The organism is Streptomyces sp. NPDC008150 (genome assembly GCF_042956945.1).
Classification (GTDB): domain Bacteria; phylum Actinomycetota; class Actinomycetes; order Streptomycetales; family Streptomycetaceae; genus Streptomyces.
The window spans coordinates 281,835-397,177 of the sequence record NZ_JBIBHJ010000007.1 but is presented as its reverse complement, the minus strand read 5'-3'; the positions used below and the strand labels follow the sequence as shown (position 1 = coordinate 397,177).

Here is a 115,343-nt window from a genome sequence, read left to right as displayed (position 1 = left end):
CGGGGAAGTCCACGTTCGCCGCGCGGCTGGCCGGGGCCCTCGGCGGCGCCCCGGTGCTGCGCCTCGACGACGTCGCAACGCACGACGAACTCTTCGACTGGACCGGGCGGTTGCTGTCCGGCGTGGTCGAGCCGCTCTCCCGCGGGACGAGCGCCTCCTACTCCCCCTACGACTGGCGCACCCGCCGCCCCGGCGCCGTCGTCCGGACGCTGCCGCCCGCACCGGTCGTCCTCGTCGAGGGCGTCGGCGTCGGCCGCCGCGCGCTGCGCCCGCACCTGGCGCTGCTGCTGTGGATGGACCTGCCGTACGAGGAGTCCTGGGCGCGGGGCCGCGCGCGGGACGGCGCGGAGCAGCGGGAGTTCTGGGACGGATGGACGGCGGCGGAACGCCGGCACTTCGCGGCGGACCCCTCGCGGCCGTTCGCCGACGCCCTGGTGCGGCAGATTCCCGGGGGATACGAGGTGCTGCCGGGGCCGGGGGCAACTGCCCACGGGTGCACCGGAGTCACGGAGGGTGACGACTCGTCCGCACTGCGGTGACCCCTCGCCGGAGCCCGCATGAGAACTTCCTTGACCGCCCCGACGTGTCTTGACCGGGGGGACGTACAGGTCCTACGTTCTCAATGTGCGGCCGAACGAGGCCGCCCGCAGTCACGAAGCCCCCGATTGTTCCCCCGTGATCGGGGGCTTCGTTCTGCCCCCGGCACCGTCCGCGCGGACCCTCCGAGCCACGATCCGCTCACCCTCGGTCACCGGCTGTGGTGCGCCCCCTCTGCTCCCGCCCCCTCGATCGGGACCCGCCGCACCCTACGGCGGGCGACGTCCCCGCAGGTACGATGCCCTCGGTGCGAACGTCGGACGACCGCTTCGCGCACCGGCAACTCCGGTCCGCGGCCCAGCGGTTCGGCCGAGACAGTCGAGGGCGGCACCCCTGGCCGGCACCGGGGGCACCGTCCGTGGGGGGACGTGATGGACTTCGGCACGCAGGGGTTCGATGCCCCGGCCGACCTCGCCTGGCTGCGGGGCGTGGACGCGTACACCATGGGCGCCTATCCGCAGGCGGAGGAGGAGTTCCGCACCGCGGTGCGGATCGACCCCGGCATGGCGGACGCCTGGCTCGGCCTGCACGCGCTGCGCGTCGACACGACGACCGCGCTGCTGCGGATGTTCCGCTACCGCGACCGCTTCGGCGAGCAGCGCGCCCGGCACCGCCGCACCCTCAACTCCTGGTACTGGCTGGGCTGGTGGGTACAGCCCGTGCTGGAGAGCCGGCGCGACCTGCTGCTCGCGCACGCCTCGCACTGGCTGGACGGCAGGCACGTGCCGGAACTGGACCGGGCGCTGGCCGGGCTGCCGCCCGTGGACACCGACCCGCAGGTGCGCTTCCTGCACGCCTGCCGCGCCTACCTGATCAAGGACTGGGAGCATCTGGTCCGGCACACCGACCCGTTGATCGACGACGCGATGCTCGGCATCGAGGCGGGCCTGTTCGGCGGCATGGCCCGGGTCCGCCTGGAGATGTTCGGGCACGCGGAACCGCTGCTGTCGTCGGCGCTGATGCGCTGCCGCAGCGAGCAGCCGCAGCGCAAGGAACTGCGCTACTGGCTGGCCCGCGCCCACGAGGGCACCGGCCGCAGCGCGGCGGCGATGCCGCTGTACCGCGCGGTGCACCGCGTCGACCCGGCGTTCATGGACACCGCGGCCCGGCTCGCCGCGATCACCGACGGGGACGGCTTCGACGACGCGGCGGGCCTCGCGGCCGTCACCCTGCCGGGGCTGGGGCAGGACACCCTGAACGGCCCCGAGGGGGCCGACGGCTTCGACCCGTTCCCCGTGCCCGAGGGCCGCGACCTGCGGCTGCCCGAGCCCGAACCGCCCGTCGGCGGCCCGGTGCCGTCGGGCGTCGACCCGGCCGTGCGGGCGCGGACGGCGGCGCCCGCGCCGTTACCGCCCACCGGACCGACCGATCCGTCGCTGCTGGAGGAGGCGCTCGCCGAGCTGGAGCGCATGGTGGGGCTGGAGCCGGTGAAACGGCAGGTCAAGGCGTTGTCTGCGCAGCTCAACATGGCCCGGCTGCGGGCGGGGCAGGGGCTGCCGGTGCAGCCGCCGAAACGGCACTTCGTCTTCTCGGGGCCGTCCGGCACCGGCAAGACCACCGTCGCCCGCATCCTCGGACGCGTGTTCTACGCCCTCGGCCTGCTCGGCGGCGACCACCTGGTCGAGGCGCAGCGCGCCGACCTGGTGGGCGAGTACCTGGGGCAGACGGCGGTGAAGGCCAACGAGCTGATCGACTCGGCGATCGGCGGCGTCCTCTTCGTGGACGAGGCGTACGCGCTCTCCAACTCCGGCTACGGCAAGGGCGACGCGTACGGCGACGAGGCGTTGCAGGTGCTGCTCAAGCGTGCCGAGGACAACCGCGACCACCTGGTGGTGATCCTGGCCGGCTACCCGGAGGGGATGGACCGGCTGCTGGCCGCCAACCCCGGGCTGTCGTCCCGGTTCACGTCCCGCGTCGACTTCCCCTCGTACCGCCCGCTCGAACTGACCGCGATCGGCGAGGTGCTGGCGGCGGAGAACGGGGACGTCTGGGACGCGGAGGCGCTGGACGAGCTGCGCTCGATAGCCGGGCACGTCGTCGACCAGGCGTGGATCGACGAGCTGGGCAACGGCCGGTTCCTGCGCACCCTGTACGAGAAGAGCTGCGCGTACCGGGACCTCCGGCTGTCCGGCATCCCCGGCACGCTCTCGCGCGACGACCTGTCCACGCTGCGCCTGCCGGACCTGATGCAGGCGTACGGCGAGGTCCTGTCCGGCCGGGCCCCGCAGGACCCCACGGCACTGTGAGGCGGGCGGGCCGCCGAGCCCCCGGGAGGAGACGCCCCGCGCCCCGGCCCGCTCGCACGGCGTGCGCGCGGCGGGGGCCGGTCGGTCCCCGCCGCGCGTGCGTCAGCTCGCCAGTGCCTCCTCCGCGCGGTCGCCCGTACGGGTGTCCCCGGCGCGGTCCCCGGACCGCGGCACGGTGACCTCGCGGCCGGACGCCGGGGCGGCGGACGGCTCCGGCGCGTCGCGGTGCGCCGGGTCGGTGACCTCGCCGACCAGCAGTTCCAGGACGTCCTCCAGCGCGACGAGACCCACCACGCGGCCGGACGCGTCGGCGACCTGGGCGAGGTGGCCGGCGGCGCGGCGCATCACGGTGAGCGCGTCGTCGAGCGGGAGGTCGGAGCCGAGCGTCGTCATGGGCCGCCAGACCTGCTGCGGCACCGCCCGTTCGGACTCCTCCAGATCGAGGACGTCCTTGACGTGCAGATAGCCCATGAAGGCGCCGTTCTGCGCGGCGACGGGGAAGCGCGAGTAGCCGGTCCGGGCGGTCAGGGCGACGATCTGCCCGGGGGTGACCGACGGGTCGACGGTCACCAGCGAGTCCCGCGTCAGCAGCACGTCGGTGACCGGGCGGGAGCCCAACTCCAGGGCGTCCTCCAGGCGTTCGGCCTCCTCGGGGTCGAGCAGGCCGGCCTGTCCGGAGTCCTCGACCAGCCGGTTGAGCTGCTCGCTGGTGAAGACCGCCTCGACCTCGTCCTTTGGCTCGACGCGGAAGAGTTTCAGGATGCCCGCGGCGCACGCCCCGAGGGCGACGGTCACCGGCCGGCACACCCGCGCGAACGCGACGAGGCCGGGGCCGAGCCACAGCGCGGCCTTCTCCGGGGCGGCCATCGCGAGGTTCTTCGGGACCATCTCGCCGACGACGAGGTGGAAGAAGACGACCCCCGCCAGGGCGATGACGTACCCGAGCGGGTGGATGACGCCCTCCGGCAGCCCCGCCCACGCGAAGACGGGCTCCAGCAGGTGCGCCACCGTCGGTTCGGCGACCGCGCCCAGGGTCAGCGAGCACACCGTGATGCCGAACTGCGCGGCGGCCATCATCTGCGGCAGCCGCTCCAGCCCTTCGAGGACCCGGCGCGAGCGCGCCGTGCCGAGGGGTTCGATCTGACTGCGCCGTACGGAGACCATGGCGAACTCGGCGCCGACGAAGAAGCCGTTGACGAGGACGAGCACGGCCGCGAGGGCCAGTTGGAGCACGCTCATCGGACGGCCTCCCGGACGGACGTGACGGGTGCGGCGGGAGCTGTGGCCGGCACGGTGCGGACCAGGCGGACCCGTTCCGCGCGGTAGTGGCCGACCTGGCGCACGGTCAGCCGCCAGCCCGGGAGTTCGGCCCGGTCGCCGGGGACCGGGATGCGGCCGAGGAGGTCGGCGACCAGGCCGGCGACCGTCTCGTAGGGGCCCTCGGGGACCTCCAGGCCGATGCGCAGGAGGGTGTCGACGCGGCAGCCGCCGTCGACGTCCCACGCGGGCCTGCCGTCCTCCGGCGGGGCCGCGGCCAGTTCGGGCAGGTCGTGGCCGTCGTGCTCGTCGCGGACCTCGCCGACGAGCTCCTCGACGATGTCCTCCAGGGTCACCACGCCGGCCGTGCCGCCGTACTCGTCGACGACGACCGCGATGGGCTGCTCGCTGCGCAGCCGCGCGAGCAGCGGTCGCACGGGCAGCGTCTCGGGGACGAGCACCGGGGGCTTGGCGATCCGGGTGACCGGGGTGCGCAGCCGGTCGTGGGCGGGCACGGCGAGGGCGTCCTTGAGGTGGACCATGCCGACGATCTCGTCGATCTTCTCCCGGTACACGGGGAAGCGGGAGAGACCGGTGGCACGGGTGAGGTTGACCACGTCCTCGGCGGTCGCCGACGACTGGAGCGCGCTGACCCGCACGCGCGGGGTCATGACGTGCTGGGCGGTGAGTTCACCGAGGGACAGGGTCCGCACGAACAGGTCGGCGGTGTCCTGCTCCAGGGTTCCGGCCTGCGCCGAGTGCCGTGCCAGGGACACGAGTTCACCGGGGGTGCGGGCCGAGGCCAGTTCGTCGGCGGGCTCGACGCCCAGCGCGCGGACCAGCCGGTTGGCGACGGTGTTGAGCGCCGCGATCACCGGGCGGAACAGCCTGGCGAACAGGTGCTGCGGGCCGGCCACGAACCGCGCGACCTGCAACGGCCGCGACACCGCCCAGTTCTTGGGGACGAGTTCGCCGACGACCATCTGTCCGGCGGACGCCAGCAGCATGCCGGAGACCACGGCGACGCCGGAGACGGCACCGTCGGGGACGCCGACCGCCGTGAACGGGCCGTGCAGCAGGGTCGCCAGCGCCGGTTCGGCGAGCATGCCGACGACGAGTGAGGTGATGGTGATGCCGAGCTGGGTGCCGGAGAGCTGGAAGGAGAGTTCCTTCAGCGACTCCACGACGGTACGGGCCCGTCGGTCGCCCTCGGCGGCGGCCTTCTCGGCCTCCGCCCGCTCGACCGTGACGAGCCCGAACTCGGCCGCCACGAAGAACCCGTTGGCGAGAATCAGCAGGAGTGCCGCTCCGAGGAGCAGCAAGGGGGTGGTCATGATGCCGCCGCCTCCGTGGGGCCGCAGGTGCGGCCGACGTCAGGTGGGGAGGGGGCGGCGCAGGTACTGCAGGACGATCCGTCCATCGCCGGAGGGAGTCACTCCTCGGATAGCAGGAGCCCCTGGGCTCCGGATGGGACTCAGGGGCGGGGCGCAGCGAAACGCCTCCGCCACCAGATTAATCAAGACCCGGGCCACTGGGGCAGGGTGGACTGCTCCAAGTCGGTCCGGCGCCCCGGTGGGGAGGCCGTTCCGGAGGGCGTTCTACACGCCGTCTCCCGGTGCTGCCGTGCGGGTCTCGGCGAGCGCGCGCAGGGCGCGGGCGTCGGCGACGGCGCGCTGCCGGGCGATGCCGGGCTGGATGCCGAGGGCGGCCAGGCTGGTGCCGTCGCTGAGGTCGAGGAAGACCCAGGGGTCGCCGGGGCGCAGGTTGACCCGGAGGATCTCCGCCCAGGCCAGCCGGCGCCGGCCGGCGATGTTGACGACGGTGACACCGGCCTCGTCGGCGACGACCTTGGGGCGGGCGAGCAGCGCGGCCACGGCGAACAGCAGCGCGCCGGTGAACACGAAGCTGACGCGCTCACCGGGGCTCAGCTCTTCGAGCAGCATCGCGACCGCGGTGATGACCACGAAGATCGCGAGTCCCGCCGAGAGCAGGACGCCGCGGGTGCGGCCGGGCCGGAAGGTGACGGGCAGTGCCGGCGGCGCTTCGGGCGCGGGCCGGGCGGACGGCTGGTCGGACATGGCTCGCGGCACCTCAGAGCCGGCAGGCGTGGATGGCGGTGGTGAGGATGGCGCGGGCGCCGATCTCGTAGAGGTCGTCCATGATCCGCTGGGCCTCCTTGGTGGGGACCATCGCGCGGACGGCGACCCAGCCCTCGTTGTGCAGCGGGGAGACCGTCGGGGACTCCAGGCCGGGGGTGAGGGCGACGGCCTTCTCCAGCTGCTCGACGCGGCAGTCGTAGTCCATCATCACGTACGTGCGGGCGACCAGGACGCCCTGGAGGCGGCGCAGGAACTGCTCGACCTTGGGCTCGTCGGCCTCGGCGCCGGTACGGCGGATGACGACGGCCTCGGACTTCATGATCGGCTCGCCGAACACTTCGAGGCCCGCGTTGCGCAGGGAGGTGCCGGTCTCGACGACGTCGGCGATGACCTCGGCCACACCGAGCTCGATGGCGGTCTCGACGGCGCCGTCGAGGTGGACCACGGAGGCGTCGATGCCGTTGTCGGCGAGGTGCTTGGCGACGATTCCCTCGTACGAGGTGGCGACCGTCCTGCCGGTGAGGCCGGTGACGGAGTCGACCGTGCCGGGCTTGCCGGCGAAGCGGAAGGTGGAGCGGGCGAAGCCGAGCGGGAGGATCTCCTCGGCGTTCGCGGAGGAGTCGATCAGCAGGTCGCGGCCGGTGATGCCGATGTCGAGGCGGCCGGAGGAGACGTAGATCGCGATGTCGCGGGGGCGGAGGTAGAAGAACTCGACCTCGTTGACCGGGTCGACGATCCGCAGTTCCTTGGCCTCGCGGCGCTGCTGGTAGCCGGCCTCATGCAGCATGTCCGCCGCAGGCCCGGAGAGGGAACCCTTGTTGGGGACGGCGATGCGCAGCATGAGGTCGGCTTCCTTCGTTCGGTGGTGCTGGGCGTACGGGTTCGGGCGCGCGGGGGCGCCGGGGTGGTGCGCTGTGCGGGAGGGGTCGGCTCAGAGATGGGCGTAGACGTCGTCGAGCGAGATGCCGCGGGCGACCATCATCACCTGGACGTGGTACAGCAGCTGCGAGATCTCCTCCGCAGCCGCCTCCTTGCCCTCGTGCTCGGCCGCCATCCACACCTCGGCGGCCTCCTCGACGACCTTCTTGCCGATGGCATGGACCCCCTTGCCGACCAGTTCCGCGGTGCGGGAGGAGGCGGGGTCGCCGTGGGCTGCCTTGTGCTGGAGCTCGGTGAAGAGCTCCTCGAACGTCTTGTTGGCCATGGTGCTCCCAGCCTACGCGCTTCCGGCGGTGTCTCAGCGCCAGGGTTCGGACACCGAGCGCAGCGTGGCCGCCGTCGCGACGGCGGCTGTCACCGCCTCGTGGCCCTTGTCCTCGGCGGAGCCGGGCAGTCCGGCGCGGTCGAGCGCCTGCTGCTCGTCGTCGGTGGTGAGGACGCCGAAGCCGATCGGGACGCCGGTGTCGACGGAGACCTGGGTCAGGCCCTGCGTGACGCCCTGGCAGACGTACTCGAAGTGCGGGGTGCCGCCGCGGATGACGACTCCGAGGGCGACGATCGCGTCGTAGCCGCGGCCGGCCAGCACCTTGGCCACGACCGGGAGTTCGAAGCTGCCGGGGACCCGCAGCAGGGTGGGCTCGTCGATGCCGAGCTCGCTCAGGGCGCGCAGCGCGCCGTCGACCAGACCGTCCATCACCTTTTCGTGCCACTGCGCCGCGACGACGGCGACCCGCAGGTCACCGCAGTTGCGGACGGACAGTTCCGGTGCACCCTTGCCGCTCACGTACGTCTCTCCCTCTGCCTCTGGTTACTGGTCCGGTTCCGGCCTGTTACTGGTTGCCGCAGGCGGACACGGCGGTCGTGTCCAGCCACGGCAGGTCGTGCCCCATGCGGTCCCGCTTGGTGCGCAGGTACCGCAGGTTGTGCTCGCCCGCCTGGACGGGCATCGGTTCCCGGCCGAGGACGCGCAGGCCGTGCCGGCGCAGGGCGTCGCTCTTGTCGGGGTTGTTGGTCATCAGGCGCACGGTGCGCACGCCGAGGTCCTGGAGGATCTGCGCGCCGGCGCCGTAGTCGCGGGCGTCGGCGGGCAGGCCCAGTTCCAGGTTGGCGTCGAGGGTGTCGCGGCCCTGCTCCTGGAGCTCGTAGGCGCGCAGCTTGGACAGCAGTCCGATTCCGCGTCCCTCGTGGCCGCGCAGGTAGACGACGACGCCCCGGCCCTCCTGCTGGACGCGGGCCAGCGAGGCGTCGAGCTGGGGTCCGCAGTCGCAGCGCTGGGAGCGGAAGACGTCGCCGGTGAGGCACTCGGAGTGCAGCCGGACCAGGACGTCCTCGCCGTCGCCGATGTCGCCGTGGACGAGGGCGATGTGCTCGACCCCGTCGACGGTGGAGCGGTAGCCGTACGCGGTGAACGGGCCGTGTTCCGTGGGGAGTTCGACCTCGGCCTCGCGGCGGACGGTGGGCTCGGCGGACCGCCGGTACGCGATCAGGTCCTCGATGGAGATGATCGTCAGGCCGTGCTTGCGAGCGAACGGGATCAGCTCGGGCAGCCGCAGCATGTGCCCGTCCTCGCCGGCGATCTCGACGATCGCGCCCGCCGGGCGCAGTCCCGCGAGCCGGGCGAGGTCCACGGCGGCCTCGGTGTGGCCGTTGCGCACGAGCACCCCGCCGGGCCGGGCGCGCAGCGGGAACACGTGTCCGGGGCGGACGAAGTCGCCGGGGCCGGCCTCGCCGCCGGCGAGCAGGCGCAGGGTGGCCGCGCGGTCGGCGGCGGAGATGCCGGTGGTGACACCGTGGGCCGCGGAGGCGTCGACGGAGACGGTGAAGGCGGTCTTCATCGACTCGGTGTTGTCCTGGACCATCTGCGGGAGCTGGAGCCGGTCCAGTTCCGGGCTCTCCATGGGCGCGCAGATCAGGCCGCGGCACTCGCTCATCATGAAGGCGACGATCTCGTCGGTCACCTTCTCCGCGGCGACGACGAGGTCGCCCTCGTTCTCGCGGTCCTCGTCGTCGACGACCACGACCGGCCGGCCGGCCGCGATGTCGGCGACGGCACGCTCGACGGGGTCGAGGGCCAGGTCCTCGGTGGTGTCGGGGGTGACGGTGCTGTACAGAACGGGTGCGGCGCTCATGCCGGCGCTCCTTCCGGGAGATGCCGCGCGTCCCTGCGGGAGCGCAGCCACCAGTCGCGCAGGCCCCACAGGACGAGCGCGCCGTAGACGACGTAGACGAAGCCGGAGAAGGCGAAGCCGTTGGCGAAGTTGAGCGGGACGCCGACGGCGTCGACCAGCAGCCACGCGAACCAGAACTCGACCATGCCGCGGGCCTGCGCGTACATGGCGACGATGGTGCCGACGAAGATGTAGGCGTCCGGCCACGGGTCCCAGGACAGGGCCGGGAACGCGGTGAACAGGGCGCCGACGGCGAGGGTACCGAGGACGGCCAGGGCGGCCATCGCGCCGCGCTCGCGCCAGGTGGCGAAGCGGACGGCTATCGAGCCGTCCTGGGCACCGCCCCGGCCGCGGTTCCACTGCCACCAGCCGTACACCGCGACCACGATCACGACGAGCTGCTTGCCGGCGCTGCCGGACAGGTGGGCGGTCGCGAAGGCGGCGAGCAGGACGACCCCGGACACGAGCTGGGCCGGCCAGGTCCACAGCGAGCGGCGCCAGCCGAGCGCGAGGGCGACCAGGCCGATCACGTTGCCGGTCATGTCGGACCACTTGATCTGCTGCCCGAACAGCGTGAACGCCTCGGAGTTGAGCCAGTTCACTCTCCGGTCCCCCGTCCCGCGAGCAGGCGCTCCACGTACTTGGCGACGATGTCGACCTCCAGGTTGACCGGGTCGCCGGGCTGCTTGAGGCCGAGGGTGGTCAGCGCGAGCGTGGTGGGGATGAGACTCACGGTGAAGTGGTCGGCGCCCGCCTCGACGACGGTGAGGCTGATGCCGTCGACCGTGATGGAGCCCTTGTCGACGACGTAGCGCGCGAGGTCGGCGGGGAGGGAGACCTTCACGATCTCCCAGTGCTCGGACGGGACGCGCTCCAGGATCGTGCCGGTGCCGTCGACGTGGCCCTGCACGATGTGTCCGCCGAGCCGGTCGCCGACCGCGGTGGGGCGCTCCAGGTTGACGCGGGAACCGACGGCGAGGGCGCCCAGGCTCGACCGCTTCAGGGTCTCCGCCATGACGTCGGCGGTGAACTCGTCGCCCTCGTGCTCCACGACGGTGAGACAGACGCCGTTGACCGCGATGGAGTCACCGTGCTTCGCGGCCTCGGTGACCACCCGGCCGCGCAGCCGGAAACGAGAGGCGTCACCCAGTTCTTCCACTGCGGTGACGTGGCCCAGCTCTTCGACGATTCCGGTGAACACTTCCCGGGTCCTCCCTGCCTCATGGGGGCACGGACTCCGGGGCTGTCGCGGGCGACAGAGAGCGGGAGGAACGCATGGGGGCGACGCCGGACGGAGCCCGTCCGTGCGGACGGGCCGATTCGGCGGCGCGCACGAATGCCCGCCCGCCGCGCACTGCCTCCCATCCGGACTTTAACCGTCGGTCCAGGAATTCCACCTGGTCAACCGGTCGCTGGAAGCGACCGGGTCGCGGACTGTAACCGCCGGTTCGGACTTTCACCGACCCCGGAGTGCGCTGCTCTTGCTACCCGACCAGTGTGCCACGCCTGGCGGGCGTCCATGAAGGAGCCCGCTGTGGGCTGGCTCACACGGTGTCCACGGGGTTGACACGGCGAGTGTTCGGCCTGGTCAACAGGCGGGAGAACGTGGGGACTTGAGCCCCGCTCAACTCCCTTGACTCGCTGGTCTAGTCCATTTTAGGGTCAACGCCGTCGGCCCGGCGGCGGTGACGAAGGCCCTTGCCCGCCGCCGGGTCCCCTCGCTCGGCCCCGGTGCCCAACCCGCCCGGCCGGCAAGGCCGTTCGGTCCCGGGCGGGTACGGCCGCCGGCTCAGTTCGCCGCCGCGCGGAACACCTCGTCCTGGGCCCGGTCGCGCACCGTCAGCAGGGCGCCGCGCAGCACCGCCGCACCGCCGAGGACACCCGCCCGCACCTGCGTGGCCAGCGGTGACATGCGGCGCAGCCGGCGCTCCACACGGGCGGCGAGCACGGCGCCGCCGGCCTGTCCGACCTCGCCCGCCAGGACCACGCAGCCCGGGTCGAGCACCGCGACGACGGCCGCGGCGGCGAGGGTCAGCCGGTCGGCGAGTTCGTCGAGGAACCCGGCCGCGGCGGCGGCCCGTTCGGCCGGGACCGGCCCACGGGGAGTCCCGGTTCCGTCGCCGTCCGCTCCCCCGGCCCCCTCCACCGCGTCCACCGCGGCCCGCACCGCGTCGGCCGCCGACCCGGCCGCGTCGAGGCCGTCGGCGGGGGCCGGCAGGCCGTGCCGGGCGGCCAGGGCGAGGACCGCCGCGGCCCCGGCCAGCGAGTGGAAGCCGCCCTCGCAGTCGGTCGCCGACGGCAGCCCGGCTGTCCCCGGCACGGGCAGGAAGCCGATCTCGCCGGTGCCTCCGGAGACACCCCGGCGCAACGCCCCGTCCAGGACGACGGCGGCGCCGGTGCCGTGCCCGAGCCACAGCAGGACGAACGTGTCCCGGTCGCGGGCGGCGCCCTCGCGCTGTTCGGCGAGGGCGGCCACGTTGGTCTCGTTCTCGACGATCAGACGGGTGTCCGGCAACCGCTCCTGGAGGGCGGCGACCAGGCGGGGGTGCCAGGCGGGCAGCCCGGTGGAATCGCGGAGTTCGCCGGTCGCCGGGTCGATCAGGCCGGGGACGCCGATGCCGACGGTGTGCAGCCGCTCGGCGCCCGCCTCCTTGGCCAGCCGTTCCACCAGGGCCACGGTGCGCTCCACCGCGGGGCCGGTGTCCCCGGTGCCGTCGACCGGTACGGACGCCTCGGCGACCACCCGGCCGAGCAGGTCCGAGACGAGCACGGAGACGCCGCCGGTGCGGACGTCGAGGGCGGCGAGGTGGACCCGGTCGGCGACGATGCCGTACACGCGGGCGTTCGGACCCCGGCGACGCTCCCCCGTCTCGCCGACGACGGCGATCAGGCCGGCCTCCGCGAGGCGTTCGACGAGGTCGGCGACCGTCGGCCGGGACAGACCGGTCAGCTCTTTCAGACGGGCCGCGGTCAGCGGGCCCTCCTGCTGCAACAGGCGCAGCGCGAGCCGGTCGTTGATGGCCCTGGCCGTGCTCGGGGATGCGGGCGGCATGCCGGGAATCCTTCCAGATCGGCGACGGCGGACGTCCCGGCGCCCCGGGCGGCGGGCAGCGGGTCCGCGAGTGGCCGGTTCGCGCCGGGCGCGGCGGCCTCCTCGTACCTCAGTCTATTTATCAGGCAGGGTTCCTGATAGTTTACGGGCGCCCTGCGGACCGACCGGGGCACCGCTCGGAACGCGAATACGCAGAAGACACAGAAGACGCCGCACACGGGCACACGGGGAACACGGGGGAACGGACATGGCGGAGGACGGGGTGCGCGACCGGCGCGAGGTCGCACGGGCCAGGTACGCCGTGGCCGTGGTGTTCGCCGTGCACGGTGCCGTCACCGGGTCGTTCGCGACCCGGGTGCCGTGGATCCAGGAGCATTCCTCCGTCGGAGCCGGACAGTTGGGGCTCGCCCTCGCCTTCCCCGCCCTCGGCGCGTCCCTCGCGATGCCGCTGGCCGGCAGCATCACCCACCGCCTCGGGGCGCGCACGGCGCTGCGCGTACTGCTCGCGATGTGGACGCTGTCGCTGGTCCTGCCGTCCCTCGCGCCGAACCTGGTCACGCTGTGCCTGGCCCTGTTCGTGTACGGCGCCTCGGCCGGGATGGCGGACGTGGCGATGAACGCGCTCGGCGTGGAGGTCGAGAACCGGCTCGGCAGGTCGATCATGTCGGGGCTGCACGGCATGTGGAGCGCGGGTGCGCTGGTCGGTTCGGCCTTCGGCACGCTCGCGGCCCACCTGGGCACCGACGCCCGGCTGCACCACGTCGTCGCGGCGGGCGTGCTGACCGTGCTCGGGCTGACCGCCTGCGGCTGGGTGCTGGACCTGCGGCCGGCCGAGGACGAGGAGGCACCGCCCCGGTTCGCGCTGCCGCCGCGCTCCGCCCTGCTGATCGGCGCCATCGGGTTCTGCGCGGTCTTCGCGGAGGGGGCGAGCCTGGACTGGTCGGCGGTCTACCTGCGCGACCGGCTGGAGACCTCGGCGGGCCTCGCGGCGGCCTGCACCACCGGGTTCACGCTGACGATGGCGGTCGCCCGGGTCGCCGGGGACCGGGTGGTCGACCGGTTCGGCTCGGTGCGCGTGGTGCGCCTCGGCGGGCTGCTGGCCGTGGCCGGCGGGCTGCTCGTCGTCGTCGGGGGCAGGCCGGCCGTGGCCATGTCCGGGTTCGCGCTGATGGGGCTCGGGATCGCGGTCGTGGTGCCGCTGTGCTTCGCCGCCGCCGGGCGCAGCGGGAGCAACCCGAGCCTGGCCATCGCGGGCGTCGCGACCATCACGTACACGTCGGGCCTGGTCGCCCCGGGCGCGATCGGCACGCTGGCCCAGGCGACCAGCCTGACGGTGTCGTTCGGCCTGGTGACGCTGCTGGCGTGCGGGCTGGTCGGCTTCGCGGGGGTGCTGCGCGCGGGCGACCGGGGACGGCCGAAGGTCAGTGCGCCGGACGCAGCAGTTCCCGCCCCGCGGCCCTGAACGCGTCGCTCCACGGCGCGGGGCGCAGGGTCGCCGCGTCGAGCCTGACCAGGACCCGCGTGCCGGAAGCAAAGGTCACCGAGCCGTCCGCGGAGCAGAAGCGGAAGCCGTAGGTCAGGCCGGTGGTGCCGAGCCGCTCCAGCCAGAGGTGCACGGCGTACGCGCCCGGCCGGGTCACCGGTACTTCGTAGCCGATCCGCAGTTCCCGCACCGCGTTGCAGGCGTCGCCCGCGGCGGACCAGTCGCCCGCGAAGCCGAAGCCGTGCTGCTGCCACAGCTCGGACCAGGCGCGCTCGACCAGCACGGGGTAGCGCGCGTTGTGCAGCAGCCCGAGGGCGTCCAGGTCGTCGAAGTGGACGGTCACGGGGATCAGCCGGCCGTACGGGAGCGGATGCCCGGCGGGCGCTTCGGGGGCTGCGGCGGTCACGGCGGGAACTCCTGGGGACGGCGCACCGGCGGGGCGGCGGGAAGAGACGTTTCCGCCATCCTAAGCGGACGCTCACCATCCGGATTCCCCGCGTCCGGCGGAACGGCGGCCGGCCGCCCCTCGCGCGGTCAGGTGCGCGCGAGGGACGGCCGGCCTGTTCGGGTCGGACCGGGGTCCGGCTACTGGACGTTGATCTTGAAGGTGGTGGTCTTGTTGCGGATGTTCTCGGCGTTGCCGCTCATCGTGAGGTTGACGAACGTGGCCTCGCCGACCGCCGGGCCCTGCCCGGGTTCCGGCAGCTCGTTGGCCCAGATCCCGAAGCCGGACTTGGCGTCGTAGGCGTCCCCGCTCTTCTTGGAATTGGTGATGGAGATGTCGGTGAGGATCGTGTCGGTGACCGGGTTCTGCGCGACCCCGCCGCTGTAGTTGGTCTGGAACATCACGCCGCCGTACGTCGAGTCGTCGATGTCGACGTCGTTGACGCGGATGCCCTGGAAGACCTTCGAGGCGGAGAACATCCAGATCGCGGGGAAGACCTGCGAGCCCCAGAAATGGCCTCCGGTGCGGTCGAGGGAGACGTTCTCGATCGTGGTCGGCTGGGTCCCGAAGCCGTTCATCGGGTAGCCGAAGTCCAGCGAGGAGATCGTGATCCCGGAGTACACCAGGGTGTCGGCGATCCGGATGTTGCGGAAGACGTTGTTGTAGCCGCCGTAGACGGCCACGCCCGCCGCGCGCCAGGTGAGGGTCGACGTCAGGTTCTCGTAGACGTTGTCCTTCTCGTCGGCGCCGCCCGCGTCGATCGCCGAGAACAGCGCGAAGCTGTCGTCGCCGGTCGCCCGCGCGTCGTTGTTGACGACGTGGTTGCCCGTGGAGCCGTTCGTCATGTTGATGCCGTCGGCGAACGTGTCACGGATGCGGGAGTTCTTGATCGTCATGTTGTCGGTGTTCGCGCCCCAGTAGAGGCACACCATGTGCTCGGCCCAGACGTCGTCGATGGTGATCCCCGAGACGTTGGAGAAGTCGAACACCTTGCCGGGACCGTCGATCCGGGACGTGTAGTTCCCGAAGTAGGCGAACCCGGTGAACGACGACCCGTTGGCGGTGGCCTCGGCCCGGAAGCCGATGTCGGTGTTCTCCTGCGAGGAGGGCGCCCGGAAGCGGGTGAACCACGACCCCGCGCCGATCACCTTCACGGCCTTGCCGTAGACCTGGAACTTGCTGGACGTCTCGTAGTCGCCGGCCGGCAGGTAGACGCCGACGAGCTTGCCCGTGGTGTCCATGCGGACCTTGTCGAGGGCGTTCTGCACGTCCTGCTGCGAGAAGCCCGCCGGGACGGTGTAGGCGGCCGGGTCGGGGTTCGCGACCGGGGTGGCCTGCTCGGTGTTGACGAAGTCGATCGCGTACGTGGAGGTGTTGGCGGCGTCCTTCTGGAGCCGGATCTTCGAGCCGGCCGGGACGGTCTTCCCGAGCAGCACGTTGGCCTCGTCGTAGATGTGGCGCGGGGCCCCGGAGCCGGCGGAGTTGCCGGGCGCGGTCTCGTCGCCGTACAGCCAGGCGTACTTGGCGGTCAGGTCGATCGCCTTGAGGAAGGTGCCGTCGACGTAGACGTCGAGCGTGGTGGTGGTGCCGTCCGGGATCGAGAAGCGGGTGACCAGGGTGTTGGTCTGCGCCCGGGTGGTCCACTCGACGTACTGGCCGGTCGCGTTCAGGGTCACGGCCTTGCGGCCGCTGGCCTCTCCGGCGATGTCGCCGATCGTGCGGTTCGGTCCGACGACCTTCGCGCCGCCGCCGAGCGTGCCGTCCTCGGCCTCGTACATGTCGTACGGCATGTCCGCGCCGCGGCCGACGAACAGGGCCTGCGACGTGGTGTTGTTGGCCTGCTTGACCGGCAGTTCGTTGGTGTCGTTGGCGATCACCGTCTTCACCGTGAACTTGCCGTTGACGGCCGTCCACGAGCCGAGGCTCACCGGGGCAGTCGTCGCGCCCGCGGCGATCGCGCCGCTGTAGGAGCCGGTGAGCGTCTTGACGGTGGCGCCCTGGTCGTTCTGGACGGTCAGGGTGATGGCGTGGGCGCCCGAGGCCGAGGCGACGGTGCCCTGGTTCTTGATCGCCACGCTGAACTTGACCTCGTCCCCGGCCGACGGACCGGACGGCGACCAGGCGACCGGGGAGGCGACCAGGTCGGAGCTGGAGACCGGCTTGACGACGAGGGCGTCGGAGCGGGTGAAGGTGTTGTTCGCCTCGTTCTGCTCGATGACCTTGTTGGACGGGTCCACCTCGGCACCGACGGTGTAACTGCCCGCGTCCCGGGCTCCGATGCTCGCGGTGACCGTCTTCGACTCACCGGCGGCGAGGGCCGGCACGGCGGCCGTGGCGACCTTGGTCCCGCCGAGGGAGAAGGCGAGGTCGGTCGCCGCGGCGGCCTTGGTCCCGCCGTTGGTGACGGTCGCGGTGAGGCTGACGGCGTCCGACTCGACCGGCGCGGCCGGGGAGTTGGTGATGCCGGTGACCTTGAGGTCGGGGTTGGCGGACGGGGTGCCGATCACCTGGAACTCGGCGACCTGGGCGCCGGGGGCACCGCTGTTGGAGGTGAACCTCAGCTGGACGTCCGCCGCGGCGCCGGAGACCGGGATGGTCACCGTGTTGCCGCTCGACGGGTTGAAGGTGTAGTCCTTCGCCGCCGCGAGGCTGGTGAAGGCCGTCGCGTCCTGGTCCCGCCCGAGCACCTGGATGTTCTGGGTGCGGGTGGCCCACGCGGCGTCCGGGCTCAGCTTCACGACGACCTGCGAGAGGTCGGCGTTGGCGCCCAGCTTCGCGGTGAGGGTGGCCGGGTACGCCCCGCCGCCGCTCTCCCAGTAGGTGCTGGTGAGACCGTCGTCGGCGTTGGCCGCGACGTAGGTGAACGTCGACGACGACGCCTCGATCGGCTTGCCCTGCGCGAGGTTGGAGCCGACGCCGGAACCGGCGCGCACGACGCTGTTGCTCGCGGTGGAGACGTTGCCCGCCGCGTCCTTCGCCTTCACGTAGTACGTGACGGTCGACGTCGTGGCCGGGTTGTCGGTGTAGGTCAGCACGTCGCCCGCCACCGAGGTGAGCAGCGTGCCGTTGGCGTAGACGTCGTAGCCGGTGACCTTGACGTTGTCGGTGGACGCCAGCCAGGTGAGCTTCACCGCGGCGCCCGACTGCGTGTAGGCGAGGGTGCCGGGCGCGGTGGGCGCCGTGGTGTCGCCGGTCGCGCCCTTGCGGGTGACGCTGTTGCTGTTGCCCGACACGTTGCCCGCCGCGTCCTTCGCGCGCACGTAGTACGTGACGTCGGTGCCGGCCGGCTGCGTGTCGGTGTACGTGAGGACGTTGCCGACGCTCGCGCGCAGCACGCCGTTGGCGTAGATGTCGTAGCCGGTGACGGCCGTGTCGTCGCTCGCCGCGCTCCAGGTGAGCTTGATCTGCCCGGAGGCGGGCTCGGTGTAGGCGAGGTTGGCCGGCGCGGTGGGCGCCTGGGTGTCGCCGGCCGCCGGGCCGTAGACCTCCAGCTCCGAGAACTGCGCTGCCGGCCAGCCGGTGTTGGCGGTCACCAGTACCCGCACGTACCGGGTGGTCGTGGTGTCGAAGGCTATGGTCGCCGCCTGGCCGCCCGCGGCGTCGAAGGTGTACGCCTTCGAGGCGGTGAGGTCGGTGAAGTTCTGGTTGTCGGTGGAGCCCTGGATCTTGAAGGTCTCGGACCGGCTGGGCCACCCGGCGGGCAGGCGCAGCGTGACCTGGTTGACCTTGACCGAGGAGCCCAGGTCGACCTGGAGCCACTGCGGGAAGGCGTTGTTGGTGCTCTCCCAGTAGGTGGAGGCGTTGCCGTCACCGGCGTTGGCGGCGCCGTACACGTCGGCGTGCCCGCTCTCGCTGAACGTCTTGCCCTGCGCGAGGTTGGGGGTGGCGGCGGCGGTGGTGAGCACCTTCATCTCGGCGAGCTGCGCGGAGCCGGCGACCGAGTTGGCGCTGAAGTCGGCGCGCACGTAGCGGGCGAGGGTCGCGGGGAAGGTGACCTTCACGGTGTTGCCGTTGCCGGGGCCGAAGGTGTACCGCGCCGAGGACTTGAGCGTGGCGAAGCTCTTGCCGTCGGCGCTGCCCTGGATCGCGAGGGTCTGCTTGCGCGTCTTCCAGCCCTCGGGCAGGCGCAGGACGACCTGGCGGACCCGGCGGGCGCTGCCCAGGTCGGTCTGGACCCACTGGGCGGACTTCTTGCCGGCCTGCCAGTAGGTGTTCGCGTCCCCGTCGCTGACGTTGGCGGCGGTGTGGGCGCCGAGGACGCTGCCGGCGGTGGTGGCCGCCTTCGAAGTGCTGCCCGGTTCGGGGGCGGCGTGGGCGGTGAGTGCGGGCAGGCCGAGCACCATGACGCTGGAGGCGAGCACGGCCGTGGCCGTACGTCGTCTCCACCGGCCGGTGGTGGTTCGGGGCATGGGGGTGTCCCTCTCTGCGGGGGCCTCGCGCCCGGAAGGAAGGCACGCGAGGGCGGCTTCGTGGAGCAGAGCGGTGGAGCGTGAACGCGCGGACGGGGAGCTGGAGTTCGGCCCGCTGATCGCGTTCTTGCGTTCAATTATTGGAATATTGCAGAGAGTTGTAGAGACGTCCACGGGTGGGACACAGGAAATTTCCGGGACGCAACGGCCGACGGTTCACCGACATCGCTTGCGTTGCGCGAGCGGCCGGGCGGGCCCGCGGCATCGGCCCCCAACGGCGTTACGGCAAGCGGAGATTCCGGTCGGCCGGGACGGCGAAACGCGGTCGGGGCTGCCGCGACGGGCCCGACGGCGCCCCGGCACGGCGCGAGTCGCGGTCGGGGCACCGTCCCTCAAGTGCCAATATTTTGCTGCTGGTTATCGATTTCTTGCGGCAATGCGGCGCAACCTCGTGCGTCACCCCTGCCGCGGTCCGGACTCCCCCGCTCCGGAATCCTCCGCGTCGTCGTAGTCGGTGAGTCCGCCGTCCAGGAGCGGCGACCGGTCCGTGCCCGCGGCCCGGGAGAGCCAGCGCAGGCCGTGGTAGCCGGTCAGCACCACGACGGTGCCGAGCGCGATGCCGCTGAGTTCGAAGTTGTCCGTGAACTTCAGGCCGACGCCGCCGATGCCCACGATCACACCGGCCGCGGCCGGGATCAGGTTGAGCGGCTGGGAGAAGTCGACCTTGTTGCGGATCCAGATCTGGGCGCCGAGCAGGCCGATCATGCCGTAGAGGATGACGGTGATGCCGCCCAGGACGCCGCCGGGAATCGCGGCGACGACCGCGCCGAACTTCGGGCAGACGCCGAACAGCAGCGCGAAGAACGCGGCGCACATGTAGGCGGCCGTCGAGTACACGCGGGTCGCGGCCATGACGCCGATGTTCTCCGCGTAGGTGGTCGTGGCCGGTCCGCCGGCCGCCGTGGAGATCACGGTCGCGGCGCCGTCCGCGAAGATCGCGGTGCCGAGCCGGTCGTCCAGCGGGTCGCCCGTCATCTCGCCGACGGCCTTGACGTGCCCGGCGTTCTCCGCCACCAGGGCGATCAGGACGGGCAGCGCCACGAGGATCGCCGAGCCGCTGAACGCGGGGGCGTGCAGGCCGGGGAAGCCGATCCAGCTCGCGTCCCCGACGGGACTCAGGTCCAGGCGCCAGTGGTCGACGACCTTGCCGCTGCCGTCGGCCGAGTGGATCTTCCCGGCGGTCAGGTCGAGCACCCAGGACAGGACGTACCCGAAGACCAGGCCGAGGAAGATCGAGATCCGCGACCAGAAGCCGCGCAGCACGCACAGGGCGAGGCCGGTGAACAGCATCGTGGCGAGCGCCGTCCACTGGTCCTGCGGCCAGTACGTGGAGGCGGTGACGGGGGCGAGGTTGAAGCCGATGAGCATGACCACGGCGCCCGTCACGGCGGGCGGCAGCACCAGATGGATGACCCGCGCCCCGAGGAAGTGCACCACCAGGCCGACCGCGGCGAGCGCGAGGCCCACCACGAGCAGCGCGCCGGTCAGTTGGGCGGGGCCGCCGCCCTGGCTCGTGATGACGGCCGCGACGCCGACGAACGACAGGGACGACCCCAGGTAGCTGGGGATCCGGCCGCGGGTGAGCACCAGGAACAGCAGGGTCGCCACGCCGGAGGCCATGAGACCGAGGTTCGGGTTCAGGCCCATGAGCACCGGCGCGACGAAGCAGGCGCCGATCATCGAGACGACGTGCTGGGCGCCGAGGCCGACCGTGCGGGTCCAGGAGAGCCGCTCGTCCGGCCTGACGACCTCACCCGGTTTCAGGGTCCGACCGTCGCCGTGCAGCTTCCACCCAAAACCGGCCATCAGGCACTCTCCGTTCGCGAACTCACCGAAGGAAAGTACACAACGCGCGGCCGGCGGCCCGCATCGACCCGGGCCGCCCACCTGCCCGTACGGCCGTCCGCATGACGCGGAACGGGGCGGGCGGGCGGCCCGGAGCCGTCGCCGAGGACGCGATCGCGAACGCCGGGACGGCGTCCGCCCCGGGCCCGGCCCGGAGCGCGGGCGGTCCGCCGGGGGCGGGCCACCCGCGCGGGGCGTCAGGAGCGCTTCGCGGCGGTCTGGGCCGTCGGGAGGGTCCACTTCTGGGCGGCGGTGCCGTTGCAGGTGTAGATCTGCAGGGCGGTGCCGGTGGTCTTCGACGAGTTGGGATCGTCCAGGCAGAGCGCGGAGCCGGGGTTGACCAGGGAGCCGTTGGCCCCGGCCTTCCACTGCTGGGCGCCCGTCCCGTTGCACCGGTAGAGCTGCACCGCCGTGCCGTTCGTGGTGCCGCTGTTGGCGACGTCCAGGCACTTGCCCAGCGACCGCACGGTCCCGTCGGACGCCACCGTCCAGTCCTGCGCGGCCGTCGCGTTGCAGGTCCAGAGCTGGACGTGGGTGCCGTCCGCCGTACCGGAGTTGGCGACGTCGGCGCACAGGCTCGCGTCGACGCCCGCGACGAGCGGACCGGTGCGCGGGACGGCCGGGGCGCTCACCCCGCCCCCGTAGGAGGGCGGCGCGGCGGAGGCGGCGTTCGCCCACGAGGTGTTGGCGGCCGTGCCCAGCGTGTAGCCGAGGGTGCCGCCCGCGGTGAGGGCGGAGGTGGGCGCGTACGCGTTGTTCCAGGCAGCCCCGTTCCACGACGCGGACTGGACGTAGGGCGCGTTGTCGGCCGCCCCGCCGCCGTTGACGGTCAGCGTCTTGCCCGACGGCAGGGTGACGACGGCCTGGGTGAACAGCGGCGAGCCGAGGGCCAGGTCGGCGGTGCCCGGGGTCTCGGGGAACATGCCGAGGGCGGACCAGACGTACCAGGCGCTCATGGCGCCGAGGTCGTCGTTGCCGTCGGCCAGACCGGCGGGGGTGTTGGACCAGATCTGGTCCTGGACGGCGCGGACGGTGCCCTGGGTCTTCCAGGGCGCCCCGGTGTAGTCGTACTCCCACGGCAGCTCGATGCTGGGCTCGTTGCCCACCCAGGCGTAGCCGTTGGCGCCGGTGTAGCTGCGCAGCACCGTGTCGAGGTAGTGGTTCATGGCCGCGTTGCCGCCCTTGGCCCTCGCCAGTCCGGCGACGTTGAAGGGCACCATGCCGGTGTAGATCCAGGAGTCCGCCTCGACCATGTCCGTCCCGCTGGTGGGGTCGAAGCCCCCGGTCCAGTTCCCGTTCGCGTTGCGGGGCTCCACGAAGCCGGAGGCGGGGTTGAGCACGTTGCGCCAGTCCTGCGCCCGCGCCGCGTACGTCCCCTGGCTCGCGCTGTCGCCGAGCGAGCCGGCCAGCGCCGACAGCGCGAAGTCGGCGGTGTTGTACTCGAGCGTGGTGGCGACGGGCCCGTAGAAGTTGCAGCAGCCGTAGGTGCCGTCGTGCGGCAGGTAGCCGGGCGAGTCGAGGTAGTTGAGGCCGGGGCGGTCGTTGTTGGTCCTGGACGCCTGGGCGACCAGGTCCTTCAGCGTCTCGGCGGCGTCGAACTGCCGGGCGCCGAAGGCGTAGTAGTCCGCGATGATCGCCGCCGCCGGGTCGCCGACCATGACGTACGACTCGCCGTTGTTCTCGGACCACTTCGGGAAGATGCCGGTCTGCCGGTAGTCGTCGAGCATGGACTGCGCGGTGTCGGAGGCGGCCTGCGGGTCGACCAGCGCCTCCAGTTGGGCCTGGGAGCGGTAGATGTCCCAGCCGCTGTAGTTGCCGTAGACGGCCTGGTGTCCGGAGTCCACGGTGTGCTGCTTGCCGTCGAAGCCCGGGTACTGGCCGTTGGTGTCACTGATGATGTTGGGATGCAGCAGCGAGTGGTAGAGGGCGGTGTAGAACGTCTGCTGCTGCGCCGCCGTGCCGCCGCCGATCTGCACCTTGCCCAGCTCGGTGTTCCAGGCGTTCTGCGCGGCCGTCCGCGTCGTGTCGAAGTTCCAGCCGGTGTTCTCGGCCGTTCGGTTGGCGACCGCGTTCGCCGTGGAGACGTACGAGACGCCGACCTTCGCCTGCACGACGGGTGTGGCGGTGGCGTCGAAGGTGACCGAGCCGTTGGACGCGGCGGCGTCCGGGGCCGCCGCCTTCGGGGTCGGCTGACTGCCGTGCAGCCGCGGCTTGTTGGCCCCTTCGGCGGCGTTCTTGCCGGCGCCCTCGACGGTCCGCTTCTTGAGCGTCGGGGTGGCGGCGGCGGTGCTGTGCGAGGCGAAGGGGTGGTCGAAGACCATGTCGAAGTAGACGGTGTAGGTGTTGCCCGCGCCGCAGAAGCGGCCGCTGGTGACCTGCCCGCTCACCTCGGTGTCGGAGACGACGTTGAACTGCGTCGCGCTCGCCCCGTTCTGGCTTCCGGTGAGCTTGAAGACCAGGTTGGCCTGGGTGGTGGAGGGGAACGTGAAGCGCGCCATGCCGCTGCGCTTCGTGGTGGTGAGTTCCGTGGTCACCTTGTTGTCGAGCGCGACCTTGTAACTGCCCGCCGACGCGGTCTCGTTGGTGTGCGCGAAGCTGTCGGTGGCCGTGGTGCTGACCGCGCCGACCGTGGGCAGGACCGGGATGTCCCCCGCGGCTCCGCAGCCGGGACCGGCGATGTGGGTCAGGCTGAACCCGGTGATCGCCTTGTCGTTGTACTCGTAGCCGCCGCCCGGCGGCCGCGACGTGGTGTCCGGGCTCCACTGGACCATCCCGAACGGGACGTCCGCGCCGGGGAAGTCGTTCGCCTGGTTCGTCGTCCCGATGAACGGGTTGACGAGGGTGGCCGGCGACGTCACCAGCGCGGCCGGGGCCGCCGCGACGGGTGTGCTCAGCCCGGCCAGGGCGAGCGCGGCGGCGGTCAGCGCGGCGCATCCCAACGCCGCGGGTCTGGGAATTCGTCTCATGTCAGCGGGCTCCTCGTAGCTCGGGTCCGCCGGGTTCGAGCACCCGACGGGGGCGACCAGGTGGGGGGTCGTACGTAGAGCGCGACAACGTTGTCCTGTGAGACAACGTTGTCAACCGTGTCGGAGAGGCGGTGCGGGGCGTTGGCGGGACAGGTGACACGGGGACACGCAACTGGTGCGGCGGTGTGCCCGGGGAGCGCGGAGGCGGACGGAGAGCGAAGCGACCGCGACGACCGGTGGTGCACGAGGGGACCCGGACACCCTCGGGGAAGATAGCCATCCGTCGAACGAGCGTCAACGGATCGTGCACAAGCGGCAGTTGCTGTCCCCGCGGGACGCCACGGCCAGGAACAGACCTCTGCGCACGGGGCGGCGGGGGGTGCGCGGCGGGGGTGCGCGGCGGGGGTGCGCGGCGGGCGGCGGCACGGGCGCCCCGGGCGCTTCGCGGGCCTCGCCGGTTCCCCCGTTCCGGGGACGCACCGGGCCGGGCGGCACCGCGGGCGGCCCCGGGCTGCCACGCTGCCGTCATGGCGCACACCGCACGGTTCCCCGCACCCGTCACCCCCGTCGTCGCAGCCGTCACCCCCGTCGACACGGTCGTCTCCCGGATGCGCGCGCTGGACGCGACACTGCCGGCCGGGGACGGGGTGGCGGTCTTCAACCGCGTCTACCTCGCCGTCACCGAGGAGGTCGACCGGCACCTGGACGGAGGCCGGTTCGGGGACGTGCGGGCCGCGACCGCCCTGGACGTCCGGTTCGCGGAGCGGTATCTGCGTGTCGCCGAGACGGCCGTGTGGGAACACCGGCCGCCCGCCTGCTGGCGGCCCCTGCTGTCGTTCCGCCGGCATCCCGGCGTGCGTCCCCTCCAGTTCGCGCTGGCCGGCATCAACGCGCACATCGGGCACGACCTGGCCCTCGCCGTCGTGGACGCGTGCCGGACGCTCGACTGCGAACCGGCCGACCTGGAGGACGAGTTCGACCGTGTGGGCGACATCCTCGTCTCGCTGGAGGAACGCATCCGCGAGGACCTGATGCCCGGCCCCGACCTGCTCCAGGTCGCCGACCCGCTGACGCACCTGCTCGGTTCGTGGAGCCTGGAGCGCGCGCGGGAGGCCACCTGGTCGACCGCGCGGGCCCTGTGGGCGCTGCGCCGGCTTCCGGACCTGGCCGGGGACTTCGCCGAGCGGCTGGACGCGGCGGTCGGGTTCGCCGGGCGGATGCTGCTGACCCCGCTGCCGGACTGAGCCGCCGCCCCGGGCGGTTCCGCCGTCCGGGGGCCGCCCGTCGGCGGTGCGATCCGGCCATTCCCGCGCACCCCTTTCGTGACTCCCGTACCCCGGGCGTACGTTGGGATGATCACCGGCTCCGCACGGAGGGACCCGTCCATGACGATCCGGCTCGGGCTAGGTCTGCCCCAGATGCGCCAGTACGACATCGGCAGGGACGTGCCCGAGGTGGCACGCGCCGCCGAACGCATCGGCTACGAGAGCCTGTGGGTCTTCGAGCGGATCCTGTTCCCCGTGCCCGCGCGGCAGGGCCTGTACGGCGTCGACGGGCTGCCCTGGCCGGACCGGTACCGCTCGGTGGCCGACCCGCTGGTGACCCTCACCCTGGCCGCCGCGGCGACGGAGCGGGCCCGGCTGGGCACGAGCGTGCTGGTGGCCCCGCTGCACGTGCCGTTCCAGCTCGCGAGGACGCTGGCGACGCTGGACGCGGCCAGCGGCGGCCGGGTCGTGGCGGGGCTCGGCACGGGCTGGTCGCACGACGAGTACGCGGCCGCCTCCGCGCGTCCGTTCGCCGAACGGGGCCGCGTGCTGGAGGAGTTGATGGACGTCTGCCGGGCGGTGTGGGGTCCGGACCCGGTGAGCCACGTGGGGCCGACGACGACGATCGCCCCGTCCGTGGTGGGACCGAAGCCCGCCCGTCCGGTGCCGATCCTGCTGGCGGCGGGCAACCGGCGGTCCTGGAGCCGGCTGGTGGACAAGGCGGACGGCTGGCTCCCCGTGGCGATGGGACCCGGACAACTCGCCTCCCAGTGGCGCGAGTTGCGCGAACTCGCCGAGGAACGCGGGCGCACCGCCCCGATCGAGGTGGTCGTACGGGTCAACGCCGACGTCCTCAAGGGCACTTACGAGGGCGCCGACCGCCGGCCCTTCCAGGGCAGCACCGACCAGATCGTCGAGGATCTCGTCGCCCACGCGGAGACCGGGCCCCGGGAGTTCCTGCTCGACCTCCAGAGCACCGCCCGGGACGGCGGCGAACTCGTCGACGTCGCGGCCGAGGTGTACGAGAAGGCGCGGTCGGCCGGGGTGTGAGAGCGCGGCCGCCGGGCCGCGTCGGCTCCCGGCGGCCCAACGGGCCTCAGTCCTCCGGGAGTTCGACGGGGGCTATCTCGTCGAAGACGTCGCCGGGCCCGGGGTTCGCCGGGTCGGTGGTGCCGCCGAGGTGGTGCATGACGCCCCACACCGCGTTCAGCGCGGTCTGCACCGCGCCCTCGGCCCAGCCGGCCGTCCAGGAGATGTCGTCGCCCGCCAGGAAGATCCCCCGCTTGCCGGCGGGCAGCGTGTCCTGCACGAAGTGCGTGAACAGGCGCCGCTGGTAACGGTAGTGGCCGGGCAGGTTGGCCTTGAACGCGCCCATGAAGTAGGGCTCGTTCTCCCAGGAGACGGTCACCGGGCTGCCGATGACGTGCTTGCGGATGTCGACCCCCGGATAGATCCCCGCGAGCGAGTTCAGCATGACCTCCATCCGCTCGTTCGCCGACAGCGGCAGCCACTTGAGGCTGTCGTCGCACCACGTGTACGACAGGCACATCACGGCCGGCCGGTCGGGACCGTCGTCCAGGAGGTAGGTGCCGCGCGTCATCCGGTCGGTGAGGGTCATCGACATGACGTCGCGGCCGGTGGGCTCGCCCCGGTCGTCGACCGCCGCGTCCCGCCAGAAGGGCCGGTCGACGGGGACGAACAGCTTGCTGGACTCCATGTAGTGGGTGCGCTCGATCGCGGTCCAGTGGTCGATGGGGAACAGCGAGTCGTCGCAGGCGATCTTGGACAGCAGCATCCAGGACTGGGCGGTGAACACCACGGCCGGGTAGGTGCGGATGTCGCCCGCCGCGTCGGTGACGGTGATCCGGTCCCCCGCGGTGCGGTGCAGCCGGGTGACGGCCGGGCGCGGTTCGCCGCCGGGGTGCAGGGACTTGAGGGAGGTCCCGTAGGGCCAGTGCACGGTCTTCTCCGGCTCGCGCTCCCACAGCCGCAGCGGCAGTTGCTGCGAGCCGCCGACGATGCCGCGGTGGTGGTCGTCCGCCTCCGTGTAGACCACCCGCAGGATCTCCAGGATGGAGTTGGGGAAGTCGGTGTCCCAGCCGCCGGTGCCGAAACCGACCTGGCCGAAGATCTCGCGGTGCCGGAACGAGCGGAAGGCGTCCGAGTCGCAGAGGAAGCCGTAGAAGGTCTGGTTGTCGAGCTTCTCGACGAGCCGGGACCAGATCTCCCGGATGCGGGGCACGTCGCGCTCGCGCAGCGCGCGGTTCATGTCGGAGAAGTCGGCGCCCTCTTCGAGGCAGGTGTTCCAGGCGTCGGCGACGTCGCGGTAGACCTGCGGCAGGTCGGCGGCCGTCCGCGCGTAGTGGGTCTCGCCCTTGAGGTCGACGACCGTCGAAGGGGTCGCCTCCGAGAGCGGGTTGGGGAACGGCCTGGTCTCCAGCCCCACCAGGTCGATGTAGTGCTGGAGCGCGGTGGACGAGGGCGGGAAGCGCATCGCGCCCAACTCGGCGGTCAGGGACGGGTCGCAGCCGTCGAAGCCGACGGTGCGCAGCCGTCCGCCGATCTGGTCGGCCTCGTACACGACGGGCCTGAGACCCATCTTCATCAGCTCGTACGCGGTGACGATGCCGGACAGTCCGCCGCCGACGACCGCGACCTCGGTGCCGTGGGCGACGGCGGGCACCTGGCCGAGCCCGGCGGGGTGGGCGAGGAAGTCGTCGTAGGCGTAGGGGAAGTCCGGACCGAACATGGTGATCGGCGGCTGCTGCCCGTCGGTGTGCTCGACGGCGTTGGGCACCGTGGACGTCATGGGGTGCGGACTCCTTGCGGGGAACGGTCGGTGGGGAGGTGCGGGGCGCGCGGGGCCGGTCGGTCAGGGCGCGTCGGTCAGGGCGCCGTAGAGGCCGGGGCGGCGGTCGGCGAGGTACGGGTTGGCCGCCCGGGACGCGGCGAGCAGGGCGGGGTCGACGTCGCCGAGGACGAGTTCCTCGCCCGCGCCCGCGCGGGCCCGCGCCGCGCCGTCGGGACCGGCCAGGACGGACAGGCCCACGAACTCGAACTCCCCTTCGCGGCCGACCCTGTTGACGTACGCGACGTACATCTGGTTCTCGAAGGCGCGGACGGGGACCACCGCGTCGGCGACGAACCGGTACGGGTGCATCTGCGCGGTCGGGACCACGAGGAGGTCGGTGCCGGCCAGGGCGTGCGCCCGGACGTTCTCCGGGAACTCGACGTCGTAGCAGACGAGCAGGCCGACCCGCAGACCGTGCAGTTCGGCCTGGACCACCGGCCGGTCCCCCGGCGTGAAGTGCTCGTGCTCGAAGGGGCCGTAGAGGTGCGTCTTGCGGTAGCCGGCGAGGGCGGCGCCGTCGGCACCGACGAGGCGGACGGCGTTGAAGACGGCGTCCCCGTCGCGCTCCGGGCAGCCGTAGGCGACGGCGACCCCGTGCCGCACGGCGATGTCGGCGACGGCCCGTGCGCAGGGGCCGTCGGCGGGCTCGGCGAGACGGGCGACGTCGGCACCGATCGCGTACCCGGTGAGGAACATCTCCGGCGTCACCAGCAGCGCGCCGCCCGCGGCGGCGGTCCGGGCGGCGGCCTCGTCGAGGACCCGCAGGTTCTCGGCGACCGAGCCGGGTCGGCCGGAGCTCTGGAGCAGGGCGGTGCGCATACGGGATCCTCACCGGATTTCAGGGGTCGGGGGCCCGAGAGTCCGGGGCCCCGACGACGCTACGTTCGGGCGCCGGGGCCGGACAAGGAGCACCCGTTGCGCACCGGTGAGGTGATCGTTGCGTTCGGGGCGGGTGATCCGGCGATTCGTTGCGCGGCGGCGCGGGACGCCGCCGCGCGAGGGCGCCGCACGGCCGCTACCGCCCGGCCGCGGGGCCCGGACCTGCGGGGTTGCGCGCGCGGTACACCACGCTGCGGCGCCGCGGCCCGGCGGGCATCTCCGGGTCGTCGTGGTCCAGGGCGGGGTCGTGGGTCATGCCCAGGCGGCGCATCACGGCCCGCGAGCGGAGGTTGCCCGCGGCCGTCACGGCGAGGATCTCGGGGAGGTCGAGCGTGCCGAAGCCGAGGGCGAGGACCGCGGTGGCCGCCTCGGTGGCGTAGCCGTGCCCCCAGGCGGTCCGGGCCAGCCGCCAGCCCGCCTCGACGCCGGTGAAGGGGAGCCCCGGGTCCACGGGGTCGAGGCCCGCGAAGCCGACGAACTCCCCGGTACCGCGGACCTCCACCGCCCACCAGCCCCAGCCGCGCCGTTCCAGGTCGGCCTGGAAGCGGGCGGCCGAGGCCGCGCTGCGCTCCGGCGAGAGCGTTCCGGGGAAGTGCTCGCGCACCTCGGGGTCGGCATTCAGGGCGGCCCAGGGGGCCAGGTCGGAGTCGCGCCAGTGGCGCAGCAGGAGGCGCTTCGTTCGCAGTTCGGGCACCGGGTGAACCTAGCGGGGGGCGCGGTGCCGGACGAACGGTTTCCCGGGGCGGGGGCGACGTGGGGCGGGGGCGACGTGGGGCGGGGCGCGGCGTGGGGCGGGGCGCGGCGTGGGGCGGGCGCGACGTGGGCCGGGGCGCCCGGCCTGCCCCGGCGCGGTCCCACGTGCTGCTTCCCGGCCTTCTTCAGCGCCGTCCCCACGGAGTCGACGATGCCGATGGTGTCCGAGGAGGACCCGGCCGACGGGCGGTCCGTAGGAGCCGGTGGCCGGGGAGAGCGGGGCGACGACGACGGCCGCGGCGGCGGCGAGCACGGCCACCACGAGCACGGCTCGGAATGGCAGCCGCACCACGATGCGGGACGCCGGGGGTCCAGGGAGGTGCCGGGGTCCAGACAGGTGCCGGGCGGGGCGCGTGCCGGGGCGGTGAGCGGTGGCGGTGCCCGCGCGGACGACCGAACTCGGCCTGTCCGCAGCCCTGTTCGCAGTGCGCTCGCCCTCGTGCGGCAAACGGGCGGGCGCGCGCACGCACGCGGTCGCACCGACGGTCGCGGCGGTCGGGCCTCGGTCGGCCCCGACAGGCTTTCCGTACGGGCTAGTTGGCGGCCGACCCCGACGAGAAGCGGCGCAGCAGGGGCGAGAGCACGAGCACCGACTTCGTCCGCTCCACGAACGGCTCGCCGGCGATGCGCTCCAGGACCCGTTCGAAGTGCCGCATGTCGGCGGCGAAGACCTGGGCCACCGCGTCGGCCTCGCCGGTCACCGTGGAGGCGGCGACGACCTCCTGGTAGCGCTCAAGGCCCCGCTGGATGGTCTCCGGCGAGGTGCGGCGGCGGCAGTAGATCTCGACGAACCCCTCCGTCTGCCAGCCGAGGGCGGCCGGGTCCACCCGTACGGTGAACCCGGTGATGGCGCCGGTCGCGCGCAGCCGGTCCACGCGCCGCTTCACGGCGGGGGCGGACAGGCCGACCAGCTGCCCGATGTCGGCGTAGGAGCGGCGGGCGTCCTCGGCGAGGGCGTACACGATGCGTTCGTCGAGATCGTTCAGCACGGCGGTGGTTCACATTTCGTTCGGGGCCGGTCCCCGGCCGGCCGGGGCGGCGGAGCGGGGCCTCGTGACCGAGTAGACCACGGGTCCCGGCCCCGCTCCCGCCGGGAGGCTCCGCCGGGTCAGCTCCAGCTGGCGTGCAGCGGCTTGCCCTCGGCGTAGCCGGCGGCGCTCTGGATGCCGACGATCGCCTTCTCCTCGAACTCCGCGAGGGAGCCCGCACCCGCGTAGGTGCACGAGGAGCGGACGCCCGCGATGATCGAGTCGATCAGGTCCTCGACGCCGGGCCGCGCCGGGTCGAGGAACATCCGCGAGGTGGAGATGCCCTCCTCGAAGAGCGCCTTGCGGGCGCGGTCGTACGAGGACTCCTCGGAGGTGCGGTTGCGCACGGCGCGTGCGGACGCCATGCCGAACGACTCCTTGTAGAGCCGTCCGTCGGCGGCCTGCTGGAGGTCGCCGGGCGACTCGTAGGTGCCCGCGAACCAGGAGCCGATCATCACGTTGGACGCACCGGCCGCGAGCGCCATGGCGACGTCGCGGGGGTGGCGGACGCCGCCGTCGGCCCACACGTGCTTGCCGAGCCTGCGCGCCTCGGCCGCGCACTCCAGCACGGCGGAGAACTGCGGCCGGCCGACGCCGGTCATCATCCGGGTGGTGCACATGGCGCCGGGGCCCACGCCGACCTTGACGATGTCGGCGCCGGCCTCGACGAGGTCGCGCACACCGTCGGCGGCGACGATGTTGCCCGCGGCGATCGGGACGCCCGGGTCGAGGGCGCGCACCTGGCGCACCGCGGCGATCATCGACTCCTGGTGGCCGTGCGCGGTGTCGATGACGAGCGTGTCCACGCCCGCCGCGAGCAGCTGCTTGGCCTTGCCCGCCACGTCTCCGTTGATGCCGAGGGCGGCGGCGACGCGCAGCCGGCCGGAGGCGTCGACGGCCGGGGAGTAGAGGGTGGCGCGCAGGGCGCCCTTGCGCGTGAGGATGCCCGCGAGGCGGCCGTCCTTGTCGACGGCGGGCGCGTAGCGGCGGTTGGCGGTGTCCAGGCGGACGAACGCCTCGCGCGGGTCGATGTCCGCGTCGAGCAGCAGCAGGTCGCGGGACATGACCTCGGAGAGCTGCGTGAACCGGTCGACGCCGGTGAGGTCGCGGTCGGTGACGACACCGACCGGGCGCCGCTCGTCGTCGACGACGACACCGGCGTTGTGCGACCGCTTGGGCAGCAGCGCGAGGGCGTCGGCGACGGTCTGGTGCGGGGCCAGCACGATCGGGGTGTCCAGGACGAGGTGGCGGCTCTTGACCCAGGTGATGACGTCGGTGACGACGTCGAGGGGGATGTCCTGCGGCACGACCACGAGGCCGCCGCGCCGGGCCACCGTCTCCGCCATGCGGCGGCCCGCGATGGCGGTCATGTTGGCGACGACGAGGGGGATCGTGGTGCCCGTGCCGTCCGGGGAGCTGAGGTCCACGCCCTGCCGCGAGCCGACCGCGGAGCGGCTCGGCACCATGAACACGTCGTCGTACGTCAGGTCGTAGGCGGGCCGGATGTCGTTGAGGAAACGCACGTGCTGCACATCCCAGTCGGTCAAAGGCGGCCCCCGGACAGATCAGCCAGGGGGAAGAGCACGTACCTCATTGTCCCACGCCGGGCGGAATGCGGTGCCCGGTCGCATCGTCCAAGCAGGTCAGAGCGGCATTCGTAGCAACCTACGAGAGGTCGGCGGGGCGCCGGGGCGGGCGGGGCGCCCCGTGCGCACCAACTTGTGCGATCCGGCCCTGGCGTCCCCCGCGCGGCGGAACAATGGGCGGGTGAGCGACGACCTCCTGAGCGACGACGAACTGCTGACCGCCGCGGTCCGCGCGGTACTGCCCCGCCTGGGCGAGCTGGTGCCGGTGGATCACGACCGCGTCGCCGCGGAGCTGCGCGGGCTGCTCGACGGCAGCGCCGGGCCGGGCGGCGACGGTGCGAACCGCGGCCGCGGCGTGGCCGAGGAGCTGCGGCGGGTGCTGGACGCCCGACCGGCGGTGGCCCGTTGGATCGCGGACTGGATCGAGGCGAACTGGCAGCGCGACACCGGGCCGGAGTACGGCGTCCGTTACCGCCGACGCGGCACGGTGCCCCACGACCTGCCCCCACTGGGCGATCGCGCCGACCGGTACGACAGTTTCCTCACACCGGCCGCACGGCCCACCCTGGCCACGCTCTACTACTGCTCGCTCCACCCCGCGCTGCCGTCCGTGCCCCGGCGCGGGCTGAAAAGCGCCGTGCCCCGCTGCTCGGCACCGCAGTGCGGCAGACCCCTCGTCCGCGACGACCGCTGAGGCCGGCGCGTGGGGGTCTTCTGGAGTGCGCTGGCCGGCCGGCTCACCGAGCGGTGGCTGGCCGCCGCCGCTCCCGCCGCCGTCTTCTGGGGTGCCGTGCTGGCGGCCTGGTGCGCCGGGCACGGAGGTGTTGACGCCGCCCGTGACCTGGTCCGCGAGGTCGCGGAGAGGTCGGCGGCGGCACAGGTGGCGGGGCTGCTCGCCATCCTGGTGGGGCTGCTCGCGTCGGGCCTGCTGGTGTCCCGCCTCACCCAACCGCTGCTGCGCCTGATGACCGGGCAGTGGCCCGCGGTGCTCCGCCCGCTCGCGGGTCCCCTCGTCCGGCGTGCCGGCGAACGCCTCGCGGCTCGGAGCGCCCGTGTGACCGAGCTGGAACGCCGCCCGTACTCCACCCTGACTGCGGCCGAACAGCGCGAACTGTGGCGCCTCGGCGCCTGGTTGGACAGGCAGCCGGTGCCCGTCGAGCTCACACCGACGCGGCTGGGCAACCTGATGCGCTCCTCCGCGTCCACCGTCCGGAGCTACTACGGTCTGGAGCCGGCCGTCGTGTGGCCGCACCTGTGGCTGCTGCTGCCGGACCGGGCGCGCACCGAACTCGGCGCGGCGCGGGCCCGGATGGACGCGGCGGCGGCCGGCGGACTGTGGGCACTGCTGGCGCTGCCGGCCGTGGCGTGGACGTGGTGGACGCTCCCGGTGGCGCTGATCGTGGGCGGGGTCTCGTGGGGGTGGCTGCTGCCGGACGCGACGGACGTGTTCTGCCGGCTCGTCCCGGCGACGTTCGCGCTCTACCGCGCCGACCTGTACCGGACCCTGCGCTGGCCGCTGCCGACGGACCCGGGCACGGAACCGGCCGAGGGCGAGCGCCTGACCGCCCACCTGGACAGGGGCGAGGTGAACCGGCCCCCCTTGTTCACCCCGGACGCCTGACGGCGGGACCGCCCAGCCTCGCCGTCCTCATCCGCCCCAGTGCACGAACGGCGCCCACACGTACGGGGACAGCCCCGAGGCGCGGGCCGCGCACACCGCCGTGTGCAGGGCCCCGGCGGCGCGGCCGGGGTCGGTGGCACCGCGGTAGAAGTGGGCGGCCACCCGGGCCGCCGTTCCGTCGCGCACCGGCCACTGCGTGGCCACCACCTGCCGGAAACCGGCCGCGAGGAACGCACCGGCCAGGTGGGCCGCCTCGTCGGCGAGGTCGAGGCGGCCGGTCGCGGTCTGGCAGGCGGACAGGAAGGCGAGTTCGCGTCTGCCCGGCGGGAGCGCCGCGAGGTCGGCCGGGGTGAGCAGCCGGTGGGCCGGCAGCAGGTCGTACGGGAGCAGCCCGGTGGCGTCGCCGTCGTCGGACAGCACGTCCTGGCGGGCGTGCCCGGCGAAGTGGAACCAGGAGTGTTCGGGCAGTTCGCGCAGGATGCGGGAGCGGGTGGCGGCCGGGCCGGTCAGGTCCGTGCCGTGGGGCCGGACGCCGCGGACCGCGGCGACCTCGGCGGCGGCGTGCGGCAGTGGTTCGACGCCGGGCGTCGCGGGGGCGACGGCCAGCAGCCGGGCGGGGCCGTCCGCCGCGGCGGGCGCCGCGTCCCTCGCCCCCGCCGCGGCGATCCCGGGCGTGTACGACGACACCACGTGGTCGAGCACGCACTCGACGGGCCCGGGTCCGCCCGCGCCCCGGTCGAAGGGGTGGGTGCCCGCCGCGTGCAGCGGAAAGAAACCGAGCAGTCCCGTGGGGCACCACCGCACGTGCGGCAGCGGTCGGCCCGGCGGGTGCGGTCCGGCGAGGCCGAGACCGTGCAGCACCGGCGACATCGTGCTGTGCCAGAGCCAGCGCAGGGTGGCGGGCAGGGTGGTGTGCTCGGCGAAGTACCGCTCGTCGTCCGTGGCTTGGTGATCGGCGAGGGTGCGCAGGGCGGACAGCAGCCGGGCGGCCTGCCGGACGAGGACGTCCTTGGTCACCGCGGGCAGCGGCAGGACACGGGTGCCTTCGCGGGTGACCAGGATCGCGTCGCAGCGGTAGCGGCCCGCGTTGAGCACGACGACGGTTCGGTCGCCGAGGCCGGCGAGCAGGTCCCGGTGGCTCGGCCCGCGCAAGAAGCCCGTGAAACCGGGGAGTTGGCGGATCGTCGCCAGGAGCTCGGTCCGTTCGCGCTCCCACTCGCCGCGCTGCGCGTAGGGCACGGACGCCGCGTCCGCGTCGTACAGCCGGCCGCTGAGCCACCGGAACCGCTCGGCGGCGCGCGGCAGATGGCGGGCGAGATCGTCGAAGACCGTGGTGTGGTCCCTGCTGCGGTCGGCGAGCAGGAGCCGGCCGCGTTCGAGGAACTCCAGGGCGCGGTCCGGCCGTTCGGCGTTCAGCGCGCAGCCCGCCGCGTCGGAGGCGGCGCCGAAGAACGCGGCGGCCGCGCTCTCCCGGGAACGCCGGTCGAGCACCGGTGCCGCCGCCTCCTCCAGCGCGGTGAGCGCTCGGTCGTAGGCGTCGGTGGCACGCGCCCAGTCGCCGTCGGCCGCCTCGGCGGCGGCCCAGGCGACGCAGGTACTGGCCCGGGCGGCCGCCGGCAGCGGCTCGTTCGTGGTGGCGAGGTCGCGCAGGACGGTGGCCCGGTCGCGCCGTGCGGCCGGGTCCGGGCGGCGCGCGTCGCGCACCCGGAGACAGTCGGCGAGGTTGCCGACGACCGTGGGGAACGCGGCGTGGCGGCGGGGCCAGCGCGCGTGCACCTCCCGGAGCAGCCTCTCGCCCTCGGCCAGCGCGCCCTCCCCCGCGTCGTCGGCCTCGACGCGCTGCACGAGGACCCTGCCGAGGTTCATCAGGGTGCGGTCGCGGTCGAAGTCGTCCAGTTCGTAGGTGGCCAGGACCCTTCGGTGGTCGGCCTCGGCCGCGCGCAACAGGGCCGTGTCGCCCGTCACTTCGTACAGGGCGGTGCGGGCGACGGCGAGGTTGCCCATCAGCAGGGAGAGGGACGCGTCCGCCCCGGTCGCCGCCGCGAGGGCGGCCTCGGACGCCTCCAGTGCCTCCTCCAGGTCGGCGCGCGCGGGCTTGGTGTCGACCCGTTTGCGCGTCGTCCGGTAGCGGTCGATCAGGGCGCTGCCGAGGTGGGTGAGCACGACCTGGCGGAAGGGGTCGCCCTCGACCGCGGTCTCCTCCGCCCGCCGGAAGCAGCCGATCGCCTGGTCGAGGCAGCCGAGGTCGCCGGTGAACCGGTGCCGGGCGAGCAGGGTCATGCCCAGCCCGTTGTGGACGACGCCGTAGTCGATGTCGTCCGGCGTCATCGCGCCGACGGCGGCCCGCAGATCCTCCTCCGAGGCGGCGAGCAGGTGCGGATCGGCGTGGTGGGCATGGTGGTCGCGGCGCAGTGAGCCGCGGCTCTGGAGGAGTCCGGCACGGTCGCGGTGGCCGGCCGGCAGCAGGTCGAGCGCCTCGCCGAAGGCGAGGTCGCCCGCCTCGAAGTCCGCCGCGCGACCGGTGGTCCGGGCCGTCTGGTGCAGGATCTTGCCCCGCTGCGGCAGGTACAGGGCCCGCTCCTCGACTCCGGCGGCGTGCGCCAGAGCGACGTCGACCGCTTCGAGCGCCTGGTCGAGCAGGGCCTTTCCGCCGGTACGGCTCTGCTGCTCCAGCAGGACGACCGCCGCCTGGTGGGCGACCGCGCCGTAGGCGGGGTCGCCCGGATCCGCGCCCCGGTACGCCGACAGCGCGAGGTCGAGCGCGTCGGCGAGGCGGTTGCCGCCCCACCCGTTCTGGTACTGGGCGCGCAGGGTGTTGGCGAGCAGCGCGGTCAGCGCACCGCGGTGCGGCCCGTCCGGTCCCGCGATGCGCAGCGCTTCGCGGCAGACCTCCTCGGCCTCGGTCAGGTCGGCGGGCCGGTTCGTCGCCTCGTGGCGATCGCCCAGCGCCGCGGCGAGGTTGTGCCGGTGGACGAGTGCGAACTCGCCCGCGGGAGTGTCCCGAACGGCGATGCGCAGCAGGTCGACGGCCTCGTCGAGGAGGCGCGGGCCACCGTCCGCCCGACCCGACAGGCGGCGCAGCACCCGGCCCAACTCGCCTGCCGCGGCGGGTCCCAGGACCTGGTCGTCGGACAACAGGGCTTTGGCACACCGCAGTTCGCGGACGGCCTGGTCCAGGGCCGCGGGGTCACCGTCGCTCACGAACGTCTCGTGCAGGCGGACACCGCGCAGCAGGGCGGCGGCTCCCTCGTCGGGCGGAAGGTCCGGAACGTCACTCACCCCGTCCGTCCCCGCTCCACATGTCGAAGGGCAACTCGTCTCCGTGGTACCAGAGTTGACTGTCCGGACCGGAGAGCTTCACCTGTGTGTCGCGGACGAAGTCGCGCAGTGCGGCGTGGCAGTTGGTGCGCCACGCCCACAGGAAGTCGATCATGTCGTCGACCAGGTGCACGAACCGCTCCTCGGGCCCGCCGCCCCGGAACCGGTCCAGGAATCGCTCCTCGGCCGCGGGATCGTCCAACTGCTGGAACCACATGACCGCGTTGAGGCTCAGCATCTGCCCGATCAGGTTGATCAGGGCGACGATGTTCTCCGGGCTCTCGGGCTTGCCGGTGGCGAACAGGATGGCCCGGTAGTAGTCGGAGAGCAGTTCGGGGATGTCCCGCGGGGCGGTGACCGCCGCCGGCGGCGGCGCGAGGAGATGGCGGTCGATGGAGACCGCGAGGTGGTCCGCCCACTCGCGCTCGCGGAACCCGAGAACGAGCCCGGGACCGTCGACCGCGGTCATCCACGTCCCGTTCGGGGACCTCAACAGCCGTGTACGGCTGATGCGTTCGGGCGCGTAGGAGCCGTAGACGCGACGCTTGCGGACGATCAGCAGGCGGCGCGTGGTGACCGCGGCGAGGCGGCTGTCGAACACCTCCTCCGCCACGAGGGTGCGGATGTGCTCACCCTCTGCGAGGGCGTCCAGCAGTACTTCCTGGTTGACGCCCAGGAGTTTGCCCGCGCCGCGCCGGGACCCGTTGGCAAGCAGGCGCAGCAGACGCTCGTCCGGTTCCTCGGTGGTTCTGAGCATGCCGGTGCCTCACTCCTCCTCGGCGCGCGCGAGCGCCTGGAAGGCGCGCCTGCGCTGACGGATCAGGACCCCGGGCGCGTGGGCCACGCCCAGCGCCTCGTAGATCCGGTTGGTGATCGCGAAGCCGAGGGCGAAGACCCCGGAGCGCGTGTTCGTGCCGTAGTGGGCCGGCGTCAGCTCCTCGGCCCAGCCGGTCACCCGGTAGCCGCGGGCGCCCCCGACGGGCCGCACCCGCATGACCAGGACGCCGCCCTTGCTCCGCACCCGCCAGGTCGCCTCGCGGCCGTCGTTCTCGGCGGCGACGGTGCCGCGGCCCAGTGCGCGCGCCGCCAGCGGCCGGGTGGCCCGTCCGGCGACGGCGACGATGGTGTCGAGCGGCAGATCCACGTCGACGTGTTCCGGAGTGCTGATCCGGGTGCCCAGCGATTTCTGCCAGGCGATGCCGCCGACGAAGACCGCCAGCAGCACGAGCACGACAAGTGAGAAGCCCACGGCCGGACCCGTTCCTTTCCCCCCGCCCGGCGCCGCGTGGTCGCGGACCGGGTCAACCGACGTTCGAGGTCCCCAGGTTCCTCAAAAATCGCCCGTCCGGGGTGTCGGATCCGTACGATCTCTTCGTCACATCTGTACATGTTTCCGGCGGGCCGGGGGTGGGCCGTGGCGTTCCGCGGCGACGAGCGCGAGCGGGTCCGCTCGGCGCTGGCCGCGTGCCGGACCGCTCTCGCCGCGAGCGGCGGACGGGCCAGTGACAGCGCCATCGGCAAGGCCCTCGGCTACCACCACGAGACCGTCCGCAAGTGGATCGGCGCGGAGCGCAGGCCGGAGCCGCTGTTCGTGCGCTCGCTCGCGGAGCTGGCAGGGCTCGACCCCGCGCGGGTCCTGGCCGACATCGGCTGGCTGCCGCCGCGCGAGGAGGGGCCGGGGAGCGGGGCCGAGCCGTTCCCGCCCGCCGTGCTCACCGCGCTGACGGCGCTCGGCGCACTGGACGGCCTGGAGGACAGGCTGCGGACGCTGCCCTCCGCGCCGCCCCGGCCCGCGCCCGTCCGGGCCGCCGAGGCGGTACTCGCCCAGGGGCCGTCGGCCGGCCGTTTCCGGGTCGCCCTCACCCACGTGCGGTCGGGGGAGGTGTATCCGGCGTCGTCCTCGCTGCTGGCCGAGTTCGAGCCCGCGGCGGACGCCCGGCCGCTCTCCGCGCCGGAACTCGCGGCCCGCGCCCTCGCCGCCGGACTGCCCGACGCGGGTACGGAGGCCGCCCGGACGGGCGGGAACGGCGGACCGGACGCGCCGGGTCCGCCGAAGCCCGCCCGCACCGCGAACGGCACCGCGAACGGCACCGCGACCGCGGTCGGCCCGACGGCCACCGCCGCGCCGGTGTCCGGGTCCTTGTCCGCCGAGGAGCACGCCCGGTTCGGCGCGGAACTGCGGCTGGTCACCGCGGGTGCGCTGCGTGCCGCCGGGGAGTGGAGCTGGCAGGGCGAGCCCGGCACCAGCCTGTGGCGCGGGACCGCGCGCCGCTGGCCCGCGCATCTGCTGGTGCAGAACGACCGTACGGGCCTCGCCCGGCCCGCCGTCTCCCCGCGGCCGTTGCCCTCGCCCCGCCCGATGGTCGTCGTCGGCGCGGTCTGGTCCGTCGCCTACGCCGCCGCCCTCCTCGCGGAGGCGCTGGGCTGGGAACACGTCCCGGTCAGCTCGGCCAGCGCGGTCGACCGGGGCCGCGTCGTGCACAGCGACCCGCTGGACCGCAGGACCGGGCGGCTGCGCGGCTGGGCCGTGGTCGCCCGGCATCTCGCGGACCGCCATCGCGCGCACGATCCGTGGCCCGCGGTCGTCGTGGTCAAGCCCTACGTCTTCGACGCGGAAGGCCCGTACGCGGACGGTCTGCTGAGCCTGCTGCGCGACACCCCGGCCCGCATCGTGTACGCCCGCCCCGCCCGCGCGTACGTCGACTGGTGGGAGGCCCGGCGGGACCTCACCGCCCTCGGCGGAACCCCCGGCCCGCGCTGGGCGGCCGGGACCTGGCAGGCACTGGAACGGGTGGAGGACGTGCTGCGCGAGCGCCGTCGGCACGCCGGCGTCCCCGCGGACAGCGACCTGCTCCTGGAGCTGCCCGAACCCGACGAGCCGCCCCGGGCACGACGGGCGGCGTGGCCGGGACAACTGATGGACGATCAGTTCCGTATCTGCTGGAGGGTCCTCGAATGGCTGGACCAGGTCGCCAACCGCGGTCGCGCCTCGCTGCTGCGCGATCTTCGCCCGTCCCCGGTCGCCGACAACGCGGGTCTGCTGCGCTTCGATCAGCGGGTGCGGGAACTGCCGGCCCGCTGACGCGGTGGCGTCGGCGCCCACAGTTCGTCGTCGCCGTCCTCCGGACCCACCCGCACGGTCACACTCATGTCTGCCTCCCAGACGTCGGCTCCATGGTTGCGGGGACCGGTGCGGCCCGGCATCGCGGCGGCCCCACGAGGCGTCGGACCACCGGGGCGCCGACCGCCCCGCGCCTCCGCCGGGCGGCACCGGCCGCCGGGCCGCGGAGCGGCGGCCCGCCCTGTACCGGGCCGCCGCCGCCGGTCCCCCGTCGCGTCCTCACGCTAGGGCCGCGCCGGCCGGCCGGCGCGCGGCCTTGCGCGGCACCGCCGTGGCCGCAATAAAGCGGGCCCCGGCCACGGCTCGCGCCGACCGCGGCCGGCCGCCGCACCCCGCCCGCGAACCGGACCACCCGGCCGGTGCGCCGCCGGTGGCCCACCGCACCGCGTGGCTGCTGAGGGTCAACCGCCTGTACGGGCGGGCCGACGAGTGGACCCGGGGGTACGCCTTCGCCCGCGCGTTCCCCGGCGGGTCCTGGCCCCTGCCGGCGGACCCGAGCCGGGTCTCGCGCTGGGAGACGGCGCGGACGGACGTTCCGTACGGAGCGGTCGTGCGGTACGAGGAGCTGCTGGGTCTGGCTCCCGGGCTGCTCACCTCCGCGATCGACACCGTCAACCGGTACGTCACCCCTGCCCCCGGCCCGCTGCTGTCCCGGCCGGGCCCGGACGGCGGGCCCCCCGGGCAGCGCACCGCCGACCTGCTCGACGCGGTCACCAGCCGCACGGTGGTGGCCGCCGCGGACTGGGACGACCTGACCGCGACGCTCACCGCCCGGCCGGGTCTGTGGCTGCGCCCCGGCGACTGGTACACGCTGTGCGAACGGCTGCTGACCGAGACCGTGATCTCGGACGGCACCGGCTGGAAACAGCGGTTCGAGGCGTTCAGCCGGCTGCTGCACCACCCTGCCGCCCAGCGGCACGCGATCGCCGCCTGCGCGGACGCGGCGCACGTCCCGGACGCCCAGGCGCTCGTCGAGACGGTCTGCCTGCTCGACACCAGCGCGCACGCCGACGCGGCACACCACGTCCTCGCGCAACTGCGCGACCCCGTCAACGACGACGCGTTCCACGGCGCGCTCCTCGCGTGCGTCCGCAAACTGGCGCACGGGCACTTCACCCCCGAGCAGGCGGGAGCCGTCTCCGCGGTCTGCGCCGACCTGCTGCACGACACCTCCGTGCGCTACGACGACGCCCGCGCGCTGGCGGCCGTGCTGCTCGGCTCGGTGGCCCCCGAGGACCTCGTGCCGTCGGCCCACGCGGCACTGCGCCGCGGGCTGCCGGGCACCGGCGGCCCGCCACCCGTGCCCGCCGACCCGTGGCTGGTGCGGCGCGTCGCGGACGCGACCGTGGCCGCGCTGCCCCGGGAGATCCCCCGCTTCGAGGACGCCGTGCTGCCCGTGCTGGTGCGGGAGGTGCTCTACGCCCCGGTCTCCGACGTCCGGATGCACGCGGCCCTGCTGCTCGCCGCCACCCCGTACCGGGCACCACTGGCGAGGGCGCTGAAGACCGAGGTCGTCCGCTCCCCCGGAACCCGGCTGCTGCTGCGCCTGCTCACCGCGCTGCGCAACCTCGGCGCGGACACCGAACGCCCGTGGGCGGAACGCCTCGTGCTGCACCCGCTGACCCCGGCGCCGGTCGCGGGCGCCGCCGCGCAGGCGCTCGGTCATCTCGGCGGGCGGAGCGACGACACGTTCTGGACGGCGGCGATCGCACGGCACACCCCGTTGCCCGGTTCAACGAACCGGGCGGGCGTCCATGTGCTGCGTGGCCTGGTGTACGCGCTGGGGATGAGCGGCGACACCGTGCGCCTGGCCGGCCTAGCGGGCTCGCGGGCGCAGCCCGACGAGGTGCGGGCGCCCGCACGCTGGTGGGGCCGCGTCCCGGCCCACCTGCGCTTCGGCGCCCCCGACCGGCCCGACGGGTGCCCACCGGACTGACGGGCGCGGTGCCGGGCGCGCGCGGTGCCGGACGGACGCGGCGCCGGACGGACCCAGTGCCCGGCGGGCGCGGCGCCGGGCGAACGCGGCGCCGGGCGAACGCGGTGCCGGGCGAACGCGGTGCCGGACGGGCGCGGGCCAGGGCGAGCGCGGCGTCGGCGGACGCGGCGCCGAACGAACCCAGCGCTGGCGGACGCAGTGCCGGACCCGTGCGGTGCCGGCCGGACCCACTGCCCGGCGGGCGCGGTGCCGGGCGAACGCGGCGCCGGACGAACCCAGTGCCCGGCGGGCGCGGTGCCGGACTGACCCAGTGCCAGACGGACCCAGCGCCGACGGACCCAGTGCCGGACGCGCGCGGTGCCGGACGCGCGCGGGCCCGGGTCCCGGCGGTCGGGCCGCCGCGTGCGCCGCCCCTCCCCCGTCCCCAGGCCCCCGTACCCAGGCCCCCGGCCCCGGGCCCCGTCCCGTTCCTCAGATGCCGTCCGGGTCCGCCCGGCTCAGTGCCGGCTTCGGGGTCGGGCCCGCCGTCATCAGGTAGTCGGCGGCCGAGGTGTCCGTGACCAGGCTCGTCACCAGGCCCGAGCGGAGCACCGCGTCGATCGCCGACGCCTTGCGCTGGCCGCCCGCGATGGCGACGACCTCGGGGATGCGGCGCAACTGGTCGGCCTTGACGGTGATGCAGCGCTCGCCGAGGTCCCGGCCCACCCGGCGGCCCTCGGTGTCGAAGAGGTGCGCGGACATCTCGGCGGCGACGCCGAGCGAGGCGTAGTGGGCCCGCTCCTCGTCGCTGAGCATGTCGTGCACCGTGGAGATGCCCGCCTCCCAGGAGCCGATGGAGACGCAGGCGACCGTGACCTTGTCGAAGTACTCGAAGGCCCGCGCGATGCCGGTCTGGTGCCGCAGCGCCATGGCGGTGGCCGCGTCCGGCAGCAGCATCGGCGCGTAGATGGGGTGCGCGTCGCCGCCGGACACCTGGGCGGCCCTGCGCACCGCCTCGACCGAGCCGCGCTCGGCGGTCCCGGCGTCGTACACACCGGTGAGCTGCACGACCGTGCAGGGCGGCAGCCGGTCCAGGGCGGCAGCCATGTGGATGGTGGACCGGCCCCAGGCCAGCCCCAGTACGTCCCCCTCGTTGACCAGCTCGCCGAGCAGGTCGGCGGCGACCTCCCCCAGGTTCTCCGGGTCGGGCGTCTCCTCGGCCTCGGCCGGCGACTCGACCACGACGGCGTGCCGGAGTCCGTAGCGGGCGCGCAGGGCGTCGGAGCGCTCGGCGTCCAGCTCGGCCGGGACGCGGATCTCGATGCGTACGAGGTCCCGTTCGAGCGCGGTCTCCAGGACCCGGGCCACCTTGAAGCGGCTGACGCCGAACTCCTCCGCGATCTGGATCTTGGACTTGCCCTCAAGGTAGAAGCGGCGGGCCATGGCCGCCGCCTGCACCAGCTCAGCGGGTCCCATGCGCGTGGCTGACCGGCCCGCCGACATACCCGACACGGCGATCTCCTCACTGCTGTTCACACTCTGGATTCGCCGTTCATCCTTGCAGATACGGCGTACTTGATCAGCCCGGAAGGGCGCCGTTCACGTTCCCTTGGCTCAGTGGCCGCATGCCCACGACGCGTTCGCCGTGGCAGCCTCCGCCCGGGTGCGCAGGGCACGGACCGCCTCGGCGGGGTCGGCGGCGCCGTACACCGCGGAACCGGCGACGAAGACGTCCGCCCCGGCCTCGGCGCACCGCTCGACCGTCTCGGCCGAGACACCGCCGTCGACCTGGAGCCACAGCTCAAGGCCGTGCTTCTTGATGAGTTCACGGCTGCGGCGGATCTTCGGCAGCATGATGTCGAGGAACGCCTGCCCGCCGAACCCGGGCTCCACCGTCATGATCAGCAGCATGTCCAGCTCGGGCAGCAGGTCCTCGTACGGCTCGATGGGCGTCGCCGGCCGCAGCGCCATCGACGCGCGGGCGCCCTTGGCGCGGATCTCCCGGGCCAGCCGCACGGGGGCGGCGGCGGCCTCCACGTGGAAGGTGACCGAACCCGCGCCCGCCTCGACGTACTGCGGAGCCCACCGATCGGGCTGCTCGATCATCAGGTGGCAGTCCAGCGGGGTGTCCGTCGCCCGCGCCAGGGACTCTACGATCGGCACCCCGAGCGTGAGGTTCGGGACGAAGTGGTTGTCCATGACGTCGACGTGGAGCCAGTCGGCTCCCTGCACCGCCCGTGCCTCGTCGGCGAGGCGGGAGAAGTCGGCGGAGAGGATGCTGGGGTTGATCTGCGCGGCCATGTCCCCAGCCTGCCATGTCCGGGCCCGGTTGTTCGCCCCGGTCCCGGAAGGCGGACAGGGCCCGTGCCCGGCGGCCCGCCCGGGAGGCGGTGCGGAGGGACCGGCTCCGCCCCCGGGGCTGAGGTCCGGTGGGCTCCCGGTCACCCGGTGCGGCGGATCAGGGCCAGGTACATCGCGTCGGTGCCGTGCAGGTGGGGCCAGAGCTGGACGTCGGGACCGTCGCCGAGTGCCGGGACGCCGGGCAGCAGCGGCCGGGCGTCGACGAGTTCCGTCATCGGGAACTCCTTGAGCAGGTCCGCGACCACGGCCCGGGTCTCCGCGAGGTGCGGCGAGCAGGTCGCGTAGCCGACGACGCCCCCGACCCGTACGGACTCCAGCGCGGTGCGCAGCAGACCCCGCTGGAGCGGGGCGAAGGACTCCAGGTCCTCGGGACGGCGGCGCCAGCGCGCCTCGGGCCGCCGGCGCAGGGCGCCCAGTCCGGTGCAGGGCACGTCCATCAGCACCCGGTCGAAGGTGCCGGGCCGCCACGGCGGGCGGGTTCCGTCGGCGGCGATCACCTGGCAGGGGCCGGGGTTCCCGGCGACGGCACGGGCGACGAGCCTGGCCCGGTGGGGCTGCTTCTCGGAGGCGAGCAGCACCGCGCCGCGTTCGGCGGCCAGCGCGGCGAGCAGCGCGGCCTTGCCGCCGGGGCCCGCGCAGCCGTCGAGCCACTTGGTGTCGGAGCCCTCCACGGGGGCGTTGGCGAGGGCGAGGGCGACGAGCTGGCTGCCCTCGTCCTGCACACCGGCCCGGTTGTCGCGGACGGCCTCGACCGCGCCGGGCTCGCCGCCGTCCGCGAGCCGCACGGCGTACGGCGACCAGCGGCCGGGCTCGGCGGCCTCGACCCGGAGCAGTTCGTCGGTGGTGGACCGGCCGGGCCGGGCGACGAGGGTGACCTCGGGCCGCTCGTTGTCCGCGGCGAGCAGTTCCTCGATCCCGGCGCGGGGCCCGCCCAGCGAGTCCCACAGCGCGGAGACGACCCAGCGGGGGTGCGAGTGCGCGACGGCGAGGTGGTCCTCGGGGTCCTCGTCGTAGGCCGGGGCGACCTTCTCCACCCAGCCGTCGAGGTCGTGCTGGGCGATCTTGCGGAGCACGGCGTTGACGAACTTGGCTCGTCCGTCGCCGAGCACGACCCGGGCCAGCTCCACCGAGGCGGACACGGCGGCGTGCGTCGGGATGCGGGTGCCGAGCAGCTGGTGCGCGCCGAGGGACAGCACGTCCAGCACCGGCGGGTCCACCTCGCGCAGCGGCCGGTCGACACAGGCGGCGACGACGGCGTCGTACGTGCCCTGGTGGCGCAGCGTCCCGTAGACCAGCTCGGTGGCGAGGGCGGCGTCCCGGGCGTCGAAGCCCTCCTTCGCCCGCGCCTTGCGCAGCAGCGGCGGCAGGACGAGGTTCGCGTACGCGTCCCTCTCGTCCACGGCCCGCAGCACCTCGAAGGCGAGGAAGCGGACGGGGTCCTTCTTGGGCCGGCGGTAGGGCTTGGCCGGCTTGGCGGTCTTGCCGCGACGGGGCTGGTCGCTCACGAAAAAGGTGCTCCGGATTTCTGGACGGGACGTGCTCTCAGCGTACGTCGCACCGCGCGCGGGGGATGCCGCGGTGGGGAGCCGCCCGCCCCGGGGCCCGGCGCCGGCCCCGGGGCGGCTGGCGGGACGACGGCCCGGCGGCCCGCCGGGGGAAGCGCGACGCGCAGGCGGTCCGGGCAGGGCGGGACGGCACGCGCGTGCCGCCTGCGCGTCGACCGCGCTGCCCGGCACGTCGACCGTTCACGGCCGCCCGCGGGGGACGCCGCGGCGGGGAGCCGCCCGCCCCGGCGCCCGGCCCCGGCCCCTGGGCGGAGGCGGGACGACGGCCCGGCGGCCCGGCTGCCCGTCGGGGGAAGCGCGACGCGGAGGCGGTCCGGGCAGGGCGGGACGGCACGCGCGTGCCGCCTGCGCGTCGACCGCGCTGCCCGGCACGTCGACCGTTCACGGACCCGCGCCGACGCCACGCACACCGCACCGATCACGGACCGGCCCGGCCCGCCGCCGAACTCGCCTGACGGCGGCGGGAGTTGCTCCTGCCGTCGCGGGACTTCCGGGCCCCTGACCCGTCAGCCGCCCAGCGTCTCCCCCTCGCCGATCCGGACCCCCCGGGCCCAGTCCGCCGCGCGCATCGGCTTCTTGCCCTGCGCCTGCACCCACAGGAGTTCCACGGCGTACGAACCGGTGCCCACGTGCACGCTGTTCTTTCCGACGGAGAGCTGCCCCGGCGCGAGGTCGGCGCGGTCGGGCACCGGCACCGCCTGGATCAGCTTCAGCCGCTCGTCCCGGAAGACGGTCCAGGCACCGGGGGCGGGGGTGCAGCCGCGGACGACGCGGTCCACGCGCAGGGCCGGGGCCGCCCAGTCGATCCGGGCGTCCTCCACGGTGATCTTGGGGGCGAGACTGACGCCCTCGGCCGGCTGCGGCACGGCCTTGAGGGTGCCGTCCTCGATACCGTCCATGGTCGCGACGAGCAGCCCCGAACCGGCGAAGGCGAGCCTGGTCAGCAGGTCGCCGGCGGTGTCGGTGGGCCGGACGGACTCGGTGACCGTGCCGTAGACGGGGCCGGAGTCGAGGCCCTCCTCGATGAGGAACGTGGAGGCGCCGGTCATCTCGTCCCCGGCCATCACGGCGTGCTGCACGGGGGCCGCGCCGCGCCAGGCGGGCAGCAGGGAGAAGTGCAGGTTGACCCAGCCCCGGGCGGGCACGTCGAGGGCGACCCGCGGCAGCAGCGCGCCGTACGCGACGACGGGGCAGCAGTCGGGGGCGATCTCGCGCAGCCGCTCCAGGAACTCCGGGTCGCGCGGTTTCGCGGGCTTGAGCACCTCGATGCCGTTCTCCTCCGCCCGCTCGGCGACGGGGCTCGCGACCAGCCTGCGCCCGCGGCCGGCAGGCGCGTCGGGCCGCGTGACGACGGCGGCCACCTCGTGCCGCCCGGAGGCGATCAGGGCGTCCAGGGCGGGGACGGCGACCTCGGGGGTACCGGCGAAGACGAGCTTCATGGGTGGGTGCGGGCCTCTCGGTGGGCGGCGGGTGCGAGCAGCGCACCAGTCTATGGCGGGGGACCGGAGGTCACCGGGGGCGGGCACCGAACGCATCTACGACGCGGCGGCCGGCCACCGGACGCCCTGTCGCGACCGCCCCGTCACGCCCCGGTGGGGCGCGCGGCGCGCACCGGCTCGCACAGGGGCGTACGCATATGCCCCCGCGCCCCGTAAGCGTGACCAGACCCGCACAAAGGCGTTGGTCAAGGAAGAGTTGACCACAACCGGGCCGCGCACGCGGCCCCGTCCTTTTCAACGCCGGTTCGAGAGGCTTGTTCATGGCCGACCACGCAACCCACGACGCCCAGGCACGGGCCAGCCTGCACCTGCTGGTGCGGGACATCGAGCGGGTCCGCCGGCAGGTGGACGCCCTGCGCACGCTCACCGCCCAGCTGGGCAACGTCTACCGCCCGCGCCGCTCCGGTCCCTCCACGGGCTTCGTCGTCTACGGACGCGCCCCCGCCCCGACCGTCCGTCTAGCGCAGGAACTGCGGGACAGCGTCGAGACCCTGGTCACGGCGGCCGTGGACTTCGACCGGTCGCTCGGCTTCTCGTGGGACGCGGTGGGCTCCGCGCTCGGTGTCACCAAGCAGGCGGTGCACCGCCGGTACGGCGCCCGCCGGGCCACCGCCGCGACCACCGGGGCCGACACCGACCACACGACGGAACCGTCGGGCACCCGCACGGTCGACGTCGCCCCGGGACTGCCGGTGGTACCGACCGTCCCCGCGGCCCGTTCCATGCCGACGCAGCCGACGTCGGGCAGCCCGGCCCTGCGGGAGGAGCCCCGCCCGACGGCGTTCCCCGGCCCGCGCAACGGCTGACCCGCCCCACCGACGGACGGGCGGGTCCCCCGCGCCCTCGAACAGCGCGGGGGACCCGCCCGCCGCGATGCCCGGTCCCAACTTCATTACTGCGCCGTCGAGTTGAAGAACGGCGGCGGCAAGCGGGCGGACAGCAAGGCGACTTGCACGGGGCACCCGAAGCGCCCGCCCCAACCCCGGTGCGCGTCCCGGACGTTCACCGCGCGGCACCGACAACTAACACGCGGCCCGGGACGATCCCCCGACGGACACCCAAGGCGTGGCCGGTCCACCCGGCAATCTCCCGGCCACCCTCGGAACGTTGCCTCCGGCCCCCGGACGCCTCCCGGGACATTCACCGCGCGGTACCGGAACACCGCGCTGGGCACCGGCCCCACAGCCCGGGAACAACCCCGCCCACACGGCCCGGGACCGAGCCCCGAAACCCGACCGCGCGGCACCCCGGACGGGGCCCCAAGGGCAGGTCGCCCGACACTCCCCGCACTCCCGGACACCCTCGTGACGTCCGCCTCAAGTCCCCCGGACACCTCCCAGGACATTCACCGCGCGGCACCGAAACACCAGCGCTGGGCACCCGCCCCACAGCCCAGGAACAGCCTCGCCCACACGGCCCAGGAACAACCACACGGCCCGGGACCGAGCCCCGAAACCCGACCGAGCGGCACCCCGGACGGGCCCCCAAGGGCCCGGTCGCCCGACGCTCCCCGCGCTCCCGGACACCCTCGTGACGTCCGCCTCAAGTCCCCCGGACACCTCCCAGGACATTCGCTACGCGGCACCGAAACACCAGCGCTGGGCACCCGCCCCACAGCCCAGGAAACAGCCCCGCCCACACGGCCCAGGAACAACCACACGGCCCGGGACGGGGCCTCAAGGGCCGGTCGCCCGACACACCCCGCGCTCTCGTGACGTCCACCCCGAGCCCCCGAAACGCTTGGTCCCACACCCCGAACACCCCCCACGGCACACAGCCCGGAGACGACCGTGCTGCCCCGTACACCCCGTGCATCGCCTCGGCCGGCGGGCAGGCCGCACTTCGCTGCGGACAGGTGTCCACCCGAGCCCCGACCGCGCCCCCGGCCACCGCGCCCCCGGCCGAGTCCCCCGCCCCCGCCGGCCCGAGGCGCCCTCACCCGATGTCGGGCGGATCCATCCGCAGCCGCACCGGCTCGGCGCTCCCCCGTGCCGTCCGGGCCGCCTGCGCGGCCTTCAGCGCTGACGCCAGGACCGCGCCCCTGCCCGGCGGTACGCGGATCAGCGCGCGCTCCCACTCCTCCCCCGGCGGCGGGGCTCCCGGGCGTCGCGAGGCGCCCGCCGGCTGGACGCGCGTGACCGGTACCGGGACGGGGCCCAACACCTCGGCCTCCGGCGGCAGTTCGACCGTGGCGAGGAAGTCCGCGACGGCGGCCGGCGGGCCCGCCACGGCCGCCATGCGGGACACGGGCGGGAACCCCAGCTCGGCCCGCTCCGCCAGTTCCCGCACCGCGTGGCCGACGGGGTCCCAGCGCACCAGCGCCTGCACGGGACGCAGCGTCGGCTCGGCGACCACGACCACCGTGCCGCCCTCGGACTGGCCGCGCACCAGCGCCGCCGCGTCCAGCCAGCGCCGCAGCGCCTCCTCCCCCGCGCGCAGGTCGGGCCGGCCCAGCAGGGCCCAGCCGTCCAGGAGCAGGGCGGCGGCGTAACCACCCTCGGCGACCGGCTCGGCGCCCGGGGTGCTGACGACGAGCGCGGGCGTACCCGGGACGGTGTCGAGCACCTGTTCGCGGCCCGAGGTGCGCACCGGTACCGCGGGGAACGCGCGGCCCAGTTCCTCCGCGGTCCTGCGCGCGCCGACGATCTGGGCGCGCAGCTTGGTCGCACCGCACTCGGGACAGCGCCAGGCGGTCTCCTCGCGGGCACACCAGGCGCAGCGCAGCGCCCCGGTGTCCTGGGCCTCCAGCGGCCCGGCACAGTGCCGGCACCGGGCGGCCTCGCGGCAGCGGACGCAGGCCATCCGCGGGACGTACCCGCGCCGGGGCACCTGGACGAGGACCGGGCCGTGGCGCAGCCGCTCGCGGGCGACCTGCCAGGCGAGCGAGGGCAGCCGGGCAACGCGGGCGGCCTCGTCGCGGGCCAGGTCGCCGTCGCCCACCGTGCGGACGAGCGGCGCAGCCCTGCGGACCTCCTCGCGGCTCGCGGCGAGGGGGCGGGCCCAGCCGCTGTCGACGAGCTGGGCGGCCTCGACCGAACAGCTCCAACTGCCCAGCAGAAAGGCGCACTTGTCTTGCGCGGCACGCAGCAGCAGGACGTCGCGGGCGTGCGGCTGCGGGGCGTGCGGTTCGCTGTGGCTGCCGTCGGCGTCGTCCCAGATCGCGAGCAGGCCGAGGTCGCGGACGGGCGCGAACATCGCGGCGCGGGTGCCGACGACCGCGCGCACCGCCCCGCGCCGCACGGCGAGCCACTCCCGGTAGCGCTTCTCGGGGCCGGCGTCGGCGGTGAGCAGGGCGTGGCGGCCGGGGCCGAGCAGCGCGGTGAGCGAGGCGTCGACGCGGGCGGCGACCCGGCCGTCGGGGACGACGACGAGGGCACCGCGTCCGGAGGCGAGGGTGGCGGCGACCGCGCGGGCGAGTTCGTCGCTCCAGGCGGGGCCGGGCAGGGCGGTCCACACGGCGCGGGGGGCGCCTCCGGAGGCGAGGGCCTCGACGAACGCGGGCCCCTGGTCGTACCGGGCCCAGGTCCCGGCGTCGGGGGCGGACGGCGGGGGCAGCGGGTCGGGCGAGGGGCGCTGCTCGGCGCGGGCGTTGCGCGGCGGCACGGCGAGCTGGAGCACGTCGGCGAGGCTGCCGGCGTACCGGTCGGCCACCGAGCGGGCCAGGTCGAGCAGTTCGGTGCCGAGGACCGGCTCGGGCGAGACGACCTGGGCGAGGGCGGCGAGCGGACCGTCGTAGTCGGACTCGGCCCGGCGCTCGATCAGGAAGCCGTCGATGAGGCCGCCGCCCTCGCGCCGCCCCTCGCGCACCCGGTGCCGCCCGGCGCCGAACCGTACGCGCACGCGCACGCCGGGCTGCGCGTCGGCGTCCAGTTCCTCGGGCACCGCGTAGTCGAAGTACCGGTCGAGGTGGAGGACGCCCTTGTCGACGAGCACCCGGGCGACGGGCAGCTCCTTGGCGAGCGCGGCGCCGCGCCAGGTGCGCGGCTTGGCCCGCGGTGTCTTCGCCTGCCGCACGCTCTCCCGGATCAGCGCGAGCTGCTCGGGCGGCGCCCCGTCCCCGCCCCCGCCGTCCGCCCCGCCGTTCTCGCTGCTCACGCCTGCATTCTTACCAAACCCCACCGACACGTGACGGCCGCCGGTCGCGCGGGACCGCGAACGCGGCGACGCCCGGCCCCCTCGAAGGGTGCCGGGCGTCGTGGCGGTCGCGGGAGCCTACAGCCCCGCCGCCTTGCGCAGCGCGTCCACGCGGTCCGTGCGCTCCCAGGTGAACTCGGGCAGCTCGCGGCCGAAGTGGCCGTACGCCGCCGTCAGGGAGTAGATCGGGCGCAGCAGGTCGAGGTCGCGGATGATCGCGGCCGGGCGCAGGTCGAAGACCGTGGTGATGGCGTCCTCGATCTTGTCCGTGTCGACCTTGTGGGTGCCGAAGGTCTCGACGAACAGACCGACCGGCTCGGCCTTGCCGATCGCGTACGCGACCTGGACCTCGCAGCGGGAGGCGAGGCCCGCGGCGACGACGTTCTTGGCGACCCAGCGCATCGCGTACGCGGCGGAGCGGTCGACCTTCGACGGGTCCTTGCCCGAGAAGGCGCCGCCGCCGTGGCGGGCCATGCCGCCGTACGTGTCGATGATGATCTTGCGGCCGGTGAGGCCGGCGTCGCCCATCGGGCCGCCGATCTCGAAGCGGCCGGTGGGGTTCACCAGGAGGCGGTAGTTCTCGGTGTCGAGCTTGATGCCCTCGTCCAGGAGCGCCTTCAGCTCGCGCTCCACGACGAACTCGCGGATGTCGGGGGCGAGCAGCGACTCCAGGTCGATGTCGCTCGCGTGCTGCGAGGAGACGACGACGGTGTCCAGGCGGACCGCCTTGTCGCCGTCGTACTCGATGGTGACCTGCGTCTTGCCGTCGGGGCGCAGGTAGGGGATGGTGCCGTTCTTGCGGACCTCGGAGAGGCGGTTCGACAGGCGGTGCGCCAGGAAGATCGGCAGCGGCATCAGCGTCGGGGTCTCGTCCGTCGCGTAGCCGAACATCAGGCCCTGGTCGCCGGCGCCCTGCCTGTCCAGCTCGTCGTCGTCGCCCTCGACCCGGTTCTCGTACGCCGTGTCGACGCCCTGGGCGATGTCGGGCGACTGCGAGCCGATGGACACCGAGACGCCGCAGGAGGCGCCGTCGAAGCCCTTCTTCGACGAGTCGTAGCCGATCTCCAGGATCTTGTCGCGCACGAGCTGCGCGATCGGCGCGTAGGTCTTGGTGGTGACCTCGCCGGCCACGTGGACCAGACCGGTGGTGATGAGCGTCTCGACGGCGACCCGGGAGTGCGGGTCCTCCTTCAGGAGGGCGTCGAGGATGGTGTCGCTGATCTGGTCAGCGATCTTGTCGGGGTGACCTTCGGTCACGGACTCCGAGGTGAACAGGCGACGGGACACAACGCTCCCTGGGGTTGCAGCGGCTGCTGGCTGATCATGGTCGGACGGGTCGGGAGCTGCGCCCGGCCACGTCCGTGAACAGTTTATCGGTGGCACTGAGTCACGGGTTCACCCGTCTCGCCTTTCGGGAGCCCTGTGACCTGCGGCATGCGCATTCTGCCTGGTGTCGAGCGACCTTGGCCAGGGGCGCCACGCCCCAATGCCCGAGGTTTCGCAGGCCCGAAACATCCGCGCCCGTCAGGCGAGTCGCCCGGCCACGAGGTCCCAGACGACGTCGGCGAGGGCCTCCTTCGGACCGTGCGGCACGGGGGTCTCGGTGCCGTCGGCGCCCAGGATCATCGCCTCGTTCTCCTCGGAACCGAACGTCCTGCGCTCCCCCACCTCGTTGACGACGAGGAGGTCGCAGCCCTTGCGGGCGAGTTTGGCGCGGCCGTTGGCGAGGACGTCGTCCGTCTCGGCGGCGAAGCCGACGACGACCTGGCCCGCGCGGGCGCGGTCGGCGGAGATCTCCGCGAGGACGTCGGGGTTGCGGACGAGGGCGACCGGTTCGGGGTCCCGGCCGTCCTTCTTCTTGATCTTCCCGGTGGCGTACGCGGCGGGCCGGAAGTCGGCGACGGCCGCCGCCATCACCACGGCGTCGGCGTCGGCCGCCGCCTTGAGCACCGCCTCGCGCAGTTGTACGGCGGTGCCGACCGGGACGACGTCCACGCCGGCCGGGTCGGGCAACCCGGTGTTGGCGGCGACCAGGGTGACCCGGGCGCCGCGGGCGGCGGCGGTGCGGGCGAGCGCGTAGCCCTGCTTGCCGGAGGAGCGGTTGCCGAGGAACCGCACCGGGTCCAGGGGCTCGCGGGTGCCGCCCGCGCTGACCACGACGTGCCGTCCGGCCAGGTCGGGGGCGGTGGCGCCGCGGGCGAGCACCCGGCGGCACACCTCGAAGATCTCGGCCGGGTCGGGCAGCCGGCCCTTGCCGGTGTCGACGCCGGTCAGCCGTCCGACCGCCGGTTCGACGACGACCGCGCCGCGGCGGCGCAGCGTCGCCACGTTCTCCTGGGTGGCGGGGTGCTCCCACATCTCGGTGTGCATGGCGGGCGCGAAGACGACCGGGCAGCGCGCGGTGAGCAGGGTGTTGGTGAGCAGGTCGTCGGCGATGCCGTGGGCGGCCTTGGCGAGCATGTCGGCGGTCGCGGGGGCGACGACGACGAGGTCGGCGTCCTGCCCGATGCGCACGTGCGGGACCTCGTGCACGGAGTCCCAGACCTCGGTGGAGACCGGCTTGCCGGACAGCGCCGACCAGGTCGCCGCGCCGACGAAGTGCAGCGCCGAGGCGGTCGGCACCACGCGGACGTCGTGCCCCGACTCGGTCAGCCGGCGCAGCAGTTCGCACGCCTTGTACGCGGCGATGCCGCCGCTGACACCCAGCACGACCTTGGGCCTGTCCACCGTCTCGTCCACCGTCTCTCCCTGTCCCCCGCGTTCGGCTCGGGTGCGCCGCCGGGCGCACGCCTCCATGCTGCACTGCCGGGGTGTCCGGCCCCGACGCCGGGTCGGCGCGGGCGCCCGCGTACCCCGAGCACACCACAGGCCCGGCAGTCGCGCTGCCGGGCCTGTGGTCGAACGTCCATGTCACGCCGGCCGGGAAGGGCGGCGTGCGCGGAGTGCTACTGCGCCGGGCCCTCCACGGCCTCGGAGGTGAGCAGACCCGCGTTGATCTCGCGCAGGGAGATGGAGAGCGGCTTCTCGTGGACGTGGGTGTCGACGAGCGGACCGACGTACTCCAGGAGACCCTCGCCGAGCTGCGAGTAGTACGCGTTGATCTGGCGCGCGCGCTTGGCGGCGTAGATCACGAGGCTGTACTTCGAGTCGGTGGCCTCGAGGAGCTCGTCGATCGGAGGGTTGATGATGCCCTCGGGCGTGGTGATGGAAGAGGACACGCTCTGCCTTCCGAAAGATGGGATGAGATCAGTAAAGATCAGACAACTGCCATCAAGGCTAGCAGCTCACGCGCCACGTCCTCGACGGAGGTGTTGACCAGGGTCGCGTCGAACTCCGGCTCGGCCGCCAGTTCGATCTTCGCGGCCTTCAGCCGGCGCTCGATGACCTCGGGGGCCTCGGTGCCCCGGCCGGTGAGCCGGCGGACCAGTTCCTCCCAGCTCGGCGGGGCGAGGAACACCAGGTGCGCCTCGTCCAGCGACTCGCGCACCTGCCGCGCGCCCTGGAGGTCGATCTCCAGGAGGACCGGGACACCGGCCTCCAGGTGCTCCAGCACGGCGGCGCGCGGGGTGCCGTAGCGGTTGCCGGCGAACTCGGCCCACTCCAGCAGCTCGCCGTTGGCGATCAGCTTGTCCATCTCCTCGTCGGAGACGAAGAAGTAGTGGACTCCGTGCTTCTCTCCGGGCCTGGGCCTGCGGGTCGTCGCCGACACCGAGAGCCAGACTTCGGGGTGCACGGTGCGCATATGCGCGACGACCGTGCTCTTACCGACCCCGGAGGGACCGGAGAGCACGGTCAGCCGCGGACGTACGTCCGGGGGTACGGGGGACGTCCCCCGGGGTGTTGCAGCCATGCAGCGATTATTCCAGTTGTGCCGCAGTGCCCTGACCTCAGGAGCCGGTGCTGCCGAACTCGCGCTCAAGGGAGGCGATCTGGTTGGACCCGAGACCCCGCACACGGCGGCTCTCGGAGATGCCCAGACGCTCCATGATCTGCTTGGCGCGGACCTTGCCCACGCCCGGCAGGGACTCCAGGAGGGCGGAGACCTTCATCTTTCCGATGACGTCGTTCTCCTGGCCCTGCTTGATGACCTCGTGGAGCGAGGCGCCGGAGTGCTTGAGTCGATTCTTGACCTCGGCCCGCTCCCGGCGAGCCGCGGCGGCCTTTTCGAGCGCGGCTGCGCGCTGTTCAGGGGTAAGGGGCGGAAGAGCCACGCCTACGTCACCTCGGATGTCGAACTGTCGGATACGGACCGGTGAGGAACCTAGTCGCCCCACACCAGGGGAGCCACGAGCAACACGCTTGCCCGCTCTCCCCCACTGCCCCAAGGTCGCGGGAGGAACCCCAGCCCACGGCCTTGAAAAGCGTGGGGGGTGCCCCCACTCGTCGGAGACTAGCGGGCAAGTCCGCCGGAGTCAGCGAGAACAGCGGAAAAGTCCTGGTCAGACTCTGTAGGGCCCGACAATTGCGGACATAGCTCACAGGATTTTCCCTGGTGTCCGTGCTTCGGCCGCCCGGAAGCACCGCGCGTGCGGGCTCCCGGGACCGGACGGAACGGGTCTCAGGCGCCCGGCACGGCCTCGACGGCGGTCCGGATCTCCGCGGCGAAACGGTCCGCCGCACCCCGCAGCGCGGCCGCGTCCGGCCCGTGCCGCAGCACGCCCCGGCTGACGCTCGGGACGACGTTGCGCACGGCCGCGCCGAAGACCGCCGGAAGGTCCGCAGGGGTGGCGCCCTGGGCGCCGATGCCGGGGGCGAGGAGCGGCCCGTTGATCGCGAGGTCGTAGGAGGAGAGGTCGCCGAGGGTGGCACCGACGACCGCACCGAAGGAACCCAGCGGCTCCTGGCCCGCGTTGTCGGCGGCGAGGTGCGCCAGCATCGTCGCGGCGACGGTGCGGCCGTCCTCGCGCACCGCGTGCTGGACCTCGCGGCCCTCCGGGTTGGAGGTGAGCGCCAGCACGAACAGGCCGGTGCCCGTCTCGCGGGCGAGGTCGACCGCGGGGCGCAGCGAGCCGTGGCCCAGGTACGGGGAGACGGTCAGGGCGTCGGAGAACAGCGGGGCGTCCTTGTGCAGGAAGGACTCGGCGTAGGCGGCCATGGTCGAGCCGATGTCGCCGCGCTTGGCGTCCATGACGACGAGGGCGCCCGCGGCGCGTGCCTCGCGGACGGTGTCCTCCAGGACGGCGACACCGCGCGAGCCGAACCGCTCGAAGAACGCGCTCTGCGGCTTGAGCACGGCGACCCGGCCGGCCAGTGCCTCGACGACGGTGCGGCTGAACCGCTCCAGGCCGGCGACGTCGTCGTTCAGGCCCCAGTCCGCGAGCAGGGAGGCGTGCGGGTCGATGCCGACGCAGAGCGGGCCGCGCTCGTCCATGGCGCGGCGCAGGCGGGCGCCGAAGGGGTCGAGCGCGGTCATGCGTTCTCCTTCGTACCGGCGCCGACGGCGTCGGCGAGGGTCTTGTACGGGCTGGAGCGCAGGCGGGCGGCCAGGCCCTTGTGGACCGCGCGGGCCCAGAACGGGCCCTGGTAGATGAAGGCGCTGTAGCCCTGCACCAGGGTGGCGCCGGCCAGGATGCGCTGCCAGGCGTCCTCGGCGTCCTCGATGCCGCCGACGCCGACCAGGGTGATCCGGTCGCCCACGCGCGCGTACAGGCGGCGCAGCACCTCCAGGGAGCGCTCCTTGAGCGGGGCGCCGGACAGGCCGCCGGTCTCCTGGACCAGCGCCGGGGAGGACTTCAGGCCGAGGCCCTCGCGGGCGACGGTGGTGTTGGTGGCGATGATGCCGTCGAGGCCGAGTTCCACGGCGAGGTCGGCGACCGCGTCGACGTCCTCGTCCGCGAGGTCGGGCGCGATCTTGACCAGCAGCGGCACCCGGCGGTCGGTCACCGTGCGGTCGGCGGCCTCGCGCACGGCGGTGAGCAGCGGGCGCAGCGCCTCGGTGGCCTGGAGGTTGCGCAGGCCGGGGGTGTTCGGGGAGGAGACGTTGACCACGAGGTAGTCGGCGTGCCGGGCCAGGCGCTCGGCGGACTTCACGTAGTCGGCGGCGGCCTCGTCCTCGGGGACGACCTTGGTCTTGCCGATGTTGACGCCGACGACCGTGCGGAAGACCTCGCGGCGGGCGCCGAGCCGGGCGGCGACCGCGGCGGAGCCGTCGTTGTTGAAGCCCATGCGGTTGATCAGGGCGCGGTCCGCGACGAGGCGGAACAGCCGCTGCTTCGGGTTGCCGGGCTGGGGTTCGCCGGTGACGGTGCCGATCTCTACGTGGTCGAAGCCGAGCATCGACATCCCGTCGATCGCGACGGCGTTCTTGTCGAAGCCGGCGGCGAGGCCGAACGGGCCGTGCATGCGCAGCCCGAACGCCTCGGTGCGCAGCTCCTCGTGGCGGGGTGCGAGCACGGCGGCGGCGTAGGTGCGCAGCACGGGCACGCGGGCGGCGAGGCGGATCCAGCGGAAGGCCAGGTGGTGGGCCTGCTCCGGGTCCATCCGCCGGAACACGAGCCGGAAGAAGATCTTGTACATGTCTCTGTGTCCTTCACGAGAAGGGGGACACCGTTTCCGGTGTCCCCCTCTTCGGTGCTAGTCGCGGGCCGCGGTCAGGAACTCGGCGTGTTCCTGGAGGGAACGCACCCCCACGTCACCGTGGTTGAGGGCGTCGATGCCCTGCACCGCGGCGGCGAGCGCCTGCACGGTGGTCAGGCACGGCACCGACCGGGCCACGGCCGCCGTGCGGATGTCGTAGCCGTCGAGGCGGCCGCCGGTGCCGTACGGGGTGTTGACGATGAGGTCGACCGCGCCGTCGTGGATGAGCTGGACGATCGTCTTCTCACCGTTGGGGCCCTCGCCCTCGGACTGCTTGCGCACGACGGTGGCGTTGATGCCGTTGCGGCGCAGCACCTCGGCGGTGCCGGAGGTGGCGAACAACTCGAAGCCGTGGGCGACCAGTTCACGCGCGGGGAAGATCATCGAGCGCTTGTCGCGGTTGGCCACCGAGATGAACGCGCGGCCCTTGGTGGGCAGCGGCCCGTAGGCGCCCGCCTGCGACTTGGCGTACGCCGTGCCGAAGACGGAGTCGATGCCCATGACCTCGCCGGTGGACCGCATCTCCGGGCCGAGGATGGTGTCGACGCCGCGTCCCTGGATGTCGCGGAAGCGCGACCAGGGCATCACGGCCTCCTTGACGGAGATCGGCGCGTCCAGCGGGAGTTCGCCGCCGTCGCCCTGCCGGGGCAGCAGCCCCTCGGCGCGCAGCTCGGCGACGGTGGCGCCGAGCGAGATGCGCGCGGCCGCCTTGGCCAGCGGCACCGCGGTCGCCTTCGAGGTGAAGGGGACGGTGCGCGAGGCGCGCGGGTTGGCCTCCAGGACGTAGAGGATGTCCCCGGCCATCGCGAACTGGATGTTGATCAGGCCGCGCACGCCGACGCCCTTGGCGATGGCCTCGGTCGAGGCACGCAGGCGCTTGATGTCGAAGCCGCCGAGCGTGATCGGGGGCAGCGCGCAGGCCGAGTCGCCGGAGTGGATGCCGGCCTCCTCGATGTGCTCCATGACGCCGCCGAGGTAGAGCTCGTGACCGTCGTAGAGCGCGTCGACGTCGATCTCGATCGCGTCGTCGAGGAAGCGGTCGACGAGGACCGGCCGCGAGGGGCTGATCTCGGTCGACTCGGCGATGTACGCCTCCAGGCGGGTCTCGTCGTAGACGATCTCCATGCCGCGTCCGCCGAGCACGTACGAGGGGCGCACCAGGACCGGGTAGCCGATCTCATCGGCGATGGTCTTGGCGCCGGCGAAGGTGGTGGCGGTGCCGTGCTTGGGCGCGGGCAGGTTCGCCTCGGCGAGGACGCGGCCGAAGGCGCCGCGGTCCTCGGCGGCGTGGATCGCCTCCGGCGGGGTGCCGACGACGGGCACGCCGTTGTCCTTGAGCGCCTGGGAGAGGCCCAGCGGGGTCTGGCCGCCGAGCTGCACGATGACACCGGCGACCGGGCCGGCCTGCTGCTCGGCGTGCACGATCTCCAGGACGTCCTCCAGGGTGAGCGGCTCGAAGTAGAGCCGGTCGGAGGTGTCGTAGTCGGTGGAGACGGTCTCGGGGTTGCAGTTGACCATCACGGTCTCGTAGCCGGCCTCGCTGAGCGCGAAGGAGGCGTGGACGCAGGAGTAGTCGAACTCGATGCCCTGGCCGATGCGGTTGGGGCCGGAGCCGAGGATGATCACCGCGGGCTTCTCGCGGGGCGCGACCTCGTTCTCCTCGTCGTAGGACGAGTAGAAGTACGGGGTCTTCGCGGCGAACTCGGCGGCGCAGGTGTCGACCGTCTTGTAGACCGGCCGGACGCCGAGCGCGTGGCGGACCTCGCGGACGACGTCCTCGCGCAGGCCGCGGATCTCGCCGATCTGCTGGTCGGAGAAGCCGTGCCGTTTGGCCTCGGCGAGCAGGTCACCGGTCAGCTCGGGGGCGGCGGCCAGGTCGTCGGCGGTCTCCTTGATCAGGAAGAGCTGGTCGACGAACCAGGGGTCGATCTTCGTGAAGTCGAAGACCTCCTCCTGGCTGGCACCGGCGCGGATGGCCCGCATGACGGTGTTGATGCGGCCGTCGGTGGGCCGGCGGGAGGCTTCCAGGAGTTCGGCCTTGTCGCCGGGGTCGCCGACGAAGGTGAACTGGCTGCCCTTCTTCTCCAGCGAGCGCAGCGCCTTCTGGAACGCCTCGGTGAAGTTGCGGCCGATCGCCATGGCCTCGCCGACCGACTTCATGGTCGTGGTCAGCGTGGAGTCGGCGGACGGGAACTTCTCGAACGCGAAGCGGGGCGCCTTGACGACCACGTAGTCGAGGGTCGGCTCGAAGGAGGCCGGGGTCTCGCGCGTGATGTCGTTGGGGATCTCGTCGAGGGTGTAGCCGACGGCGAGCTTGGCGGCGATCTTCGCGATCGGGAAGCCGGTGGCCTTGGAGGCGAGTGCGGAGGAGCGGGAGACGCGCGGGTTCATCTCGATGACGATGACCCGGCCGTCCTCGGGGTTGACCGCGAACTGGATGTTGCAGCCGCCGGTGTCGACGCCGACCTCGCGGATGACCGCGATGCCGATGTCGCGCAGCACCTGGTACTCGCGGTCGGTGAGCGTCATCGCCGGGGCGACGGTGATGGAGTCGCCGGTGTGCACGCCCATCGGGTCGAAGTTCTCGATGGAGCAGACGACCACGACGTTGTCGTTCTTGTCGCGCATCAGCTCCAGCTCGTACTCCTTCCAGCCGAGGATGGACTCCTCCAGGAGCACCTCCGTGGTCGGGGAGAGCGTGAGGCCCTGGCCGGCGATGCGGCGCAGCTCGTCCTCGTCGTGCGCGAAGCCGGAGCCGGCGCCGCCCATGGTGAAGGAGGGGCGCACGACGACGGGGTAGCCGCCGAGCGTCTCGACGCCGCCGATGACGTCGTCCATGGTGTGGCAGATCACCGAGCGGGCGGACTCGCCGTGCCCGATCTTGGCGCGGACGGCCTCGACGACGCCCTTGAACAGCTCGCGGTCCTCGCCCTTGTTGATCGCCTCGACGTTGGCGCCGATCAGCTCGACGCCGTACTTGTCGAGGGTGCCCGCGGCGTGCAGGGAGATCGCGGTGTTGAGCGCGGTCTGGCCGCCGAGGGTGGGCAGGAGCGCGTCGGGGCGCTCCTTGGCGATGATCTTCTCGACGAACTCGGGGGTGATCGGCTCGACGTAGGTCGCGTCGGCGATCTCCGGGTCGGTCATGATCGTCGCCGGGTTGGAGTTGACGAGGATCACCCGCAGGCCCTCGGCCCGCAGGATGCGGCAGGCCTGGGTCCCGGAGTAGTCGAACTCGGCGGCCTGGCCGATGACGATCGGGCCCGAGCCGATGACCAGGACGGACTGGATATCGGTGCGCTTAGGCACGCTGGGCCTCCATCAGAGAAACAAAGCGGTCGAACAGGTAGGCGGCGTCGTGCGGGCCGGCCGCCGCCTCGGGGTGGTACTGGACGCTGAAGGCCGGCCGGTCCAGGAGGTGGAGTCCCTCGACCACGTCGTCGTTGAGGCAGACGTGGGAGACCTCGGCGCGGCCGTAGGGGGTGTCGGAGACCTTGTCGAGCGGGGCGTCGACGGCGAATCCGTGGTTGTGCGCGGTGACCTCGACCTTGCCGGTCGTACGGTCCTGCACCGGCTGGTTGATGCCGCGGTGGCCGTACTTCAGCTTGTACGTGCCGAAGCCGAGGGCGCGGCCCAGGATCTGGTTGCCGAAGCAGATGCCGAACAGCGGGGTGCCGCGCTCCAGCACCTCGCGCATCAGCGCGACCGGCTGGTCCGCCTGCTCGGGGTCGCCGGGGCCGTTGGAGAAGAAGACGCCGTCCGGGGCGACGGCGTAGACCTCGTCGGCGCTCGCGGTGGCGGGCAGCACGTGCACCTCGATGCCGCGCTCGGCCATCCGCTGCGGGGTCATGCCCTTGATGCCGAGGTCGACGGCGGCGACGGTGAACTTCTTCTCGCCGACCGCGGGGACGACGTACGCCTCCTTGGTGGCGACCTCCTCGTAGAGGCTCGCGCCCTTCATCTCCGGGGCGCGGCGCACCTCTTCGAGCATGGCGGCCTCGGCGGGCAGCGCCTCGCCGGAGAAGATGCCGACGCGCATGGCGCCGCGCTCGCGCAGGTGGCGGGTGAGGGCGCGGGTGTCGACGCCGCTGATGCCGACGACGCCCTGGGCGGCCAGCTCCTCGTCGAGGGTGCGGCGGGAGCGCCAGTTGGAGGGCTTGCGGGCGGGGTCGCGCACCACGTAGCCGGAGACCCAGATGCGGGCGGACTCGGGGTCCTCGTCGTTGACGCCGGTGTTGCCGACGTGCGGGGCGGTCATCACGACGACCTGGCGGTGGTAGGAGGGGTCGGTGAGGGTCTCCTGGTAGCCGGTCATGCCGGTGGAGAACACGGCCTCGCCGAAGGTCGAGCCGACCGCCCCGTAGGAACGGCCGCGGAAGATCCTGCCGTCCTCCAGGACGAGTACGGCGGGGCTCTTCGGGGCCCCCTGTGTGGAGGTCGTCATCGTGCGCCTTCCGTTTCCGTCGTTTCCGTCTTGCTGATCATGTTGTTGATGGTCCGGACCCACTCGGCGTGCTCGGCGGCCGTGTCGGAGCGGAAGCCGGAGTCGAGCTCCTTGCCGCCGTGCTCCCAGGTCACGACGAGCAGTCCGCCCTCGGTGAGGACCTTGCCGGCGATGCCCTTGTCGAGCCGGGCCTCGCGCAGCCGTGCGGCCGGTACGAAGAAGTCGCTCGCACCGGGGCGTACGACGTCCAGTCCCGCGTCGGTCAGGGTCAGCTCGACCCGGCTGCGCGTGCCGAGGCCGCGGGCCACGATCCGGTCGAGCCAGTGCCCGGCGGTGGTGGAGCCGTGGTAGCGGCCACTCATCACCAGTCTCGCCGGACCGGCGTCCTCGGGCACTTCCGGCAGTTCGGGCAGGTCGTTCTGCAGCGTGCCGCGCCACTTCCAGCCCTCGCGCATCAGCCAGTAGACGAGGGCGACGAAGAGGACGAGTCCGACCAGCCAGCCGATCCGGGCGGACCAGTCGGTCACCTCTGCCGACTTCTGCTGGGCGGCGAGGAGGGTTGCAGGCATCACGTGAGCTTCCCGTCGACGAGGGTGGCCTTGCCCCGCAGCCAGGTGTGGGTGACGCGCCCCGGCAGCTCACGGCCCTCGTACGGGGTGTTGCGGCTGCGCGAGGCGAAGCCCGCGGGGTCCACGCGCCCACGGTATGCGGTGTCGACGAGGACGAGGTTGGCGGGCTCGCCTGCCGAGACGGGGCGGCCGTGGCCGCGGGCGGACCCGATGCGCGCCGGGGCGAAGGACATCCGCTCCGCGACGCCCGCCCAGTCGATCAGGCCGGTCTCGACCATCGTCTCCTGGACCACGGACAGGGCGGTCTCCAGACCGACCATGCCCATGGCCGCCGCGGCCCACTCGCAGTCCTTGTCCTCGTGCGGGTGCGGGGCGTGGTCGGTGGCGACGATGTCGATCGTGCCGTCGGCCAGGGCCTCGCGCAGCGCCAGCACGTCCCGTTCGGTGCGCAGCGGCGGGTTGACCTTGTAGACGGGGTTGTAGCTGCGCACCAGTTCGTCGGTGAGCAGCAGGTGGTGCGGGGTGACCTCGGCGGTGACGTCGATGCCGCGGGACTTGGCCCAGCGGACGATCTCGACGGAGCCGGCGGTCGACAGGTGGCAGATGTGGACGCGGGAGCCGACGTGCTCGGCGAGCAGCACGTCGCGGGCGATGACGGACTCCTCGGCGACGGCGGGCCAGCCGCCGAGACCGAGTTCGGCGGAGACGACGCCCTCGTTCATCTGGGCGCCCTCGGTGAGCCGGGGCTCCTGGGCGTGCTGGGCGACGACGCCGCCGAAGGCCTTCACGTACTCCAGGGCGCGGCGCATGATCACGGCGTCGTCGACGCACTTGCCGTCGTCGGAGAAGACGGTGACCCCGGCCGCGGAGTCGTGCATGGCGCCCAGCTCGGCGAGCTTCTTGCCGGCGAGGCCGACGGTGACGGCGCCGATGGGCTGCACGTCGCAGTAGCCGTGCTCCTGGCCGAGCCGCCAGACCTGCTCGACGACGCCGGCGGTGTCCGCGACGGGGAAGGTGTTGGCCATGGCGAACACGGCGGTGTAACCGCCGCTCGCGGCGGCGCGGGTGCCGGTGAGGACGGTCTCGGAGTCCTCACGGCCGGGCTCGCGCAGGTGGGTGTGCAGGTCGACCAGGCCGGGCAGCAGCACCTTCCCGTCGGCCTCGACGACCTCGGCGCCCTCGGCGGACAGCCCGGTGCCGACGGCCGCGATCGTCCCGCCGTCGATCAGCACGTCCTGCGGCTCGCCGCCGAGGACCTTCGCACCACGGATCAGGGTCTTGCTCATGTCGGTCACTTCTCCTCGGTACGGGTGTTGCCGGCGGGCGCGCCCTTGGCGTCGAAGACGGCGCCGCCCAGAAGCAGGTAGAGGACGGCCATGCGGATGGAGACGCCGTTGGCGACCTGCTCGACGACCGTGCAGCGGTCGGAGTCGGCGACCTCGGCGGTGATCTCCATGCCGCGGACCATCGGGCCGGGGTGCATCACGATGGCGTGCTCGGGCATCTTCGCCATGCGCTCGCCGTCGAGTCCGTAGCGGCGGGAGTACTCGCGCTCGGTGGGGAAGAACGCGGCGTTCATGCGCTCGCTCTGCACGCGGAGCATCATCACGGCGTCGGACTTCGGCAGGGTGCTGTCGAGGTCGTAGGACACGTCGCAGGGCCAGGCCTCGACGCCGACGGGCAGCAGGGTCGGCGGCGCGACGAGGGTGACGTGCGCGCCGAGGGTGTGCAGCAGGTCGACGTTGGAGCGGGCGACGCGGCTGTGCAGGACGTCGCCGACGAGGGTGACGCGGCGGCCGTCGAGGTCCTTGCCGAGCCCGGTGTCGTGGCCGACGAGCCGGCGCCGCATCGTGAAGGCGTCGAGCAGTGCCTGGGTGGGGTGCTGGTGGGTACCGTCGCCGGCGTTGATGACGGCGGCGTCGATCCAGCCGGAGTTGGCCAGCCGGTAGGGGGCGCCGGAGGCGCCGTGCCGGATGACGACCGCGTCGACGCCCATGGCCTCCAGGGTCTGCGCGGTGTCCTTCAGGGACTCGCCCTTGGAGACCGAGGAGCCCTTGGCGGAGAAGTTGATGACGTCCGCGGACAGCCGCTTCTCGGCGGCCTCGAAGGAGATCCGGGTGCGGGTGGAGTCCTCGAAGAAGAGGTTGACGACGGTACGGCCGCGCAGGGTCGGCAGTTTCTTGATCGGCCGGTCGGCGACCCGGGCCATCTCCTCGGCGGTGTCGAGGATCAGGACGGCGTCGTCGCGGGTGAGGTCGGCGGCCGAGATGAGATGACGCTGCATCTGTCAGGCTCCGTAAGGCAGTTCAAGCGGGCGATTCGGGAGATTCGGTACGGACGGGCACGCGCGTGGGCATGCCGGAGCGGCGTCCGGCGGGACGCGCGTACCGGGCGCTAGGGCTGCCGCTCGTCCGCGGTCGGGCTGAGACCGAGCAGGACGGTGTCGCGGCCGTCCTCCTCGGCGAGCTGGACCTTGACCGTCTCCCGCAGCGACGTGGGGAGGTTCTTGCCGACGTAGTCGGCGCGGATGGGCAGTTCGCGGTGGCCGCGGTCGACGAGCACCGCGAGCTGGACCGCGCGCGGCCGTCCGATGTCGCCGAGGGCGTCGAGCGCGGCGCGGATGGTGCGGCCGGAGAAGAGGACGTCGTCGACGAGGACGACGAGGCGGCCGTCGATGCCGTCACCGGGGATCTCGGTGCGGGCGAGCGCACGCGGCGGGTGCATGCGCAGGTCGTCGCGGTACATCGTGATGTCGAGGGAGCCCACGGGGATCGTCCGGCCGGTGATCTCCGCGAGCTTCGCGGCGACGCGCCGGGCGAGGAAGACACCCCGGGTGGGGATGCCGAGGAGCACCACGTCGTCGGCACCCTTGGCGCGCTCGACGATCTCGTGGGCGATGCGGGTCAGTACCCGCTCGATGTCGGGGCCCTCGAGTACGGGCCGGGCATCGGACGCTTGAGTGTCCATGTGGAAACGGACCTCCTTCTCCGTCTCACGGGACGGCTCTTAAAGGACGTCGGATTTGCGCCATCCACGGTAGCAGGCCCCCGGTCGCCCCCGTTCACCCCCCTGGCGCAACGGACCGGGGCCGTCCGGGAGGCATCGGTGCGGACCTTTCGGCTTGACGCAGAAGAGTAACGCTGCGTAACCTCACAGTGAGTTACCAGCCGCGCGGCGCGCAACCGAGGCAGCCGCGTCGACACAGTGTCCGGGGAGCCATATGTCCAGCGAATACGCCAAACAGCTCGGGGCCAAGCTCCGGGCCATCCGCACCCAGCAGGGCCTTTCCCTCCACGGTGTCGAGGAGAAGTCCCAGGGCCGCTGGAAGGCCGTCGTGGTCGGTTCGTACGAGCGCGGCGACCGTGCCGTGACCGTGCAGCGCCTCGCCGAGCTGGCGGACTTCTACGGCGTGCCGGTGCAGGAGCTGCTGCCGGGGACCACTCCGGGCGGAGCGGCCGAGCCGCCGCCGAAGCTGGTCCTGGACCTGGAGCGGCTGGCCCACGTGCCGGCCGAGAAGGCGGGCCCGCTCCAGCGCTACGCGGCGACGATCCAGTCCCAGCGCGGCGACTACAACGGCAAGGTGCTCTCGATCCGCCAGGACGACCTGCGCACACTCGCGGTCATCTACGACCAGTCGCCCTCGGTGCTGACCGAGCAGCTCATCAACTGGGGTGTCCTGGACGCGGACGCGCGCCGCGCGGTGGCCCACGAGGAGGGCTGAGCCCACCTCAGCAGAAACGTGCCGCCGGGGTGGCCGGAACTTCACCGTTCCGGCCACCCCGGCGGCTTTCTGCGGGCCTCGGGCGCCTCACGGGTCCCAGGAGCCGCAGCCGCCGCGCCGACGGCGGAGAACGCCCGTGGTCCCGGAGAACGCCGAAGGGCCCGCAGCAGCGCTGCGGGCCCTTCGGTCTTCGTGGATGCCGGACTCCGGCGGTCCGGGCCAGGTGCCCGCCCGGCTGCCCGGCGCCTCCCTCGCGGGAGACGGCTCCCGGGTCTCAGGCCTCGTCGCGGCGGAGCGAGGGCTTGAGCTCCTTGAACCGGCCGAGCAGGCCGTTGACGAACGAGGGCGACTCGTCCGTCGAGAACTCCTTCGCCAGCTGGACCATCTCGTCCAGCACGACGGCGTCGGGGGTGGCGTCGACCCAGATCAGCTCGTACGCGCCCAGCCGCAGGATGTTGCGGTCGACGACGGGCATGCGGTCGAGCGTCCACCCGACCGCGTACTGCGCGATCAGTTCGTCGATCCGCCGCGCGTGCTCCGCGTAGCCCTCGACGAGCTGCATGGTGTACTCGCTCACCGGCGGCTGGCGGGTGTCGTCCCGGGAGAGCCGTACCCAGTCCGCGAGGACCGTCAGGACGTCTGCGCCGCGCTGGTCGCCCTCGAAGAGGATCTGGAAGGCGCGCTTACGGGCCGTGTTGCGGGCAGCCACGGTTAGCTGTTCACCCGGCCGAGGTAGTCGCTCGTACGGGTGTCGACCTTGATCTTCTCACCGGTGGTGATGAAGAGGGGCACCTGGATCTGGTGACCGGTCTCCAGGGTGGCGGGCTTGGTGCCGCCGGTGGACCGGTCGCCCTGGACGCCCGGCTCGGTCTCCTGGATGACGAGCTCGACGGCGGCCGGCAGCTCGACGAAGAGCACCTCGCCCTCGTGCTGCGCGACGGTGGCCGTGAAGCCCTCGATGAGGAAGTTGGCGGCGTCGCCGACGGCCTTGCGGTCGACCATGAGCTGGTCGTAGGTGTCCATGTCCATGAAGACGAAGTACTCGCCGTCCATGTACGAGAACTGCATGTCGCGCTTGTCGACGGTGGCCGTTTCGACCTTGACGCCGGCGTTGAAGGTCTTGTCGACGACCTTGCCGGAGAGCACGTTCTTGAGCTTGGTGCGCACGAAGGCAGGGCCCTTGCCGGGCTTGACGTGCTGGAACTCGACGACGGACCAGAGCTGGCCGCCTTCGAGCTTGAGCACCAGGCCGTTCTTGAGGTCGTTCGTGGAAGCCACGGTTGCGGAATCTCCTGGACTGGACTGACGTGGACGACCACGGGGCGTGCGCCCAGCGCGAGGCTAGAGCGCGAGCAGCTCCTTGGTCGTGATGGTGAGTAGCTCGGGTCCGCCGTCCGCCTCGGGGCGTACGACGAGCGTGTCATCGATCCGGACACCACCCCGTCCCGGGAGGTGGACCCCCGGTTCGACGGTGACCGGCACGCAAGCGTCCAGTTTACCCATGGCCGAGGGGGCCAACTGCGGGTCCTCCGCGATTTCGAGTCCGACCCCGTGTCCGGTGAGCTGCGACAGGCCCTCGGCGTACCCGGCGGAGTCCAGTACCTGCCGGGCCGCGCGGTCCACGTCGCGGCAGACCACACCGGGTACGAGGCTCTCCCGGGCGGCCCGCTGGGCGGCGAAGACCAGCTCGTACAGCTCGATCTGCCAGTCGGCGGGAGAGCTGCCGATCACGAAGGTACGGCCGATCTCGCAGCGGTATCCGCGGTACGCGGCACCCAGGCAGACGGTGAGGAAGTCGCCCTCCTCCACCCGCCGGTCGGTGGGCCGGTGGCCGCGCCTGCCGGAGTTCGGCCCGGTGGCGACGGAGGTCGGGAACGCGGGGCCGTCGGCACCGTGGTCGACGAGGCGGCGTTCCAGTTCCAGGGCGAGGTGCCGTTCGGTGCGGCCCACCAGGATGGATTCGAGGAGTTCGCCCAGCGCCTGGTCGGCGATCTCCGCGCCGATACGGAGGCTGGAGATCTCCTCCTCGTCCTTGACGATCCTGAGCTGCTCGACCGCCCCGCCCACGTCCGTCAGCCGCAGGCCGGGCGCGACGGCGGCGACGGCACGGTGGCGGGCGACGGTGAGGTGGTGCTCCTCGACGGCGAGGGAGTCGGCGCCCTGGCCGAGGACGAGACCGGCGGCGGCCACGGCGGCATCACCGGCGGGCGACCGCACGGTCTCCACGCGCAGCGCCTCGTCGGGCCTGCCCTCACCGGGCCGTTCCTCGGGCGCACCGGCACACACCAGCAGGTCCTCCCCCCTGCCGAGCAGCAGCACGGCGCCCGCGGGGGCGGTGCCCGCGAGATAGCGCACGTTGGCGGGACGGGTGACGAGCGCTGCCGCGCTGCCGCCCGCGGTGCAGCGCTCCCGTAGCCGGGCCCGACGGGCCGCGTAGACCTCTGACATGAGGCCGAGCGTAGGTGCGGTGGCCGAAAGCCGCCGGTCGGGAGGGGCCGAGTGGGCGGGGCGCCGACGCGGTACGGGGACGACCATCGCCGGGGCAACGACAGGCGGCCGGCGGCGCGCGGGGCCGCGCCGGACGCGGCACACCCCGGACGGAGCCGGGGACGGGGTGAGGGGCAGCGGCAGACGGCGGCCGGGCCGAACCGGTCGGCCCGGCCCGGCCCGGCCGCCGCAGGGTCAAGGCCCACCGGGTCGGGCCGACCGAGGGGGCGATCCGCCGGAGTCGCAACCCTTCGGGTGCAGGGACGGGCCACACCAGGTCCGGGCCGGCCGGGAGGGCGACCCACTGGAGTCGCGCCCCTCGGGCGTAGGCCGGGACGGGCGAGCCGAAGCCCGGGGCGGACAGCGCCCGAAGAGGCGGGACGGGCCGCAGCGCGCGGAGCAGACGCCGGACGACGGAACGCCGACCGACGCGCTGTCCGGGGGCCGACGCGGGCCGACCCGGCCGGGGAGCCCGTCCGGCATTCGTGCGGGACGAGGCCGAAGGCCGGTTCCGACCGGCACCGGACCCGCCCCGCCCAGGAGAAGCACCCGAACCGGGCCGACCGAGAGGGCGATTCCTGGAGTCGCGCCCCCTCGGGTGCAGACCGGGACGGGCGAGCCGAAGCCCGGGGCGGACAGCACCCGAAGAGGCGGAACGGGCCGCAGCGCGCGGAGCAGACGCCGGACGACGGAACGCCAACCGCCGTGCGATCCGGGGGCCGACCCGGCCGGGGAGCCCGTCCGGCGTTCGTGCGAGGCGACACCGAAGGCCGGTCCGACCAGCACCGGACCCTCCACGCCCGGGAGACGCCCACCCGAACCGGAGTCGCGCCCCTCGGGTACAGGCCAGGAGGGGCGAGCCGAAACCCGGTGCAGAACAAGCGCCCGAAGAGACCGGACGGGCCGCAGCACGCGGAGCAGACGCCGCACGACGGAACGGCGACCGCCGCGCTGTCCGGGGGCCGGCGCGGGCCGACCCGGCCGTGAAGCCCGTCCGGCATTCGTGCGGGACGAGGCCGAAGGCCGGTCCGACCGACTCCGGGCGCACCCCGCCCGGGAGACGCACACCTAAACCGGAGTCGCGCCCCTCGGGTGCAGGCCGGGACAGGCGAGCCGAAGCCCGGCGCGGACAGCACCCGAAGAGGCGGAACGGGCCGCAGCACGCGAGGAGCAGACGCCGGACGACGGAACGGCGACCGCCGTGCTGTCCGGGGGCCGGCGCGGGCCGACCCGGCCGTGAAGCCCGTCCGGCATTCGTGCGGGACGAGGCCGAAGGCCGGTCCGACCGGCATCGGCCCCGCCCCGCCCGGCAGACGCTCGCCCGAACCGGGCCGACCGAGAGGGCGATCCCCTGGTGGAGTCGCGCCCCTCGGTGCAGGCCAGGACGGGCGAGCCGGAGCCCAGGGCGGACAGCGCGCGAAGAGCCGGGACGGGCCGCAGCGCGCGAGGAGCGGACGCCGGACGACGGAACGCCGGTCCGACCACCACCGGAGCCGCCCTTCCCCAGCCCCGATAGACGCACACCCGGACACAGGCCCGACCGAGAGGGCGACCGCCGGTGCCGCAACCCCCGAGGTGCCGACGGACGGGCCTCAGCCGGCACTCGGGCCGGACAGCGCATCGAGGCCCGGGGATGCGAGGTGAGGGCGTGAGACGACGCCGGCACGGCAGGACCATGGGGCGACCGAGGGGCGGCCCCCTGACGTCCGGGGGCCCGGGCCGCGGTGGCCGCGCCATGCGGGCCCGGGTCGCCCGTACGGCCCTGTTCCCCTTCCCCGCGTCGCTGCCGACGCGACCGGCGGAACGGGACGAGGGCGCCTATCCTTGTCCGCCGACCGCCGCCGCGTGGGCGACGGCGGAGCCGGACCCCGGGGCGGCCGCCGCCCCGCCCTCACCAGTTCGGCGGGCTCGCGATCGAGCGGGCCAGGACCTCGTCCAGGACCTGGGCCGTACTGGCCACGTCCAGCTGCGAGTTGTCGATGATCGGCAGCCCGGAGCCGTACCAGCCCGCCATCCGGCCGTGGATCTGGGCGACCTCCTCGTCGGTGAGGCGGCGGTTGCCCGACCGTTCCGCGTTGCGTTCCAGCACGACGTCCAGGCCGGGCAGCAGCACCACCGGGAGCAGGCCCGGTCCGACGTGCCGCTTCCAGCCGCCGAGGCCGACGACCGGGCGGTCGGGGAAGACCGCGTCGTCGAGGATGCAGGAGATGCCGTTGGCCAGGAAGTTGCGCGCGGCGAAGCCGCAGGTGCGGCGGGCCAGGCGGTACTGGGCCTCCGAGTGGTCGTTCCACCCCGTCTGCGGGTCGGCGAAGCCGGAGCGGACCCACTCGCGGACGTCGTCGAGGCTGATGTGCGCGGTCGGCACCCGCCGGTGCTCGGCCCAGTACTGCGCCACGCTCGTCTTGCCCGCGCCCGCCGGACCGATCAGCAGCACCGCGAGCGTCGTGGACGCCGGGTCGGGCACGCTCGCCGCGGGCGGTACGGCGACGGGCGTGCCGGACGGCAGCCGGACGTGCCCGGTGGTGTCCGGCGGCAGCGCCGCGCCCGGGTGGGCGGGCGGCACCGGCGGCACCTGGGCGGGCGGGGCCCCGGCGAAGCCCGGCATCGCGGGCGCGACGGGGGCGGGGGGAACGACCGGGGGCGGTACGGGCTCGCCGCCGTAACCCGGCGGGGGCTGCGGGGGTTCGGCGGCGGAGCCCCACGGGGGCCCCGGGTGGTGTGCGGCCGGTCCGTGCCCCGGCTGGTGGGGCGGCGGCAGCGGTACCCCCACTGCGTGCTGCATCCGGTGCCACTCCGTCTCGTGCAGGCGACTGGCGCTGGCGGGCGGGGCCCTGGGCCCCGGTCTTCCGCACAGCCTAGGGCCTGCCGCCGAACTCCCGTCGGCCGCCCACGGGGAGCGGCGGGCAGATCGTCAACTGGCCCTGGACCAGCGAAAGGTACCGCCCGCCGGTCCACGGAGTGCGAACGCCCGGGAACCGCCCGAAGTGCCCGGAAACGCCTCGCGCCCCGCCGCACCGCCCCGGAAACCGGCGCGGGACCGCGGGGCGCGAGGGTGAACTGCCCTGGCCCGTAAGGGACTTGGGTTACTGGCCGACCTCGCCGTAGGCCGCGAGAAGGACCGCGGGGTCGGGGCCCTCCAGCACCGTGGGCCGGGCGAGACCGTCGAGGACGATGAAGCGCAGCAGGTCGCCGCGCGACTTCTTGTCGACCTTCATGTTCTCCAGCAGCTTGGCCCACTGGTCGTGCCGGTAGTGCACGGGCAGCCCGACCGACTCCAGGACCGCGCGGTGCCGGTCGGCGGTCGCGTCGTCCAACCGCCCTGCCAGGCGCCCGAGTTCGGCGGCGAAGTGCATGCCGACGGCGACGGCGGCGCCGTGCCGCCACTTGTACCGCTCGTTCTTCTCGATGGCGTGGCCCAGCGTGTGGCCGTAGTTGAGGATCTCGCGCAGCCCGGCCTCCTTGAGGTCGGAGGAGACCACCTCGGCCTTGACCCGGATCGAGCGCTCGATGAGTTCGGCGGTGTGCGGGCCGGCCGGGGTGCGGGCGGCCTGCGGGTCCGACTCGATCAGGTCGAGGATCACGGGGTCGGCGATGAAGCCGGCCTTGATGACCTCGGCGAGCCCGGAGACGTAGTCGTTGACCGGCAGCGAGTCCAGCGCGGCCAGGTCGCAGAGCACGCCCGCCGGCGGGTGGAAGGAGCCGACGAGGTTCTTGCCCTCGGCGGTGTTGATGCCGGTCTTGCCGCCGACGGCCGCGTCGACCATGGCGAGCACGGTGGTCGGCACGGCGATCCAGCGCACGCCGCGCAGCCAGGTCGCGGCGACGAAGCCGGCGAGGTCCGTGGTGGAGCCGCCGCCGACGCCGACGATGACGTCGGTGCGGGTGAACCCGGACTGGCCGAGGGCCTTCCAGCAGTAGGCGGCGACCTCGTAGGTCTTGGCCTCCTCGGCGTTCGGGACCTGGATGGCGACGGCCTCGTAGCCCTGGCCGGCGAGGTCGGCGCGCAGCGCCTCGCCCGTCTCGGCGAGCGACTCGGGGTGCACGACCGCGACGCGCTGGGCGCGGTCGCCGATCAACCCGGGCAGTTCACCGAGGAGTTGGCGGCCGACGAGGACCTCGTAGGGGTCGCTGCCCGCGGAGCCAGCGATGTGGATGCGGGTCACCTGGTCTGCCATCGCGTCCTCCTGCGGGGTGGCCGGGGTCGGCACGGCTGCTGCGGCCGACAGGTCGAGTGCTTCGAGCACGGCGTCGACGACCTCTTCGGGCGTGCGGTCGTCGGTCGCCACGACCGCGTGGGCCGCCTCGGTGTAGAAGTCCCGCCGGGCGTCCATGAGTTCACGCCACTGCTTGCGCGGGTTGACCGCGAGCAGCGGGCGGGCCACGTTGAGGCCGGTGCGCTTCGCCGCTTCCTCGACGTCCATCGAGAGGTAGACGACGCGGCGTCCCGCGAGCAGTGCGCGGGTGTCCGCGTCGAGGACCGCGCCGCCGCCGAGGGCGAGGACGCCGTGGTGCTCGTCGAGGGCGGTGCGCACGGCCTCCTTCTCCAGCGCGCGGAAGACGGGTTCGCCGTCGTCGACGAAGATCTCGGCGATGGTGCGCTTCTCGGCCTCGACGATGTCGTCGTCGGTGTCCCGGTAGCCGACACCGAGACGCTCGGCGAGCAGCCGGCCCACGGTCGACTTGCCGACACCCATCGGCCCGACGAGCACCACCAGGAGCGGAGCGCTCACCGGATGGCCAGGTTCTTCAGGTAGGACTCGACGTTGCGCCGGGTCTCGGGGACGGAGTCGCCGCCGAACTTCTCCGCGACGGCGTCGGCGAGGACGAGCGCGACCATCGCCTCGGCGACGATGCCGGCGGCCGGCACGGCGCACACGTCGGAGCGCTGGTGGTGGGCCTGGGCGGCCTCGCCGGTGACGACGTCGACGGTCCGCAGGGCGCGCGGCACGGTGGCGATGGGCTTCATCGCGGCGCGCACGCGCAGGAGTTCACCGGTGGTGAGGCCGCCCTCGGTGCCGCCGGAGCGGCCGGTGACGCGGCGGATGCCGTCGTCGGTGACGACGATCTCGTCGTGGGCCTGGGAGCCGGGCACGCGGGCCAGGTCGAAGCCGTCGCCGACCTCGACGCCCTTGATCGCCTGGATGCCCATGAGGGCCGCGGCGAGCCGCGCGTCCAGGCGGCGGTCCCAGTGGACGTGCGAGCCGAGACCGACGGGCACGCCGTACGCGAGCACCTCGACGACGCCGCCGAGGGTGTCGCCGTCCTTGTGGGCCTGGTCGATCTCCTCGACCATCGCCTTCGACGCCTCCTCGTCGAGGCAGCGCACCGGGTCGGCGTCCAGCTTCTCGACGTCGGCGGGCGTGGGGTAGACGCCGTACGGGGCCTTCGCGGCGGCCAGTTCGACCACGTGCGAGACGATCTCGATGCCCGCGGTCTCCTTGAGGTAGGAGCGGGCGACGGCGCCGAGGGCGACCCGGGCGGCGGTCTCGCGCGCGGAGGCGCGCTCCAGGATCGGCCGGGCCTCGTCGAAGCCGTACTTCTGCATGCCGGCGAGGTCGGCGTGGCCGGGGCGGGGCCGGGTGAGGGGCGCGTTGCGGGCGAGGCCGTCGAGGACGTCCGCGGGGATCGGGTCGGCGGACATGACCTGTTCCCACTTGGGCCACTCGGTGTTGCCGACCATGACGGCGACCGGGGAGCCGAGGGTGAGTCCGTGCCGGACGCCGCCGAGGAAGGTGACCTCGTCCCGCTCGAACTTCATGCGCGCGCCGCGGCCGTAGCCGAGCCGCCGCCTCGCCAGATGGTCCGCCACCATGTCCGTGGTGATCGGCACGCCGGCGGGAAGGCCCTCCAGCGTCGCGACGAGTGCGGGACCGTGGGACTCCCCCGCGGTCAGCCAGCGCAACCTGCTCAACGGTGCTCCTCAAGTACTCGCGCTCTGGTACTGCCTCCCCGTACGCCCCTTCGCGTACGGCCGCGGCGGAACCGGGTGCGCGGCCCTGGCCCGCCGCCCCCGATCCTCCCACGTCCGGAAGGTGATCCTTACGTGGGTCCAGCAGGCGGACGCGGCGGCGGGCACCCGCGGCCCGGTGCCGGCGGACGTCAGCGGGCGGCGAGCGCGGCCTCGCCCGCCGCGCGCATGGCGGCGACCGGGGCGGGCTTGCGGCCGGTCATCTGCTCGACCTGGAGGACCGCCTGGTGGACGAGCAGGTCCAGGCCCCCGACGACGGCCCCGCCGTACGCGGACCAGCGGGCGGCGAGCCCGGTCGGCCACGGGTCGTACAGGACGTCGAAGAGGGTGGCCGGGCGCTCCGGGATCTCGGCGGCGAGGGCGTCGGTGGCACCGGCCGGGGTGGTGGCCACGACGAGGGGCGCGCGCAGCGCCTCGGCGGCGTCGGCCCAGTCGGCGGTGCGCACGGGGACGCCGAGCCGCTCGCCCCAGCCCCTCATCTCGGCGGCGCGCCCGGCGCTGCGGACGTAGGCGACGACCTCGCCGGTGCACACCCGGGCGAGGGCGGCGAGGGCGGAGGACGCGGTGGCGCCGGCGCCGAGGATCGCGGCGCTCTCGACCTGTTCGACGCCGCGCTCGCGGAGGGCGGCGACCATGCCGGGGATGTCGGTGTTGTCGCCGGTCTTCCGGCCGTCGTCGGTGAACACCAGGGTGTTGACGGTCTCCACGGAGGCGGCGGTCTCGGTGATCTCGTCGAGGAGGGGTATGACCGCGCGCTTGAGCGGCATCGTCAGCGAGAGCCCGGCCCACTCGGGGCCGAGCCCGGCCACGAAGCCGGGCAGCGCCGCCTCGTCGACGTCGAACAGGTCGTACGACCAGTCCGTCAGGCCCAGTTCCGCGTACGCGGCGCGGTGCAGCACCGGGGAGAGCGAGTGGGCGATGGGCGACCCGAGAACGGCCGCCCGGCGGGCGTCAGTTGCCCGAGCTGTCATCGAATTTTTCCTTGAGCCTGTTGAATTCCGCGAGCGTCTTCGCGAATTCCGTCTTCTCCTGGCCGTCCGTCGCGACGAAGTAGATCCAGCCCTGGTCGGTCGGATCGAATGTCGCGTCGAGCGCGTCTTCTCCGGGGTTGTCGATCGGGCCCGGCGGAAGACCCTTCTGCGTATAGGTGTTGTACGGGTCCTTGTTGCTGTAGATCTCGTTGATGCTGATGTTGATGTTGCTCTCGCCCTTCAGGTAGTTGAAGGTCGAGTCGAACTGGAGGAGCTGGTTGGTCTCGGTGTTCGTGGGCTTGAGGCGGTTGTAGACCACCTCGGCCATCTTGCGGTAGTCGTCCGAGGTCTTGCCCTCCGCCTGGACGAGGCTCGCGACCGTGATGACCTGCAACGGGCTGTCGAGACCGAGCGTCTTCGCCTTGGCCGCGAGGTCGTACCTGCCGTAGGCCTCGTTCGCCTGGGAGACCATCTGCTTGAGGATCGCCCGGGGCTTCATGCCCTTCGCGACACCGTAGGTCCCGGGGTAGAGGAATCCTTCCAGCGGGTCCTTGATGTCCTTGTTGTCGTTCGCCCAGCTCGGCAGACCGAGACTCTTCCAGTCCGCCTTCGCGACCTTTCGCGTGCTGCCGGCGGAAAGGCCGAGTTTCTTGTCGAGTTCGGTGTAGACCTTCGTGGTGCGCCAGCCGGGAGCGACGACGAGATTGTTCTGGCTCTTCGGGTCGAGCATCAATGTCACGGCACTCGCGGCGGACATGTGCTCCTTGAGCAGATAGACGCCCGCCTGGATCTTGTTGCCGTCCGCGTTCTGCGACTGGGCCGAGACGAAGGCGTCGACGCTCTTGACGACGCCCTCCTTCTTCAGCGCCTGTCCGATGGCATAGCCGCCCGCGCCCTTGGGGATGGTGACGCTGACCGAACCGGTGCCCCCGCCCTCGTAGTCCGGGGCCGCACCGAAGCGGTTTTGGTAGAACTGGTAGCCGAAATAGCCGACGCCGCCGAGGCCGCCGCCGAACACCAGTACGACCACCATGCAGGCGCAGCCGCTGCGTCTCTTCTTGCCGCCCTTGCCCTTGCCGTCGCGTCCACGCCGGTCGCCCCGGCCGCCGTCGAGGTCGTCGCCCTCGTCGTCACCGCCCGCGAAGAACGCGTGTTCCCCCTGGTCCGGACCCGGATCCCAGTCGGTGCGCGGTTCGGGCTCGGCGCGCCTGCGGGCCGGCGGCTCCGGCGGCGGGTAGGCGTCGGGGGTGTTGTAGAAGTCGGGCTGCTCCGCGCCGTAGTTGACGGCCTGCTGCCCGTAGGGGTCGCCGGGATCGGCCGCGTACGGCACCTGCGCGTGCGAACCGGTGCCGTCCCAGTACCCCTCCTGCGGGTACTGCGGCTGCTGGGCCTGCTGGTACTGCTGCTGCCCGTAGCCCTGCTGGGCGGGGTCGGCGTACGTCTGCGGGGCCTGCTGCCCCTGGTCGGGGTAGTGCTGGTTGCCCTGCTCGTCGTAGTACGGGTACTGCTGCTGCTGCGCCTGCGCCGGGCCGGGGTAGGGGTGCCCGCTCTGCTCGTCGTAGTACTGCTGCTGCGGGGCCTGGCCGTAGGGGACCTGATGACCTTGGCCCCAGTCGCCGTACTGCGACTGGGGCTGCTGCTGCGGGTGATTCTGCTGGTGGCCGTCGTAGGAGGACTGCTGACCCGTGTGGCCGTGCTGGTCTGCCCAGCCGCCGTCCCCGTACAACGGGTCCTCCGGGTGCCACGGATCGGAGCCTGGGCCCCGGCCATACTCAGTCATCGATCCCCTAGAGCCGCGAGGCGGCGGTCGCGCGGCTTTCACCCCTGCGCCCGTTCCGCCTCTTTCTGTGCGGCGACTGTTCGAACACCGCCGCATCGCGCGGAACGTTACCGTATCGCGATCAGATGACCACTTCGACGCCCTCGCCGGGCGGAGCGCCTGACACCCGTTCGGATTCGAGTGCCTGCTGAAGGATGATCACAGCGGCTGCCTGGTCGATGACGGCCCGGCCCTTCCTGGACCTGACGCCGGAGGCGCGCAGTCCCTGACTGGCCGTCACCGTCGTCATCCGCTCGTCCACCAGCCGGACCGGTACGGGGCTGATACTCCGGGCGAGTTCATCGGTGAACGCCCGGACCTTGACCGCGGCCGGCCCCTCGCCCCCCTTGAGGGAGCGGGGCAGACCGACCACGACCTCGATCGGTTCGTACTCCTCGACGAGCTGCTTCAGCCGGCGGTGGGCCGCCGGGACGTCGCGTCCCGGAACGGTCTCCACCGGTGTGGCGAGGATGCCGTCGGGGTCGCACGAGGCGACCCCGATCCGGGCGTCCCCGACGTCGATCGCGAGCCGGCGTCCGCGGCGCATCACTTGGCCGTGTCCGCCACGAGGCGCTCGACGGCGTCGACGGCGTCCCCGACCGCGGCGGCGTTCTGGCCGCCGCCCTGGGCCACGTCCGGCTTGCCGCCACCGCCGCCGCCGAGGGTCTTGGCCGCGGCGCGCACCAGCTCGCCGGCCTTGAGGCCGCGCTCGCGGGCGGCCTCGTTGGTGGCGATGACCGTCAGCGGCTTGCCGCCGACGACGCTGAACAGCGCGACCACGACGGCCCGTCCGCCCTGGATGCGGCCGCGCACGTCGAGCACCAGCCTACGCAGGTCGTCGGCGGTGGTGCCGTCCGGGACCTGGCCGGTGACGAGGGCGACGCCGTGCACGTCCTTGGCGCTGGAGGCGAGACCGGCGGCGGCCTGGAGCACCTTCTCCGCGCGGAACTTCTCGATCTCCTTCTCGGCGTCCTTCAGCTTGCCGAGCATGCCGGAGATCTTCTCGGGAAGCTCCTCCGGGCGGCCCTTGAGCAGTTCGGTGAGCTGGTTGACCACCGTGTGCTCGCGGGCGAGGAAGTTGTACGCGTCGACGCCGACCAGGGCCTCGATGCGGCGCACGCCGGAGCCGATGGACGACTCGCCCAGCAGCTTCACCAGGCCGAGCTGGGCGGTGTTGTGGACGTGAGTGCCGCCGCACAGCTCCTTGGAGAAGTCGCCGATGGTCACGACGCGCACGCGCTCGCCGTACTTCTCGCCGAACTCCGCGATGGCGCCCTGCTTCTTGGCGTCCTCGATGCCCATGACCTCGGCCTGGACGTCGAGGTCGCGGGCGAGCACCTCGTTGATCTTCTGCTCGACGTCCGTCATCACGGCCGTGGGCACGGCGGACGGCGAACCGAAGTCGAAGCGGAAGCGGCCCGGCTGGTTCTCCGAACCGGCCTGGGCGGCCGTCGGGCCGAGAGCGTCGCGCAGCGCCTGGTGGGTGAGGTGCGTGGCGGAGTGGGCGCGGGCGATGGACTTGCGGCGCCGGGTGTCGATGGTGGCCTGGACCAGGTCGCCGACGGTGACCTCGCCGACCTGGACGACGCCCTTGTGGACGTAGACCCCGGGCACCGGCTTCTGGGTGTCCCGCACGGAGACGATCGCGCCGGAGGCGACCTTGATGCGGCCGGTGTCGCCGATCTGGCCGCCGCCCTCGGCGTAGAAGGGGGTGCGGTCGAGGACGATCTCGACCTCGTCGCCCTCGGTGGCGGCCGGGGAGGAGACACCGTCGACGAGGATGCCGACGACCGTGGACTCGGTCTCGGTGTCGCTGTACCCGGTGAAGTCGGTCTGGCCGGCGCGGTCGGCGATCTCGCGGTAGGCGCCCATGTCGGCGTGGCCGGTCTTCTTGGCCTGGGCGTCGGCCTTGGCGCGCTCCCGCTGCTCCTTCATCAGGCGCCGGAAGCCGTCCTCGTCCACGGACAGCCCCTGCTCGGCGGCCATCTCCAGGGTGAGGTCGATGGGGAAGCCCCAGGTGTCGTGCAGCAGGAACGCCTTGTCGCCGGCGAGGACCTTGCCGCCGGCGGCCTTGGTGTCGCTGACGGCGGTGTCGAGGATGTTCGTGCCGGCCTTCAGCGTCTTGAGGAAGGCGTTCTCCTCGGCGAGAGCGACCTTCTCGATGCGCTCGCGGTCGGAGACCAGCTCCGGGTACTGCTGCCCCATCATCAGGATGACGGTGTCGACGAGGTCGCGGACGACCGGGCCGCCGGCGCCGAGCAGGCGCATGTTGCGGATGGCGCGGCGCATGATGCGGCGCAGCACGTAGCCGCGGCCCTCGTTGCCGGGGCTGACGCCGTCGCCGATGAGCATCACCGAGGTGCGCATGTGGTCGGTGACCACGCGCAGGGCGACGTCCGTCTCGTGGGACTCGCCGTAGGCGACGCCGGTGAGTTCGGTGGCGCGCTCGATGACGGCCATGGAGGTGTCGATCTCGTACATGTTCTGCACGCCCTGCAGAATCATGGCGAGACGTTCGAGGCCCAGGCCGGTGTCGATGTTCTTGCTGGGCAGCTCGCCGAGGATCTCGAAGTCCTCCTTGCCGATGCCCGCGCCGCGCTCGTACTGCATGAAGACCAGGTTCCAGATCTCCACGTACCGCTCGTCGTTGACGGCCGGGCCGCCCTCAACGCCGAACTCGGGGCCGCGGTCGTAGTTGATCTCGGAGCACGGGCCGCACGGGCCGGGCACGCCCATGGACCAGTAGTTGTCCTTCTTGCCCAGGCGCTGGATGCGCTCGGCGGGGACGCCGACCTTCTCGCGCCAGATGCGCTCGGCCTCGTCGTCGTCGAGGTAGACGGTGATCCACAGCCGCTCGGGGTCGAGGCCGTAACCACCCTTGTCCTGGGGCGAGGTGAGCAGCTCCCAGGCGTAGGTGATGGCCCCTTCCTTGAAGTAGTCGCCGAAGGAGAAGTTGCCGCACATCTGGAAGAAGGTGCCGTGCCGGGTGGTCTTGCCGACCTCTTCGATGTCAGGGGTGCGCACGCACTTCTGCACGCTGGTGGCGCGCGACCACGGCGGCTTGACCTCACCGAGGAAGTACGGCTTGAAGGGCACCATGCCGGCGGGGACCAGGAGCAGAGTCGGGTCGTCCGCGATGAGCGACGCCGAAGGGACGACGGTGTGACCGCGCTCCTCGTAGAAGCTCAGCCAGCGGCGGCGGATCTCAGCCGACTCCATCAGTGGTCCTCATTCCGGTTGTTCCGGTACGTCGACCTCTCGACGTACCCGGTGTGCTTGAAGGTGTTGCTGTTCTCGATGACGCGGTGCCGCGCCGGCGCGGGCAGTTCGTGCCCGTCGGACGCGTTCAGGCCGAGCGCGTCGCCGAGTTCGGCCTCGCGCTGCGCCATGTTGTCGCGGACGTCGAGGGCGAAACCGAGGGCGCGGTCCTTGATCCGGCCGCCCGTCTCGATCGCCTTGTTCGCCGCCTGCACGGCGAGGTTCTCGGGGGTCAGGGCCCTCAGCTTGCGGTTGACCTTGGTGGTGGCCCACACGCCGGCTGCGACGCCCGTGGTGAACCAGAAGGAACGGCGGAACATAGCTGGGTTCAGTCCTTCTTCCGCTTCGTCCGCCGCGCGGCCGGGACACTGCGGCCCACGATCACGGTGCGCCTCGGCGTCTTCTCGGGCACGTCCTCCCGCGCACTTCCCCCCGCGCCGTCGCGGCGGCCGCCCAGGGCGCGGCGCACCCCGTAGCCGAAGGCCGCGACCTTCACGAGGGGGCCGCCGAAGGTGGAGGCGACGGTGGTCGACAGGGCGGAGGCGTTCGACGTGACCTCCTGGACGTCGGTGGCGATCGCGTCGACCCGGTCGATCTGGGTCTGCGCGGAGCGCACCGCGGAGGAGGCGTCGGCCAGCAGCGGGACGGCCTGGTCGGTCACGTCCGCGACGAGCTTGGTGGTCGCCCTGAGCGTCTGGGCCAGCCTCGCCAGCGCGACGGCCAGGAAGGAGACCAGGATCGCCCAGAAGACGGCCACCAGCATGCCGGCCACTTCACCACCGGACACTGTGCGCACCCGCTCCCTGAAGACAAATACGTGCGAGACAAAAACATGCGTGAACAACATAAAGAGTCGCCCACCGAGCCTATCGCGCCCCGGGCGGGCCTCCGTACCCGATTTCCCCCGCGGGCGGGGCCCACTCGCGGGAAGCGATTGTACGGACTGATTACGGTTCAGTACGCTCCGTGTCCCATGCGAGATGCTCAAGCCCCCGGCGCCCCGGAGAACGGCGGCCCGCCGCCGGAACTCAACGCGTTCGTGGGCCGTGCCGCCGAGCTCGACGCCCTGTCGCGGACCCTGGACGCCGCCCGGCTGGTGACGCTCACCGGCGCGGGCGGGGTCGGCAAGTCCCGCCTCGCGGCGCGGGCCGCGGCGGCCCGGCCGGTGCGCGACGGGGTGTGCTGGGTGGACCTGGCGGCGCTGCGCGACCCCGAACTGCTCGACTACGCCGTGCTCGAAGCCCTCGGCCCGGCCGACCACACCGCGCGGCTGCCGCGCGAGACCCTCCTCGACGACCTGGCCGGACGTGAACTCCTGCTGGTGCTCGACGGGTTCGAACACCTCGTGGACGTGTGTGCGGACCTGGTGACCGAACTGCTGCGCCGCAGCGCCGCGTTGCGGGTACTGGCGGTCGGCCGCAGGCCCCTGCGGATCACCGGCGAACGGCTCGTCGAACTGCCGCCCCTGGACACCGACGCGGCGGCCGAGCTGTTCGCGGACCGGGCCGCCGGACAGGGCGTGGCCCTCGCCGAGCGGCACCGCGCGGACGTACGGGAGCTGTGCCGCCGGCTCGACGGCGTCCCGCTGGCCGTCGAGCTGGCGGCGGGACGGCTGCGCGCGCTGTCGCCCGGCCAGTTGCTGGAGCGGCTGGACGACCGGTTCCGGCTGCTGACGGGCGGGGACCGGGGCGGCCCGGACCGGCACCGCGCCCTGGTCACCGCCGTCGGCTGGAGCCACGAGCTGTGCACGCCCGCGGAGCGGCTGCTGTGGTCGCGGCTGTCCGTGTTCGCCGGGGCGTTCGACCTGGAGGCCGCCGAGTACGTGTGCGGCGGCGAGGGCCTGCACGCCGACGACGTGCTCGACGTGCTGTCCGAACTGCTGGCGCAGTCCGTGCTGAGCCGCGAGGAGACGGCGACGGGCGTGCGCTACCGGATGCTGGAGACGGTACGGGCCTACGGTGCCGACTGGCTGGAGGCGACCGGGGACGCGGAGCGGCTGCGGCGGCGGCACCGGGACTGGTTCGTGGGCCTGGCGACCTGGTGCGAGCTGGACTGGTTCTCCCCCCGGCAGGGCGAGGTGGCCGCCCGCATGGAGGCCGAACTGCCCAACCTGCGGCGGGCGTTGGAGTACTGCCTGGGCGAGCCGGACCAGACGCACCTGGGCCAGTACCTGGCCGGCTCACTGTGGTTCTACTGGGCCGGCTGCGGCCGCCTCGCGGAGGGCAGGCACTGGCTGGAGCGCAGCGTGCGGCTGTACTCCGAGAGCGACAACGAGCAGTCGCGGCTGAAGGCGCTGTGGGTGCTGAGCTACGTGGCGATCCTCCAGGGCGACCGGGTCCCGGCGCTCGCCGCGCTCCAGGAGTGCCGCGAGGAGGCGGAACGTGCCGCCAACGCGGTGGCCGTGGCGTACGCCGAGCACCGTTCGGGCTGCCTCGCCCTGGTCACGGACGACGTGGAGCGCGCGGAGACGCTGCTGCGCTCGGCCCTCGACCGCTACCGGGAGATCGGCGAACTCAACAGCAACGTCCTGATGGGCCAGGTCGAACTGGCGATGACGCGGGCGTTCCAGGGGGACCTGCCGGACGCGGTGCGGCTGTGCGAGGACGTGCGCCAGGTCTGCGAGGACCACGGCGAGCGGTGGACCCGCTCGTACGCGCTCTACGTCCTCGCGTACGCGGCCTGGCACGACGAACGCCCGTCGCAGGCACGGGAGTTGCTGGTCGACTGCCTGGCCGGCGCGCACGGCTTCCACGACCTGCTGGGCTGCGTCCTGGCGCTGGAGCTGCTGGCGCTGGTCACGCTGACCGAGGGCGACCCGGCGGAGGCGGCGGTGCTCCAGGGCGCCGCGGCGGCGCAGTGGCCCTCGGTGGGGCTGCCGCTGTTCGGCTCCGCGTACTACCACGCGCCGCACGAGCGCTGCGAGACGGCGGCCCGCCGCGCGCTGGGCGACGAGCGGTACGGGCGGTGCGCGGAGGAGGGGGCGGGGCTGACCCGGGACGCGGCGGTCGCCCGCGCGCTCGGCTGGACGGAGGCGGCGCGGACGGCCCCCGCGCCGCCCGCGCCCCGGGACGGCGCGCGGCACGGCGGCGGCACGGCCCCGGACGTGCGAAGGCCCGCCGCCTCGCCCGCCCACAGGGGCGGGGAGTCGGCGGGCCGACGCGGAGAGGGTCCCTACGACCGCTGAAGGAAGATCAGCGGGCGTAGTACTCGACGACGAGCTGCTCGTCGCAGATGACCGGGATCTCCTTGCGGTTCGGGTCGCGGTCCAGGCGGAACGCGAGGGCGCGCAGGTTCACCTGGAGGTAGCGCGGGGTCTCGCCGTCGGGGGCGAAGCCACCCTCGCGGGCGATCTCGAACAGCGGCTTCTGACGGCTGCGCTCGCGGACCATCACGACGTCGTCGGGACGGACGCGGAACGAGGGCTTGTCGACCTTCTGGCCGTTGACCTCGATGTGGCCGTGGACGACCATCTGGCGGGCCTGGTAGATCGTGCGGGCGATGCCCGAACGCAGGACCAGCGCGTCGAGACGACGCTCCAGCTCGATGATCAGGGCCTCGCCGGTCTTGCCCTGCACCTTGGAGGCACGCTCGTAGGCGCGGACGAGCTGACGCTCGGACACGTCGTACTGCGCGCGCAGGCGCTGCTTCTCCAGCAGACGGACCTTGTAGTCCGAGTTCTGCTTGCGGCCGCGGCCGTGCTCACCCGGCGGGTAGGGGCGGGCCTCGAAGTACTTGACGGCCTTCGGGGTCAGCGCGATGCCGAGGGCACGCGACTTCTTGACCTTGGGGCGGGACTGGTTCGGCATGAACCAAACACCTCGTGTCTCTGATGCGAATACGGCTTCACCAGGGTTAGGGGAGGTCGCAATCCGCAGCCGGGGAAACCCTTGAGGTCCGCGTGGAACCTGTCGGGCAGCCGCTCCCCTGGTCTGGGCACATACGTGCAGCACGCGAGTGGCCCACCGACCGGTCCCGGAAGTACGGGGGGTGGTGGGCTGCCCGCGACACCTTCGACGGTGCGCGACGCTCCTGGAGAACCCCGCCCGGGGGCCGGGTCTCCGGCTGAATGTCCCGTTCTGGTGATGTCGGCCGAAGCCGGACACGGGACGCAGCACTGCGAGCCATCGTACAGGCTCCGCGGGAGCACTCCCGACCGGGCTCCGGGGGCCGCCGGGCGGGCCGGCGCTCAGGAGTCCCTGCGGCCCAGGTTCCTGCGGGTCCACTCGACGGCGTCCGCGTACCGGGCCTCGGCGCCGTGCCGGGTCGGTTCGTAGTACTCGCGGTCCTTGATGCTGTCCGGCGCGTACTGCTGGGCGGCGATGCCCTCCGGCAGGTCGTGCGGGTAGACGTACCCCTGCGCGTGGCCCAGCTTCGCGGCGCCCTGGTAGTGGCCGTCGCGCAGGTGCGGCGGGACCTGGCCGGCGTGGCCCTTGCGGACGTCGGCGAGGGCGGCGCCGATCGCGGTGGTCGCGGCGTTGGACTTCGGGGCGAGGGCCAGCGCGATGGTGGCGTGGCTGAGGGTGAGGGCCGCCTCGGGGAAGCCGATCATCGCGACGGCCTGCGCGGCGGCGACCGCGATCGGCAGGGCGTTCGGGTCGGCCAGGCCGATGTCCTCGCTGGCGGAGATCATCAGCCGGCGGGCGATGAAGCGGGGGTCCTCGCCGGCGTCGATCATCCGCGCGAGGTAGTGCAGGGCGGCGTCGACGTCGGAGCCGCGGATGGACTTGATGAGGGCGCTGGCGACGTCGTAGTGCTGGTCGCCGTCCCGGTCGTAGGTGACGGCCGCGCGGTCGACCGTCTCCTCCAGGGTGCCGAGCGCGATCTCCGCCTCGCCCTTGTCGAGCGCGGCGCCCGCGGCGGCCTCCAGGGCGGTCAGCGCGCGCCGGGCGTCACCGCCCGCGATGCGCAGCAGGTGGTCCTCGGTGTCCGCGGGGAGGGTGACGGCGCCGCGCAGGCCGCGTTCGTCGGTGAGCGCGCGGCGCAGCAGGCCGCGCAGGTCGTCGTCGGTGAGCGGTTCGAGGGTGAGCAGCAGGGAGCGGGACAGCAGCGGGGAGATCACCGAGAAGTACGGGTTCTCCGTGGTGGCCGCGATGAGGGTCACCCAGCGGTTCTCGACGGCGGGCAGCAGGGAGTCCTGCTGGGCCTTGCTGAAGCGGTGGATCTCGTCGAGGAAGAGGACGGTCTCCTTGCCGTAGCCGCCGGTGGCGCGGCGGGCGCCCTCGATGACCGCGCGGACCTCCTTGACGCCCGCGGTGATCGCGGAGAGCTCCACGAAGCGCTTGTTGGTCGCCTTCGAGACGACGTACGCCAGGGTGGTCTTGCCGGTGCCGGGCGGGCCCCAGAGGATCACCGAGGAGGGACCGGCCGGGCCGCCGGCACCCTCGCCGACCAGGCGGCGCAGTGGTGAGCCCGGTTTGAGCAGGTGCTGCTGCCCCTCGACCTCGTCGAGGGTGCGGGGACGCATGCGTACCGCCAGGGGACTGCCGGACGGATCCTTCTCCTGGCGTTCTTCCGCCGCGGCGGTGAAAAGGTCGGGCTCCACGGACAAAACCCTATGTCACCCCACTGACAACGCCCCGGCCGAGGCCGGGGCGTGCGTCGGGTGACCGGACCCGGCCGGTCAGCTCGTCCAGAAGGTCCACCAGCGGGTCAGGATCAGCACGCCGATGATCCCGATGTGCAGCACCGGCAGCACCCAGGTGAACTCGCTGAAGAAGGACTTCAGCCAACGCGGCCCGGGAAGCAGGGAGTTGCGGACGTTGAAGGAGGTCACGTACCAGAACATGGTGATCGTGGCGACCCACGCGAGGCAGCACCACAGGCACAGCGCGTTGATCCGGTACAGGGACTGGAACTGCAGCCAGGTGCAGAAGCCCACACCGAACAGGGTGCCGAAGTTGAAGGTGAGCCAGTACCAGCGCGGGAAGCGGGCGCGGGCCAGCAGACTCATGCCGACGCAGATCACGATGCCGTAGCAGACCAGGCCCAGCATCGGGTTCGGGAAGCCGAAGGCGTGCGCCTGCTCGGACTCCATGACGCTGCCGCAGGAGACGACGGGGTTGAGGCTGCACCCGGGGGTGAAGGTCGTCCCGGCGACCTTGGCCTCCAGCAGCTTGAACTTGTCGATCGTGATGACCCACGCGGCAAGCAGTCCGGCGGCGCCGGTGATCAGCAGCAGTACGGCGAAGGCACGGCTGCCGCCGACCGAACGGGACACCGGATCGTTCTCCGGGGCGGGGTCGGTGGAGACCTCTCTCACAGTCGTCTTGCTCATCACGCCGATTCCGTCGGTCGGGGGCCGGATGTTCTTCGGACCCGGTCATTGTGCCGCACACGCGCGGGTGTCCACCGTTCGATCCGCATAAGGAAGTCCCGTGCGCGGGTGCCCGCGGTGGTGACGCGGGCACCCGCCGCGGCCCACACTCTGCGCATGACTGTTCACGGGGACGATCTCGCGGTGGAGGTACGGGGGCTGCGCAAGCGGTACGGGGAGGTCACGGCCGTCGACGGCGTGGACCTCTTCGTGCGGCGCGGCGAGGTGTTCGGCCTGCTGGGGCCCAACGGGGCGGGCAAGAGCACGACGGTGGAGATCCTTCAGGGGCACCGCTCGCGGGACGGGGGCGAGGTGCGGGTGCTCGGCGGCGACCCGGCGTCGGGCACGCGCGCGTGGCGCTCGCGGATCGGGATCGTCTGGCAGGACGAATCGGCACCCGCCGAGTTGACGGTCCGGGAGACGGTGCGGCACTTCGCGCACTACTACCCGGCACCGCGCGACCCGGCGGAGGTGATCCGTCTGGTCGGTCTGGAGGAGAAGGCGGACAGCCGGGTCAAGGGGCTCTCGGGCGGGCAGCGCCGTCGTCTCGACGTGGCGCTCGGCGTGATCGGCGGCCCCGAGCTGCTGCTGCTGGACGAGCCCACGACGGGCTTCGACCCGGCCGCGCGGCGGCGGTTCTGGGACCTGGTGCGCAAACTCGCCGCCGAGGGCACCACGATCCTGCTGACCACGCACTACCTGGAGGAGGCGGAGGCGCTCGCGGACCGCCTCGCGGTGCTCGCGGGCGGCCGGATCGCCGCCGAGGGCACACCGGCGGCCCTGCGCGAGCGGTACGGCACGGAGGCCGTCGTCGAGTGGACCGACCCGGACGGCACGCCGCGCGACGAGCGCACCACGACGCCCACCGCCGCGGTCGCCGCCCTCATGGAGCGCTTCGACGGGGAGATACCGGGGCTGCGGGTCGGCCGCCCCACCCTGGAGGACGTGTACCTGCGGCTGACCGGACAGGAGGACGCGCGGTGAGCGCCGAGGCCCTGCCCGCGGACGGCGGGGACGCGCGCGCCACGGACACGACGGGCGCACCCGACGCGCGGCGGCTGCCCGGGGCCTGGGCGCTGGGGCTGCGGCGGGGCGGCCTGGAGATCCGGCAGTTCTTCCGCCAGCGCGACCAGGTCGTGTTCACGTTCTCGTTCCCGGTCGTGCTGCTGTTCCTGTTCGCCTCGATCTTCGACGACGACCTGCGCGGGACCGGGGTCACCGCCTCGCAGCTCTACGTTCCCGCGATGATCGCGTCCGGGATCATGTCCACCGGGTTCCAGTCGCTGGGCATCTCCATCGCCGTGGAACGCGACGAGAAGATGCTGCGCCGGCTGCGGGGCACACCGATGCCGCCCGCCGCGTACTTCCTGGGCAAGATCTGGCTGGTGCTGGTGACCGGTGCGCTGGAGACGGCGCTGCTGCTCACCGTCGGGGCCGTGTTCTACGACGTGCCGCTGCCGTCGACGGCGGCCCGCTGGGGGGACTTCGCCTGGATCTTCGTGCTGGGTCTGACCGCGTGCGCGCTGCTCGGGGTGGCCGTCAGCTCGCTGCCCCGGTCGGCGAAGAGCGCGAGCTCGGTGGTCGTGCTGCCGTTCCTGGTGCTCCAGTTCGTCTCCGGGGTGTACATCTCGGTGGACGACCTGCCGGAGTGGATGCTGAACATCGGCGCCCTGTTCCCGCTGAAGTGGATGTGCCAGGGCCTGCGCGGGGTGTTCCTGCCGGACTCCGCGCGGGTGCTGGAGCAGACCGGGCAGTGGGAGTTCGGGCGGTGCGCGCTGGTGCTCGGCGCGTGGTGCGTGGGCGCGCTGGTGCTGTGCCTGCTGACGTTCCGCTGGAAGGACCGGCGGGAGGGGTAGCGGGAGGGGCGGTGCCCGCGTGCGGCACCGCCCCACCCGTCCGTTCCCTGCCGTCAGCCGAGCCGGGACTCCAGCTCCGCGACGATCTCGCCGACGCCGATCGCGGTCTGCTCGCCGGACTCCATGTCCTTGAGCTGGACGACGCCCTCGGCGAGGTCCCGCTCCCCCGCGACGACGGTGAAGCGCGCGCCGCTGCGGTTGGCGTTCTTCATGGCGCCCTTGAGCCCCTTGGCGCCGTACGAGAAGTCGGCGGCGATGCCGACCTTGCGCAGCTCGGTGACCTTGGCGAACAGCACGCGCCGGGCCTCCTCGCCGAGCGGCACCGCGAACACGCTGGTGGTGGCGGGCAGTTGGAGCTCGACGCCCTCCGCCTCCAGCGCGAGGACGGTGCGGTCGACGCCGAGCGCCCAGCCGACCGAGGGCAGCGCGGGGCCGCCGATCATCTCGGACAGGCCGTCGTAGCGCCCGCCGCCGCCGACCGCGGACTGCGAGCCGAGGCCGTCGTGGACGAACTCGAAGGTGGTGCGCGTGTAGTAGTCCAGGCCGCGCACCAGTCGCGGGTCGTCCTCGAAGGCGACGCCGGCCGCCGTGATCAGCTCGCGGACCTCCTCGTGGTACGCCTTGCAGGCGTCGCACAGGTAGTCGCGCAGCAGCGGGGCGTCGGTGAGCTGCTTCTGGACGTCGGCGCGCTTGTCGTCGAGGACCCGCAGCGGGTTGATCTCGGCGCGGCGCAGCGTGTCCTCGTCGAGGTCGAGGCCGCGCAGGAACTCCTGGAGCGCGTCCCGGTACACGGGGCGGCACTCCTTGTCGCCGAGGCTGTTGAGCAGGATGCGGAAGGTGCGCAGGCCCAGCGAGCGGTACGCCTGGTCGGCCAGGATGATCAACTCGGCGTCCAGCGCCGGGTCCTCGGCCCCGATCGCCTCGGCGCCGACCTGGGAGAAGTGCCGGTAGCGGCCCTTCTGCGGGCGCTCGTAGCGGTAGTAGGAGCCCGAGTACCAGAGCTTGACCGGGAGGTTGCCGGCCTTGTGCAGGTTGGCCTCCAGTGCCGCGCGCAGCACGGAGGCGGTGCCCTCGGGGCGCAGGGCGAGGCGGTCGCCGCCCTTGGTCTCGAAGGCGTACATCTCCTTGGTCACGATGTCGGTGGACTCGCCGACACCGCGGGCGAACAGCTCGACGTTCTCGAAGCCGGGGGTCTCGACGTAGCCGTAGCCGGAGTTGCGCAGCGGGGCCGCGATCGCCTCGCGCACCGCGAGGTACTTGGCGCTGTCCGGCGGGATCAGGTCGTAGGTGCCCTTGGGGGCCTTGAAGGTGCTCACGGAAGTACTCGTCACATTCCTCGTCGGGGAGCGTCCGCGCTCCCGTGGCCGGGCGCCGCCACCTGCCGCATGTACGGGTTGGTGGCGCGCTCCTGGCCGATGGTCGTCTGGGGGCCGTGGCCGGACAGCACCACGGTCGAGTCGTCGAGCGGCAGGCACACGCGGGCCAGCGAGTCGAGCAGCTCGGCCGGGTCGCCGCCGGGCAGGTCACTGCGTCCGACGGAGCCGGCGAACAGCAGGTCGCCCGAGAACAGGATCGGCGGCACGTCCGCCGCCCCGGGCGTCCCGAAGGTCACCGACCCCTTGGTATGGCCGGGCGCGTGGTCGACGGTGAGGTCGAGTCCCGCGAGGCTCAGCCGTGCCCCGTCGGTGAGTTCGCGCACGTCGTCGGGCTCCCCCACGGTGAGTTCGCCCATGAGCGGCATCCCGATGGAGCGGCCGAGCGCCTTCTCCGGGTCGCTCATCATGTAGCGGTCGGCGGGGTGGATCCAGGCGGGCACGTCGCTCGCGCCGCACACCGGGACGACGGACGCCACGTGGTCGATGTGGCCGTGCGTGAGGACGACGGCGACGGGCTTGAGCCGGTGCTTCCTGACGGCGTCCTCGACTCCCTGGGCGGCCAGGTGGCCCGGGTCGATGATCACGCACTCCTCGCCCGCTGCGGGGGCGACGAGGTAACAGTTCGTCCCCCAGGCACCGGCGGGAAACCCGGCAATGAGCACGATCGTCCTTCGTTGTGTCGGTTCGGGCGGCCCGGATCGCGGGCTTCGGCTGTGGTCAGAGCCTACCGGCGCTGCCGAATCCTCAGCGAACCCATATACGGTACGGGGCACACGCGGGCGGTCGGCACACGAGGACGCGCGCGTATCCGACCTGTGTACGCGAACGCATGAGGAGAGAACCGGTGGTCACCCAGGAGCAGCGGCGGCGTCAGCTCGCCCGGGAGAAGTTCTTGCGGCAGCAGCAGCGGCGCACCTCGGCGCGGCGCAGGGCGCGGGTCCGCAATTCCGTGATCGCGTCGGTCCTCGGTGTGGTCGTCATAGGCAGCGTCGCGCTGTACACGACGGGCGTCCTCAAGGGCGACGACGACAACAAGAGCAACGCGAGTGCCGCGGCCAGCCCCAGCGCGAGCGCGTCGGCGAGCAAGGCGCCCGACCCGTGCGAGAAGCCGGCGGCGGGCAAGATCAAGTCGCTGAGCTGGAAGAAGGAGCCGGCGATGACGATCGACAAGTCGGCGAAGTACTCGATGCAACTCGCCACGACCTGCGGCGAGATAGACGTCGCGCTGAAGACGGCGGCGGCACCGCACACGGTGAACTCGTTCAACTTCCTTGCCGCCAAGGGGTTCTTCGACCACACCAAGTGCCACCGGCTCACCACCACGGGCATCTACGTGCTGCAGTGCGGTGACCCGACGGGCGCCGGCAGCGGCGGTCCGGGCTACACGATTCCGGACGAGAACCTGAAGGACAAGAGCCTGAAGGGCAACGTCTACCCGGCCGGCACGATCGCGATGGCGAACACCGGCACGGCGCACACGGGCGGCAGCCAGTTCTTCCTGGTGTACCAGGACAGCCAGCTCTCCCCCAACTACACGCCCTTCGGTACCGTTTCGGCCTCGGGCATGAAGGTGCTCAAGAAGATCGCGGCGGCGGGCGAGAGCACCGGAGCGGGTGACGGTGCCCCGAACGCGACGGTTGTGATCAACAAGGCGACCGTCACCAAGTCCTGAGCACGGTGTCCCCGAAGGCGGAACTTCCGTTGCCCGGGATGCGGACAGGCAACCCGCCGTTCGCCTATGTTGGCCGTGACGAAACTGTGGACGATGCCCGGGGGAGCTCATGCGGCCCCCCGCGGACATCATGTGGAGGAGGCGCTGTGAGCAGCGACCCGTGGGGACGCGTCGACGAGACGGGGACCGTGTACGTGCGTACGGCCGACGGCGAGCAGGTCGTCGGCTCCTGGCAGGCCGGATCGCCCGACGAGGCACTGGCCTACTTCGAGCGCAAGTACGAGGGTCTGGTCGTGGAGATCGGCCTCCTGGAACGCCGGGTGACGACCACCGACCTGGCGCCGAAGGACGCTCTCGCCGCCATCGAGCACCTGCGGGAGCAGGTCGACGCCCATCACGCGGTCGGCGACCTCCAGGCACTGCGGGACCGGCTGGACAAGCTCGTCGCGAACGTCGACGCGCGCCGTGAGGAGCGCAAGGCGCAGCGGGCGCAGCAGACCGACGAGGCCCGGCACGCCAAGGAGCAACTGGTCGCCGAGGCCGAGGAGTTGGCCCAGTCCGACCAGTGGCGCTCCGCGGGCGAGCGGCTGCGGGCGCTGGTGGACACCTGGAAGGGTCTGCCGCGGCTGGACCGCAAGTCGGACGACGAGCTGTGGCACCGCTTCTCGCACGCCCGGTCCGCCTTCTCCAAGCGCCGCAAGGCGCACTTCGCGCAGCTCGACGCGCAGCGCGAGGACGCCCGCAAGGCGAAGGAGAAGCTGGTCGCCGAGGCGGAGTCGCTGTCGGGCTCGACGGACTGGGGTCCGACGGCCGCGCGCTACCGCGACCTGATGACGGAGTGGAAGGCCGCGGGCCGTGCGCAGCGCGAGCACGAGGACGACCTGTGGAACCGCTTCCGCGGCGCCCAGGACGTGTTCTTCGCCGCGCGGGGCGCGCTGTTCGCGGAGCGGGACGCCGAGCAGACGGAGAACCTGAAGCTCAAGGAGGAGCTGGCCGAGGAGGCCGAGAAGCTCCTGCCGATCCAGGACCTCAAGAGCGCGCGGGCCGCGTTCCGCTCGCTCAACGAGCGCTGGGAGGCCGTCGGCCACGTGCCGCGGGACGCCCGTCCCAAGGTCGAGGGCCGGATGCACACCGTCGAGCGGGCGCTCCAAGAGGCCGAGGAGGCCGAGTGGCGCCGGACCAACCCGGAGGCGCGTGCGCGCGCCCAGGGGCTGACCGGTCAGCTCCAGGCGGCGGTGGACAAGCTGCACGGCCAGATCGAGCAGGCGCGCGCGGCGGGCAACGCCTCGCGGGCCGACAAGCTCGAACGGGAGCTTGAGGGCCGGCAGGCGCTGCTGGACCAGGCGCTGAAGGGCCTGCACGAGTTCGGCGGCTGACACCGGCCGCCGCACCGGCACAGCACGCGGAAGGGGCCCCGTACGAGGCGTACGGGGCCCCTTCCGCGTGCCCGGACGGGCTACGAGCGGCTGCGGGCCGACGTGACGCGGTAGACGTCGTAGACGCCCTCCACTCCCCTGACGGCCTTCAGGACGTGCCCCAGGTGCTTCGGGTCGCCCATCTCGAAGGTGAAGCGGGAGGTGGCGACCCGGTCGCGCGAGGTCTGCACGGCCGCGGAGAGGATGTTGACGTGCTGGTCCGACAGGACGCGCGTGACGTCCGACAGGAGCCGGGAGCGGTCCAGTGCCTCGACCTGGATCGCGACGAGGAACACCGACGACTGGGTGGGCGCCCACTCGACGTCGAGGATCCGCTCGGGCTCGCGGGACAGCGAGTCGACGTTGACGCAGTCGTTGCGGTGCACGGAGACGCCGCTGCCGCGGGTGACGAACCCGATGACCGGGTCGCCCGGCACGGGTGTGCAGCAGCGGGCCAGCTTGACCCACACGTCGTCCACGCCCTTGACGACGACACCCGGGTCCGCGTTGGAGCGCCGCTTGCGGCCGCGGCCGCGCGACGGCGGCACGCTCTCGTCGATCTCCTCGGTGGCCGCCTCCTCGCCGCCGAGCGCCTGGACGAGCTTCTGCACGACGTTCTGCGCGGCGACGTGCCCCTCGCCGATCGCCGCGTACAGGGCGGAGATGTCCGGGTAGCGCATCTCGTGCGCGAGGGTCACCAGGGAGTCGCCGGTCAGGATGCGCTGGATCGGCAGGTTCTGCTTGCGCATGGCGCGGACGATGGCGTCCTTGCCCTGCTCGATCGCCTCGTCGCGGCGTTCCTTGGAGAACCAGGCGCGGATCTTGTTGCGGGCGCGCGGCGACTTCACGAAGCCGAGCCAGTCCCGGGAGGGTCCGGCCCCGGGCGCCTTCGACGTGAACACCTCGACCAGGTCGCCGTTGTCGAGGGTCGACTCCAGCGGCACCAGACGTCCGTTGACACGTGCGCCTATGGTGCGGTGGCCGACCTCGGTGTGCACCGCGTACGAGAAGTCGACGGGGGTGGCGCCCGCGGGCAGCGCTATGACGTCGCCCTTGGGCGTGAAGACGAAGACCTCGTTGCGGGACAGGTCGAAGCGCAGGGACTCCAGGAACTCGCCCGGGTCCTCGGTCTCCTTCTGCCAGTCGAGGAGCTGGCGCAGCCACGCCATGTCGTTGAGGTGGTCGTCCTTGCCGGTGCTCTTCGGGGCGTCCGAGCGCACCTTGGACGTGCCGGCGACGGCCTCCTGCTTGTACTTCCAGTGCGCGGCGATGCCGTACTCGGCCCGGCGGTGCATGTCGAACGTGCGGATCTGGAGCTCGACCGGCTTGCCGTTGGGCCCGATGACCGTCGTGTGCAGCGACTGGTACATGTTGAACTTCGGCATCGCGATGTAGTCCTTGAACCGGCCGGGGACCGGGTTCCAGCGCGCGTGCACGGTGCCGAGAGCCGCGTAGCAGTCGCGGACGGTGTCCACGAGGACGCGGATGCCCACCAGGTCGTAGATCTCCGCGAAGTCCCGGCCGCGGACGATCATCTTCTGGTAGACGCTGTAGTAGTGCTTCGGGCGGCCGGTCACGGTCGCCTTGATGCGGGCCGCGCGCAGGTCGCCCTGGACCTCGTCGGTCACTATGGCGAGGTACTCGTCGCGCTTGGGGGCGCGCTCCGCGACGAGGCGGACGATCTCGTCGTACATCTTCGGGTAGAGGATCGCGAAGGCGAGGTCCTCCAGCTCCCACTTGATGGTGTTCATGCCCAGCCGGTGGGCGAGGGGCGCGTAGATCTCCAGGGTCTCGCGCGCCTTCTTCTCCTGCTTCTCGCGCTTGAGATACCGCATGGTGCGCATGTTGTGCAGGCGGTCGGCGAGCTTGATGACCAGGACGCGCGGGTCCTTCGCCATGGCGACGACCATCTTGCGCACGGTCTCCGCCTGCGCGGCCTCGCCGAACTTGACCTTGTCCAGCTTGGTCACGCCGTCGACGAGCAGGGCGACCTGGTCGCCGAAGTCGCGGCGGAGCTGGTCGAGGCCGTACTCGGTGTCCTCGACGGTGTCGTGCAGCAGCCCGGCCATCAGGGTCGCCGGGTCCATGCCCAGCTCGGCGAGGATGGTGGTGACGGCGAGGGGGTGCGTGATGTACGGGTCGCCGCTCTTGCGCTTCTGGCCGCGGTGCCAGCGTTCCGCGACCTGGTAGGCGCGCTCGACCTGGCGCAGTGTCGCCGTCTCCGTCTTCGGGTCGTTGCTGCGCACTATCCGCAGCAGCGGCTCCAGGACCGGGTTGTACGGGTTGGAGCGCTGCACGCCGAGGCGCGCGAGGCGCGCGCGGACGCGGTTGGAGGAGCCGGAGCGCGCGGACGTGCCGGCGGACGGCCTGGCCGCGGCGCCGGTGCTCGGGCGCGCGGGCGCGGACGCGTCGGACCGCGGGCCCGCCGACGGCTTGTCCGCCGGGGCGGCCGGGGTGCGCGTCTCCGCGGGGCGTGCGTCCTTCTTGGCGTTCGGGGCGGGCTTGGCCACCGGTTCCGAGCCGCGCTCGGGCCGGTCGGCGGGGGGATTCCCCAGGCGCTCGGCGCTGGGGGAAACTGACTGGGCCTCGTCTGGCAAGAGGACTCCTCGTGCGCGATACCGGGTCCCCCGGTCAGGCTCCGGAGCACCCATGGTAGCGAGCCCGCGCCGCGGGCTCGCCTTCAGGCCGTGTGAGGCCCGTGTACTGGTGGAACGCGAGAGGCGGGCGCCGGATTCCTCCGGGCCCGCCTCTCGCGGTGTCCTGCGGGTGCCCCGCGCCGGTGCCGGACCCGCACACCCCGCGTGTTCGGGGGATGCGCGGGCGTACCGCGGCGGTGGGGCGGACTCCCGCGCCGGGCCCGCGCGCGGGGGCGCGGGGCGGCGGGAGCGCTCCGGCGGGAACGGGTCCGGGGCCGGGGCCCCGGGCGCGCTCAGACCTGGAGCAGGGCTTCGAGCGGGGCTCCGTCGAGGACGGGCTCCAGGCGGGCCCGGCCGGCCAGGAAGCCCAGTTCCATCAGCACGGCGACGCCCGCGACCTCGGCGCCGGCCCGGCGGACCAGGCGCAGGGACGCCTCGGCGGTGCCACCCGTGGCCAGGACGTCGTCGACGACCAGGACGCGGTCGCCCGCGCTCAGGTCCTCGGCGTGCACCTCGATCTCCGCGGAGCCGTACTCCAGGTCGTACGCCTGGCTGAGGGTGGCTCCGGGGAGCTTGCCCGCCTTGCGCACGGGGATGAAGCCGAGGCCGGCGCGGACCGCGACGGGGGCGCCGAGGATGAAGCCGCGGGCCTCCAGGCCGACGATCTTCGTGGCACCCGTGCGGGTGGCGATGCCCGCGAGCTCGTCGGTCAGGGCGGTGAACGCGGCCGGGTCCGCCAGGAGCGGGGTGATGTCCTTGAACATCACGCCCGGCTCCGGGTAGTCGGGCACGTCACGGATGCGGCTGAGCAGCAGCTCCTGGATGTCGGTCATCGGCGCTTTCCGGAGGGTCGGCCGCGGCCGCGGTTGCGGGACGCGGGCTGGTTGCGCGGGCCGACGACGGCGGTCGCGACGTCGTCGTCCTCGTCGTCGTCGAAGACCGGCGCCTCGGCGTCCTGGCGGTCCAGGGGCTCGCCCTGGGCGGCCGCCTGCGCGCGCTTGGCCATGACGCGCTTCTTGAGCGCCTTCATCTGCGGCTCGCGCTCCTTGAGGTCGGCGACGAGCGGCGTGGCGATGAAGATCGACGAGTAGGCACCGGCGGCGAGGCCGACGAACAGCGACAGCGAGATGTCGTTGAGCGTGCCCGCGCCGAGGAAGCCGCCGCCGATGAACAGCAGGCCCGCGACCGGCAGGAGCGCGACCACCGTGGTGTTGATGGAGCGGACCAGGGTGCCGTTGATCGAGCGGTTCGCGATGTCGCTGTAGGTCCAGCGGGTCTGCTTGGTGATGCCCTTCGTCTGCTCCTTGAGGCTGTCGAAGACGACGACCGTGTCGTAGAGCGAGTAACCGAGGATCGTGAGCAGACCGATCACCGTGCCGGGGGTGACCTCGAAGCCGACGAGGGCGTAGATGCCGGTGGTGATGGTGATGTCGTGGATCAGGGCGACCAGGGCGGCGATCGCCATCCGCCACTCGAAGGCGATCGCCAGGTAGATCACGACGAGGACCATGAAGATCGCCAGGCCCTCCCATGCCTTGTCGGCGATCTGCTGGCCCCAGCTGGGACCGACCAGGTCGGCGTTGATCTTCTCCGCGTCGACCTTGAGGTCCTTGGAGAGTTCCTTCTTGATCTGGTCGGCCTTGCCGGTGTCGATGCCCGCGATCTGGATGCGCAGGCCGCCGGTGCCGAGCTTCTGGACCGTGGAGTCCTGGCCGGAGGCCGCGTTGGCCGCGGTCTCCGCCTGGGACACCGAGATGCTCGTCTTCGGCGTGGTGAAGACGGCACCGCCCTGGAAGTCGATGCCCATGTTCAGGCCGCGCACCGCCAGGCCCAGGATCGCCGTGATGGTGATCAGGATCGAGATGCCGTACCAGATCTTGCGGTTGCCGACGAAGTCGTAGCCGACCTCGCCGCGGTGCAGTCGGGCGCCGAGATCGCCGAGCTTCGACATCTCACGCCTCCTTCGAGTCGACGGGGGCGGCGGGACGGCGGGTGCGGCGCAGCGGCGGCTTGGCACCCAGACGCTTGGGATCGAGACCGGACCAGCGGTGGCCGCTCGCGAAGAACTGGCGGCGCGCGAGGATCGTCATCAGCGGCTTGGTGAACAGGAACACCACGACGACGTCGAGCAGGGTGGTGAGGCCGAGCGTGAACGCGAAGCCCTGGACCTTGCCGACCGTGACGATGAACAGCACCGCGGCGGCGAGGAACGAGACGAAGTCGGAGACCAGGATGGTGCGCCGGGCGCGCGGCCAGGCCCGCTCGACGGCGGGCCGCAGGCTCCGGCCCTCCCTGATCTCGTCACGGATGCGTTCGAAGAACACGATGAACGAGTCCGCGGTGATACCGATCGCGACGATCGCGCCGCAGACGGCCGGCAGGTTCAGCGCGAAGCCGATACCGGGGCCGAGCAGCGCCATGATCGTGTACGTGAGGATGCCGGACACCACGAGCGAGGCGATCGCGACCATGGACAGACCGCGGTAGTAGACCACCAGGTACAGCATGACCAGCGCGAGGCCGATGGCACCGGCGATGATGCCGGCCTGGAGCTGCTCGCCGCCGAGGGCGGCGGTCACCGTGGTGACGGTGTCTTCCTTGAACGTCAGCGGCAGGGCGCCGTAGGACAGCATGTTGGCGAGGCTCTGGGCCTCCTCCTGGCCGAAGCTGCCGGAGATCTCGGCGCTGCCGCCGGTCAGGGCCTCGCTGACGTACGGGTTGGAGACGACGTCGCCGTCGAGGACGATCGCGAACTCGTTCTGCGGGGTCTGCTGCTGGGCGAGCTGACCGGTCACCGTGGCGAACTTCTTCGAGCCGGAGCCCGTGAAGTCCATGGTGACGGTCCAGCCGGCCGCGGTCGTCGTGTTGTAGACGGCCTGGGCCTTCTTGATGTCGGTGCCGTCGACGGCGGCGGGGCCGAGGACGAACTTGTTCCAGCCGCCCGTGGAGGAGTCCTTGCCGCAGGCCACGATGGAGTCGGTGGCCTTCGTGCCCGTGGTGACCTTGGCGCGCTGGGCCGCGTCCGAGCAGTCGAGGGCCGCGTACGCGGCCTGCAGCTTCGCGGTCGCGGCGTCGGTGGACGCGCTCGCGGAGGGGCTGGCGGAGGGGCTCGACGAGGACGTGCTGTCGGCCTTCAGGGCGTCGGTGACGGCACGGCCCTGGGAGGTGGCGCTCGCCGAGGGCGACGCCGACGACCCGTCCGTGGCCTTCTGGGAGGAGCTGCTCGACGGGCTCGCCGACGCACTGGGAGAGGCGCTGGAGGAGCCGCTCGCCGACGGGCTCGCGGTGGACGCGGCCGAGGCTGACGCCTCCGTCGCGAGCACCGGGCGGAAGTAGAGCTTGGCGGTGGTGCCGACCTGCTGGCGGGCCTCTTCGGAGTTCGTGCCCTTGGGGATGTTGACGATGATGTTGCGATCGCCCTGGGTCTGGACCTCCGCCTCGGAGACACCGAGGCCGTTGACACGGCGCTCCATGATGTCGACCGCGGTGTCCATGTTGGCCTTGTTGATCGCCGATTCCTGGCCGGCCTCGGGAACCGCCCGCAGCGTGATGCTCGTACCGCCGGCCAGGTCGATGCCGAGACGCGGAGTGGTGTGCCCGGACGCGAACATGCCCCCGGTGAGCGCCACGATGGCGATCAGGATCAGGGCCAGCGGGCGCCCCGGCCTGCTCTGGGCGCTCGCGCTCCGGCCCTTCTTAGGTGCTGCCACCTTCTCGTACTCCCTCTCGGGCCGCGCCGCGCCGCGAGGGCTCGGAGAACGGCCATGACATGGTGTCGGGATCCCCTGTGCGGGACGCACGCGGCGGAACGCGCGGACCCGGCCGCGCGTCCCGGGGCGGCGCTACTTCGCCTCGGAGTCGCCCTCGGGCTTCTTGGCCTCGTCGGCCTGCTTCACCTCGGCGGGGACGGCACCGTCGACGGGCTCGGCCGGCTCCGCGGCGGGCTCGACGGCCGCGTCCTTCTTGCCGAAGTCGACGGGCTTGGCGTCGGAGGCGGCGGCCTCGTCGGCCCCGGTGAGGGAGGAGGCGTCGTCCGGCACCACGTCGGGGTCGGACTTCAGGTCGTGCTCCACACCGTGGACGATGCGGTTGTACTCGTCGTCGGTGAGGACGGCGCCGATCGCGTTCTTCGCGAAGAGCAGCTCGACACCCGGGCCGGCGTCGAGGAGGACGGTGTCGTCGCCGAGCTCCTTGACCGTCGCGTACATGCCCCCGATCGTGCGCACGCCGCTGCCCGGCTGGAGTTCGTTGCGCATGTTCGCGGCCTGCTGCTGCTTCTTCTTCGCGTTCCGCGTCATGAGGAACATGAACACGATGAACAGGAGGACCAGGGGGATCAGGGAACTCACGGGTCGGTACTTCCTTCACACGACCGCGGGTCACGTGCGGCCTGATGGATTGGGGGGTGCGCGGGTGCGCGGGCTGCCGACAGACGCGGCATCGGCGGAGTCTAAGCGAGTCCACGCGCAGGGAACAACGCTCAGCATGGCACCCGAGTTCCTCGGGCGGCCAATCCGTCCCCGTCACGCCCCGAAGAGGTCCCCTTGTCCGTTTCCCGTACCCGCGGGGCGCGGCGGGGTGAGTCCGAGGTGCGCCCAGGCCGCCGGAGTGGCCACCCGGCCGCGCGGAGTACGGGCCAGCAGCCCCTCGCGCACGAGGAACGGCTCGGCCACCTCCTCCACGGTCTCGCGCTCCTCCCCCACCGCCACGGCCAGCGTGGACAGGCCGACCGGGCCGCCGCCGAACAGCTTCAGCAGCGCCTGGAGCACGGCACGGTCGAGCCGGTCGAGTCCGCGGGCGTCGACCTCGTACACCGCGAGGGCGGCGCCGGCGATCTCCCGGGTGATCAGCCCGTCGGCCTTGACCTGGGCGTAGTCGCGGACGCGGCGCAGCAGACGGTTGGCGATGCGGGGCGTGCCGCGGGAGCGCCCGGCGATCTCGGCGGCGCCCGCCGTGTCGATCTCCACGTCGAGCAGCAGCGCGGAGCGGTGCACGACGCGCTCCAGCTCGGCAGGCTCGTAGAACTCCATGTGCGCGGTGAAACCGAAGCGGTCGCGCAGCGGGGGCGGCAGCAGACCGGCCCTGGTGGTGGCGCCGACCAGGGTGAACGGGGGCAGTTCCAGCGGGATGGCGGTGGCCCCGGGGCCCTTGCCGACGATGACGTCGACGCGGAAGTCCTCCATCGCCATGTACAGCATCTCCTCGGCGGGCCGGGACATCCGGTGGATCTCGTCGAGGAAGAGCACCTCGCCCTCCTGGAGGGAGGAGAGGATCGCGGCGAGATCGCCGGCGTGCTGGATGGCGGGACCGCTGGTGATGCGGATGGGGGCGCCCATCTCGGCGGCGATGATCATCGAGAGGGTGGTCTTGCCGAGGCCGGGGGCGCCGGAGAGCAGCACGTGGTCGGCGGTCGCGCCGCGCGCGCGGGCGGCCCGCAGGACCAGGTCGAGCTGTTCGCGGACCTTCTCCTGGCCGATGAACTCGCCCAGGTCCTTGGGGCGCAGCGCGGCCTCGACGGCCTGGTCCTCGCCGTCGGCGGACGCGCCGACGAGCCGCTCGGCGGTGGCGTCGGCGCCGGCCGTCTCTGCCGTGTCGGCCGTGTCGTCCCAGTTCATGTGGTGTGCCTCGCGGGGTGGTCGTGGTACCGGTGGCGGAGCGGCGCCGGGCGGGACGCCGGCGCGGGGCCGGTCAGCGGGCCCGGTTCAGGGACTGGAGGGCGGCCTTGAGGAGGGAACCCACGTTCGGGTTGTCGGCGGCCTCGGCCTGCGGGGCGACCGCGGCCACCGCCTCGTCGGCCTCCCGGGTGGCGTACCCGAGGCCGATCAGCGCGGCGTGCAGCTGGTCGCGCCAGCCGGAGCCGGCGGGGGCGCCGACCCCGGGCGCGGTGCCCAGCGGCGGGCCGAGCCGGTCCTTGAGGTCCAGGAGCAGCTTCTGGGCGCCCTTCTTGCCGATGCCCGGGACCTGGATCAGGGCCTTCTCGTCGCCGCTCGCGACGGCCCGGCGCAGCGCGTCCGGGGAGTGCACGGCCAGCATGGCCTGGGCGAGGCGGGGGCCGACACCGCTCGCGGTCTGGAGGAGTTCGAACACCTGGCGGGCGTCGTCGTCGGCGAAGCCGTACAGGGTGAGGGAGTCCTCGCGCACGACGAGCGAGGTGGCGAGCCTGGCCTGCTGGCCCGTGCGCAGTCCGGAGAGCGTGTCGGGGGTGCACTGCACCGAGATGCCGATGCCGCCGACCTCGACGACCGCGGAGTCGGGGGCCAGGGCGGCGACCGGGCCGCTGACGAAGGCGATCATGCGGGGCGCCCTTTCGAGGCGTGCAGGGCGACGGCCTGCTGGAGTCGGTTCTGGGCGGGGGCGCGCCAGATGTGGCAGATGGCGAGGGCGAGCGCGTCGGCGGCGTCGGCCGGTTTCGGCGGCGCGTCCAGCCGCAGGAGCCGGGTGACCATCGCGCCGACCTGTGCCTTGTCGGCCCGGCCGCTGCCTGTGACGGCGGCCTTGACCTCGCTGGGGGTGTGCAGCGCGACGGGGATGCCGCGGCGGGCGGCGCACAGCATCGCGACGGCGCTGGCCTGGGCGGTGCCCATCACGGTGCGGACGTTGTGCTGGCTGAACACCCGCTCCACGGCGACGAATTCGGGCCGGTGCTCGTCCAGCCACGCCTCGATGCCGCGCTCGACGGCGACGAGGCGGTCCCCGAGGTCGGCCTCGGGGGGTGTCCGTACGACACCGACGCCGACCATGGTCAGCGGCCGTCCGGCGACGCCCTCGACCACGCCCACACCGCACCGGGTCAGCCCCGGGTCGACCCCCAGTACACGCACCGACGCCCCTCCTTCGCTTGCCTGTTTGTGCAGGCTATCGGGTGCCGCCGACATCGCGGCGGGCCGACATCCGTCGAGGGAGGGGCGGTGTGCTGTGCTGCGGAGGTGACGGCCCGCCGGGTGGCGGCCCGTCAGGAGGCCGCCCGTCAGGCGTCGACCTTCTCCATGACCTCGTCGCTGACGTCGAAGTTGGCGAAGACGTTCTGGACGTCGTCGCTGTCCTCCAGGGCGTCGATCAGCCGGAAGATCTTCCGCGCGCCCTCCTCGTCCAGCTCGACCTGCATGGTCGGGACGAAGTTGGCCTCGGCGGAGTCGTAGTCGATCCCGGCGTCCTGGAGGGCGGTGCGGACGGCGACCATGTCGGTGGCCTCGCTCAGCACCTCGAAGGACTCGCCGAGGTCGTTGACCTCCTCGGCACCCGCGTCCAGGACGGCGCCCAGGACGTCGTCCTCGCTCAGCTCGCCCTTGGGGACGATCACGACGCCCTTGCGGTTGAAGAGGTACGACACGGAACCGGGGTCGGCCATCGAACCGCCGTTGCGGGTCATGGCGACGCGCACGTCCGAGGCGGCACGGTTGCGGTTGTCGGTGAGGCACTCGATGAGCACGGCCACGCCGTTCGGGCCGTAGCCCTCGTACATGATCGTCTCGTAGTCGGCGCCACCGGCTTCCAGGCCGCCGCCGCGCTTGACCGCGGAGTCGATGTTCTTGTTCGGGACCGACTGCTTCTTCGCCTTCTGGATGGCGTCGTAAAGAGTCGGGTTGCCCTCGATGTCGACGCCGCCCATGCGGGCCGCGACCTCGATGTTCTTGATCAGTTTCGCGAAGAGCTTGCCGCGCTTGGCGTCGATCACGGCCTTCTTGTGCTTCGTCGTAGCCCATTTAGAGTGGCCGGACATCTGCCTGTCTCCTTCGCTTAACCCATCCTGAACGAACCCTCCGACCCTAACGGCCCGGGGGACCCCCGGAGATCCTACAAGGACTCCGGGAGCGCCCTCGCGCGCACCGCGTCGCGCACCATGCCGACGAACAGGGCGTGCACGCGGTGGTCGCCCGTCAGCTCCGGGTGGAACGACGTGGCGAGCGCGTTGCCCTGCCGGACGGCGACGATGTGCCCGTCGTGCTCGGCGAGCACCTCGGTGCCGGCGCCCACCGACTCGACCCAGGGCGCGCGGATGAAGACGCCCTCCACAGGATGGCCCTCCACGCCCTTCACGTCGACAGCCGCTTCGAAGGACTCGTTCTGCCGGCCGAAGGCGTTGCGGCGCACGATCATGTCGATGCCGCCGATGGTCTCCTGGCCCGAACGCGGGTCGAGGATCTTGTCGGCGAGCATGATCAGTCCGGCGCAGCTGCCGTAGACGGGCATGCCGTCGCGCACGCGCGCGCGGAGCGGTTCCATCAGGCCGAACAGGACGGCCAGTTTGGAGATCGTGGTGGACTCGCCGCCGGGCACGACCAGGCCGTCCACCTCGGCGAGCTCCTCGGGGCGCCGCACCTCCCTGGCCACGGCGTCGGCCGTGGCCAGGGCGACGAGGTGCTCCCGAACGTCGCCCTGGAGCGCCAGGACGCCGATCACGGGTGTGTCGCTCATCGGTGCCTACCAGCCGCGGTTGGCGTAGCGCTCGGTCTCGGGGAGGGTGTCGCAGTTGATGCCGACCATGGCCTCGCCGAGGTTGCGGGACGCGTCCGCGACGACCTTCGGGTCGTCGAAGAAGGTGGTCGCCTTCACGATGGCGGCGGCGCGCTTGGCCGGGTCGCCCGACTTGAAGATGCCGGAGCCGACGAAGACGCCCTCGGCGCCGAGCTGCCGCATCAGGGCCGCGTCGGCCGGGGTGGCCACGCCGCCCGCGGAGAACAGCACGACGGGCAGCTTGCCCAGCTCGGCGACCTCCTTGACCAGCTCGTAGGGGGCGCGCAGGTCCTTGGCGGCGGCGTACAGCTCGTTGTTGTCGAAGCCGCGCAGGCGGGAGATCTCGTTCTTGATCTGGCGCAGGTGGCGCACGGCCTCGACGACGTTGCCGGTGCCGGCCTCGCCCTTGGAGCGGATCATCGCGGCGCCCTCGGCGATGCGGCGCAGGGCCTCGCCCAGGTTGGTGGCGCCGCAGACGAACGGGGTCGTGAACGCGAACTTGTCGCTGTGGTTGACCTCGTCGGCCGGGGTGAGGACCTCGGACTCGTCGATGTAGTCGACGCCGAGCGCCTGGAGGACCTGGGCCTCGACGAAGTGGCCGATGCGCGACTTGGCCATGACGGGGATCGAGACGGCCTCGATGATGCCCTCGATCATGTCCGGGTCGGACATGCGGGCCACGCCGCCGTCCTTGCGGATGTCGGCGGGAACCCGTTCGAGGGCCATGACGGCGACGGCGCCCGCGTCCTCGGCGATCTTCGCCTGCTCCGGGGTGACGACGTCCATGATCACGCCGCCCTTGAGCTGCTCGGCCATGCCGCGCTTCACGCGCGCGGTGCCGGTCTCGGGGGTCTGGTGGGTGGAGGGCGCGGTGGACACGGGGTGACCTCACTCGGTGAAGAAGGGGGTTGATGCAGCACCGAGACAACGGCAGCGGAGCAGTCCGCGGCAAGGGCCAATGGGGAGCCGGTGGATCGTTTTGGCCGGGTCGTGCGCACAGGTCACCGGCGTACGGCGGCGCCCCGCGCGCCCGGCGGCCGGTGCCCCGCCCCTCCCGTCACGTCCGGTCGACCAGCGCCGCGGGCGGCTCGTCGTCCATCTCGAAGGCCGGCGGGAACGGGGCGTGGCCCGCGAGGCGGAACCAGCGCACCTTGCGGTGCTGCCGCAGCGCGCGGGCCGCGCCCACGGCGTCGTTGTGGAAGCGGCGCGCCATCGGGACCCGGCGGACCGCCTCGGCCAGCTCGTGCGCCGCCGACTCTCCCCCGGGTGCCTCCCGCACCGCCTCCACCTGCTGCGCGTCGGCGAAGACGGCCCGCAGCGCCTGGCTCAACTCGCTCTCGGCGACCTCCCGTTGCTCCTCGTCGGGCTGCCGGGCGGCGTGCGCGGCCTCGTACAGGACGATCGACGCGGCCGGGTCGAGCACACCGGAGGTGGCCACCTCCTGCGCGACCGAGGCGCGACGCAGGAGCTGGGCGTCGAGCGCCGCGCGGGCGGCGTCGATCCGGGTGTGCAGACGGTCGAGCCGGCCGGCGGTCCAGCTCAGGTAGAGGCCGACCGCGACCACGCCGACGATGATCCAGATGAGGGTTGACGTCACGGGCGGCAAGGCTACCGGGACCGCGGCGGCCCCCGGCCCGCGTCCCGCCGCCGGGTGACCGCGCCCGCCCCCGCCCCCGCGCCCGGGGCCCCGGCCGGCGTGCCTCAGTCCCGGGCCAGGCCGAACCTCGCCCGGAGCCCCGGGCGTTCGTCGGTCGCGACCGCCGTCGTGCCGGCCGTCACCGTCTCGTAGACGGAGAGGATGTCCGCGCCGACCGTCGACCAGTCGAACCGGCGGACGTGGACACTGCCGCGTTCGCGCAGTTCGGTCAGGCGGGCGGGGTCGCCGAGCAGGCGCACCGCCGCCTCCGCCAGCGCGTCCGCGTCCTCGTTGGCGAACAGTTCGCCCGCGGCGCCCTGGTCGAGCACCTGGGCGAACGCGTCGAGGTCGGAGGCCAGCACCGCGGCGCCCGCCGACATCGCCTCGACGAGGATGATGCCGAAGCTCTCGCCGCCGGTGTTGGGCGCGATGTACAGGTCGACGCTGCGCAGGAAGCGCGCCTTGTCCTCGTCGCTGACCATGCCGAGGAACTCCACGCGCGAGCGCAGCTCCTTGGGCAGCTTCTCGACCGCCTCCTCCTCGTCGCCGCGCCCGGCGACCAGCAGGCGGGTGTCCGGCCGGGCGGCGAGGATCTTCGGCAGCGCCCGCATCAGCACCGGCAGGCCCTTGCGGGGCTCGTCGATGCGGCCCATGAAGCCGATCGTGCCGCCCTGCCACTCGGGCTTCGGCTCGGCGCGGGCGAAGAAGTCGACGTCCACGCCGTTGGGGATCACCACGGCGTCGCCGCCGAGGTGTTCGACGAGCGTCCTGCGCGCGTACTCGCTGACCGCGATGCGCGCGCTGATCTTCTCCAGGGCGGCCTGGAGGATCGCGTACGCGGCGATCATGGCGCGGGAGCGCGGGTTCGAGGTGTGGAAGGTGGCCACGATCGGGCCCGACGCCGCCCAGCAGGCGAGCAGGCCGAGCGACGGCGAGGTCGGCTCGTGGATGTGGATGACGTCGAAGGCGCCGTCGTGCAGCCAGCGCCGCACCCGGGCCGCCGACAGGAAGCCGAAGTTGAGGCGGGCCACCGAGCCGTTGTACGGGACGGGCACGGCCCGCCCCGCGGAGACCACGTACGGCGGCAGCGGGGTGTCGTCGTCGGCCGGCGCGAGGACGGACACCTCGTGGCCGAGGCCGACGAAGTACTCGGCGAGGTCGCGGATGTGGAACTGGACGCCGCCGGGCACGTCCCAGGAGTAGGGGCAGACGATGCCGATTCTCACGCGGTTCCCTTCGCGGTCCCGGCGGCCGCCCTGCGGGCCGGATCCCGGGCGGGATCGAGGTCCGCGAGCCAGAGCCGCTGGAGCATGTGCCAGTCCTGCGGGTGGGCGGCGATGCCGGTGGCGAAGGCGTCGGCCAGGGACTGCGTCATGACCGCGGTCCGCTCCTTGCGCGTCCCGCTCTCCGGCACCTCGACGGGCGGGTGGACCCGGCCCCGCATGACGGGCGAGTCGTCGAACCACAGCGTCACCGGGAGCAGCAGCGCGCCGGTCTGCTGGGCGAGCAGGGCGGGGCCCGCGGGCATCCGGGCCTGTTCGCCGAAGAAGGTGACCTCGACGCCGGAGGCGGACAGGTCCCGGTCGGCGACCAGGCAGACCAGGCCGCCGTCGCGCAGCCGCCGGGCGAGGGTGCCGAAGGCGGAGCCGCCGGTGTGCGGCAGCACCTCCATGCCCAGTCCCTCGCGGTAGGCGACGAACCGGTCGTAGAGCGTCTCGGGCCTGAGGCGCTCGGCGACGGTCGTGAAGGGGGTCTGGAGGTTGGTGGTCACCCACGCGCCCGCCAGGTCCCAGTTGCCCAGGTGCGGCAGCGCGAGGATCACGCCCCGGCCGGACGCGAGGCCGTCGGTGAGGTGGTGGACGTCCTCGGGGGTGAAGCCGTTCCTGATCCGCTCGTCGCTCCAGGCCGGCAGCCGGAAGGACTCCATCCAGTAGCGCAGGTACGAGCGCATGCCGGCCCGGGACAGCTCGGCGAGCCGCTCGGGCGTCGCGTCGGGCACGACGCGCGCGTAGTTGCGCTCCAGGCGCAGCACCCCCGCGCCGCGCTTCTTCCACGCGATGTCCGCGATCGTGCGGCCGAGCCGCACCGCGACGGACTCGGGGAGGTTCTTGACGGTGCTCCAGCCGAGGCCGTAGAGCGTGTCGGTGAGGCGTTCGCGGGTGCCGCTCACGAAGCGGCCCCGGTACCCGGGGCCGCCTTCTCGGCGGCGGCCAGGGCGTCCGCCTCGGCCGACTCGCGGCGCACCGTCACGACGCGCTGGACGAGCGTCACCAGGCTGCCGGCGGCGACCACCCACAGGGCGATCGGCAGCAGCCACTGGATGCCCGGCACGCCGAACTTGTGCAGTCCCGCGAAGCCCGCGGCGACCAGGGAGATCACCAGGCGCTCGGCGCGCTCGACGAGGCCGTTGACGGCGACGGGCAGTCCGATCGACTCGCCGCGCGCCTTCGTGTACGAGACGACCTGGCCGCTGGCGAGGCAGAAGATCGACACCGCGCAGAGCTCGTTGTTGTCGCCGTTGCCCGCGTACCAGAGGGCGAGTCCGCCGAAGATCGCGCCGTCGGCCACCCGGTCGAGGGTGGAGTCGAGGAAGGCGCCCCAGCGGCTGGAACGGCCGAGCTGGCGGGCCATGTTGCCGTCGACGAGGTCGGAGAACACGAACAGCGTGATGACGACCGTGCCCCAGAAGAACTCGCCCCGGGGGTAGAAGACCAGCGCCCCCGCGACCACGCCGGCCGTTCCGAGCAGCGTGACGGCGTCGGGACTGACGCCCCGGCGGATGAGGAACGTGGCGAACGGGGTGAGGACACGCGTGAAGAATGCACGCGCGTACTTGTTCAGCATGGCCTTCCCGAGGTTAGGGGCGCCGCACGGCCCCTGCTGGCCGTCGGCTGGCCCATCGTAGTCACGCGCGCGCGGGGACGACGTCCGGGCACCCGCACCGGCGTGGGACCGGGGGCCGCCGGGGCGCACGCGTCCGAACCCGTACGGGCGTTCGTGCCGGGTGTATGGACGGCCCGTGACCGGAGTGCGAAGCTCGGGGCACCGCGGGCGTCGCCGCCGCCGCCACCGCCGGGCGCTGTTCCCGGACGGCCGGTGCCGGGACCGTGCGTGTCCGCGCCCCCTACGACCTCACCGTGCACGGGAGGCAAAGGCCATGGGCGACAGGGCGAACGCGCACACCGGGGCCGCCGGCGGGGCACTGCCGGCGGGCCATCCCTCGTCCGTACGGAACGTGGTGCTGGTCGGCCACTCCGGGGCGGGCAAGACGACGCTGGTGGAGGCCCTCGCGCTGACCGCGGGGGCGACCACGCGGGCGGGCCGGGTCGAGGACGGCGCGACCGTCTCCGACTACGACGAGATCGAGCGGCGGCGGCAGCGGTCCGTACAGCTCGCGGTGGTCCCCGTCGAGTGGGACGGGCTGAAGGTCAATCTGCTGGACACCCCCGGGTACGCCGATTTCGTCGGGGAGTTGAGGGCCGGTCTGCGTGCCGCGGACGCGGCCCTCTTCGTCGTCTCGGCGGCCGACGGGGTGGACGGCGCCACGCGCGCGGTGTGGGAGGAGTGCGCCGCGGTCGGCATGCCGCGGGCGATCGTCGTCACGCACCTGGACGCGGCGCGCGCGGACTTCGGCGAGACGACCCGCCGCTGCGCGGAGGCGTTCGGCGGGAACGACCCGGACGCGGTGCTCCCGCTGTACCTGCCGCTGCACGGCCCCGCGGGCGGCGGTGACGCGCACGCCCCGGTGACCGGCCTGGTGGGGCTGCTCACGCAACGGCTGTTCGACTACTCGTCCGGGCGGCGCGCCGAGTCGGCGCCGGGCCCGGACGACCTGCCGCCGCTGGAGGAGGCCCGCGCGCGGCTGATCGAGGGGATCATCGCGGAGAGCGAGGACGAGACGCTGATGCAGCGTTACCTCGACGGCGAGCGGATCGACCTCGGGACCCTGGTGGGCGATCTCGAACGGGCCGTGGCGCGCGGCACGTTCTTCCCCGTGCTGGCCGCCGCGCCCGCCGCCGAGGGCGCCCGGCAGGGGCTCGGCACCGTGGAACTGCTGGAGCTGGTCACCGGCGGCTTCCCGACGCCCCTGGAGCGGCCCCTCCCGCACGTCACCGGACCCGGCGGGCAGGCGCACGACCCGCTGGTGTGCGACCCGGACGGCCCGCTGGCCGCCGAGGTGGTGAAGACCACGTCCGACCCGTACGTGGGACGCGTCTCCCTGGTGCGGGTCTTCTCCGGCACGCTGCGCCCCGACGAGACGGTGCGGGTGCTCGGCCGCGGTCTCGCGGCCCGCGCGGACGGCCCGGGTGAGCCGCACGAGGCCGACGAACGGGTGGGCGCCCTGTCGGCGCCGTTCGGCCGGCAGCAGCGGCCGGTGCCGCGGTGCGTGGCGGGCGACCTGGTGTGCGTGGCGAAGCTGGCCCGCGCCGAGACCGGGGACACGCTCTGCGGGAAGGACGACCCGCTGGTCCTCCGGCCGTGGAGCCTGCCCGACCCGCTGCTGCCGCTGGCGGTCGAGGCGCGCGGCAAGTCGGACGAGGACCGGCTCTCGCAGAGCCTGGCCCGGCTGGTCGCCGAGGACCCCACGACGCGGCTGGAACAGAACCGCGACACCCACCAGGTCGTGCTGTGGTGCCTGGGCGAGGCGCACGCGGAGGTCGCGCTGGAACGGCTGCGCGGCCGTTACGGCGTGCAGGTCGACGTGGTGCCGCACCGGGTGCCGCTGCGGGAGACCTTCGCGGGGCGGGCCGCCGGGCGCGGACGGCACGTCAAGCAGTCGGGCGGGCACGGGCAGTTCGCGATCTGCGAGATCGAGGTGGAGCCGCTGCCGGGCGGTTCGGGCCTGGAGTTCGTCGACCGGGTCGTGGGCGGGGCGGTGCCGCGGCAGTTCGTCCCGTCGGTGGAGAAGGGCGTGCGCGCGCAGGCCGCCCGCGGGGTCACGGCGGGCTGTCCGCTCGTCGACATCCGGGTCACGCTCCTCGACGGGAAGGCCCACTCGGTGGACTCCTCCGACGCGGCCTTCCAGACGGCGGGCGCGCTGGCGCTGCGGGAGGCGACCGCGGAGGCCCGGATCCATCTGCTCGAACCGGTGGCGGAGGTGACGGTGCTCGTCGGCGACGACTACGTCGGTGCCGTGATGAGCGACCTGTCGGGGCGGCGCGGCCGGGTGCTCGGCTCGGAACAGGCGGGCGGCGGGCGGACGTTGGTGCGCGCGGAGGTGCCCGAGATCGAGATCGGCCGGTACACCGTCGACCTGCGCTCCCTGTCCCACGGCACCGCCCGCTTCGACCGCGCGTACGCCCGGCACGAGCCGATGCCCGACCAGGTCGCGGAGCGGATGCGCGAACAGGAGCGCACGGGCGCCTAGTTCGCGCGCGAGGCGGCCGGCGGGGGCGCACGCGGACGCCCGTGCGCGCTCCGGCGCCGCGCCCGCGCGGAACATCAACTTCCGTTCGCGCGGAACCGCTTCCGCCGTCCCGCGACGGATACCGCCGCCTGCGGATAGGCTGATGAACCGATCACGTCGTGGCCGGAAAACCGGCCGGTGCACGGCGCGCACCTGGTCCACAGGTGTGCGGAGCCATCAAGCCGGGAAAGGCCGCAGCAGCGACACCGGCGGCGAGCGGGGGCGGGCATGACCGTTGAGATCGGGTACGAGGACGGCCCTCAGGTGCCACGCACGGGGGACGAGAGCCAGAAGGCGACCTTCGCGCTGGCCTCCGCGGCCTACCGCGACAACGAGGTCACCGAGATCCTCAAGGCCAACAACGACTGGCACGAATCCACGGTCAAGGCGGGCAAGTTCAAGCTGTTCCGGCCGAATCTCGGGGAGGCGTTCTCGCAGGCGGTGATCGGCCGGATGATAGGCCCCGGCCGCGGCGCGCTCATCCAGTCCTTCGGCGTCGCGCCGAACGTCGTCGTCGAGCACTGCCTCGCGGCCAACCGGATCCGGCGCGAACGCGACAACAAACTCGCCGCGGCGACGGTGCTGTGCGGCGTGATCTTCCTGCCCGGCTTCCTGCTGTGGCTGATCATCTTCCAGTTGCGCACGTCGGTGGCGAAGCGCGACGACAGGCGGGCCGGCACCATCGCCACGGTCCTGCTGTTCGCGGTGGGCGCCCTGGTGGTGCTGTTCCTGCTGAAGATGCCGTTCTCGGGCTTCTGGGCCTGGTACGTCCGGGCCGCGCTGATCGCCCCGGTCGTCGGCTGGTTCTGGGCGAAGCGGATCTGCGAGAGCACCGCGAAGGACCTGCGGGCCCGCTGGAGCAGCCTCCAGGGCGGCAGCAGCATCGGCGCGCGGGTGCCCGAGGCGGTGCCGAGCAGCCCGGGGCAGACGCCGGCCGAGCAACTGCGCCAGTCCCTGCGGAAGCTGAGCGCCGAGCAGCAGTCCAACTCCGTCTTCTACGCGGGACCCAAGGGTATACTCGGCATGGGCACCCGCTGGGGAAGCTGGCAGCTCGCCGAGGACCTGGTGCCGCTCGACTCCGACCGGGAGATCCACCCCTTCCGCAGCTGGGACGTCATCCGCTCCATCCACGACCAGCTCCGGCTCCTGGAGCGCGGCCCGCTGCACACCGGCGGCTTCCCGAAGCCCTCGGTACGGCACTGGATCGTCACGCCGATCGCGGAGAACGCCAAGTCGGTCTCCCGCCCCGAGGGCACGGACGTGGAGAACTTCCAGGTCAGGCAGCACGCGATACAGGAGATCTGCAACAACCAGCAGTTCGGCGGCGGCGACCGGCACTACCTCGGCGTCCAGTGGGCGCTGTGGGACGGCCAGTTGATCATCACCATGCTGATCACGGTGACGGTGCTGCACGAGACGCTGCGCATCGAGGTGACCGGGCACGCCCTGGGGCCGGTGCACTCCCTGTTCACGACGGGCCCCTCCGCGCCGAGCAAGACGGTCACCAAGTCGTTCAAGCCGTGGGAGACACGCTCGGTGAGCCTCCCGCTGGTGGACACCGACGAGGTGGTCAGGCTCGCCGTCCGAGCGCCCCTGACGCACCCGCGCGCCATGCCGGCGCTGAACTGGCTCGGCGGCTCGCTGGCGCTGCCCGAGCCGTTCGGCCTGCGGCACGCGTGGGCCGACAAGCCGTGGCGGCACCGGTTCATGGCGGACGACGCGCTGCGCGCCGCCACGCCGGTGCTGCGGGTGGTGCACGGGGCGGCGATCCGCGTGCTCAAGGAGAACGGCGTCGACACGGAGAAGTTCGGCGCGCGCTCGTCGTTCCTCAGCGGCGCGGTCCAGGACCCGTCGCCGCGCAAGGCGGACGTGTACGACGCGTGACGAGGGCCCGGCGCGCGCGCCGGGCCCCGCCGTCCGCGGTCAGTCCGTCGGCCAGGCCTCGGCGAGCATCTTGCGGGTGTCGGCGAGGAGCTGCGGCAGGACCCGCGTGTGGCCGACGACGGGCATGAAGTTCGTGTCGCCGCCCCACCGGGGCACGATGTGCTGGTGCAGATGGGCGGCGATGCCCGCGCCCGCCACCGAGCCCTGGTTCATGCCGATGTTGAAGCCGTGGGCGCCGGACGCGGCCCGCAGGGCGCTCATCGCCTGCTTGGTCAGCGCCGCCAGCTCGACGGTCTCGTCGTCGGTGAGGTCGGTGTAGTCGGCCACGTGCCGGTAGGGCACCACCATCAGGTGGCCGCCGTTGTACGGGTACAGGTTCAGCACCGCGTACACGTGCTCGCCGCGCTTGATGACCAGGCCGTCCTCGTCCGACTTGGCCGGAATCGAGCAGAACGGACACCCGTCGTCGGCCCCGGGTCCCGTGGGCTTGTTCTCGCCCTGGATGTAGGCCATCCGGTGAGGTGTCCACAGGCGCCCGAACGCGTCCGGCGTCCCGGCTCCGATCAGCTGCTCCGGCTCACTCGTCATGCGTGCAGCATATTGCTTCCCCCGTTCGCGGCGTGTCGGCGGGGTTGCGGCCCGGGGACGCCGGGCGAAGCTGGGCCCGTGGACAACGACAGCCGTGGGCACCGGTGGGAAGAGCGGACCGGGGTGCCGCTGGGAATCGCCTCGCTGCTCTTCCTCGCCTCGTACGCGGTACGGGTGCTGGGCCACGGCCTGCCGGATCCCTGGCGCGACCTGTGCCTCGCGGTGACGTACGCGATGTGGGCGCTGTTCCTGGCGGACTACGCGGTGCGCTGGCGCCTGAGCGGCCAGGGAAGACGCTTCCCCCTCCGCCACCTCCTGGACACCGTGGTCGTCGTGCTGCCGCTGCTGCGGCCGCTGCGGGTGGTCCGCCTCTACGAGGCCGTGGCGCGGCGGCGCGGGGAGCCGAGGCTGCCGCTGTATCTGCGGGTGATGGCGTACACGAGCCTCGCGACCGTGCTGCTCGGCTTCACGGCCGCCCTCGCGGTGTACCAGCAGGAGCACGGGGCGCCGGGCGCGACGATCCGCACCTTCGGCGACTCGGTGTGGTGGACGTGCTCCACCCTGGCGACGGTCGGGTACGGCGACGTCACTCCGGTGACGCCCCTGGGCCGCCTGATCGCGGTGGCCACGATGGCGTGCGGCCTCGCGCTGCTGGGCGCCGTCACGGGGTCCTTCTCGTCCTGGCTGCTCCAGGTCTTCGCGCGCGGCGAGGAGACCCCCTAGGCCGGGCCGCCGACAACGGGCGGAGGGCCCGCAGACGAAACGTCCGCGGGCCCTCCGGCGTATCCGGTCCACGCTCAGACCTGCGCGCGCTCCTCGACGACCGTCACGATC

At 73.0% G+C, this 115,343-nt stretch carries 93 protein-coding genes and 1 riboswitch (2 of these 94 cut by a window edge); of the genes, 19 read left to right on the top strand and 74 right to left on the bottom strand.

What is annotated here, in order from left to right:
• Window positions 1-539 carry the 3' portion of a uridine kinase gene (locus ACFZA0_RS20230; RefSeq protein ID WP_391018542.1) on the top strand. The gene continues 85 nt to the left of window position 1, outside the view, so the window shows 539 of its 624 coding nt (coding positions 86-624); the start codon falls outside the window, past its left edge; it ends in the stop codon at window positions 537-539.
• Between the two features lie 429 nt (window positions 540-968).
• Window positions 969-2,843, top strand: coding sequence for an AAA family ATPase (locus ACFZA0_RS20225; RefSeq protein ID WP_391018539.1), 1,875 nt, complete (start codon window positions 969-971; stop codon window positions 2,841-2,843).
• A gap of 102 nt (window positions 2,844-2,945) precedes the next feature.
• Here the strand turns inward: ACFZA0_RS20225 and ACFZA0_RS20220 are convergent, their stop codons facing one another.
• The 10 genes from ACFZA0_RS20220 to ACFZA0_RS20175 all read right to left on the bottom strand — a co-directional run bounded on the left by ACFZA0_RS20220 (window position 2,946) and on the right by ACFZA0_RS20175 (window position 12,358).
• The gene (locus tag ACFZA0_RS20220) at window positions 2,946-4,082 is read right to left on the bottom strand and encodes a CNNM domain-containing protein (RefSeq protein ID WP_391018536.1); all 1,137 of its coding nucleotides are present in this window, start codon (window positions 4,080-4,082) and stop codon (window positions 2,946-2,948) included.
• Window positions 4,079-5,434: a CNNM domain-containing protein gene (locus ACFZA0_RS20215; protein ID WP_391018534.1), complete on the bottom strand. Its 1,356-nt coding sequence runs from the start codon at window positions 5,432-5,434 to the stop codon at window positions 4,079-4,081. The genes ACFZA0_RS20220 and ACFZA0_RS20215 overlap by 4 nt, the downstream gene beginning before the upstream one ends.
• 264 nt (window positions 5,435-5,698) lie before the next feature.
• Window positions 5,699-6,178 (bottom strand): PH domain-containing protein, encoded by a 480-nt coding sequence (locus ACFZA0_RS20210; protein ID WP_391018531.1) that lies wholly within the window; start codon window positions 6,176-6,178, stop codon window positions 5,699-5,701.
• Window positions 6,179-6,191: 13 nt separating this feature from the next.
• Window positions 6,192-7,040 carry an ATP phosphoribosyltransferase gene (hisG, locus tag ACFZA0_RS20205; protein ID WP_391018529.1) on the bottom strand — a complete coding sequence of 283 codons (849 nt, stop codon included), beginning with the start codon at window positions 7,038-7,040 and terminating at the stop codon, window positions 6,192-6,194.
• A gap of 90 nt (window positions 7,041-7,130) precedes the next feature.
• Window positions 7,131-7,403: a phosphoribosyl-ATP diphosphatase gene (locus ACFZA0_RS20200; protein ID WP_391018525.1), complete on the bottom strand. Its 273-nt coding sequence runs from the start codon at window positions 7,401-7,403 to the stop codon at window positions 7,131-7,133.
• A gap of 33 nt (window positions 7,404-7,436) precedes the next feature.
• Window positions 7,437-7,922, bottom strand: coding sequence for a 6,7-dimethyl-8-ribityllumazine synthase (gene ribH, locus ACFZA0_RS20195; protein WP_391018522.1), 486 nt, complete (start codon window positions 7,920-7,922; stop codon window positions 7,437-7,439).
• A 46-nt stretch (window positions 7,923-7,968) separates the two neighbouring features.
• Window positions 7,969-9,267: a bifunctional 3,4-dihydroxy-2-butanone-4-phosphate synthase/GTP cyclohydrolase II gene (locus tag ACFZA0_RS20190; RefSeq protein ID WP_391018519.1), complete on the bottom strand. Its 1,299-nt coding sequence runs from the start codon at window positions 9,265-9,267 to the stop codon at window positions 7,969-7,971.
• Window positions 9,264-9,908, bottom strand: coding sequence for a nicotinamide mononucleotide transporter (locus tag ACFZA0_RS20185; protein ID WP_391018516.1), 645 nt, complete (start codon window positions 9,906-9,908; stop codon window positions 9,264-9,266). The genes ACFZA0_RS20190 and ACFZA0_RS20185 overlap by 4 nt, the downstream gene beginning before the upstream one ends.
• Window positions 9,905-10,507: a riboflavin synthase gene (locus ACFZA0_RS20180; RefSeq protein ID WP_391018513.1), complete on the bottom strand. Its 603-nt coding sequence runs from the start codon at window positions 10,505-10,507 to the stop codon at window positions 9,905-9,907. The genes ACFZA0_RS20185 and ACFZA0_RS20180 overlap by 4 nt, the downstream gene beginning before the upstream one ends.
• A 146-nt stretch (window positions 10,508-10,653) precedes the next feature.
• A riboswitch (FMN riboswitch) is annotated at window positions 10,654-10,784 on the bottom strand.
• A 311-nt stretch (window positions 10,785-11,095) separates the two neighbouring features.
• Window positions 11,096-12,358 (bottom strand): ROK family protein, encoded by a 1,263-nt coding sequence (locus ACFZA0_RS20175; protein WP_391018511.1) that lies wholly within the window; start codon window positions 12,356-12,358, stop codon window positions 11,096-11,098.
• Window positions 12,359-12,605: 247 nt separating this feature from the next.
• Here ACFZA0_RS20175 and ACFZA0_RS20170 point away from each other — a divergent pair, with 247 nt between their 5' ends.
• Window positions 12,606-13,820 carry an MFS transporter gene (locus ACFZA0_RS20170; protein WP_391018508.1) on the top strand — a complete coding sequence of 405 codons (1,215 nt, stop codon included), beginning with the start codon at window positions 12,606-12,608 and terminating at the stop codon, window positions 13,818-13,820.
• Here ACFZA0_RS20170 and ACFZA0_RS20165 read toward each other — a convergent pair.
• From ACFZA0_RS20165 to ACFZA0_RS20150, 4 genes are all read right to left on the bottom strand, one after another.
• Window positions 13,780-14,247, bottom strand: coding sequence for a thioesterase family protein (locus ACFZA0_RS20165; RefSeq protein WP_391018504.1), 468 nt, complete (start codon window positions 14,245-14,247; stop codon window positions 13,780-13,782). The two genes, ACFZA0_RS20170 and ACFZA0_RS20165, sit on opposite strands and share 41 nt — an antisense overlap.
• Window positions 14,248-14,426: 179 nt before the next feature.
• A complete protein-coding gene (locus ACFZA0_RS20160; protein ID WP_391018501.1) occupies window positions 14,427-18,695 on the bottom strand; it encodes a discoidin domain-containing protein in 4,269 nt (1,422 codons plus the stop codon).
• Between the two features lie 456 nt (window positions 18,696-19,151).
• Entirely contained in the window at window positions 19,152-20,561 is a 1,410-nt protein-coding gene (locus ACFZA0_RS20155) for a solute carrier family 23 protein (RefSeq protein WP_391018498.1), read from the bottom strand.
• A gap of 236 nt (window positions 20,562-20,797) precedes the next feature.
• Window positions 20,798-23,566, bottom strand: coding sequence for a lectin (locus ACFZA0_RS20150; RefSeq protein ID WP_391018495.1), 2,769 nt, complete (start codon window positions 23,564-23,566; stop codon window positions 20,798-20,800).
• 527 nt (window positions 23,567-24,093) lie between these two features.
• Here ACFZA0_RS20150 and ACFZA0_RS20145 point away from each other — a divergent pair.
• Window positions 24,094-24,810, top strand: coding sequence for a DUF5995 family protein (locus ACFZA0_RS20145; RefSeq protein ID WP_391018492.1), 717 nt, complete (start codon window positions 24,094-24,096; stop codon window positions 24,808-24,810).
• Between the two features lie 141 nt (window positions 24,811-24,951).
• Complete coding sequence (locus ACFZA0_RS20140) at window positions 24,952-25,881, top strand: TIGR03619 family F420-dependent LLM class oxidoreductase (protein ID WP_391018489.1); 930 nt, start codon at window positions 24,952-24,954, stop codon at window positions 25,879-25,881.
• Between the two features lie 46 nt (window positions 25,882-25,927).
• Here ACFZA0_RS20140 and ACFZA0_RS20135 read toward each other — a convergent pair whose 3' ends face one another.
• The 5 genes from ACFZA0_RS20135 to ACFZA0_RS20115 form a co-directional block, all read right to left on the bottom strand.
• A complete protein-coding gene (locus ACFZA0_RS20135) occupies window positions 25,928-27,640 on the bottom strand; it encodes an FAD-dependent oxidoreductase (protein WP_391018486.1) in 1,713 nt (570 codons plus the stop codon).
• A 63-nt stretch (window positions 27,641-27,703) separates the two neighbouring features.
• Window positions 27,704-28,501 carry a nitrilase-related carbon-nitrogen hydrolase gene (locus ACFZA0_RS20130; protein WP_391018483.1) on the bottom strand — a complete coding sequence of 266 codons (798 nt, stop codon included), beginning with the start codon at window positions 28,499-28,501 and terminating at the stop codon, window positions 27,704-27,706.
• Between the two features lie 196 nt (window positions 28,502-28,697).
• Entirely contained in the window at window positions 28,698-29,255 is a 558-nt protein-coding gene (locus tag ACFZA0_RS20125) for a GNAT family N-acetyltransferase (RefSeq protein ID WP_391018480.1), read from the bottom strand.
• Between the two features lie 592 nt (window positions 29,256-29,847).
• Window positions 29,848-30,303 (bottom strand): AsnC family transcriptional regulator, encoded by a 456-nt coding sequence (locus ACFZA0_RS20120; protein WP_391018477.1) that lies wholly within the window; start codon window positions 30,301-30,303, stop codon window positions 29,848-29,850.
• Window positions 30,304-30,422: 119 nt separating this feature from the next.
• On the bottom strand, window positions 30,423-31,865 hold the full coding sequence (locus tag ACFZA0_RS20115; RefSeq protein ID WP_391018707.1) for a GuaB1 family IMP dehydrogenase-related protein: 1,443 nt from the start codon (window positions 31,863-31,865) through the stop codon (window positions 30,423-30,425).
• A 244-nt stretch (window positions 31,866-32,109) separates the two neighbouring features.
• On the opposite strand from ACFZA0_RS20115, the gene ACFZA0_RS20110 reads away from it, so the two are divergent.
• Window positions 32,110-32,622: a hypothetical protein gene (locus tag ACFZA0_RS20110; protein ID WP_391018474.1), complete on the top strand. Its 513-nt coding sequence runs from the start codon at window positions 32,110-32,112 to the stop codon at window positions 32,620-32,622.
• 9 nt (window positions 32,623-32,631) lie between these two features.
• Entirely contained in the window at window positions 32,632-33,549 is a 918-nt protein-coding gene (locus tag ACFZA0_RS20105; RefSeq protein WP_391018472.1) for a hypothetical protein, read from the top strand.
• A gap of 27 nt (window positions 33,550-33,576) precedes the next feature.
• Here ACFZA0_RS20105 and ACFZA0_RS20100 read toward each other — a convergent pair whose 3' ends face one another.
• Genes ACFZA0_RS20100 through ACFZA0_RS20090 form a run of 3 tightly spaced genes read right to left on the bottom strand, consistent with a single transcriptional unit; the run spans window position 33,577 to window position 38,116 of the window.
• Window positions 33,577-36,828: a CHAT domain-containing protein gene (locus tag ACFZA0_RS20100; protein ID WP_391018469.1), complete on the bottom strand. Its 3,252-nt coding sequence runs from the start codon at window positions 36,826-36,828 to the stop codon at window positions 33,577-33,579.
• Entirely contained in the window at window positions 36,821-37,624 is an 804-nt protein-coding gene (locus ACFZA0_RS20095; RefSeq protein ID WP_391018467.1) for a hypothetical protein, read from the bottom strand. The genes ACFZA0_RS20100 and ACFZA0_RS20095 overlap by 8 nt, the downstream gene beginning before the upstream one ends.
• Window positions 37,625-37,633: 9 nt before the next feature.
• Window positions 37,634-38,116 (bottom strand): hypothetical protein, encoded by a 483-nt coding sequence (locus ACFZA0_RS20090; RefSeq protein WP_391018465.1) that lies wholly within the window; start codon window positions 38,114-38,116, stop codon window positions 37,634-37,636.
• 165 nt (window positions 38,117-38,281) lie between these two features.
• Between ACFZA0_RS20090 and ACFZA0_RS20085 the strand changes: the two genes are divergently transcribed.
• Both ACFZA0_RS20085 and ACFZA0_RS20080 read left to right on the top strand, forming a co-directional pair.
• Window positions 38,282-39,949 carry a hypothetical protein gene (locus ACFZA0_RS20085; protein ID WP_391018462.1) on the top strand — a complete coding sequence of 556 codons (1,668 nt, stop codon included), beginning with the start codon at window positions 38,282-38,284 and terminating at the stop codon, window positions 39,947-39,949.
• Window positions 39,950-40,358: 409 nt separating this feature from the next.
• Entirely contained in the window at window positions 40,359-41,924 is a 1,566-nt protein-coding gene (locus ACFZA0_RS20080; protein ID WP_391018459.1) for an XRE family transcriptional regulator, read from the top strand.
• A gap of 471 nt (window positions 41,925-42,395) precedes the next feature.
• Here the strand turns inward: ACFZA0_RS20080 and ACFZA0_RS20075 are convergent, their stop codons facing one another.
• The 4 genes from ACFZA0_RS20075 to fmt form a co-directional block, all read right to left on the bottom strand.
• Complete coding sequence (locus tag ACFZA0_RS20075) at window positions 42,396-43,439, bottom strand: sugar-binding domain-containing protein (protein WP_391018457.1); 1,044 nt, start codon at window positions 43,437-43,439, stop codon at window positions 42,396-42,398.
• Window positions 43,440-43,517: 78 nt separating this feature from the next.
• Window positions 43,518-44,204: a ribulose-phosphate 3-epimerase gene (gene rpe, locus ACFZA0_RS20070; RefSeq protein ID WP_391018454.1), complete on the bottom strand. Its 687-nt coding sequence runs from the start codon at window positions 44,202-44,204 to the stop codon at window positions 43,518-43,520.
• A gap of 140 nt (window positions 44,205-44,344) precedes the next feature.
• Window positions 44,345-45,769, bottom strand: coding sequence for a transcription antitermination factor NusB (locus tag ACFZA0_RS20065; protein WP_391018450.1), 1,425 nt, complete (start codon window positions 45,767-45,769; stop codon window positions 44,345-44,347).
• A gap of 566 nt (window positions 45,770-46,335) precedes the next feature.
• Entirely contained in the window at window positions 46,336-47,268 is a 933-nt protein-coding gene (gene fmt / locus ACFZA0_RS20060; protein ID WP_391018447.1) for a methionyl-tRNA formyltransferase, read from the bottom strand.
• 320 nt (window positions 47,269-47,588) lie between these two features.
• Between fmt and ACFZA0_RS20055 the strand changes: the two genes are divergently transcribed.
• The gene (locus tag ACFZA0_RS20055; protein ID WP_391018445.1) at window positions 47,589-48,134 is read left to right on the top strand and encodes a hypothetical protein; all 546 of its coding nucleotides are present in this window, start codon (window positions 47,589-47,591) and stop codon (window positions 48,132-48,134) included.
• A 1,129-nt stretch (window positions 48,135-49,263) separates the two neighbouring features.
• Here the strand turns inward: ACFZA0_RS20055 and ACFZA0_RS20050 are convergent.
• The 14 genes from ACFZA0_RS20050 to pyrR all read right to left on the bottom strand — a co-directional run bounded on the left by ACFZA0_RS20050 (window position 49,264) and on the right by pyrR (window position 66,015).
• Window positions 49,264-51,423: a primosomal protein N' gene (locus tag ACFZA0_RS20050; protein WP_391018442.1), complete on the bottom strand. Its 2,160-nt coding sequence runs from the start codon at window positions 51,421-51,423 to the stop codon at window positions 49,264-49,266.
• Window positions 51,424-51,540: 117 nt separating this feature from the next.
• Window positions 51,541-52,749, bottom strand: coding sequence for a methionine adenosyltransferase (gene metK, locus ACFZA0_RS20045; RefSeq protein WP_391018439.1), 1,209 nt, complete (start codon window positions 52,747-52,749; stop codon window positions 51,541-51,543).
• Between the two features lie 237 nt (window positions 52,750-52,986).
• On the bottom strand, window positions 52,987-54,189 hold the full coding sequence (coaBC, locus tag ACFZA0_RS20040; protein ID WP_391018704.1) for a bifunctional phosphopantothenoylcysteine decarboxylase/phosphopantothenate--cysteine ligase CoaBC: 1,203 nt from the start codon (window positions 54,187-54,189) through the stop codon (window positions 52,987-52,989).
• A gap of 218 nt (window positions 54,190-54,407) precedes the next feature.
• Entirely contained in the window at window positions 54,408-54,680 is a 273-nt protein-coding gene (gene rpoZ, locus ACFZA0_RS20035; RefSeq protein ID WP_391018436.1) for a DNA-directed RNA polymerase subunit omega, read from the bottom strand.
• A gap of 38 nt (window positions 54,681-54,718) precedes the next feature.
• Window positions 54,719-55,312 (bottom strand): guanylate kinase, encoded by a 594-nt coding sequence (gene gmk, locus ACFZA0_RS20030; RefSeq protein ID WP_391018433.1) that lies wholly within the window; start codon window positions 55,310-55,312, stop codon window positions 54,719-54,721.
• A gap of 37 nt (window positions 55,313-55,349) precedes the next feature.
• A complete protein-coding gene (locus tag ACFZA0_RS20025) occupies window positions 55,350-55,673 on the bottom strand; it encodes an integration host factor (RefSeq protein WP_003977346.1) in 324 nt (107 codons plus the stop codon).
• Window positions 55,674-56,020: 347 nt separating this feature from the next.
• A complete protein-coding gene (gene pyrF / locus ACFZA0_RS20020; protein WP_391018430.1) occupies window positions 56,021-56,875 on the bottom strand; it encodes an orotidine-5'-phosphate decarboxylase in 855 nt (284 codons plus the stop codon).
• Window positions 56,872-57,978 (bottom strand): quinone-dependent dihydroorotate dehydrogenase, encoded by a 1,107-nt coding sequence (locus ACFZA0_RS20015; RefSeq protein ID WP_391018427.1) that lies wholly within the window; start codon window positions 57,976-57,978, stop codon window positions 56,872-56,874. Before ACFZA0_RS20015 ends, pyrF begins: the two co-directional genes overlap by 4 nt.
• Window positions 57,979-58,035: 57 nt before the next feature.
• Complete coding sequence (gene carB, locus ACFZA0_RS20010; protein ID WP_391018425.1) at window positions 58,036-61,344, bottom strand: carbamoyl-phosphate synthase large subunit; 3,309 nt, start codon at window positions 61,342-61,344, stop codon at window positions 58,036-58,038.
• A complete protein-coding gene (carA, locus tag ACFZA0_RS20005) occupies window positions 61,337-62,479 on the bottom strand; it encodes a glutamine-hydrolyzing carbamoyl-phosphate synthase small subunit (protein ID WP_391018423.1) in 1,143 nt (380 codons plus the stop codon). Before carA ends, carB begins: the two co-directional genes overlap by 8 nt.
• Window positions 62,476-63,048 (bottom strand): hypothetical protein, encoded by a 573-nt coding sequence (locus ACFZA0_RS20000; protein ID WP_391018420.1) that lies wholly within the window; start codon window positions 63,046-63,048, stop codon window positions 62,476-62,478. The genes carA and ACFZA0_RS20000 overlap by 4 nt, the downstream gene beginning before the upstream one ends.
• A complete protein-coding gene (locus ACFZA0_RS19995; protein WP_391018417.1) occupies window positions 63,048-64,334 on the bottom strand; it encodes a dihydroorotase in 1,287 nt (428 codons plus the stop codon). Before ACFZA0_RS19995 ends, ACFZA0_RS20000 begins: the two co-directional genes overlap by 1 nt.
• 5 nt (window positions 64,335-64,339) lie before the next feature.
• Complete coding sequence (locus tag ACFZA0_RS19990) at window positions 64,340-65,332, bottom strand: aspartate carbamoyltransferase catalytic subunit (protein ID WP_391018415.1); 993 nt, start codon at window positions 65,330-65,332, stop codon at window positions 64,340-64,342.
• 110 nt (window positions 65,333-65,442) lie between these two features.
• On the bottom strand, window positions 65,443-66,015 hold the full coding sequence (gene pyrR, locus ACFZA0_RS19985) for a bifunctional pyr operon transcriptional regulator/uracil phosphoribosyltransferase PyrR (RefSeq protein WP_391018413.1): 573 nt from the start codon (window positions 66,013-66,015) through the stop codon (window positions 65,443-65,445).
• Between the two features lie 253 nt (window positions 66,016-66,268).
• On the opposite strand from pyrR, the gene bldD reads away from it, so the two are divergent.
• Window positions 66,269-66,769 (top strand): transcriptional regulator BldD, encoded by a 501-nt coding sequence (gene bldD, locus ACFZA0_RS19980; protein ID WP_391018410.1) that lies wholly within the window; start codon window positions 66,269-66,271, stop codon window positions 66,767-66,769.
• Between the two features lie 274 nt (window positions 66,770-67,043).
• Here the strand turns inward: bldD and nusB are convergent, their stop codons facing one another.
• The 12 genes from nusB to ACFZA0_RS19920 all read right to left on the bottom strand — a co-directional run bounded on the left by nusB (window position 67,044) and on the right by ACFZA0_RS19920 (window position 82,068).
• Complete coding sequence (gene nusB, locus ACFZA0_RS19975; RefSeq protein ID WP_391018407.1) at window positions 67,044-67,478, bottom strand: transcription antitermination factor NusB; 435 nt, start codon at window positions 67,476-67,478, stop codon at window positions 67,044-67,046.
• Between the two features lie 2 nt (window positions 67,479-67,480).
• Window positions 67,481-68,047, bottom strand: a complete 567-nt coding sequence (gene efp / locus ACFZA0_RS19970) for an elongation factor P (protein WP_391018404.1) — start codon at window positions 68,045-68,047, stop codon at window positions 67,481-67,483.
• A gap of 63 nt (window positions 68,048-68,110) precedes the next feature.
• Window positions 68,111-69,217: a M24 family metallopeptidase gene (locus tag ACFZA0_RS19965; RefSeq protein ID WP_391018402.1), complete on the bottom strand. Its 1,107-nt coding sequence runs from the start codon at window positions 69,215-69,217 to the stop codon at window positions 68,111-68,113.
• A gap of 1,930 nt (window positions 69,218-71,147) precedes the next feature.
• Entirely contained in the window at window positions 71,148-72,038 is an 891-nt protein-coding gene (locus tag ACFZA0_RS19960) for an AAA family ATPase (protein ID WP_391018399.1), read from the bottom strand.
• Window positions 72,039-72,339: 301 nt separating this feature from the next.
• On the bottom strand, window positions 72,340-73,986 hold the full coding sequence (gene aroB, locus ACFZA0_RS19955; protein ID WP_391018396.1) for a 3-dehydroquinate synthase: 1,647 nt from the start codon (window positions 73,984-73,986) through the stop codon (window positions 72,340-72,342).
• Entirely contained in the window at window positions 73,983-75,167 is a 1,185-nt protein-coding gene (gene aroC, locus ACFZA0_RS19950; protein ID WP_391018394.1) for a chorismate synthase, read from the bottom strand. The genes aroB and aroC overlap by 4 nt, the downstream gene beginning before the upstream one ends.
• Before the next feature lie 188 nt (window positions 75,168-75,355).
• Window positions 75,356-76,195, bottom strand: a complete 840-nt coding sequence (locus ACFZA0_RS19945; protein ID WP_391018391.1) for a shikimate dehydrogenase — start codon at window positions 76,193-76,195, stop codon at window positions 75,356-75,358.
• Entirely contained in the window at window positions 76,176-77,975 is a 1,800-nt protein-coding gene (gene mltG, locus ACFZA0_RS19940; protein ID WP_391018389.1) for an endolytic transglycosylase MltG, read from the bottom strand. Before mltG ends, ACFZA0_RS19945 begins: the two co-directional genes overlap by 20 nt.
• 121 nt (window positions 77,976-78,096) lie before the next feature.
• A complete protein-coding gene (gene ruvX / locus ACFZA0_RS19935) occupies window positions 78,097-78,561 on the bottom strand; it encodes a Holliday junction resolvase RuvX (RefSeq protein WP_391018387.1) in 465 nt (154 codons plus the stop codon).
• A complete protein-coding gene (alaS, locus tag ACFZA0_RS19930; RefSeq protein ID WP_391018384.1) occupies window positions 78,561-81,233 on the bottom strand; it encodes an alanine--tRNA ligase in 2,673 nt (890 codons plus the stop codon). The genes ruvX and alaS overlap by 1 nt, the downstream gene beginning before the upstream one ends.
• On the bottom strand, window positions 81,233-81,592 hold the full coding sequence (locus ACFZA0_RS19925) for a hypothetical protein (protein ID WP_391018381.1): 360 nt from the start codon (window positions 81,590-81,592) through the stop codon (window positions 81,233-81,235). The genes alaS and ACFZA0_RS19925 overlap by 1 nt, the downstream gene beginning before the upstream one ends.
• An 8-nt stretch (window positions 81,593-81,600) precedes the next feature.
• Window positions 81,601-82,068, bottom strand: coding sequence for a DUF948 domain-containing protein (locus ACFZA0_RS19920; protein ID WP_391018379.1), 468 nt, complete (start codon window positions 82,066-82,068; stop codon window positions 81,601-81,603).
• Between the two features lie 177 nt (window positions 82,069-82,245).
• Between ACFZA0_RS19920 and ACFZA0_RS19915 the strand changes: the two genes are divergently transcribed.
• Window positions 82,246-84,456, top strand: coding sequence for an AAA family ATPase (locus ACFZA0_RS19915; RefSeq protein ID WP_391018376.1), 2,211 nt, complete (start codon window positions 82,246-82,248; stop codon window positions 84,454-84,456).
• 7 nt (window positions 84,457-84,463) lie between these two features.
• Here the strand turns inward: ACFZA0_RS19915 and rpsD are convergent, their stop codons facing one another.
• The 3 genes from rpsD to ACFZA0_RS19900 form a co-directional block, all read right to left on the bottom strand.
• Window positions 84,464-85,078, bottom strand: a complete 615-nt coding sequence (gene rpsD / locus ACFZA0_RS19910) for a 30S ribosomal protein S4 (protein WP_391018373.1) — start codon at window positions 85,076-85,078, stop codon at window positions 84,464-84,466.
• A gap of 380 nt (window positions 85,079-85,458) precedes the next feature.
• A complete protein-coding gene (locus ACFZA0_RS19905) occupies window positions 85,459-86,814 on the bottom strand; it encodes an AAA family ATPase (protein ID WP_391018370.1) in 1,356 nt (451 codons plus the stop codon).
• Between the two features lie 78 nt (window positions 86,815-86,892).
• Complete coding sequence (locus ACFZA0_RS19900) at window positions 86,893-87,546, bottom strand: vitamin K epoxide reductase family protein (protein WP_391018367.1); 654 nt, start codon at window positions 87,544-87,546, stop codon at window positions 86,893-86,895.
• A gap of 156 nt (window positions 87,547-87,702) precedes the next feature.
• On the opposite strand from ACFZA0_RS19900, the gene ACFZA0_RS19895 reads away from it, so the two are divergent.
• Window positions 87,703-88,569 (top strand): ATP-binding cassette domain-containing protein, encoded by an 867-nt coding sequence (locus tag ACFZA0_RS19895; RefSeq protein WP_391018366.1) that lies wholly within the window; start codon window positions 87,703-87,705, stop codon window positions 88,567-88,569.
• A gap of 11 nt (window positions 88,570-88,580) precedes the next feature.
• A complete protein-coding gene (locus ACFZA0_RS19890; RefSeq protein ID WP_391018701.1) occupies window positions 88,581-89,441 on the top strand; it encodes an ABC transporter permease in 861 nt (286 codons plus the stop codon).
• A gap of 53 nt (window positions 89,442-89,494) precedes the next feature.
• Here ACFZA0_RS19890 and hisS read toward each other — a convergent pair whose 3' ends face one another.
• Both hisS and ACFZA0_RS19880 read right to left on the bottom strand, forming a co-directional pair.
• Window positions 89,495-90,757 carry a histidine--tRNA ligase gene (hisS, locus tag ACFZA0_RS19885; protein ID WP_391018363.1) on the bottom strand — a complete coding sequence of 421 codons (1,263 nt, stop codon included), beginning with the start codon at window positions 90,755-90,757 and terminating at the stop codon, window positions 89,495-89,497.
• An 11-nt stretch (window positions 90,758-90,768) separates the two neighbouring features.
• The gene (locus ACFZA0_RS19880) at window positions 90,769-91,479 is read right to left on the bottom strand and encodes an MBL fold metallo-hydrolase (RefSeq protein WP_391018361.1); all 711 of its coding nucleotides are present in this window, start codon (window positions 91,477-91,479) and stop codon (window positions 90,769-90,771) included.
• A 182-nt stretch (window positions 91,480-91,661) separates the two neighbouring features.
• On the opposite strand from ACFZA0_RS19880, the gene ACFZA0_RS19875 reads away from it, so the two are divergent.
• Together ACFZA0_RS19875 and ACFZA0_RS19870 are read left to right on the top strand one after the other, a co-directional pair.
• Complete coding sequence (locus tag ACFZA0_RS19875; RefSeq protein ID WP_391018358.1) at window positions 91,662-92,489, top strand: peptidylprolyl isomerase; 828 nt, start codon at window positions 91,662-91,664, stop codon at window positions 92,487-92,489.
• Window positions 92,490-92,635: 146 nt separating this feature from the next.
• A complete protein-coding gene (locus ACFZA0_RS19870) occupies window positions 92,636-93,865 on the top strand; it encodes a DUF349 domain-containing protein (protein ID WP_391018355.1) in 1,230 nt (409 codons plus the stop codon).
• An 80-nt stretch (window positions 93,866-93,945) separates the two neighbouring features.
• On the opposite strand, the gene ACFZA0_RS19865 is transcribed toward ACFZA0_RS19870, so the two are convergent.
• From ACFZA0_RS19865 to pgsA, 15 genes are all read right to left on the bottom strand, one after another.
• Window positions 93,946-96,501, bottom strand: coding sequence for a RelA/SpoT family protein (locus ACFZA0_RS19865; RefSeq protein WP_391018352.1), 2,556 nt, complete (start codon window positions 96,499-96,501; stop codon window positions 93,946-93,948).
• 332 nt (window positions 96,502-96,833) lie between these two features.
• Window positions 96,834-97,373 (bottom strand): adenine phosphoribosyltransferase, encoded by a 540-nt coding sequence (locus ACFZA0_RS19860; protein WP_391018349.1) that lies wholly within the window; start codon window positions 97,371-97,373, stop codon window positions 96,834-96,836.
• Window positions 97,370-98,491 (bottom strand): protein translocase subunit SecF, encoded by a 1,122-nt coding sequence (gene secF, locus ACFZA0_RS19855; protein WP_391018346.1) that lies wholly within the window; start codon window positions 98,489-98,491, stop codon window positions 97,370-97,372. Before secF ends, ACFZA0_RS19860 begins: the two co-directional genes overlap by 4 nt.
• Before the next feature lies 1 nt (window position 98,492).
• The gene (gene secD, locus ACFZA0_RS19850; protein ID WP_391018343.1) at window positions 98,493-100,250 is read right to left on the bottom strand and encodes a protein translocase subunit SecD; all 1,758 of its coding nucleotides are present in this window, start codon (window positions 100,248-100,250) and stop codon (window positions 98,493-98,495) included.
• A 132-nt stretch (window positions 100,251-100,382) separates the two neighbouring features.
• Window positions 100,383-100,889 (bottom strand): preprotein translocase subunit YajC, encoded by a 507-nt coding sequence (yajC, locus tag ACFZA0_RS19845; RefSeq protein ID WP_391018340.1) that lies wholly within the window; start codon window positions 100,887-100,889, stop codon window positions 100,383-100,385.
• A 174-nt stretch (window positions 100,890-101,063) separates the two neighbouring features.
• The gene (gene ruvB / locus ACFZA0_RS19840) at window positions 101,064-102,155 is read right to left on the bottom strand and encodes a Holliday junction branch migration DNA helicase RuvB (RefSeq protein ID WP_391018337.1); all 1,092 of its coding nucleotides are present in this window, start codon (window positions 102,153-102,155) and stop codon (window positions 101,064-101,066) included.
• Window positions 102,156-102,228: 73 nt separating this feature from the next.
• A complete protein-coding gene (gene ruvA, locus ACFZA0_RS19835) occupies window positions 102,229-102,834 on the bottom strand; it encodes a Holliday junction branch migration protein RuvA (protein WP_391018335.1) in 606 nt (201 codons plus the stop codon).
• Window positions 102,831-103,361: a crossover junction endodeoxyribonuclease RuvC gene (ruvC, locus tag ACFZA0_RS19830; protein ID WP_391018332.1), complete on the bottom strand. Its 531-nt coding sequence runs from the start codon at window positions 103,359-103,361 to the stop codon at window positions 102,831-102,833. The genes ruvA and ruvC overlap by 4 nt, the downstream gene beginning before the upstream one ends.
• Before the next feature lie 146 nt (window positions 103,362-103,507).
• The gene (locus tag ACFZA0_RS19825; RefSeq protein ID WP_351735687.1) at window positions 103,508-104,260 is read right to left on the bottom strand and encodes a YebC/PmpR family DNA-binding transcriptional regulator; all 753 of its coding nucleotides are present in this window, start codon (window positions 104,258-104,260) and stop codon (window positions 103,508-103,510) included.
• A 74-nt stretch (window positions 104,261-104,334) separates the two neighbouring features.
• Window positions 104,335-104,955 carry a pyridoxal 5'-phosphate synthase glutaminase subunit PdxT gene (gene pdxT, locus ACFZA0_RS19820; protein ID WP_391018328.1) on the bottom strand — a complete coding sequence of 207 codons (621 nt, stop codon included), beginning with the start codon at window positions 104,953-104,955 and terminating at the stop codon, window positions 104,335-104,337.
• 6 nt (window positions 104,956-104,961) lie between these two features.
• A complete protein-coding gene (gene pdxS / locus ACFZA0_RS19815) occupies window positions 104,962-105,873 on the bottom strand; it encodes a pyridoxal 5'-phosphate synthase lyase subunit PdxS (protein WP_391018326.1) in 912 nt (303 codons plus the stop codon).
• Between the two features lie 178 nt (window positions 105,874-106,051).
• On the bottom strand, window positions 106,052-106,591 hold the full coding sequence (locus ACFZA0_RS19810; protein WP_391018323.1) for a hypothetical protein: 540 nt from the start codon (window positions 106,589-106,591) through the stop codon (window positions 106,052-106,054).
• A gap of 104 nt (window positions 106,592-106,695) precedes the next feature.
• The gene (locus tag ACFZA0_RS19805) at window positions 106,696-107,856 is read right to left on the bottom strand and encodes a glycosyltransferase (RefSeq protein ID WP_391018320.1); all 1,161 of its coding nucleotides are present in this window, start codon (window positions 107,854-107,856) and stop codon (window positions 106,696-106,698) included.
• Window positions 107,853-108,800 (bottom strand): phosphatidylinositol mannoside acyltransferase, encoded by a 948-nt coding sequence (locus ACFZA0_RS19800; protein ID WP_391018317.1) that lies wholly within the window; start codon window positions 108,798-108,800, stop codon window positions 107,853-107,855. The genes ACFZA0_RS19805 and ACFZA0_RS19800 overlap by 4 nt, the downstream gene beginning before the upstream one ends.
• Window positions 108,797-109,474, bottom strand: a complete 678-nt coding sequence (gene pgsA / locus ACFZA0_RS19795) for a phosphatidylinositol phosphate synthase (RefSeq protein ID WP_391018314.1) — start codon at window positions 109,472-109,474, stop codon at window positions 108,797-108,799. Before pgsA ends, ACFZA0_RS19800 begins: the two co-directional genes overlap by 4 nt.
• Window positions 109,475-109,787: 313 nt before the next feature.
• Between pgsA and ACFZA0_RS19790 the strand changes: the two genes are divergently transcribed.
• Both ACFZA0_RS19790 and ACFZA0_RS19785 read left to right on the top strand, forming a co-directional pair.
• Window positions 109,788-111,998 carry an elongation factor G-like protein EF-G2 gene (locus ACFZA0_RS19790; RefSeq protein WP_391018311.1) on the top strand — a complete coding sequence of 737 codons (2,211 nt, stop codon included), beginning with the start codon at window positions 109,788-109,790 and terminating at the stop codon, window positions 111,996-111,998.
• Window positions 111,999-112,265: 267 nt separating this feature from the next.
• Window positions 112,266-113,921 carry a hypothetical protein gene (locus ACFZA0_RS19785; protein WP_391018308.1) on the top strand — a complete coding sequence of 552 codons (1,656 nt, stop codon included), beginning with the start codon at window positions 112,266-112,268 and terminating at the stop codon, window positions 113,919-113,921.
• 39 nt (window positions 113,922-113,960) lie between these two features.
• On the opposite strand, the gene ACFZA0_RS19780 is transcribed toward ACFZA0_RS19785, so the two are convergent.
• A complete protein-coding gene (locus ACFZA0_RS19780) occupies window positions 113,961-114,509 on the bottom strand; it encodes an HIT domain-containing protein (protein WP_391018305.1) in 549 nt (182 codons plus the stop codon).
• Window positions 114,510-114,587: 78 nt separating this feature from the next.
• On the opposite strand from ACFZA0_RS19780, the gene ACFZA0_RS19775 reads away from it, so the two are divergent.
• The gene (locus ACFZA0_RS19775) at window positions 114,588-115,232 is read left to right on the top strand and encodes an ion channel (protein WP_391018303.1); all 645 of its coding nucleotides are present in this window, start codon (window positions 114,588-114,590) and stop codon (window positions 115,230-115,232) included.
• A 74-nt stretch (window positions 115,233-115,306) separates the two neighbouring features.
• Here ACFZA0_RS19775 and thrS read toward each other — a convergent pair whose 3' ends face one another.
• Window positions 115,307-115,343 carry the final stretch of a threonine--tRNA ligase gene (gene thrS / locus ACFZA0_RS19770; RefSeq protein WP_391018300.1) on the bottom strand. It continues 1,940 nt past the right edge of the window, so only the last 37 of its 1,977 coding nucleotides appear in the window; its start codon lies off the right edge, out of view — the gene reads right to left on this strand; it ends in the stop codon at window positions 115,307-115,309.

What these genes read in the sequence shown, in the direction of transcription:
- ruvA (WP_391018335.1), bottom strand. Translation starts at nt 102,834, where the DNA reads ATGATCGCCTTCGTCAGCGGCCCGGTCGCCGCCCTGGCCCCCGACTCC.
- ruvB (WP_391018337.1), bottom strand. Translation starts at nt 102,155, where the DNA reads ATGAACTGGGACGACACGGCCGACACGGCAGAGACGGCCGGCGCCGAC.
- ACFZA0_RS20220 (WP_391018536.1), bottom strand. Translation starts at nt 4,082, where the DNA reads ATGAGCGTGCTCCAACTGGCCCTCGCGGCCGTGCTCGTCCTCGTCAAC.
- pdxT (WP_391018328.1), bottom strand. Translation starts at nt 104,955, where the DNA reads ATGAGCGACACACCCGTGATCGGCGTCCTGGCGCTCCAGGGCGACGTT.
- ACFZA0_RS20215 (WP_391018534.1), bottom strand. Translation starts at nt 5,434, where the DNA reads ATGACCACCCCCTTGCTGCTCCTCGGAGCGGCACTCCTGCTGATTCTC.
- ACFZA0_RS20130 (WP_391018483.1), bottom strand. Translation starts at nt 28,501, where the DNA reads ATGCGCACCGCCCTGCTCCAGAGCTCCGGCCGACCCGGCTCGGTCGCC.
- pyrF (WP_391018430.1), bottom strand. Translation starts at nt 56,875, where the DNA reads ATGACCGCGCTCGACCCCTTCGGCGCCCGCCTGCGCCGCGCCATGGAC.
- ACFZA0_RS19965 (WP_391018402.1), bottom strand. Translation starts at nt 69,217, where the DNA reads ATGTCAGAGGTCTACGCGGCCCGTCGGGCCCGGCTACGGGAGCGCTGC.
- gmk (WP_391018433.1), bottom strand. Translation starts at nt 55,312, where the DNA reads ATGGCTGCAACACCCCGGGGGACGTCCCCCGTACCCCCGGACGTACGT.
- ACFZA0_RS20150 (WP_391018495.1), bottom strand. Translation starts at nt 23,566, where the DNA reads ATGAGACGAATTCCCAGACCCGCGGCGTTGGGATGCGCCGCGCTGACC.
- ACFZA0_RS20210 (WP_391018531.1), bottom strand. Translation starts at nt 6,178, where the DNA reads ATGTCCGACCAGCCGTCCGCCCGGCCCGCGCCCGAAGCGCCGCCGGCA.
- ACFZA0_RS20015 (WP_391018427.1), bottom strand. Translation starts at nt 57,978, where the DNA reads ATGTACAAGATCTTCTTCCGGCTCGTGTTCCGGCGGATGGACCCGGAG.
- bldD (WP_391018410.1), top strand. Translation starts at nt 66,269, where the DNA reads ATGTCCAGCGAATACGCCAAACAGCTCGGGGCCAAGCTCCGGGCCATC.
- ACFZA0_RS20135 (WP_391018486.1), bottom strand. Translation starts at nt 27,640, where the DNA reads ATGACGTCCACGGTGCCCAACGCCGTCGAGCACACCGACGGGCAGCAG.
- ACFZA0_RS19785 (WP_391018308.1), top strand. Translation starts at nt 112,266, where the DNA reads ATGACCGTTGAGATCGGGTACGAGGACGGCCCTCAGGTGCCACGCACG.
- secF (WP_391018346.1), bottom strand. Translation starts at nt 98,491, where the DNA reads ATGTCGAAGCTCGGCGATCTCGGCGCCCGACTGCACCGCGGCGAGGTC.
- hisG (WP_391018529.1), bottom strand. Translation starts at nt 7,040, where the DNA reads ATGCTGCGCATCGCCGTCCCCAACAAGGGTTCCCTCTCCGGGCCTGCG.
- ACFZA0_RS19960 (WP_391018399.1), bottom strand. Translation starts at nt 72,038, where the DNA reads ATGCAGCACGCAGTGGGGGTACCGCTGCCGCCGCCCCACCAGCCGGGG.
- ACFZA0_RS19900 (WP_391018367.1), bottom strand. Translation starts at nt 87,546, where the DNA reads ATGAGCAAGACGACTGTGAGAGAGGTCTCCACCGACCCCGCCCCGGAG.
- ACFZA0_RS19895 (WP_391018366.1), top strand. Translation starts at nt 87,703, where the DNA reads ATGACTGTTCACGGGGACGATCTCGCGGTGGAGGTACGGGGGCTGCGC.
- ACFZA0_RS20175 (WP_391018511.1), bottom strand. Translation starts at nt 12,358, where the DNA reads ATGCCGCCCGCATCCCCGAGCACGGCCAGGGCCATCAACGACCGGCTC.
- ACFZA0_RS19915 (WP_391018376.1), top strand. Translation starts at nt 82,246, where the DNA reads ATGCGAGATGCTCAAGCCCCCGGCGCCCCGGAGAACGGCGGCCCGCCG.
- fmt (WP_391018447.1), bottom strand. Translation starts at nt 47,268, where the DNA reads ATGAAGCTCGTCTTCGCCGGTACCCCCGAGGTCGCCGTCCCCGCCCTG.
- ACFZA0_RS19780 (WP_391018305.1), bottom strand. Translation starts at nt 114,509, where the DNA reads ATGACGAGTGAGCCGGAGCAGCTGATCGGAGCCGGGACGCCGGACGCG.
- carA (WP_391018423.1), bottom strand. Translation starts at nt 62,479, where the DNA reads ATGACGACCTCCACACAGGGGGCCCCGAAGAGCCCCGCCGTACTCGTC.
- ACFZA0_RS19790 (WP_391018311.1), top strand. Translation starts at nt 109,788, where the DNA reads ATGGGCGACAGGGCGAACGCGCACACCGGGGCCGCCGGCGGGGCACTG.
- ACFZA0_RS20170 (WP_391018508.1), top strand. Translation starts at nt 12,606, where the DNA reads ATGGCGGAGGACGGGGTGCGCGACCGGCGCGAGGTCGCACGGGCCAGG.
- ACFZA0_RS19925 (WP_391018381.1), bottom strand. Translation starts at nt 81,592, where the DNA reads ATGTTCCGCCGTTCCTTCTGGTTCACCACGGGCGTCGCAGCCGGCGTG.
- ACFZA0_RS20095 (WP_391018467.1), bottom strand. Translation starts at nt 37,624, where the DNA reads ATGCTCAGAACCACCGAGGAACCGGACGAGCGTCTGCTGCGCCTGCTT.
- ACFZA0_RS20140 (WP_391018489.1), top strand. Translation starts at nt 24,952, where the DNA reads ATGACGATCCGGCTCGGGCTAGGTCTGCCCCAGATGCGCCAGTACGAC.
- ACFZA0_RS20225 (WP_391018539.1), top strand. Translation starts at nt 969, where the DNA reads ATGGACTTCGGCACGCAGGGGTTCGATGCCCCGGCCGACCTCGCCTGG.
- alaS (WP_391018384.1), bottom strand. Translation starts at nt 81,233, where the DNA reads ATGGAGTCGGCTGAGATCCGCCGCCGCTGGCTGAGCTTCTACGAGGAG.
- ACFZA0_RS20155 (WP_391018498.1), bottom strand. Translation starts at nt 20,561, where the DNA reads ATGGCCGGTTTTGGGTGGAAGCTGCACGGCGACGGTCGGACCCTGAAA.
- ACFZA0_RS19825 (WP_351735687.1), bottom strand. Translation starts at nt 104,260, where the DNA reads ATGTCCGGCCACTCTAAATGGGCTACGACGAAGCACAAGAAGGCCGTG.
- rpe (WP_391018454.1), bottom strand. Translation starts at nt 44,204, where the DNA reads ATGGCCGCGCAGATCAACCCCAGCATCCTCTCCGCCGACTTCTCCCGC.
- ACFZA0_RS20200 (WP_391018525.1), bottom strand. Translation starts at nt 7,403, where the DNA reads ATGGCCAACAAGACGTTCGAGGAGCTCTTCACCGAGCTCCAGCACAAG.
- ACFZA0_RS20145 (WP_391018492.1), top strand. Translation starts at nt 24,094, where the DNA reads ATGGCGCACACCGCACGGTTCCCCGCACCCGTCACCCCCGTCGTCGCA.
- ruvX (WP_391018387.1), bottom strand. Translation starts at nt 78,561, where the DNA reads ATGCGCCGCGGACGCCGGCTCGCGATCGACGTCGGGGACGCCCGGATC.
- ACFZA0_RS20190 (WP_391018519.1), bottom strand. Translation starts at nt 9,267, where the DNA reads ATGAGCGCCGCACCCGTTCTGTACAGCACCGTCACCCCCGACACCACC.
- ACFZA0_RS19860 (WP_391018349.1), bottom strand. Translation starts at nt 97,373, where the DNA reads ATGACCGACATCCAGGAGCTGCTGCTCAGCCGCATCCGTGACGTGCCC.
- ACFZA0_RS19990 (WP_391018415.1), bottom strand. Translation starts at nt 65,332, where the DNA reads ATGCAGCGTCATCTCATCTCGGCCGCCGACCTCACCCGCGACGACGCC.
- ACFZA0_RS20055 (WP_391018445.1), top strand. Translation starts at nt 47,589, where the DNA reads ATGGCCGACCACGCAACCCACGACGCCCAGGCACGGGCCAGCCTGCAC.
- ACFZA0_RS19945 (WP_391018391.1), bottom strand. Translation starts at nt 76,195, where the DNA reads ATGACAGCTCGGGCAACTGACGCCCGCCGGGCGGCCGTTCTCGGGTCG.
- ACFZA0_RS20160 (WP_391018501.1), bottom strand. Translation starts at nt 18,695, where the DNA reads ATGCCCCGAACCACCACCGGCCGGTGGAGACGACGTACGGCCACGGCC.
- ACFZA0_RS20000 (WP_391018420.1), bottom strand. Translation starts at nt 63,048, where the DNA reads ATGCCTGCAACCCTCCTCGCCGCCCAGCAGAAGTCGGCAGAGGTGACC.
- rpsD (WP_391018373.1), bottom strand. Translation starts at nt 85,078, where the DNA reads ATGCCGAACCAGTCCCGCCCCAAGGTCAAGAAGTCGCGTGCCCTCGGC.
- pgsA (WP_391018314.1), bottom strand. Translation starts at nt 109,474, where the DNA reads ATGCTGAACAAGTACGCGCGTGCATTCTTCACGCGTGTCCTCACCCCG.
- mltG (WP_391018389.1), bottom strand. Translation starts at nt 77,975, where the DNA reads ATGACTGAGTATGGCCGGGGCCCAGGCTCCGATCCGTGGCACCCGGAG.
- ACFZA0_RS19995 (WP_391018417.1), bottom strand. Translation starts at nt 64,334, where the DNA reads ATGAGCAAGACCCTGATCCGTGGTGCGAAGGTCCTCGGCGGCGAGCCG.
- pyrR (WP_391018413.1), bottom strand. Translation starts at nt 66,015, where the DNA reads ATGGACACTCAAGCGTCCGATGCCCGGCCCGTACTCGAGGGCCCCGAC.